Origin of the sequence: Leptospira fainei serovar Hurstbridge str. BUT 6 (genome assembly GCF_000306235.2) — a bacterium.
In the GTDB taxonomy this organism is placed as follows: domain Bacteria; phylum Spirochaetota; class Leptospiria; order Leptospirales; family Leptospiraceae; genus Leptospira_B; species Leptospira_B fainei.
Genome location: NZ_AKWZ02000006.1, coordinates 57,672 through 173,014, shown reverse-complemented (window position 1 = coordinate 173,014; position 115,343 = coordinate 57,672). Strand labels below are relative to the sequence as shown.

Genomic DNA, 115,343 nt, shown 5'->3' with positions numbered 1-115,343 from the left:
CAGGGGCAGATAAAGGATAAAGTAAGCGCTGCAATGGCAACTGCACTCGCTAATGCAACCGGGATGTCTCCGGATTTCCAATATTTATTAGCTTCATCGAATAGATCTCGAAGGGATTCAAATAGAAACTGCTTCAGACGGAACATTTTTCATCGATAAATATAAATGTAATTCAACTTTGAATGTGAAGCCAGTGAGATCGGTTTATTTTTTTATGAAACTTAAGCTCTTTCGTATTTACACGTTCGAGAAGGGAATTAGAACCTTTAAATCTTTGTTCTCGAATGATACCAAGAGCAGTCATCGAAACATTTCAGACTCAAAATGACGTGATCTGCAAGTTTCGATTTTATTAGCACCGCTGCCTCTCGTATCCGTTGTCCACCATTGAGCGAGCTTCACCGGTTCGGTTAAAGCCTCGTAGATTTCTGCCGGTGAAGCCTTAATTCCCACTTTATGATTGATTCAATGGCTCATTTGATTATCGCCTCCTTCTCGAGGGCTTCTTTTACTTTCGCCACATTAGAGCCTTCTCCAGCTCCCTCATAAAATGAAAGATCCTCGTCTATTCCAACCAACCGGAGACATTGACCTCCCGGTGCTTGGAAATAAAGATGAGGGTCCGGTAACTCAAGCTTCCTCACGAGACCGGATTCAAGGATTTTTCGGCTCATTTCTTCAACTTTGTTGGATTTGATTTCCAGCCAGATCGATCTTGCAGTCCGTAGAAACTCGCTCTTATCTGGGACATCCCCGTAAAGAAACACGAGATAGAAGTCATCTCCCAAACGAAGGAAGTCTCTTTCGTCCTCCTCTTTCGTTATTGTGCCACCGATGACATCGCAATAAAATTTACGAATGTTTTCCCGATCTTGTCGGGGAACTATAACCGAAGAATGATTTCCAAAAATTACCTTCGCCATGATTTCTCCTTTTCTAAGCGCCATAGCGCACTTAGCTAAATTTAGGTTCGTTTTTAGTGCAGCCGAAATTATTTTCTGATGCGCGAGGCCTCTCCAAATTGCTCAATGAATATGCCGAAAAAGTAATTCCAGCCTTTCTCATGTGACCTTGCCTTATCATCATCCGGAAGATCGGAATGCACTAGGGTCATGAGCGTTTCTTCTCCCTGTTTCTTAAAGGTTACGGTAACTATCGACTCTTGTCCTAAGGTATTCGGTGATATCCATGTATGTTGAATTCGAGCGGGCCGTTCAATCTCAATGAATCGTCCGTAATGAGATGTTCCAGTTAGGGTCCAATAAAAGAGCCCGTCTACTTTTGGATCCAAAACGAACTTTTCGGCTATATTCCATGGGTTTCCAGGGATCTTCGGATTCAGCCACGCATCAAATACTTCGCCAGTAGGAGCGGGGATCGTTCGCTCAAAATTGAATTCAAGGGTCTTCTCAGATTTCTTCATTACTTCTTCTCCTTCTTCCTTTTGTCCTTAAAATATTGCTCGAATTGATCGAGACGTTCGTTCCAGAACCGATCGTACTCATGCACCCATCCCGCTACCTGACGCAGAGGTTCACCTCGAAAAGAAATGAATACTTCGCGACCTTTTTTTTCACGTTTGATCAACCCTGCACGTTCAAGCAACTTGAGGTGTTTGGTGACAGCATTCAGAGCCACGTCGAACGGCTCCGCAATATCGGTAAAACGAGTTGGCCCAGATTCCGCTAGCTTCCCGATAATCGCACGCCTGGACGGATGCGAAATGGCTGTGAGTACATCGGTCAATTGGTCCATAAAAACATTACACCATAGGGTGTAATGTTTTTCAAGTATTTTTCCTTCTAGTTATCGAAATAAAACTCACGAAGTTAATCGTGACTCTACAAGGCGAATCGGACACAAATGTCCGATTTTGGAGATGATCTTAAATTTAAAAAAGGAATTATCAATCTGCAAACTGTCTGGGGGACTATGTAATTTCCCCACCCTTTTGGCTTAACGAAGAACTAATTAATCAAGTAGTTAATTCGGTACGTTGCTTAAATCACTGATCCGGCTAAGAATTCGAATAAAGAAGACCTAACAAGATAGGAGTAGGATTATATTTAATTAATGAACGGAAGCTGAAAGACGGTTTGGAATAGGATCGGGGAATAAGCTGATCCCGGCCATTGAAGGGGAAGTTGCTTTTCTATAGAGGCGTAAATTGTCAATGTTATGGAAGATGCCGAAAAATTGATTAAATCAGGCTATATTCGCGCCGTTATATTAGTGACCGATTATGGTATTTGAAGTGTAAGGTCCTAATAAAATACAGGGGTTCTCGAGTTACGGTAAATCCTCAAGGCGAGTCAGGGTATCCGGTATCCCAGCCTCGGTTATTAAGCAATTATATCCAATGTTCCAAAATCATGGATTGTTAGAGCGGATAAAGCCTTTAAAAAATGATCGATAGAAAAAGAATTAATTTACCAGTTGAAAAATTAGATAGTAGGGTAACTACAAACTGAGCCTGCAAATTTTTTAAAGGAATTGATCAAAGCCTAGATGTAGCCGAAAAAAGAGAAGGTGCCATCCAGCAATTGGCTACTTGTTGTCCAATTACGCAGTATGCCGGTTTTACTTATGAAGAAAAAAAATTTTAGGTGAGATACTCGATCATCTTTATGTTGAAAATCAATTGTAACCTTGATGGATAAGAAAAGGCGCGAAATTCGGAATGAATAAATTAAAGTGTATTTATAAATACTCTAAAGCAAATATATAAAAAAGGAAAGAAAAATGAACCTAAAAAAAATACCGTTCGGTTTGATAGCGATTACATTATGGATTCTTACAATAACCTTTCTGATTTACTCCTTTATCAGAGGAAACACGACAAAATCTAAAGACGGCAGGGTTTCAATCTATCTGAATGAAGATGAAAGGATACTTGTGCTTACCGAAATGCGGGGATTGCTTACTTCAATAAATGGGGTATTGGGTGGTCTTTCCGAGGGAGATTACGAAAAAGCGTCTGAATCGGCTCGTGCATCGGGAATGGGGTTAGTAAGAAGTTTAGAAAAGGAAGAAAAGAAAATTCTACTTAAGCTTCCTATCGAGTTTAAGCAATTAGGATTCGGGACTCACGAGCAATTCGACGTTATTGCGGAAAAGCTTAAGCAAAAGAAAGAGTTAGGTATCATCTTGAACGAACTGGATATTTTGACTCGTAAATGCGTAGCGTGTCATGCAACGTATAGAATAGATTTAGAGATACCGGGCAAGTAAACTAAACTCGAATATTGACTGACGCTATGCCTATGGAAACGAATATTCATGCTTTCGTTTCTTTATTATAGGCCGTTAAATTACCTACCTCCGACAAATAATGCCAATTTTAGTATATTTGGCGGTAAAGTAATTCGATTAGAAAATTTAATTCCTAATATTAGGGAATCGCAATCGTCATTCGAAACATAATCTTTCCTGGCAATAACACCGTCAAATTTGAGTTTATCCCAACTATCCGGAAATTGAATTTGTCCGGAAATTACTTCCCCGACTATTATATTGTCTTCGCTTTGAATCGTGCTGACTACTGCGACTCCAATATCCGAAATATTCATGATGAAACCATTGAATACCGATGTACTGGACCTTATAATTACTTTGAATTTGCATAATTCTTCGGAATAAATTCTCTCCGATTGCCGACGTTCTCTCATTACGTTCCTCCTTTTCGATAACAACTAATAGTAAATCCTACGATGCTTCGAAATTTAAAATTTATCCATTTTTAATGTGTCATTCAGAATAGACGAAAGCGTTCATATATATAAAATAAATAATCTAAGGAAGGCGAAAAAGTTGTCCGACAATTAGAATAACTTTAAGATATCTTATTGCCTAAGTGATACAAAACAAGCCTCAATCTCCGTTTGGGTTGTCAAACCTTGGCTTTGAGATTTTCGAGTTCTCTCCGGCCTGCGATATTGATCGAAACTTGCGTTCCGCAATTTTCAGCTGAAATAGGATTTACGGCAGACTTTAAGGTGATAGAAGTTTATCTTTTACTTGTTGTAGGATGAATAATAGATCTATCGTGATTAATTCACAAGTCTCCACATATTCCTGTAAAGATTCCGGAGTGCTATCTTTTACTTTCAAATCAGCGTAAGGAAGACTGACGCTTGTCTTTGCTCCGGGAATTTTGGGAAGGTCGTTTTCATCTAGTGAATTGACGAATATCGCAATAAAATTATTTTTAGGATTTGGATCATCCGAATACAGCTTTGAAAAGGCTAAAATAGGATTCAAAGGATCGCAGTAAGTTACATTATATTTAGGGCTTACATTCTCGTTTCCAATTCTATCTATTTTGAACCCGACACATATGAGAGCGTCGATCGTATTAGAATGAAGGATAGCGGCATGCTTTCCTCCCGAGTAAGCTTCGATGTCGGGGAGGCTCAGATATTTCGCAATGGCGGTAGTTAGAATTTGAGCAAATTGGCTTCTTGCAGAGTTGTTATCGCAGATAAATAGAATCTTAGCAAAACCTTCTTCTATAATGCGATCTTGAATTATACTGGAGATCGGTAATAATCGAGCTTTCCGGAGTTCGCTGATATGTAAGCAGCTGCGTTCTCTTAGTTCTAAATAGATTTTTAAAGATTGAATCAAGCGATTCATATTTTAATTTCCTATAATCGAGAGATTCGATAAGATTTCGAATTAATTTAGATTCGAAAATATTTTCGCACTTAGTCGAAACCAATAGAAGAAAATCACATCGATCATGAATCTTCCGTTTCCACTTTACGATGGGTTGATTTCAATGAGCATATTTAACGCAAATATTTCGCAGCTCGCGTCACAACTGATCTCATCATACTTCCGTTTTAAATGGCGGGTCGTCTCGCTAATATCGAATAATTTTGAGAATAGTCTCTTATTGCATTGATATAAATCAATGACTTCATTTTCTACTTATCGATTCGCGTTCATGCTCTAGTCTAGTCGTACTATGATTTGAGGGAGCGGCGGATTTGAATTGATTTTTATCAATCTTTTTAGAAGATATTGCCAAAGTTATTGAGACCGCTAAATCTAAAATGACGCTTGAATCCTCTGCTGTATAGGTGAAGGCGAAGGTGATAATTTTAACTAAGATCAAACCTCTTAAATATTACCGAAGATTCTTAGATAAAATGAATTTTTCCGTTATACTTATCAAAAATTCCTTCAAGGTACAGAAGTAAGTTCGGACTACTTTAAATGTGTGCTGCCTATCTTTATTTCCGTAATAGTTTTCATTCGTTTTGCCTAAAATTTCGAATCTTTAATTAGACCTATCGACACCATTAATCATATTTTATTTCAAACGAAAGAACCTATAAATATGCGATTGCCCATCGTTAGGTGATCGGCTATGAGCATTTAGCGCCAAGAAAATTACGGTTAAATTTTCCAAAATATCTTAATCGACCGGATCTGAAAAACCGGGAGAGTTTCGGGTATTTTGAAATTCAATCATATTTATGGTGTTTATTATATTAAAAATATATTATATAATATTTTTACATTACAAGCACTGATTGTTTGGTCACTTTTTTCAGCAATATCTCGGTTGAATCGGGCAGAAATCCCACTCCTAAAAGAAAAAATCTGATCGATTCTAATCGAAGTGATTCGGTCCTATCCTGAAACAATTTATGCTTAGAAAAGGAAAAATTAAAAAAGTAAAATACAACCAGAAGATGACGGATGATCCAATTTACGTCCCGCCAAGTTTTCCAAGACCGGTCAGGCGGAAGTTCCTTCTTTTTTACGCAGGCTTCTAACGAAATCTTCATTAATGGAAAGAGGTTTCTAAATTTATTCCGAAAATATTTTCTGGCGAACTTTCCGTCCGTACTTAAGCTTCTTAAGATTAACTTGTGAGTAAGTTCCATTTCTTCATTTTTGCATTTGAAAAAAATTTCCAATAGAAACGTATTGATCAGAAATACGAATGTCTCCGACCCCGGTTCTAAATCGGAGACAGGAACTCTAAATGGATCCGACAGCTTTAGGCAATATTGCAAGACCGCTTCAAATAAATCACGCTTTCTATGAAAATATCTATAAATAAGACCTTCCGAGATGCCGGCAGATTTACTTAAAGACCTTGTGCTGGCTCCGTCGAATCCTCTTTGCGCAAATAAAGGCAAAGCAGCTTGAATGATCGATCGGATTCTTTCAGCCTGGGGGAGCCAGGGACCTTTTTTTGTTTTCCTTTTTTTTTCCATTTAGAACCTTCAATGACGGCCTACCTAAATATTTCCTTTCGCGTAGTGACCAGCAGGCAAACGAGTCGAGAACAATCGTCCGCTTAGTAGTCGGCTGGGGCTTCCGACAATAAAATTTTGGTTCGTAGCCATGCAGGTGCGAGTCGTCCTATTCGAACCGCTAAGGCAGTGCTAAATGGAAATCGGTTTTCATAAACTTCTCGACGGAATCCTTTCAATATATATTTCACCGCTTCTTTCTCACTGATTTCATTCGGTGCGGGAATTCCATCTTCTTTAACTGCATCCGTTGCAACGAAACCCGGATGGATCGTTTGGATGAGCACATGTTTAAAGCCAAAATGCTTTAATTCCATTCTCGCCGTATCTAAAAAGATTCTCCCGGCGGCTTTTGCAGCCGTGTAATCTCCTTGCATAGGTATTCCAAAATACGTTGCCAAAGAGTTGACATGCGCAATCATACACGGCGTCGTTTGGACTTTCATTTGTGCAAGGACGGGAACGAAAAAGTTTATTAGGCTATCGTAATTGGTTCGCATCTTCCCCAGGATTATTTCCCGGGAATCTTTGATCGTGTTGGAGGGAGGACCCGCTCCAACGTTCAAAACGGCAATATCGATTTTTCCAAATATTTTAACCGTTTCATTAACGACAAAATCCGCATGATTGGGATCCATTGCATCGCCGGCGAAAAAAAGGCATTTGCTGCTTTTAGCTTCGATTTCTCGTTTGAGGTCTTCGAGTAGATATTCCCGTCGTGCAGTAACTACGATATTATTCGAATGATCCGCAAGAGTAATCGCTAAAGTCTTTCCAATACCTGATGAGGCGCCAGTTATTAGAATTGTTTTGTTTTTATAATCCATAATCTTTCCAGACCTATACGAATTCAGTACGCCGTAAAACCGGTGGGAGCTTTACCTAACGCATAAGAGGCGGCGGCTTTACGCTCATCTTTTATGAGTCGATTCTTTGCAATCCAACGGATAAGCCACGGGATGCGACGTATTGGGCCGCCAGTCGCGTGCGCAAGAAGGTATGCCTTAGAGCATTTTTCGATTAATTCGCAATTGTATATGGCCTTCTCGCGAGTGACGCTTGTTATCACTACACCGTTCGTATCAAGGAAGGCGTTGGCGCCGTTGAGTAGAATTGAATCGGCAATAACGGAACCGTCCACTGATCTATGAATTTGAACAACAGGTGCACCGAGTTGTCGACATTGCTCATCAAAAACAAGAGGAAGCGGATCTTTTAACGTTTTTAGTAGGGAGCCCCAAATAGGTTGGAAACAGGCAATTGCTCCGATGTCGGGTCTCGCTCTATATATGCTTGCGTGAAAGTTAATCGCAGCTAGTCTTTCCCAGTCGAGAGTGCTTGCCTTGCCGTGTATGTCGAACTGGCCCGTTTGAGCTTTAGCGATTTCTCTCGATCCCTTATTAATCAATAGAAAGGCTTCCGGTTTTTGACCGGGGAGTCGGAAGGAAAGGCTAGCTGCTTTTTTCTGCAGGAGACCTTTTGCCTCCAGCCTTTGCCATAAATTCATTAAAGCAACGAGGTCGGGCGATTCGCCTTCCTTTGTGGATCTTTTTTTCTTTGTTGCTGATTTCATTATCGTCTCCTGGGTTCGTGTCGCTATACGAGTTTAAATACCGACTCAAATCGATTGAGGGCTTCGTCGATAATCTCATCGGTGTCAGCCATGCTTGTGTACATTCTACTTCCGGCCAAAGTGATCATTCCGTGAGCAGAATATGCGGCGCCCATCTCCTCCATAACGTGCTTACGTTCTTTCGCTTCCCGTAAGACCTTAATTGGGTTTCGCAGAGACATTAGAAGCACGCCTGACGTTTGAAGATGGACGATAGATCCTTGGTTGTAAGCGACATAGGGCAATCGTAACCTTTCAATTATTTCCTGCAATCCACGGCAGAGACGATCTCCCGCGAGGCCGGCTTTGACAGGCGCCTTTGTGCGTTCCATTTCTTGAATGGAAAAATACCCGGCTGCGCAGGAAAGGGGATTAGCAGAGAGCGTTCCGCCAACAAACGCTCGTTTGCCGATCGCACTGATGCCGCCCGCGAGCAGCATCATTATTTCCTTCCGTCCACCGATACCACCGGCCATCGGATATCCGCCTGTCAGACATTTCCCCAAAATCGTTAGATCCGGTTTGACATCGAAGAAGCCCTGAGCTCCGCCCAAACCTACCCGGAAGCCGGTAACGACCTCGTCGAATATTAGTAGTGCTCCGAATGAATCGCAGAGTTCACGCAGTTGCTTATTGTAATCGAAATATACGGGACGCGTTCCGCTCTCCGGACCTAACGGTTCCACGATAATAGCGGCGGTACCGCCTCTGAAACGATTTAGCCAGAGTTTGCGGCGTAACGCGCCAAGGTCGTTAGGGAAGCTTTCCTCCGTCGAAGCAGTGGCACCTTTTGGAATTCCGGTTGCCTCGCGACGGCCAGTTCCCGGGATTCGCATTCCGTATACCATCGAATCGCTCCATCCGTGATAACCGCCGCCCATTTTGATTACATGACGCTTTCCTGTATAGGCCCTAGCGAGGCGGATCGCTCCCATGACGGCTTCTGTTCCGGAGCCCAGCATTCGAAACATCTCAACACCAGGCATATGTTTGCAGATTATCTCCGCCAATTTTACTTCGTATTCGTGTAATAATCCGGTAGTGGGGCCGCATTCATCGAGCAAATTCTTAACCTTTTCCCGAACTGGCTCGTAATTAGATCCTAGAAGTGTAGGACCTCCTGCTTGGAGGAAGTCGATATAAGTATTACCATCGACGTCGCGGAGGTACGCTCCCTTTGCCTGATCTATTGCAAGCGGGAAGGGATAGTTGAATGCAAGATTATGCTGTACTCCTCCGGGGATTACGGCTTCTGCGGCAGTCGCGATCTTTCGAGATGTCTTACATTTAGTTTCGAAGTATTCTAGAACTCCGCTGATCTTGTCTCGTCGAATCGGTCTTAATGGAGATTTTAATAATTCTTTTAGTCTTCCGTAGATTTCCGCCGTGTTATGCCATTCGGAAATTGCATACTCCTTTTCAGGAATTGCCTCCTGGGTTTTGTTTATTTCTTTGAGTACCATGGTCATGCTATCCTCCAGTGGAAAGTCATATTCGATTAAAAGTAAATAGAGGCGAGTTACACTTGCCTACAGGATTGAAAGTGCTTGTTGCAAAACAAGAGGGGAAATTCCTGAGATGCTCGGATTGTTTTTTATACGGGAACGAAGGTAGAGTCCGGATTGTTCCTCGGCGAGTTGAACATTTGCGATCGCTTGTTCTACGGATTTGGCCCCGCAAACTATTCCATGATTTCGTAAGAGATAGCCGTTCGTATCCTTTCGCACCTTCTTCTTAAAAGCGCTGACCAGGAACGGAGTTCCGGAAGGTGCATAGGAGACGATGCGTAAAGATGGTCCTAACTGCGTTCGCGCCTCGGGATCTTCAATGGGCATATCAATTCCGAGCAGAGTTACCGCGCTTGCTAGGGGTTGGTGAGTGTGTAGACTAACTTGCAAATCAGGTCTGCGAGTTAAAAAGGCTGCGTGCATCCCACTTTCGGTAGTAGGTTCTTTTGTACCTTCTACGAGCTTCAGGTTATTGATCCGGACTATGCAAATATCTTCATTATTCATGCTATAATAGTCGGAGGCAGATGGCGTGACGGCCATAAGCTCCGAATCGATCCGCACCGCCAAGTTTCCTCCGATGCCGGCAAAAAAACCGAGATCGGCCAGCTTGACAGAGGCGGCTACTATGGATGCACGCACTGCTTCAAATTTTAAATTCTTCATGCTTTTCTTGCTCCTTTTGCATTCATGAAAACTCGGCAATCGCCGAGTTTATAATAAAGACGGCTCGGCTATTGTCGAGTATTTTTCGCTTTAAATTCGCAAAATTGGGGTTGAATCGATCTGAATGTCGATTTTTGTCGGTAATATAGATGCAGAATTCATCAGAAGAAATATCTTCCGAGTCCTTGAATGGGAGAGATATAAAAACCAATCCCCAAGGGCGAGGTCGAAGAGCTGCTCTGATTCAAGCGCTCAGAGAATTATTGCGAGAGCAACCGCCGGAGTCCCTCACGTTTGCAAAAATTTGTGAGCGCGCGGGAATTCCTAGGGCGTCGGCATACCACTTCTTTCCGAGTATGGGAGCGCTTTATCTTGGCTTACGTCTCGTTCATGCAGACCTTGTAGCAGAAAGATTGTCCAAAGTTGATACCTCTCGATTCGAGAGCTGGCAAGACTATGTGTATTTCCTTGCTGCCGAAGCCATTGCAATCGTTAGGGAGGATCCCGCAATGATGCGTGTCGTTTATGGGGTTCGCAACGAGGAGACCATGCATATAGGGAAGGAGCTGGATTCGAAAATTGCGAACATAGCTCTAAGGCAGGTTATGGATCGTTTCGCACTTCCTTCCTGGCCGGACGCAACCCGAAAAGTAGGTATCGCCGTTGCATTGATTGACTCCGTCTTTCGATTCTCTTTTCGAGAGCAAGGAACCATCACAGATGATATTGTTCGGGAAGCTGGTCGAGCTGCCGTTGCGTATCTTCGCTGCTATTTGCCAGAGTATGTCGAGAGCAGAGTTTGAACCATCGGTTCGAAGCTTTTCGAAAAACTCGACACTTGTCCATTCTGACCAAGTTTAACATCATGGAATTTATGCTGCTTACGACATTTTCTGTTTCTCGGAACGAAAGCTTTCCGAGGCGAAGAGGCCAAGGCTAAGGACAGTAATCAGTAATCCAAGGAGTAAATATTCGGCGGGTCTCCAGCCTGCAGTTTCGCTTTTTACGATCGCCATAAAGACTGGGACAACGACTCCGCCGGCGTTGCCAACAAGCATCACTGCGCCTGCTGCTCCTCCTGCTCTTTCCGGACCGACAATTTCTTCAGACATGACAAGAAGAAGTGCAAAGCCGGGTAAAAATAGAAATCCCAATAATCCTGCATATATATAAAGTGAAGGAACATCGCTGCTAAAACATAAAGGCATAATGAGTGCGATTCCTGAAATTCCACAGAAGAGTAGAACCGGTTTTCTTCTTTTTATGGAATCCGAAAATGTCGGGATCACTAAGGAGCCTAATATGCCCGCTAAAATCATGACTCCGCCAATATTTCCTACATCAACGGCTCCGACTCCATTTTGGCCTAGGATTCCTTCCAGCCAAGTGGTGATACCGTTAAAGAATCCGAAGGCGAGAAAGGACATTAGTATGATAATTAAAAGGGAGCGATCTTTGATTAGATGTACTACTTCCGTAGCGGCAGTGAAAGAGCGAAGTCGATTCATCTCTTCCGGTTCTGTTATATGATTTTCTTTTACTAAAAGAAAAAATCCTAAACTGAAAGCAACGGTAATAGCTGCAAAAACAATCATAGTGCCGCCGAGGCGCCAGATTTCGTTTAGATGTGGAGGCAAAGAAAACCCTAGAGCTAAGCCCGCAAACATTCCCGCAGTGCCCAAACCGGCGGCTACGGCTCTTTGCTCTTCCGCAAACCAATCGGCAGCTAGCTTCGTGATTCCGTTCATTATGAAAGGTTGTGCGACAGCGTTTCCGATCTGACAGATGAGAAGGAGCCAGAAGCTGCCGGTATAAATCCTCATGCACGCAAAGACTGACATGATGATAAGTCCTAGGCGAATCGTGAATCGATAGCCTTTCCGGTCGGTCATAGCGCCGGCGGGCATGGAAACCAAGGTGAACATCAGAGGATTACAAACAGTTAATGCGCTAGCGAGTAATTTCGACACACCGTATAAGTTCTGAACTTCCGTCATTAGAGATACGAAGTTCAAATAGATCATTTGGCTGACTCCGATCACAGTCATAAATGAAACGAGGACTACCCATCTATAAGGCCTATGATAGTTTATTTTTTCCATAGATTACTTCTCCTGGACTGACGCGAATATTTTTTCTCGTGTTATCGAATCCTTATCTTGATTCCAGATTTTGTACAAAGGTGCTAAGCGCTTGTGCAATTGCAGGAATCGATTGAACATTTTGTCCATGACCTTCCGGCTTTTTTCATCAGGCTTATATTCCGCTTTGATTCGAATGAGTTCAGGTATGTCCGAAATCTTTATAAGGCCTAAGCCCATTCCGGCAATCCATGCTGCGCCTCTCGCATTTGACTGCATTGGCTCCTCCGGCTGTCGCACCGTAAGACCCATAGTATCTGCAAAAATTTGGCACCAAACATCGGATGTAGCTCCGCCGCCAACGATCGTAATGGTTGACAAACTCTTTTTGAGAAACTTTTCAACCGGCTTTATCATCCATCTAGTATTGATTGCTACCCCTTCTAAGAATGCGCGGATGACGTCTTCGCGGCTGTGCCCCAAGGATAGATTCACCATCCCGCCTCTGAGAGATAGATCATCCACCGGGCATCTTTCTCCGTAAAGCCATGGCATGTAGAGTAGACCCCTGCTTCCTGTGGGGGTCCTAGCCGCGATGCGGTCCAGAATCTTATATACATCGGAAACATGTTCTTCTCGGAGCAGTTCGTCCTGATGATACAAGATTCTGTCTTTGAGAAAACTTAAATTGGCGCCCGCGGTAGTCTGCATGGCTGTCATCAAATACTTTCCGGGAATCGCACAAGGTACGGACGCAATGGAGGAAATGATATCCGTTTTTTTACAGGGAACATGAGCGGCAATCCACGACGAGGTGCCGATATATAGGTGAGCATCTCCATCAGACACCGCACCGGAGCCGATGGAAGCGGCGGCGGTATCTATGGATCCTCCAACAACGGGAGTTCCTTGGGGGAGATTTAAAACGGATGCAACTTCCGGCAGGAGGTTTCCAATTATATCCGTGCATCTGACGATTTCCGGAAATTTTTGCGGATCAATGCCGCTCGCAGCTAGCAAACTGGAATCATAGCGGACCCGATCGGAGTCTCGATTATCCGTTACCCAAGAGGTGAGAATGGAATCCGGAGTGGCTACAAACTTTCCGGTCAGTTTCATATTCAGATAATCTAATGCGTTTAGGAATTTATACGTTTTTGCGTAAACTTGCGGGAATTCATTTTTTATTAGAAGCATATGTGCTGCGGGGTCCTTTCCTGACAATGATGGCGCCCCTCCCGTCAGTCGGATCCAGTTCCAGAGTTTTAAAGCGGAGTAGCCGGCCACCGGTCCGCCTGCATGTTTTTGAATATGCTCCGCCCCTCTCATATCCATCCAGAGGACTGCATTCATTAACTCTCGACCATATTCGTCGACAGGAACGGTCACTTCTCCCAGAGTAGAGCAACAAATTCCTCTTATCTTGCTGCGATCGACTCCCGGCTGCATTAACGCAGTTCGAGCGCTTTCTAGGAAGGCATTCCACCAGTCAATAGGCCGTTGCTCGGCTCCGTTTCCCGGTAGTATGATCAGTTCTACTCCGCGAAAAGCCCAAGAAAGAATCCGTCCATCAAGAGTGCAAATTGCCGATTTGCATCCCGATGTTCCTAAATCAACGGCCAAGATTAAATTCGCGTTTTCCGATAAATGCTTCCGGTTCATACCCGCCGCCCATTCGGGACGCCATAGTCAAAAAGTCAACAAACGTTTATTAAAAATGATCATTGATTATTAAATAACAGTTGTATTGTCAATTTATGGCCCTTGTTGGATGTAGTTTAAGTAAATATTTCGACAAAAGCCGAGTATTTTCCAGTTTCCTCGTTGACATGAAATACACTTACGATCTGAAATCTCCTTCATGAATACTGCTGAACCGAATCAGAGCTGCCCAGTCATGAATCGGCCCTGCGGTAATTCCAAATTCATTAACATCGAGGATTTATGAAAAAGCTAGTAACCGGTGCCGCTGGGTTTATCGGTTCTTCCATAGTTCGGGAATTATTGAAGGAAGGTCATGAAGTTAAAGTAATGATCCGGAAGAACACCAATGCCAAGGGTCTTGCAGGTCTCGATATAGAAATTGCTTACGGAGACATCTGTGACGGAAGTTCCATGCGATCCGCTTTGAAAGGTTGCGATACTCTCTATCATACCGCGGCTTTTTTCGCTCATTGGACACCGGATAAGAAATTACCTTACGAAATAAATGTGGAAGGAACCAAGACTTCCATGAAAGCGGCCTTGGATGCAGGGATCGAAAAAGTAATCTACACAAGCACTGGAAATACCATCGGAGCTCACGGTAAAATTCCCGTGGATGAAACCGCTCAGTTTAATCATTGGAAATCGGGCGATCATTATTCCATTTCGAAATACCTGGGCGAAGTTGAAGCTTTAAAGTTTGTTCCGATGGGCTTGCCCGTCGTGGTAGTGAATCCTACCTTAGTAATTGGCGTGAGAGACGTAAAGCCTACGCCCTCGGGCCAGATGATCATCGACGTCGCTCAAGGCGCAATGCCGGGATACATTGAAGGAGGCACAAATCTCGTCGATGTGGAGGATGTCGCAAAGGGCCATATCCTTGCGGCAAAAAAAGGAAGAGTAGGAGAACGGTATCTTCTCGGCAACGAAAATCTGACCTTATCGGAATACTTCGGACTAATTGCGGAGGTTGCCGGAGTAAAACCGCCGCGTATTAAAATTCCATACTATGCTGCCTTGGGATTGGGTTATATCTTCGAGTTAGGCGCTGCAATCACTAGAAAGCATCCGATGATCACCGCGTCCGAAGTGAGAATCGGAAAATCTCAGGAGTTTTTCGATTGCTCAAAGGCGGTTCGTGAACTCGGTCTTCCTCAAACTCCTGTTAGAGAAGCCATTCGAAAAGCGTTAACTTGGTTTAGGGAAAACGGATATTTGAAAAGATAATGTCGGTTTGACGCAATCAGCTAGGTCTCTTCCAAAATTAGAGGCCTACTAGAGCAGGGCGGAAGTGGAAATAAATTATGAAAGCGAAAATTAAAATAGTAGCACGCGTATTTCAGATGGGCTTATCCCAGTTCGGAGCACTTGTTCTCGGACCATCTGAGCGCTTTGTTATGAAGCATCGCGTTCTGAACGGAATGCTTCTGGCAGGAAGCTTTGCAATGGGGATCGGTTTACTGTCCGAATTCTTTCGGGAAGGGTTTGAGACAGGAGGCTTGGTCGGACTTTGGATCTCCTTTGTCTTCGCAAATATATTTTATTTCCTGGCTCGCTTCAAGAGTCAATTTAAATGGCTGCTTGCGCCGACCTTCATCATCGGTGCATTCAGTATATTTCTCCAAATTCAGTACAGCGGAGGTATTATAAGCGCTAACATAATGCTATTAGCCCCCTTAATGATTATGTACATGCTTGTACTTGGACAGAAATTCGATTGGGTCGCCATTCTGTTCTTTGTCGCGTCCCTTTTGGGAATCAATTATCTACAAGAAATACGTCCCGGATGGTTTTCCGACTATTCTAGCGCTCGCGCGCGAAGCGAAGATTTTCTCGTTACCGGAATTTGCGTACTAGTAGTTACAGGGCTCATGTTACGTACTCTGAATCGTTCTTACGAGGATGCTATTAATGAAGTTAGTCGTCTCAAGGACCAACAAGATGGGGATTACTTTTTGACATCACTTCTGATTCGACCGTTGGCAGGTATTCGAATCCGATCGAAAACGATACGATTTAACTCATATATCAAACAGAAAAAAACTTTTAGATTCAAAGATAAGGCTCATGAACTGGGTGGCGATATTTGTGTGGCGGATCAAATCATCTTACGCGGACGCCCCTTTTGCGTATTTGCGAACGGAGATGCGATGGGAAAATCCATGCAGGGAGCCGGAGGAGTTTTAGTTTTCGGGACAGCGTTACGAGCTTTAATCGAAAGAACAAATCGAGAGGAAATTCTTTCGAAATATTTTCCGGAGCGCTGGTTACGAACGGCTCTGAACGATTTGAACAACGTGTTTGAAGGGTTTGACGGCTCAATGTCAATGTCGTTGATGTTGGGACTAGTAGACGAAGAAAACGGATTTCTTTATTACATAAATGCGGAACATCCTTTTCCAATTCGATTGCGTGCGGGGCGTGCAACATTTCTTTCACAAGAAGCCACAAATTTCAAATTGGGAATGCTTCGAGAGAAGGCTCGTATCGAAACCTGTTGGATTCGTCCGGGAGATATTATCCTGATCGGTTCTGACGGACGAGATGATCTTGCCATCGGCTACGACAAATCAGAAACGAGAATTATTAATCAGGATCACACCGCCATCCTGAACCATGTGGAAGAAACGAGCGGGAATCTCGAACGGCTTGGAGGGCGCCTTCAAGGAGCAGGAGAACTTACGGATGATCTATCATTATTGAGCATTGCGTTTCATCCAAAGAGTGTTACGGACGAAGGCGTTAAAGAACCTGATCTTACGGAACCACTCCAACTTTTGGAAAAAAATAATGCTTCGGAAGCGCTGCCTTATTTGAAACAAATCGCCGAACTATATCCGTCCAATCCGGTCGTGTGGAATCTCCTTTACCACGCTTATCTGGAAATGCAACAGCCAAGGGAAGCAGGGCGAGCTGCAGAAAACTTTTCCAACGTTCGACCCTCCGCTCTGCAAATGATTCTTAATGGCGCCGTTCAATATGCTAAAGCCGGCTTGATTGAGGATGCGATTGATATGGCTGAGCGAGTTTATAGCCGAAGACCCGAGGTAATTCCAGTCCTGAAACTATTAGTACGTCTATACAAAAAATCCAAGCGATTGCAAAGGGCGGACGAGTATCAAGTGGAAATTTCGCGGCTGCAAAAAGCTGTATCGGAAGGTTAACAATGATTCGGCGATCGTACAGAATGTTCGAGAAGGAATTCCTAAAGCCAACGAACGTTACGATTGTTTCACAAAAAGGTTGAGTTGGATATGAAAAAGTTAGTTGTCGGTGCAACGGGATTTATAGGTTCGTCCATCGTAAGAGAACTTCTCAAGGACGGAGAAGCTGTAAAGGTTCTGCTTATGAAAGGTCGCAATAGCTCGAACAATTTCGATAAACTCGATGTTGATAAAGCATACGGCGACATACGAGACGGTGATTCCATAAAAAAGGCGCTTAAAGGCTGCGATACGATGTATTTAGCGGCAGCTTATAACGGACATTGGGCGCCGAATCCTAATTTGTTTTACGATATCAATGTCGATGGTACCAAAACGGCTCTCAAGGCGGCTTTAGAAATCGGAGTCAAAAAGGTCGTATATACGAGCTCCAATAATGCCGTAGCGGCGAGCGGATCTTTGCAAGCTAATGAAGAGAGAACTTTTAATTTCTGGCAAGCTAAAGATCACTACACGATGTCAAAATACATCGCGGAAAACGAGGCAAGGATACTTGCAATGTCCGGGCTTCCGATCGTCATCGTAAACCCCACGCTCGTTATCGGGTCAAACGATAGCAAGCCTTCGCCATCGGGAAGAACGGTCATCGATATTATGGAAAAAAAGATGCCGGGCTATATTGACGGCGGATTGAACATTATCGATGTGGAGGACGTTGCTCGTGGTCATATTCTTGCCGCAAAAAAGGGAAAAATAGGAGCAAGATATATTTTAGGAAATACGAATATAACAGTTCATGATTATTTAAATTTAATTGCCGGCATTGCCGGTGTAAAACCTCCGTCTCTAAAACTTCCATTTAAGCTGGCGCTTGCACTTGGGCATCTCTTCGAGTTCGGCGCTTCGATAACAAAAAGGCCTCCCTTAGTCACAGTTAGCGAAGTAAGAATCGCTAAGATGATGGAATGGTATGATTGCTCTAAAGCCGTGAAGGAACTCGGTTTGCCTCAGACTCCGATCGATATAACGATCAGAAAAACGATAAAATGGTTCAGAGAGAATGGATATACAAGAAATGATAATTTGTAATGCATATCGTCGCGTTTCAACTGAGGCTTAGGATATTAATTTGAACGAAAAATTCTCGAAAAGAATAAGATTCCTGTTTCGCAATCCCGGACGAAGAAGAGAATTATTCTATCTCCTGCCATTTTATACAGCGTTTCTATTTTTTTACGAATGTTCGGGAAGAAAAGTTCTCGGGCATTTTGATCAGTTAACTATAGGTTCCGAATTTCGCGAATCCCATGCCGTTGTCTCCAAAGAAAGAATCAAAACCGAATTTTGCGACAAAACTTTTCTGAATTCGTTTCAGGTAGGCATTCATGGAGCAAAACAAAATGTTATCCAAGAAGCGCTCCGGCAAGAGATGAAAAAGGATCCGAGTATAGTCGCATTCTTAGAGATTCATTTTGAGCATTCGGATGGGTGTTGGAAGATCGAATACACGCCTGAGAGGAAACTAAAATGAAACGGGTTGCGCTCTTATTTTTAATTTTCATCCTATTACAATCCTGCCTTTACGAAAAAGGTTTTATTCAAAGAATTCAGATTGATCCTAACGCAAACGAAGAAATTCCTGAGCATAAGTTTCAGCCGCTTAATCGCGAAAGTTATCGGAAATGTATGTATACATTCATGGTTTTGATGTGGTATAATCGCCCCTTTCCGTCTACTTGGAACGATATTATTTTCGACCCTGCCTCCATTGGTCACAAATCAGTAAAATTGAAAAACGCGGTTATGTATATAGAAGCGATAGATTTTTTTCCGCCTTGGACCATTTTTATGACTATCATACCTTTCCCAACGGTTCCGATTATGAGGATATGCGGGACCGTAATCGGTGAAAAAGACTGATCTTCGAATGAGAAAAATTGAATTAAAAGTTTCGGACAACTCGGGAATCGGAGAAAGTGGAACGCTTTCTGGCGAGATTCTTGTATTCTAAGTCTTTAATTTTCGACTTTTATTCGATTTTCGGGTTTTCGAAAGTTCTTGCAATGCTTGTAAGCGAAGACTTAAAATTACGCGGCTCTCGTGAAGGACAGCTTTACTGTGATTGGGATCGATTTCCGCCGCAAAACGAATAACGGATCCGATTGTGTGCGCAAAATGAAGAGCAAAGGGTTGAACATCGGATTCACGCAATCCAGGCAGGCAACGTAAAGTTATCTTAACAAACAACGCGGCATTGCGATAAGTGTCGCGAATATCCTCAATTATTAATTCAGGAATTGCTCGTGCCCCTGCCCATAGATTTGCAAGTGCGGGATCCTCTTGAAAAAAGCGTATAAATTGTGCAAAGGCTGTTTCGGCTGCCACCTCTAATTCTGAAACATTTCGAACAGGTTCCAAAATGGATTTTGTCCCTTCATACAAACGATCGTAATAGTCGTTCATGATCGTTAGCAAAAGCTGGTTCTTGCCCGGAAAGTATTGGTATAATGAACCGATCTGAATTCCGGAAGCCTGAGCGATTTCTCTCATACTAACCGCGTCGATTCCCTTTTCTCCGATTAGATCTCTAGCAGTCCGTAATATAAGTTCAACTCGTTCTCGGCTTCTTGTCTGTACCGGCGTACGAATACCAGGTTTCATATCGAAACAAGATATTCGCCGGCCTAGTTTGGGCTACTTTTTTCTTTCCCCTGGATTTTTCGTTTGACTGAGATTCGATACGTGAGCAATGCTCATTTTAATGCGATCATTGCTCACGTATCGAATCGGAGGTTTTTATGAAGGAAGAGGGTAGCACAGTTTCGGGGTCAAAGCCGATGGCTAATTTTTCTGATTTTATTTGTATAGTAGGAGCGGGTCCGGCAGGGATTTCTATGGCGCGTTCTTTGAGATCGCGAGGGATCCCGTTTCATGTAATCGAAAAATACAAAGATGTCGGCGGTATTTGGGATATAGAAAATCCAGGATCTCCGATGTATGAAAGCGCCCATTTTATTTCATCGAAATATCTTTCTAACTACGACGATTTTCCGATGCCTTCCGATTATCCGGATTATCCATCCAATCGCCAGATCCTTGCATACCACAAGTCCTTTGCTAGAGAATACGATTTGTATCGTAATATTGAATTCAACACTTCGGTTAATAATATCCGGAAGAACGGTTCGAGATGGACAGTAGAATTATCAAACGGGGATCTAAGGTTGTACGGTGGAATCATATGCGCCACGGGAATTACCTGGTCTCCGAATATTCCGAAATTACCGGGAAGCGAAACGTTTCAGGGTCAAATATTACATAGCGTGAATTACAAGAAGACGTCCTTCTTCAAAGGAAAACGCGTATTGATTATAGGAGCAGGAAATTCCGGCTGCGATATCGCATGTGATGCGGGCGCAAATGCAGAACAAGCATTTATAAGCGTTAGGAGAGGATACCATTTTATTCCTAAACATGTCTTGGGCCAACCAGCCGACGTATTCGGAGACGGTGCACATTGGATACCTAACTGGTTTTCGCAATGGGTTCTCGGTAAAATGCTGAAATTTTTGATCGGCGATGTTACAAAACTCGGGCTGCCCGCACCGGATCATAGAATTTTCGAAACACATCCTATAGTAAACGATCAACTCTTACATAATTTGCGTCATGGTGATGTGATTGCCAAAGGCGATATTGAACGGTTGAACGGAAATTTAGTCGAGTTCAAAGACGGTACTAACGAAAAGATCGATCTAATCATTCTTGCGACCGGATACAATTGGTCGATCCCTTATATGGACCAATATTTTGAATGGAAGAACGGTCGTCCTACGGATTTGTATTTAACCTTATTTCATCGTAAATATGAGAACTTGTATGCCCTCGGCTATATGGAAACCGACGGGGGAGCTTACAAGATGTTCGATGAGATGGCGAACTTAATTGCCGCATATATTGAAGCGAAACGAAACGGCGATAAATCGGCGCAAGTATTCGAGCAGCTAATCGAATCGGATCATCCTTTGCTGAATGGAGGCATTCGATATTTAAATTCGGGACGGCATGCAGTTTACGTTAACCAAGTCGCTTATTTGAAGTATCTTTCGAAAATACACGGACGTATCGGATGGCCAAAACTGAAGCCCGGCCAATTTGAAAAATTAAGAACGAATTCCGCCACAAAACGGGAAATACAGGGAGCAATCCGGTGAATTCGTTTATTAAAAACGAAAGAACAATGACTCCGAAAGTCGCTTTAATTACCGGAGGAGGGGGCGCGATTGCGGAGGCTATTGCGATTCGATTAGATAAACTCGGATACGACTTGGTTCTTTCAGATATAAGCAAAGAAAAAATGTCTACCATTGTAAGTAAATTATCTAGAAAACCGGAATTGATCGTTTGTGATCAGACAAAAGCTTCCGACGTAGAATCTTTAATCGGGATGATCCAGCAAAAGTATCCTCATATAGACTTATTGGTTAACAATGCAGGATATACAAAAGTAGGTCCGGTTCTCGATATGGATTCATCCGAAATCGAGCGACATTCCATGATTAATATGATTAGTCCTATTCGATTGATACACGGATTGGTCCCATTAATGCTGAATCGAGGTCGCGGAGCCGTTGTGAGCATAGTGTCCATCGGCAGTATAGTAGCGCTTGCCGATTCGGCGTTATATTCCGCCACTAAATTCGGTTTACGAGGATTTCTTACCGCTTTGCATGAGGAACTTCGCGGAACGGGAATCAAAGTATCCGGAATCTATCCTGCTGCAGTGGACACGCCGATGTTAATGCACGAAGCACTTCATGGCGGATCCGTACTTAATTGGGTAAACGCCGTAAAATCGCCGGACGATATTGCGAAAGCAGTCTTACGCGGGGCAGAAACGGGAAGGATGGAAATTTACGTTCCTTACAGCGATGGTTTAACATCTCGATTGGCTGCCGTTTTTCCGTGGCTAATTGGGCGGCTTTCTCCCATTCTAAAATGGATCGGCGAAAAAGGGCGACGTCGTTGGCTTCGCAAGAAAGGAATTCAGTCTATTAGCAAAAATTGATGCTTTCATCTGTCTGGGATTCCTCAGTTCGATTCGGATTGGAAAAGATGCTTTCCGAGCAGCCGCAGTTTGCTTGTTTCGATTTTGACAATACTCTGATCCGCGGAGATCTCGGCGTCGCTACGATGCAATATATTATGACGAATGGACTCCTTCGGGCGGATTTAGACGAATTCTGGGAAGAATTGCGAGATCCTTTTCTTCCACTCGAAACGATTTCCGTTTGGCGGGATCTCTGGCGAGCATTCCGCATGCATAAGGATATGCGGAGTTACGCTCGACTGGTCGAGGAGATTTTAAGATTATTTTTTACCGTTTCCGAGGAGGAAGGACCTGAAGCGGCTTACCGATGGACCAGAATCATCTATTCCGGGATGTCGGAGGAGGAGCTTAAAAAAATTGCCAGATATGTGTTCGTCGAGAACCAGAAGCAAAATAGAAACGATTTTGTTTTAGCCGACGGACGTTCTATGGATTGCCGATTACGAATCCGCGAGCCTTTATTAGAATTGATCCGAAAGTTGAAAGAAAGAAAATGGGAAGTGTGGATCATTACCGCTTCTCCAGAATACTGTGTTCAGGTTGCAGCTCAAGAATTCGGATTGGAGCCGAATCGGGTTCGTGGCATGCGTTTAAAATCCAAGCAAGGAGTTCTGCTCCCTGAAATCGAAGAACCATTAACATATAATGACGGCAAAGTTAAAGCGATTCGCGAAATTACCTCTTCCGAAATCGGCTTCGCTGCCGGGGATGCCTTCACCGATCTTAGTATGCTACTCGAAGCAAATCGTAGCTTACTGATCGATCATGGCGACATAGATTTGCGTTCCATCGGGGAATCAGCGGGCTGGTGGATTCAATCCGCCGGTTCCATCGATACCGAGTTTTGAATGTTTTAAAAATGCGATATGGTTTTGAATACGATGAGAGAAAAGATTTAATATGTCGGAATTCGGAGAAAAGCTAAAACGAATAAAGTTTGAATTCTATGATCATGTAATCAGAGATATTTTAGTTTCTCTTGATAATTCTTTATTTATTCCCGCAATGATTCTTTCGTTTCGTTGTATTGAATATCTCGGATTCGACCCCGATCGAAATCAAGAATTCCATAATACTTCTTTTAAACGATTCTTATCTGAACATGCATCGTGCGTGAATATTTTGTATCGAAAACCAAAAATTCAGAATTTTCTTAGTTCGGCAAAATGCTATCTACTAAATCCGTATTTTAATTCGGAAGGAATTTCCGAACAACCGGCTATCCCAAGATACGAAACGTATCCATTCGCCTCCCACTTATGCGAATCCAAGGATTATGGGGAGCCGGAGGAAATTACAATTTCGGTATTCGAATTCATTGCGGACGTGATAGCGGGATTAGAAAAATATTTTCGAGAAATTAACGACAATTTTCAAATATTGGATTGGTATGAAAGATTATTCGTTCGAACCGGGATTTCCGAGGGGCTGAATAATTTCCGAAATGGAAAATATAAGAAGGACTTGTATCTGAAGCTTCATCCTTCGTTAAAGTGCATTGATGATCTGGAATTGGATTTTCTGAGCATTAAAAGACAAGTCCTAGATTCTCTTCTTAAAGGGCACGGATATGTCCAGTTCAACTTGAGAAAATAAAGTATCGAATCCTAATATTGAATTAGCTTTAAGAATTGTATGATTCCACTAACCGTCTATTCCAAATTATATTCGGATACGCCAAGTCCAAAAAAGAAATTTATAGCTGTAATTGTTTTCTTTAACTCTAACAAATGCTTCCGATACGAATGAACAAGCTTCATCTGTGTTAGAGAAACATTACAGCTACTTTAAGAACCGTCCTCGCCGTAAAATATCTTTAACTAAAGATGCTCCCTTATAGCGTCTTAAAAACCCTCTCATCGGTCTTTCCAGACGCATTAAAAAGGTCTCCATTAGGTTTGAGTGCTTCGGAGATACGAAGAAGGTTAGGGGCATCAAAAAATACTGCTACGCTTCTGAAGAGAAGACTACCGTACTCTTAAGTGATTTAATGTCTTCTAATAAAGGAAAGATAGTCACGCGATTTCTAATAGGAGTTTATCAAGCGGTTCATAGAATTCCCCCATGCCATCAGCCATATTCGTTTCCAGCGCCATCTTGCGCATTTCCGCTGAAGAATATTTGCAGACGTGTGTCATCAACGTCGCATCGCCTTCGGTTGTGAAGGTTCGCATCTCAATCATCGCGTTCGGATCCTCTGCTATATTTGAGTTAAATGTCGACATATCCACGGCATAATTCTCAGTATTGGTCACTTTTTCCGGGATGACTACTTCTCGATATTTCCCGTAAATCCCGAACCTATTTCCCTTTGCATCCGCATAAACGAATAGGTATTTGCCCCCAACTTTAAGATCCACCTCGCATGTATCAAGCATCATGCCATCAGGACCTATTAGCCATCGGCGCATCAACTCGGGCTTAGTATGGCAGTCGAATACCAATTCGCGACGCGCTGAGAAATAGCGCGTGAATACGATTTCGGTTTCACCTTTAAGTTCCATCTTCACTTGCTTTTGGTTCGTTTTCATTTTTGCTAATCTCCCTGAGTTTGTATTGTTTGTAATTCTACGAGCAGCGCATCAAGCGCTTGATACCGCTTTTCCCACATCTGGCGGTATTTCTCAATCCAATCGGTCGCTTTTTTAAGGGGCGCGGTCTCGAGTCGACGCGGTCGCTCTTGTGCACGGATAGTTGTCGAAACGAGGCCGGCCTGCTCAAGAACTTTGAGGTGTCGCGAGATTGCAGGTTGGCTCATTTTGAAAGGTTTGGCCAATTCCATGACTGTCATCTCGCCTTTCGCAAGGCGCATTAGGATCGCACGACGTGTGGAGTCGGCGAGTGCTGCAAAGGTAGCGTCAAGATTTTGCATATCTATATACTTATATAATCATATAGCTATATATAAGTATTTCAACGATTTTCTTTATCTTTATTCGCCCTTTAAATATAATATGAAGAAAATTGTACGCCACTAGGGTATACATTCAGCTAGGCCTTCTCTGTGATTATGCCGATGTTTGCAGCCGAAGGCCCTATTTAGAAAATCGAAATTCGATAATCGAGAATTGAATGATTTAATCCCTGGGAAGGTGGATGAGGAATTGTTGATTTTAAAGAAAAGCACAAACAATAACCTAGTTACATTTGGAGACACATTTTAAGCGATTTTCTCTTCAAATTCAGTAGGACCTATGCATCCTAAGAATGAGTGAACTCTTTGTCTATTATAGAAGACACTATATTCCATTCCTATCGGGAGCCGAAGAAAAGACTCCGCGATAGCGTTGCCCCAACAATTCCCTTTTCTGCCATTGCCCCTCCTGATTTTATTTAAAGACAGAAGCTCGCGAATTCACGAGAGCAATAATTGGAACCTCGCTCCGAATGGAAAATTAAACCCTTTGCAGGATTTCTGGATTCGATCTTCTTGGAGTCCCAGTTCTGGCATTCCAAAACTAAGCGAGATTTATTACATTAGTTCTTATTGACATGATTTGAAACCAATCCAAAATAAGGCCAAGCGGATGTATAGATTCTCGTTGATTGAAAGAAAAGGATTTTTTAAGTTCCACTTTGAAGAATGGGTTTTATATATTATGAAAAAATAAATTATGTTCCATTTATTTTCTGAAATAAGAATATAATCATAATTTGAAGATGAAATGAAATATTCTTGATAATACCGGGATTGATTCAATTCTGAAATGGATATTTTGTGATAACAGAAAAAACATTAATCTTGGATGTTTTTGCGATATCGAGCGAATGGGGTATGGTGAGTAAAGACACCGAAAGTAAGTCTTGATAGTGGGGGCGCTCTTCGCCTATGGGAATAGGAGCTCTTATATATGGATTATCGGATTTTAAATAGATTATTTGGCTCTCCTGCAATTCGTCTGTTGAAAAAGGATAACGCTCCTTTTATCTTATATTTTTTGGAAAAATATTTTAGGGACTCTGGGAGAAATTTTGTTCCCTTTGAGGAACTTAAGATATTGCTGCGTCATGAATTAGAGAATATCCGAGAGGTCCATGATCTTAGTTTATATAGAGAAGCAGAGGTATATATTAGCGAATGGGTGGGAGAAAATTTTCTATATAGAAGGATTCGTTCTTCCGAAGGAAATGAAGAAATTATATTGGAGCCGACGAGCGAATTGGAAAAGGTTTTCTCCTGGATAGAAGACTTGCGTTCTTTAAACGAACGGGAGGCGATAGGAACGGAATCCCGTTTCTTTTCCGTGTTAAATAAATTAAAGGAAATCGTAGAGGAGAGCGTTTCGGATCCGAAGGAGAAAATCAAACAGCTAGAACTAAAAAGGGATGTTTTAGATGAACAGATCGGAAAGCTCAAATTAGGGGATGAGGTTTCCATTTTCCCAAGCGAGCGAATCCGAAGCCAATATGTATATGCGCGAAAGGAAGCTTTAGCACTTCTTTCGGATTTTAGGCAAGTAGAAGGGAATTTTAACGAAATAACCAAGTTGATCCATAAGAAATATTTGGATGTGGCGCAAAAGGGAGAAATTTTGCAATTCGCATTGGATGGAGATCAGGAATTGCTTCAATCGGAACAAGGAAGAAGTTTTCAAGCTTTTTGGGATTTTCTGAGGTCCGAAAAAAGTCAGGAAAAATTTGAAAGTATATTAGATTCTCTTTATTTATTAAAAGATGTAATCGCTTTGGATGATCGAAAATTTTTCAGAAATTTTAGACGTAATTTGAGAGAGGCGGGAAGCAGAGTAAACGGGGTTGTTTCCAGAATGTCGGAGCAACTCAAGAAGAGTCTTGTAGAAAGGACTCTTCGAGAAAATAGAAGGTCTAAGGAACTTATCTCTGAAATTAAGAATATCGTAATCGAAAGAAGATTCGATTACGATAATGAAAATTTCCATTCAATGGAGGAGATTGAGATTCGTCTTCCGATGGAACGTCCTCTTTGGACGGGAGACCCGGTAGATGCTTTTAAATCGATTCAGATCTCAAATGACGAAGAGGAATCGCTGTCGATTGATTTTTTGGAGTCAATACGCGGGGTCGATTTGGAAATTTACGAAAATAGAATATTAAGTCTACTTCGGAGCTATCCGGAGATAACTTTGGAAAAGGTTCTCGACACATTTCCAGATGATATCGGATTCGAGAGCCTGGTCGCCTATGTTTGGATCGCCGCCCGAGGAGAAAATCATTTCCTGGACGATGTGGAAACCTTTTTATGTTTTCCCTCTTTGAAATCTTCTGGAGACCAAAAACTTAGCGCTTATCGGGTTCCAAAAGGAATTTATAGGGTAGGCACTGATGGATAAAATAGCTCTTTTTGCTACAGCAGTATTAAAACTCTTAAAAGGACCAATTGGAATCGAATCGGATTTTAAAGCTTGGGATAATCTTCTTACGTATGAGAGACAAGTAAGAGAATACTTTGAAAAAATCGGATTATTTCTGCATTTAGATAGAGAGGACGGCTATGCGTTTTTACGACAAACTTCCGAAGATGAGAGCATTGAGTCCGAAGAGAAACTTCCTGTTTTGACTAGAAGGTTGCCTTTAACAAAGGAAGAAACTTTATTTCTTGTTCTACTACGCGAATGTATCATCGAACTGGAAGAAGCGGACCCATCAGGATCTGTTGTTCTTAGAAAAGGGGAAATATTTGATCGCGTTCGTCCTTTTTTTCCTGATTCTTCAGATGAAATCGACACCCAGAAAAAGTTCGAAAGGCTTTTTAAAAAGGCCGAAGACATGGGTTTTATAAAGCAGATCGATTCAGATACTGCACGAATAGAGAAAATTTTAAAAGCTAAAATCACAGTTTCGGATTTGGAAAGACTGCGAACAAAATTTAAGCAAGGATCAGAGTAGTATCAATGCTAGATCTATTTTCACCCGGTGAAATCTCCACAAATAGCGGATACAGATTAAAATCTTTGGAAATTTTGAATTGGGGGACCTTTCATGGAAAGATATGGAAGTTGAATTCTGAAGGCGAGACTTTTCTGCTAACGGGTGCAAATGGATCTGGAAAATCGACTTTGGTGGATGCAATCCTTACTTTACTGGTTCCTTCGGCGAAAAGAAATTATAATTTAGCTTCAGGACTAGAAAGTAAAAAGAGGGATAGATCGGAGAAAACATACGTTGAAGGACATTACCGTCGGTTCGCATCCGGTAGTGAGGGAATTCTAAAGATCAGAGGAAAACAAGAGGAATGCTACTCTGTTCTATCCGCAATATTCGAAGCAAAAGGAAAAAATCCTCAAATTCGGATTGCCCAGATTTTCTGGTTCGAATCGGGAGAGCTAAGAAAAATCTTTCTGGTTTCGAATGAAATTCTTGAGTTTGAAAAGGATTTGCTTTTAAGTAACAGAACCGTTAAAGAGCTTCGATCTGACTTAAAAAATAGCGGCGCAAGAATTTACGATAATTTTAAAGCATATGCAGTAGATTTTAGAAAAGCGGTGGGTCTAGCTTCTGAAAAAGCCACAGATTTATTCAATCAAATTGTGGCGATAAAGTCCTTAGGAGTTTTAAACGAATTTGTAAGGGAGCACATGCTCGAATCCAGAGACAAAAGAGATAGAATCGAAGAATTGGATAGGAACTTTTCAGATTTAAGCGAAACCTACCAAGCTATCCTAAATGCCAGAGAGCAATTAAAACTATTGGAACCGATAGAGCGGAAGGGGGCGGAATATAGGGAATGGGATGAAAAAGTTAGGAATGTGCAGGATTTAATCCGGTTTGTTCCTATATACTTCTCAAAGAAAAGTTACGAGCTTCATAAAATTAAAGAACAAGAGTATATCCTCGATCTTTCCCGGATTCAAGACCGATTAAAGGTCCTTAGCGACCAAGTTGAGTCGTTCAAGAGAGATGAGAGGGAATTGTTTAATGCATTGGAAAATAATGATACTCAAAAGAGAATTTCAGACCTAAAGAGAAAATACGATGTGATCTTTTTGGAGCAAAAAAGGAGAAGGTCGGAAAAGGAAAAATATTCTGAATATCTTCGAAAGATCGGTTTGAAAAATGTTTTAACTGAAGAAGTCTTTTACTCGAATTACCAAAAAGCAGGGGAAAAGCTGTCTGAGACCGAATCCACTCGGGAAGAGATTCGAGATCGACTCGGCGATTTGATGGTTCAAAAAAAAGAGCTGGAATCCGAATTTCACTCTATACGTTCCGAGTTGGAACATTTGAAGAAAAATAGGGAAAATCTCCCCAAAACTCAGTCCGAGATACGCGCCAAGATGTCCGAAGAATTGGGACTTTCCGAAAAAATGTTTCCTTTTGTATGTGAGCTAATTCGGGTCAAGGATTCCGAAAAAGAATGGACGGGAGCTTTGGAAAGGCTTTTGAGAAGTTTCGGCTTACGGATGTTAGTTACTGAAGAGGAATATGAAAAAGTTTCGGGGTATGTGAATTCCTCCTATTTGGGTGGAAAACTTGTTTTTTCTCGGATGTTATCATCTGCCGGACCATTATTGCAACCTAAAGATAGGGATGAAGTATTTTACAAATTAGAAATAAAGCCCGACTTGCAGAGATCCCAGAAAGAATGGTTAGAGGCTCAGATCTTAAGGGAATTCGGGCATATTTGCTCTGACCTACAAAGATTGAGAAAGGAAGAGAAGGCAGTCACGAAAGAAGGACTCATCAAATCTGGAAAAATTCGTCACGAGAAAGATGATCGCAAGAGTCTTAACGACGCAAGGGACTATATCTTGGGATGGAATAACCAGGAAAAAATTTCCGCTTTGGAAGGCGAGTTCGTCAAATTAGGTCAAGAAGTATATAAAATAGAATTGGAAATAAAGAAAGTCAAAGAAGAGGAAATACAAAACGACCGTTTGCGGGACGATTTGAAATCATTTCTGCGTTTCGAACAATTTTCTCAAATCGATGACCAAAGTCTCGAAGAACCGATACTAGAAACTCAAAAGCAAATCCAAGACTTGGAAATTCTCTCCGTTGAATACGGGAAATTAAAAGAACAATACGAACTTGCAAAAGTTCGCCTATCCGAAGCCGAAGGTCGAGAAAAGGAGACTACCAAGGAATTTACAATCGTTGAGGAGAGGCTTTCTAATTTACGAAAAGAGATGGATGAACTAACTTTTAGGATCAAAGAAATCGATCCCGAAATGTCTGCGCAAATAGGCCCAGTTATAGCGGAACGACTGTCTGGCATGGTTATTACACTTGAATCAATCTCCGAAAATGAAAGAAAATTTTTCGAAATGCTGACAAATGAACGAGACGATCATCTTAGAAAAAGGGATTCGATTGGCGAAGAGTTGAACAAGGCGATGGATCGTTACGTGAAACGTTTCCAAGAAGAAGCGGATCGAGAAGAATTGTCGGTTTCCGTTTTAAATGCGGGGGCATTTGCAAAATTAACTGAAAGAATTCGTAAGGATAGGCTTCCGGAGTTTCAAGATAAGTTCCGAGAGATGATGTCTGATAAGGTTGCCAAACAAATTCTGGAATTTAAGGCTGAATTAGAAGACGACGTAGCCGAAATAAAGGAACGGATCGACGAACTTAATAGTTCTTTACGGTATTTGGACTATTCTAAAGGAAAATCTTATATTCAAATTCGATATTTCGAAACGAAAGATCGAGAAATAGTGGGCGATATAGGTTTTAAAGAAATGCTTCGTGCAAGTATTCCTGATGTGGGTGATTCTTCCAATAATGAAGAGAAATTTGCCAGAATTCGGGAACTTTTAGGAAAGCTAAAAGGTGAAAATGGGACCGATCGTTGGTCTAGACTCGTAACCGATCCAAGAAATTGGTTAGATTTTCAAGCGGCGGAATTTCATCGAGAGACTGAAGAGATACTGCAAGTGTATGATTCATCAGCCGGAAAATCCGGAGGACAAACGGTAAAGCTTGCCTACACCATACTTGCTTCCGCGATTGCCTATCAGTTTAAAATTCGAGAGCAAGATTCTTTTCGTTTTGTAGTCATCGACGAAATGTTTAATAATTTGGACCATGAAAATTCCAGATATGCAATGGATCTATTTAGACAATTGGGTTTGCAATTATTGGTCGTCACCCCGATGGACAAGATTTCGGTCGTGGAACCTTATATACAAAATGTATATTTTGTTAAGAATAATTTGGAAGGAAGCGATTCGAGAGTCTACAGAATAAAAAAGGAGAAATTGGATCCGGATGAAAATACGAATGGGGATCGAAAATCAGGAAAATTTTGACAAATGATTTCTTTCGAAGAGATCCGTAAAAAGTCACTATCTTATTATAATAAGATTTTATTCCATTCCATTTTACGAATAGATTCTTTTCCTTGGGAAATTCCTACAGGAAAAGTCGAACCTGCAGAGTTGATTCGGAATCCTTCTCTGCTTGAAGAAATAAAGGAAGGATCCAAAGAGCGGAAAGAATTCGGGTTCAGACTTGTGTCTGTTCAAAGAGAAACTAGAAAATTCGGAATGCAAACACTTCCTGTGAAAATCGTATTCGATTCGGAGGACGACTTTTTAGCTTTCCTGAATAAGCGCGATGAATTCAAAGACTTTCGATCGGAATGTGAGCGCATCCTGGCGAAAATACCGCAGCTTAAGGATTGGTTGTCGAAAAATCCACTGACGGTTGTAGAACAAACCGGAAAATGGGAAGATCTCCTTTCTGTCTGCGAATACTTTTTAAAGAACCCTAAACCGAATTTGTATATTAGGGAATTACCTATTCGAGTTTCTACAAAATTTATCGAAGAGAACAAAGCCGTGTTACGAAGTCTCCTAGATTTTTTAATACCGGAACACATTGATCGAGAGGGACGGGATTTTGAATCCAGATATGGATTGAAAAAGGCAGAAGCATCTGTTCGTCTGCGGATATTAGACGCTGAGATCTCGGAAAAGTATTGTGGAGGCTTGACGGATATAAGTATCCCCGTATCCGATTTTTTGAACTTGCGCTTAGGCGAGTGTAAGCGGGTATTTATTCTAGAAAATAAGACCAATTTCGCAAATATTTACAATTTTCTTAGTTTTCCGAAGCTTTCTAACGCGATCGCTATTTTCGGACAAGGATTCGGTTTAGGAGTCCTAAAAGATTGCGTATGGCTTAAAGGAATGGAGATCTTATATTGGGGAGATTTGGATGTTCAGGGATTCGAGATACTTTCCGTATTGCGATCGCAATATCCGCAGACAAAGTCGTTTTTGATGGATAAGGAAGTGTTTCTTAAGTTTCGGAATTTCGCCGTCGATGGGGCGCATTCTAAATTTTTAAAATTACAGAATCTTACCGAAGCGGAGAGTGAAACTTGGAACTTTCTACGAACATTGGATTCTAAAAATCGTTTAGAGCAAGAACGAATTCCCCACGATTACGTAAAGAAAAGACTGTCGACTTTTTGAAAACATATTAAATATACTTAATTTTATTTCCCTTTTTAGGCAGATTCTTATCGCCAGCGGTGTAGTAATTCTTGTGACTCAGAGGCACAGGTGAATCTATGTTTATGGATCGGATAGTGTCCTAAAAGTTTCGCACAATTAGAATTTGAAGTAAGGCTCTTGGGACGGTCAAACCGTGAGTATTGAATTTGTATCCGGATTCGAAGTCGGTTATTTTCCTTTTCTAGGTTTTTATTTTAAGTAAGAATACGTTAAAACGTTTTTAGTCATTCCGTGTTTTATTCTGACTCGCTTTTTCTTTAAGAATCTCAGCTTGTGCGTGATTCCCGATCGTTTTGTAAAGGTCGGATAGGAAAGATAAGACTGATGCATCCTGAGGATTTCTCAACCTCAAACGCTCTCCCATGTCTATCGCATGTTCGACATTGCCGATCTTTTTAAAACATTGCGCTCCGGCAAAGATGGCTTTTGTGTTTCCCGGGCAAAGAGAGGACAGCATTACGGCGTAGTCGGCGGCCTCTTTATATCGTTTTAATCTTACGTTCGATTTCATTAAACATTTGATGATCGGAACCGAAGTTTTATTATCGGTGAGGACTTTTTCTAGCTCGGAAATCAGTGACGAATATTTAATTGATTCTACAGGTTCTGAATTTATCGATTTCATCATATTTTCGACTTGCGGCGAAAGGGGAATATTTACTTCCTCTTTCGATTGTTTATAAGTTAAGTGTAATATTGAAAGATCGTCAGTTAGATCTCCTTTTCTTAAAAGAGCTTCTTTGATTGCCGTAAGTTCGCCTTTTCCCTCGGATACGCACTCTAAGAAGAGGGTTTCATTTTCATTGATTCTTCTGTTCTGGATTCCTTCAGGGTGGAGCATTATATCATCCTTGCCGTCGGATCCAATGAAAATAGAATCTCCCGGAGCTAGGTGATAAGTTTGGATCGCAAATATTTCATCGTTACAGAAAGTTCCCAATTTATATAAAGGCGGTTGATCTTGTATAAAACTGGCATGTTGATCTTTATATAGAACTATTCCAGGATGTTCCGCATTAAAACAGTATAGGAAGCCGTTTTCATTGTCGATCAGTCCGATTACGCAAGAAACATACATTGATCCGTCAAAGGATTTAAAGATTTTATCTAGCTCGGTAAATGCATTTTTTAACCAACGTTCTGGGGTCTGATCCTGCGCAGTGGCCGACAATTTGACCCGCTGAATCATGGCTTCAAAAACCGAGCCAAAAACTAGAGCTCCGCCGGCCCCTTGGATGGATTTACCCATGGCATCTGCATTCGAGAATGCGGTATATTTTTTACCTTTTAAGCTTATTGTATGCGCGCTGCAAAGATCGCCTCCGATTTCCGATGTCCATTGTTTAAATTGAAATTCCTTTTTCTGCTTGATAAAAAACTCCACGCTTATCCGGTCATCGGAGACTTCGTTGCTGTTTAACGGGGTCATTAGTAAAGAGGTTAGGTAATAATCGCCGTCTTGTTGCTGCTTTAAAGAATGTAATTCTTTTAAAGTTCCTTCTAAATTCGAGTTTGTCTTATTCAAATCATCCACGACGTCTTTCAACTGAGTTGTTCTTTCCTGAACTTTGCTTTCCAAATTCGAATATAGGAGAGCATTCTCGATCGAGATAGCGGCTTGAGAAGACAGTATATTTAATACATCGATTCTTTCCGGCGTAAATGCGCCTGTTGTAAGATTGTTTTCTAGATAAAGCATTCCTAGGAATTTGCCGTGATTTCGAATCGGAAGAGAAATTATGGATTTGGGTTTATTATAAATTACGTAAGGAATACTTGCAAAATTTTCATCCCGTATCGCATCCGAGATTACTATAGTTTTGCCGGTCCGACGTACATATTCTAAAATTGCAGTCGGAGTCGTGTCGCTTTGAGTAAGTTGGGTAGATTCCTGATTCGTGACAGCCCCCTTTTCTTTTAAAGAGCCGCGCGCGAGGATTTCTAGATTTCCGTTACGATCTAAAATCAAGAATCCTGTTTCTGCTCCGGCGTTTTCGATCGCGATCGCCATTATCTTTTCTAATAATCTTTCTAAAACGATCTCGCCGGACAACGCTTGGGAGGCTTTTAAAATGCTATCAAAGTCCAATTGACGAGACGAATTTTCCTTCGCAGCCGTTCCGCTGGAATAGGTGGACGTCGTTTGGTAAGCAGTTGAGAGGGAATCGGTAGGTTTCGAAAATATATCGGGAAATAATTCTTCGATTTCCTTCACCTTCGCAAGTGCCCCCCATAGCGTATAGAAATAATGTGCCCTTTGTAGATATACTTTCCCGATCAGATCTTTTTTGCCGGAGAAGTAGAATTTAGCGGCTCTATCATATGATAACGCGAGTATATTTCCGTAATTATTTTTAGAAGCAGTATGTATAGCATTTTCATAAAGATCAGCTGCCGAAGATCTATTTCCTATAACCTTCATTCTTTCCGCTTCGAGCAAATATAATTTGTGAAGATGATTCATCGGAGCAAAGTCGGACCATTTCTTTATTTTTTTACGGATTGAGGAGACCATTCTAATAAACTTTCTTCGTTTAGATTTCGAAGCGGATTCACAGAGCGCCAAAAGTATCATCGAGCGGTAAAAATAGTATTCCGGAACCCAGGCAAGACCCGCTGCTGCATTGATATTTTTCTCACTTAAATCGGAGTTTTCTAATGCTTTTTCAAATGAGCCGCTTAAATAATGCAATACTGAAGACATGAAATAATAGAAAGAGAGACCGCTAAAGTTTCTAGTTTCAATCAGGTAGTCCAGGTTCTCTTTCTGAAATGTTTCCCCGAAAAATCCTTCGGGAAGAGGTTTGCGTTGGAAAAAGTGTTCGCTGAACTGTAAAATTATTCTAATATTACTAATTGCTATTTCCTGTTTAAATTTCTTGCTTAACTCTAGATATTGACTTGCCTTTTTTAGAATAAAAGATAAGGAATCGCCGCAAAGAAACGAGTTGTTACAATAAGTTATTGCGGAATAGCAGGCATATTCGAGGTCTCCCGTCTGGATGGCAATCCGGGATACTTCCTCGATACTTTCTTTAGTTTCTGATATATGTTCTTTCCAGTGGATAATAAAAGTATAATATATCATTTTTATTTTATTTTTGAAACTTACGTCATCAAATTTGTCAATAAGACGCAGAGCCATTTTTCCGAACTCGTAGCCTGTCTGTAGGTCACCGGCTGCGCTTATCAAAATCAATCCGTAAACGGAAAACGCGTACGCGGTAACTGCCGAGCTTCCATACTTTAAGGAAGTTATAATCATGTTGAATACGATGATGGGGAAAAGGTTAGGTAGGCCTATGTAAGCAGCCGGACAAGTTTCCATCAGTAAATTCATTGCGGCCAATTTCCGTAGGTCTTTCATATCCGGAAGGTTTTCTAAATCGCTTATGGATTTTGATCCTATCAAAAACTTTGTCTTGATTAAGCCAGTTATCACATCGATTTTATTTGCGTTAGTCGGAATATTAATGCCTAATGTGCGTAATATCTCGCTCGAAATTTCTATCGCTTCCCTATATTGTGATTGAGCCGTTTTGGCCCTCATTTTCGTTTCGAAAATATTGACCGTAGCAACTGTGGAACGTCCTTTTTGTACGGCGACGTTAGATAGTTCCTCCATCCTTTCGAAGTTGGTATTTAAATATTCGGTCTCGATAGCTTTGGAATATATTGAAAGAGTTTTTTCATACTGAGATTCCCAACCGGATTCCCCTAATATTTCCATCGCTACTTGAAAGTAATGCGAAGCAGATTTGTAAGCAACGGCGGCCTTGGCTTTTATGCCGGCTTGAAAATTCAAGTCGGCAATTTCGGATTTCTCGCGTTCGTCATCGACTAGATGAAATCCGGCGTTTAAGTGTCCGACAATATCGATTAAGTGCTCAGGAATTTTATCCTCACTATAGCTGCATAAAAGATGTCTTCCAATTTTGAGATGAAGTGCCGCTCTCTCCGATTCCGGTATCAGATCGTAAGCCGCCTGTTGAACTCTGTCATGTAAGAATTTAAAACGAATATCGGATTGGTTTACCGTAAACCGGGAGTCGGAATCTTGAGCGTTTAAAGAGTCCTTAGTCGTCAAATAACGGTAAGAATTTCCGAGAGGCAAAAGCAGTCCGTTTTCAGCCGCTACAAGAAGGTCTTCGATTATCTTTATACCGGGAAGTTGGCGAACTATCGAGATAGTTTTTAAATCGAAACTGTTTCCTATACTTGCACCTAATTGCAATATCCTGCCTGTCTCCGCCGGAAGGTCCTTTATCTTTTGGGACATTAACTCTACAACGTTATTAGTAATATCTCTTTCCCTTATTTTTTCCAAGTCCCATGTCCATGAACCCGTAGTGACGTCCAATATTAAGAGATGATTTTGATATAAAGTTTTTAGAAATTCGTTAACAAAGAAAGGATTTCGTTCAGTTTTAGATGCGACCAATTCGGCTAAAGGTCTTGCTTTTTCCATGTCACAATGAAGAGCGTCGGAAATTAAGAGATTCAGGCTGTCAAAATCCAAGGGTGAAAGCGCAATCGATTCTACGCTAGTTCCTGATTTTTGAATTTCCTCAATGACATGAAATAAGGGGTGTAGTTGGTCTACTTCATTATCGCGATAGGCACCGATAACGAATAAATATTTGCATTCCGAATTTGTTTCAAGGATTTCGAGTAATTTCAAAGAAGCCGAATCTGCCCATTGCAGGTCGTCGAGAAATATCGTAAGAGGATGATTCGCTCTCGCAAACACTTGGATAAAGTTCTGAATGGCAATATTAAATATATTTTGTGCTTCTTGAGGGCCTAACGTCGTTGACGGGGGCAATTTCCCTAAAATAAGCTCTAACTCAGGAACTACATCCGACAGGATTCTTCCGTTAGTTCCGAGAACCTGAATAAGTTCTTTTCTAAATGATTCGATAGTAGATTCCTGTGCGGATAAAACCTGCTGAATTAAACTTTGAAAAGCATTAAGAAATCCGCTATAGGGTATGTCTTTTTTAAATTGTTCGTATTTTCCTTCTATGACGTACCCTCTTCGGGCTAATACAGGTTTATGAATTTCGTTTACTAACGAAGATTTTCCGATGCCGGAATATCCGGAAATTAAAATCATTTCGCGTTCCCCAAAGGAAACTTTCTCAAAACTATTTAAAAGCCTTTCTAATTCCTCTTTCCGACCGTATAACTTTTGCGGAATTTGAAATCGTTCCGATATGTCAAATTTGCCGGGAACAAATTCCGAACCGTCGGAGACGCCGCTTCCATCTATTTCCGCGAGACATTTTTCTAAATCCGCCTTTATTCCGAAAACGCTTTGGTAGCGCTCCTCGGCATTTTTTGCCAATAGCTTTATTATAACTTTCGAGAGGTTTTCCGATATATTACGTTCTCTCTTTCTTTCGTGCGGAGGAATGGGAATTTTTGCGATATGATGATGGATGAGCTCCATCGAATTAGTGGTTTCGAAGAGAAGTTCCCCTGTGAACATTTCGTAAAAAGTCGCTCCGAGAGAATAAAAATCCGAACGGTAATCAATGGAACGATTCATCCGACCGGTTTGCTCGGGAGACATATATCCTAATGTTCCTTCCAAATGTTCCGGTGATTGAAGCGAAGCGTTTTCTTGCGTTAATCTGGAAGCGATTCCAAAGTCGATTATCTTTACGGATCCGGTTTGTAAATTTACGATTATATTGCTGGGTTTTATATCCTTATGAATTATATTAATTTTATGAATTTCACCTAAAGCTTCGACTATCTTGATCGAAATTTTTAGAGAGAGATCTAAATTTAAATCCTTAATAATTTTGTTAAGTGAAATTGCTCCGCAGTCTTCCATGACAATAGCGAAAGAGTTCTTGTATTTCTCGATACCATAGTAACGAATCACTCCGAACGAATGGATTCCTGCCCCTATCTCGTACTCCCGTTTAAATTTCGAAATGTCTTGTACGCTGGGATATTCGTTACTGTGAATTTTGATAATAACCGGATCGGACGTATCTGTCTTGTTTCCTCTATATACGGAAACATTACCGCCTTTGTGAATCTCTTCCTTTATCTCATAACCGGATATCATCGTTTTCCTGCTCCCTGATTTCATTGCTCGCGGAATCGATATCGCTCGCAAGTGCTCTTTGAAAAAAGTACTAATGCGATAAGCTTGCGCGAAACGTTATTACAGGTTTATTTTGATCTTTCTTTCGTTCATAGTGCCTTAATTCGGGAATCTCTTATCGCAAAATGAAAAATCGATTTCATAATTACCTCAGCAGGATTCTTATTCTCTAAGAGACGTATTTCTGAACCGAGATATTACATAAAAAGGGTGGCAGTATTCTATAAATAACTTATTGGATTGCGGTCTCGGATTCAAAAAGGTTAATATTTTGTTTGTGCGAATTAGTTCTAAATCATAGCGATTTGCGGATTGAATTTCGAATATTCCTTCAGTTAAAACCGATCAATAATCTCTTTTCGTGGATCATCTAATCGCTATACTTATAATTCTTCGTTATAGTTTATTATTTATTTTTGGTCATATTTCGCGATATAAGACGGCTTTGACTCGAATGCCCAAATCCATCGTTCGATTTCCTTTAATCTTACATATATAGCTTTTGCTAGCTATTCGCAACTAAACCTTGTTCGGATGGATCAAATTGCTTCTTCGAGAGTCTGTTATCATTGCCAATGTTTTTACTCATTTACTTAGCTAGCCGGTTTCTACGTAAGTATTTGTGAAATTGACGGTTTGGACCATTATAACTACGATATCGGATCTAAGCCTCACAAAACCGAAGTAGCAGTTTTAACTTTGGTAGGCTATCCAATACTCCCGCATAAGTATCCTTCGGTTAGTTATGAAAGAGAGGTAAATATATGTGGAGAAGGTTGCGGTGGGAGATTTTACTAAAATACGACTCCCCTTTGCGACGATCGAAAAATCGTTTATTAAGAGAACGTGATTTACCAAAAATATTTCGGCGTTCTTGTATAATATTGCATTTTTCCGTTCCGAATTATTTGTCATATAAATTATTTTGGGGATCAAGCCGGAATCGTTCAAGACAGACGAACGTTTTCATTCTATATTAGATAGGATTGAAAGGGGTCGACTCAAGCAAACTTTCGGTCGAGATATCGGTCGATCTGCGTTTGCCGTGCAGTTACATCTTCAAATTTGCGAATCAAAGTTATGTATGAATTTAAATAAAATGATAATCTATATTGTTGTACTAGGTTATGTCATCGTGAACGGTTCTATGCAGTTGGATTTTTTCGCAGGGAAGAATATTTGGGAAAAATATTATAAGGTAGAAGTTAGTTCACCGGCAGAGCAGAACATAATAGAAAGAATGACTGAAGTTGAAGCCGGAAGAAACGCCTACTACGCAAAGACTGTTTTTTTGCTGACGTTGATAATCCTGCTCGTATTTAATGTACCGTTTCGACTTGGGTTCGGTATCTCTTTCGTTTTCTATGCGTCGATAATGGCGGTTTTTTTCGGGATGAATCGGGCAACGATAGTTTATTCCTTTGCTTCGGTCTTAACATTGGCCTCGTATTTTATTTCTTCAAAACCGGAATGGATAAATCACGCCAAATGATTCTAGAGAATAGGCCGAGCGTTCTTTTACAAACAAATTCTATGGACTGTCGTGGGACTGTTATAGCAAAATGGACCGAGAGAATAACTCACGCTCATAGAAAAAAGCAATAACAAGTATCGAGCTAAACATTCTTGGATAAACGATAAATCTAATTTCAATTGTCTGCAATCCGGAAGATGTATCCGGCTTTTGGATCCATACTCGGCAAAGGGAAGTATCGGTGAAATTTAACGCCTCGGAGCGACGCCTTGGGGTTGACGAAAAAAAGCAATCCTTAAGATGCTTTCAAACTAGCAACGAACTACATTCGGATCAATGATTTTGAAGAATTTAAACCTAACACAACGAGTTCATCTAAATTAGGGATTACATTTAAAAATTCGATTCCAATAATTCTTTTTAAACCGGTATTTGATTCAACCGTATCCATTCTGACAATTCGCCCGGAAAAGTTTATATCTTCGATGGAATTTCCGGAAATGACTCCGATTATTTTCTCATGGATTTTCAGAGTCTTTGAAGATACATAGTCGATAATTGCAATACCATAGTTTGAAATATCATGAACGTTACCTTTAATTGCGCCTTTTCCCGTAACCGCTAAAACACTCATTTCTAATACATGGACGGTTTTGATTCGATCCCCCTTTCTTCTTTCATCTTCCATATATCAAAAACTCCCGCATTCCTGAATCATAAGACAAGTAAATTTAATAAAACCTTTCATTATAAATTATTTCCAAAAATTGAAGAATTTAACCCAAACCTGAAATCGAACGGCAGGTTTATTTGTGCCGAATAAACGTCTTCGCGTAGAAGGAACAAAAATGTGATCTTGGGCAATTCACTTCTATACTTATTCTAAAAATGGAGGGGTTCGGGCTTTTTATGAATTTGAACCGGTTCTTCACTTGAATTGTCGAGAATATCGGGACGAATATCGGAAGTACAGGTTTGTGTCAGCGGGTCACATCCCCCGATACTTCTCTGAAGGTGGTTTTATCGTGAAATTGGAAAAAACGGATGGAATCGACGGTATATTGCGAAAACGCAATATGCTTACGACGAGATAGATTTCAATCCTAATTTGAATTTATTGCTTTGCACTCACGTTTCGTCGAACAGTGAAATTCCCACAAATAAGAATTCGGAGAAATCTGAGTCAAAGAGCTGGTGCAATGATTTGAATATTCTATCCGAGATGATCCCGATAGAATATTCAAAAAACAAGATGTTTATCTAACCTTCCTTTTTAAACAGGATGATATGTCCGTCATCAAAATCAACTGGAAGAAGAAAACTTCTTCAGTTTAATTCATTTTTAGCTCGCCTACTTTAATTTCTCCCACCAAGGTTCAGAAATAAGAGGAGAGGCCATATCTACCCATTGACCTGGTTTTGGCACGATCAGATCGATTTTATTTTCTTTGGCTCCGTGGACGGTTCTGAGAATCGGTTCGTCCCAGGAATGAATCGCTAGATTGAAAGTTCCCCAATGCACCGGTAGCATTTTACGTCCGTTGAGATCGATATGAGCTTGTAGGGCCCGTTCCGGATTCATATGAATTGCTTCCCAAGTCCAATCGTATGCGCCGATTTTAATGGAGGTTAAATTGAACGGTCCCAACCGTTTTCCGATCTCGCTAAAATGGGAGGAAAATCCGGTATCTCCGCTATGAAAAAATTTATGTTTTGGGCCGATCACACTCCAAGAGGCCCAAAGAGTGGATTTGCGATTGAACAAACCTCTCCCCGAATAATGGACTGCGGGAGTGCAAATAATTTCAATATTCTTAATATTCTTTTTTTCCCACCAATCTAACTCTATGATTTGGCTACCCGGGACTCCCCAAGCCTCCAAATGCGCTCCAACTCCGAGAGGAACGAAGTATTTTGTACCACGACTTGCTAGGTATCGGGTCGTTTCCATATCGAGATGATCGTAGTGGTCGTGCGAAATGACCACTGCGTCGATCGGCGGCAGATCGGACAAGGCAACCGGAGGAGGAAAAAAGCGACTCGGTCCGACGCTCGTGAACGGAGAAACTTTTTCGGAAAAGACCGGATCGGTAAAGATTCGCAAGCCGTCGATCTCGACAAGAACGGAAGAATGTCCGAACCATATCGCTCTGAGTCCGGGTAGTAGAGGATTCGAAAAACTTTTAAGGTCCGGTTTTACGACCGGTATCGGATTCGAAGGAATCCTCTCTTCGGAGCCGAAGAGTTGTCTTTTGAGCATTTGCGTATATGTGCCGGGGACAATATTCGGAACGAACGGTTTGTTCTCGAAGAGGTCATCGCCTCCGTATTGCGGAGAAGTTCGGATTCTTTCCAATCGCTTTCCAGTAGGAGTTCCTCCAAACGAACTGAAGCAGGCCGTTTGTGATAAGATAAGTAAGAGAAGAAGTATTAAAACGCTCGCGGTAATTGTTGTAATTTTTTTCGTTTTATTCCAGATCATCAGGTTCTCCTAAAATGCCAAACTCTTACATTTGATGGGACGTTTCCACTTATAGAGACAAATCTGAAAAGATCTACAAGTAAGTTTTGTTTTCCCGATAGTAAAGCGATTGGCGATCTTCAGTATTCTATTAAATGGAGCGCGGTTCGGTTTTAAAAACAAACTATTCACATTATCTTTGGAAAAGATTATGCGCCGAGATTTGACAAAATGGCCTCCATCCGGAAAAACTTATAACCGAAAATCGATTCTGATTTGAACGGATGGAATCATCCAAAGTTATTTAATAATACCCGAAGAATCCTTTAAAAAACGGTATGAGCGTCCGTTTTTTCCCGATTATACGAACAAAGCGGTTTCAGGGTACATTATGTGGATGAAGGACTTAAAGATTCTTCCAATACAAGTCTATTATTGTACGGAGAGTCAGCAGGTCCCATTTGCATCGGAATACTTTTAACCGCAAATATTAAAAATCCTAAGTCGCCATTCCTTAAGGAAACTATTGTTATAAGGAAGTATAAAAGATATTCGACCTTGGGGTCCCTAATTGGAATTCCTGTAACGATGTATTTCGATATGATTAAAAATGGCATCGATTTTGTGAATCTATAAATTATCGGCAAGAATATGGGCTCCCGTATATTATAAAAGTTTGCTGAATATTTGCAGTCATAAAATAATATTCAGCATAATCGAGAATCGATTTTGAATGAGTCGCTTCAGCCGTAATCTTTTAAACGATTTTAAAATTTTCAAGACCTTGCGGCAGTCCGGAAAAAATCGCCTTTGATTCTAATAATGAGAAAATTTAGATACACTATCTAAAAGTGAAAAACATTATATCATTGTTTTTTTTAATGTTCTACCGGTTAACGTTATGGGTTCACATTATACGTTAATTTACTATGCTTTTGGTGAACCTAAAATAATCGCTGCCGGCTATCGGCCAATTTCTATTTTGCTCGGGAGTTTATTTCCGATAGATGTTCTAATTTACGGTCATCTTCCATTATGATAGAAACGTAAAATAGATTGAAACTTATATTTTCTTTTAATATATTATTTATCCTGATCGGAAGTTTGTTCCCATTGGCGCGTGAGTCTTAAACTGCCAATGGATTACTTAAGGTCGGAGGAGCAAGTCTGTCCATATTACGCATTCAATGACGAAATTCTTACTAGCCAAAAATCTTATATTGGCGGCATCTTTTCGAATTTTGGCAGTGACGGATCGATGTGGTCCCAAGTATAACCCCGGTCAGCGTATGTCACAACCTGCGGTTTGTATCGACGCGGATCGTCAAGACTTGTAGCGTGCACCGTAAATAGTTCAGGCATAGCGGCGAACGTCATATATACCGGTGAGCCGCATTTTGGGCAAAAGCCGCTAGTCTTAATCTTGCCACTGTCGCTAGCCATATTAAATTCTGCCGCTTCTCCGTCGAGTTTTACCGTTTCCCGAGAGGGAAACGTCAGATAAGATCCATGACCCGTTCCGCTCATCCGTTGGCAGTCCCGACACTGGCAATCATTCATAAATATCGGTTCATCAGAAATGTTGTACCGAATTGTGCCGCAAGCGCATCCGCCGGAATAGGGATTATTCATTTTTGTTTTCCATCTAAAAATTTTTGAAAAGTCGTATGTTCAAGATTGTGATGCAATTAGGCCACCGAAATGTGCTGTGCTAGCGCGCGTCCTGACTCCAGGAATGTTTTGAGATTTGAAAGAACCCCGGGCCAGCCAGTGGATATCCCTGCAAGCATCTGTGGATCTAGATCTTCATGGGTGACAACCAAACGAACGATCCCATTCGCATAAGGCTCAATATCAAATGTTACCCGCGAATGTTTTGATTCTTCTTCGACTTCCTTCGGTCTAGCCCAGGTAAGAACCAAACGACGCGGGGGGATACTTTCAACAACCTTGCCCCTGATGTCGATTGTACCTGCATCGTCCAGGCGCTGATGCTTCCACTCCGAACCGGGCTCCCAATCCGAAACGTTTACATGCGCCGGATTCTTGGCTAAGGGATCAAGCCAATATTGACGCGTTACTTCAGGATTAATTAATGCACTCCATACCTTCTCCGGTGTGCTGACTATGTACGTGACATAGACGAAACTAGGTTTTTCCATCATTTTCTCCTTCAAGCTGCACTTTCAGATCTTGTAAAAACCGTAAGCGATTTTGTTCGAATTTTCTAACCCAACGCTCATAGACCTCGTAAATCGGCACAGGATTAATAAAATGCAGTTTCTCTCGACCTTTCCAAACTACGGTTACCAGAACCGCATTGATTAGGATGTCGATGTGTTGAGTCGCCGATTGTCTCTGCATATTTAGCTGTTCACACAAAGCCGAAAGTGGTTGGCCATTGTTTGCATAAAGAAGATCGAGAACTTTTCGGCGGCTCGGGTCAGCCAGCGCCTTAAATACTTTGTCAGCACCTTCCATTTCCTTTAGCATACCAAAACAAAATGCAGGTAAATGCCTGCATGTCAACAAAAATTTAAAAGTCCGGGCAGTGTCGTTCAAATTCCGGCGCAAGTGTAATTCTATGCATTCAAAACTAAATTGGACCGATCGCTCGGAATAGGGATTTTCATCGATAACATCCTAAATTTTTCGGACATTTAATAACTGAAGGATAGATCTTTGCCGCATGAACTTTGACCAAGAAATTTTCAAAACAAGAGAACTCCCCAACGAAATGTGTGCTGAAGAAGATTAAAATATTAATGATTTTAAAGCTGGCTGCTAGAAAGTCTCGGAGAACATTGGCTGAATTTTAAATTGAGCATAACTTTATAGAAGTTTGCATTTCGTAGCATTGCTTGGGATCGTCTAATAGTATCGTATATCAAATTACGGATTATAAAACTATGTGAAAGAAATGCTCCAATTTTTTTGTTCAACTTAGAACACCAATGTTTCGTTTGTCGGTTTTCTTGCTTCCGGTGAGTTGGGCAGGTTCTTCATATAATTTTGTCCGGGAAATTCGAGAACAAAGGCGCCTTAAATAATAAGGAAACCGATGCGAGAACATTTGCATATTTTAGGGAAAATGAAAATGTTTTTAATTTTAACTTAGCCCTTTGGGACTACCTGGGTAAACTAATTATTAAGCTGACCGGGCCGGTTTTTATTTTCGGATTGTCCATTTGTCTTAAGCCCATGCTATTGTTTCCGCATGGAACATATTAAAGAATCCTATCAAACATTAAATCCGTACGCTGTCGAAAAAAGCGGAACCAGAATTTACTGCATCGATTATTCGAGTAACCCAAAACTCGTATTCGATTTGCGAAAATTCATAAAAGAAAGCTATATCTCTCACGGATATGTCGGTTTTTCCGATGACTTCGATAGCTATAATGACCGACATTCTTACTATTTATTCTCGACCTCGGAAAGAGGGGAGGTTTTGGCGGTATTAAGAATTATGTATAAAGAAAATACAAATCTTTTACCGTTTGAGTGGGGATTCATTAAGGATGAATCGAAGCGTTACGCGCAGTATGAAACGAATGTAGCCGACTTAAACTCATTTATTTTTACTAGAGCCCTGGAGTCTCGGAAGGCTAGTAAATGCTTATTCGGGTATGCCGCTAAGCATATGCTGGAGAAAGGAATTAAGAGAGCGTTCGGGATGTATGATATGTCGAATTTAGTGATTAAGAGTGTGTACGAAAAATACGGGGCGGTAGATTCCGAAGAATTTCCAAAACCGATTTATTTTCCGGGATATGGGGTAATGCGAGATAATGAATTTTATGTCTCGTTATGGAGAATTATAGAAATCGCGAATTCCCAGCTAGAAAAATTAGTTCTTCTTGCCAACCCGATTGCAGGAAGAAATATTTGATCGAAAAATGACGTAATTTGGGGTTTATTTTGGCACTGCTTTCATCTATTCTACTTTTTTTATCGACCTACTTGTTTTATAAGTGGTCCGATCGAAATGGCCTATGTAAAGCTTATGCCTTATTGACATTTAGCCTGTCCTTATGGTGCTTGTTTTTATTCCTTGGGCAGGTTCATTTTTCACCCCCTATTCGCATTTTGATCGTGAATTTAACACCGATTCCGATCTTATTTGTCCCCTCGCTCGCGACTTATATCGTAGTCAATTATACTCGGCCCTATGATTTGCTCTCGCCGCCTAAGATCCTTACAGCCATTCATATTGTTGCAGTTATCAGCCTATCCATGCTTTGCTTAATTGGAGAAGTTTCTCCCGCTTATGCAGAAGGTGCCGAAGTCCGCTTTCGGGCCAGTGCCTCATACTACTTCGTGGTGGGTTATATTTATTTTTCTCTCTTTGCCGCGTTGGGCGTAATCACTTACAATTTGTTTTTTGGAAATTATTTTGTTCGGCTTCATTCCCTGTATCTCTTTGTCGGAATACTGCTCGCCTGCGTTCTTTCGGCTATCTTCGTAGTGTTTTTACCTTTGTTCGGAATTTACTTAAACTCCCTTGCCGCAGTCGGCATGCTTGCGTTTCTTTGGTTTTCTTGGATTCCGGTAACAAAATATAGGCTATTCACCACCGAACTGACCGATTTCGGAAAGGATTTTAGAAACCCTACGCTTTCGTCAGTTATCGTTGCGATCAATCGGTTCTTATTGAATACGATGGATCCTAAAGCATTTAAGGAGATCTGCGATCAATTTGAAAGCGCGAGATCGGAAGAAGCATTTGCTTTGCAGGCGGAAATGCTTTTGGAATCGGCGTATACAAAGGAAGGAAGCATTTCCAATCATATTAGAAAGTACTCAAAGAAGGTTACCAATCTATTTATAGCTTAAAAATATAATGTCCAATGATTCTAATTTGGACACGAATAGGCTAACGAACTTTAAATTTTCTTCCTATAGTTTGGATAATTTCTCAGTTATTTCCCATATCGTTTCATTGCATTGAATTTTGTTAATGCACGGCTTATCTCTTTCAAGAAAGTATAGTCTTTCTTCCCAATTAGATTTTGGTTCTACTTGATTTGCGAATACCTAAACTTTTGAAATTCCTTTTTTAATTAAAGGAGAATTCGTCCTAAATTCTATAACCGTTTTAGCCTTTTACTCCGCCGAAATACAGCTATCACAAGCTCGCTCCGGGTCGGGATTTATCGAAACCAAATCTTAAAAACCTATTGACAAGAGACCATTGGTCTATTATTTAATGTTTAAGAGACCAATGGTCTCTTAAACGGAGGAAATCAATGGTAACTAACAAAGTCGTACTCATCACGGGTGCAAGTTCCGGTATTGGTAAAGCTACTGCCGAAATCTTAGCGAGAAACGGTTTTATAGTGTACGGAGCCGCTAGAAGGCTATCTGAAATGGATGAACTTAAAAAACTTGGAGGGCATCCAATCCAACTAGACGTAACTGATGCAAAAACAATCGAACGAGTTATCGACCAGATTATCGAATCGGAAGGTAAGATCGATGTTCTGATTAACAATGCGGGTTTTGGGCTTTACGGAAGCATTGAAGATACAAGTATAGAAGACGCAAAATACCAATTCGAAGTGAATATATTCGGATTAGCGAAACTGATCCAGAGCGTTATTCCTCATATGCGAAAGCAAGGATCGGGAAAAATCATTAATATTTCTTCCGTAAGCGGGAAGACATATGCTCCGCTCAGTGGTTGGTATCACGCATCGAAACATGCCGTAGAAGGGCTTTCCGATTGTTTAAGGCTTGAGTTAAAACCGTTTGGGATAGACGTTGTTATCATCGAACCCGGACTTATTGATTCGAATTTTAATGATTACATTGACCCGCTATTGAAACGCTCAAGCGGAGGCGCATACGACGCGATGGCCAATAAAATCGCCAATATCTCGAGGGGCTACGTTGAAAAAGGACGGAAATCCTCTCCTAAAGTGATTGCTACCGCCATTCTGGATGCAATCAATTCCTCGAAACCAAAAAGGAGATATGCTGTTGGAAGGCTTGCAAAGCCAATTTTATTCATTCGACGTTGGCTGGGTGACGGTGTGTTTGACAAGTTGGTCATGCGGCAATATAAATAAGCGAAGTTTATATAACTTTATAAATATTTTAACTACTTATCTTGCTAAGTGGGGGTAGGATTTTTTATGACCTGGCAAAGAGCACGGTCGCCGGAAAGGATCGATGAACGCAAAACTGCGATCTTAGACGCCGCAAAAGAACTATTTAGCCTAAGGCCTTACGAAGAGATTAGCCTCAATGGGATTGCTGCTCATGCCAAGTTTACGAAATCGAGCGTCTATATTTATTACTCGAGTAGAGAAGAGATTTTCTTGGCCGTTTTTTCGGATCTTGTTGCCAAATGGTCGGAAGATCTATGCGAAGTTTATCGGGGTTTGAAAAAGGGAATTCGTGTTGAATCTTTCGCCGAAACTTTTGCAAAGGCCACGGCGAAACATAAAAATTTTCTCGATCTATCCCCTTATGTTTACCTTTCTTTAGAGAAGAACAGTGCAGAAGAACAGGTGCTAAAATTTAAAACGCTATTGCTTCAGATATATTCCAGGCAGACTGCTGAATTAGAGAGAATCTTTCCAAGTCTCACTTTCGAAGACGTTCGTACATTTCTGTATTTAAGTCATACGGTTATGGCAAATCTCTGGGCATCCGCAAAGCCGAACAAGACAGTATCGAAAATACACTCCAAGGTCGAATTTCGCGCTCTTACTCCTGACTTTGAAAGCCAACTGAAAGTCGCAGTTATCGTCATTATGACCGGAATCCGGGAGTCTCGTACGAACTTTGCCACCTTAAGCAGAAAATAAAAAGTCGACCGCTTATAAAATAAATCATTTGATATCTTTTACCCGTTATTATATTTCTGGCGAAGACTGCGAATTCTCCCGATAGATATGAGTGCATAAGATAATAATAATATTCAAATACGTTTACTCATTGCCAACCGGTATTTCAGAAGATTATTTATAAACGATAATTTCTCCAGCGCCGCCTTCGCCGAAAAACAGCGTATCCTATTCTCGCAATCCACAACCGGGAAAACGGAGCAAAAGTCGGAACCTATCCTTTCTTAATTAAGTTTTAACAATTGTTCTAACTTTTCTTTCGAAGGGGTCATTTGTCTGAGTTCCTCCTTGGAAGGAGTCAATTGCTTCTCCGCCTTTCCGGTTGTAATACCGGAACAAGGATCCTCCTGCTTCGGTTGATCTGCCTTAATTGCTCGAATCCAAGTACAAGCAAGTTTCATATATCCTAATGCGCTCGGGTGGATGCCATCCACTGAATAGTCGGGACCGGGCATCAACGTATGATGCATATCTACGAGGGTCATCCTGGCTCTGCTCTCAGGAGGTTGATTATACCAGTTATTATATATATAGTTATTATATTTAAAGATTACCTTATTAACGGTCTCATAATCGAAAGAATAGGCGCCCGGTCCCGGAGCGGAGACCTTGATGATTTGAGCGACGAACAGGTGAGTCCTCGTATTGCTCTTCAGCAAAGTATTAAGTAAATTAAACAAGTTCGCGCCAGTAGTAGCGGCAATTTGGTCAATCTGCGCATCGGTTACGTTCTTAATTTTTAGTACCTGCCACATATCGTTTGTTCCAGCGTGAACAAGAGTGATATCCGAGAAGCTAGGACGAACAGCGATTCCCGTCAATTGCTCGATCGTCCATCCCGGGTATCCGTCGTGAGTTTGGGTATTTGTGAACCATTGCTGTACGTAAGATCCTCCACTTTGATAACCCTCCGTGGTAAAAACGATCCCATCCCCCATTGTAAGAGAGAGTAGAGTCAGCCATCCCCGATATCCTCCGCCTCTTTGCCCGGGAGGCATGCATACGAATTGTCCGATTTCGATGATAGGGCACTTCCAGTCATTTGTAAAACCTATGCCGTAAGTGATCGAATCGCCGAATGGGCGAATTAGAACCGGGTTGACTAGTTTATAAGGAGCGGGTTGGGCTGCTGCCGCCGTACTATAAAATAGTGAAATCAAAACGAACGCCTTAGTTAGAGACTGTCTAACTTTCATTTTTATTAAAACCATTGAACTGAAGATATCCTTTGCCATTTTGAACAAGTCAATATATTTTCTTAATGTAGATTAAATAGCTCAGATTATTAATCAGTTCATCTTTCGCGGAAAACGAGGATCGGGTTGGGATGAGAAAACCGGGAAAATACTCCCGGCAGTTTAAAAAAGGGAATGCTATATTACCTATGTTTGGCTGTCATTTTATGGTTACGTTTTCTTAAAATTTAATATGACTATATATGGATAAGTTTTAATTTTATAATAATGTACTACGATAAACTTTAAAATAATAAAATATTCAGTTTATACAAAATTATAATGTACGGTATGTATTTTATGGAACATGAAGGCTTGAATGTGAATCTGTTTATAGATTTTAAGTTGAACTTCGCAATCGTTTGCACAGTTGGATGGTCTTAATAACTGTGGATATATAGCGCTAAATTAATCGAAGGAAGTTGTTCGGTTTTGATCTCTGGTTCTCGTGTCTTTTTTGCTTCCTGCGATAGCTCTTGATCTGTCTTCATGTGACTGTCTTGATGATTTGGAAAATGATAGGCGTAATCTAGTGAAATAGTTTAGAATTGAATAATATGTCTAAAAGGGAGTGCTTATTTCGGAATGGAAGAATTGAATCGGAATTTGACAATCGGTCGGCCCTCATGCCTCTTAAATGATCGCCGTTTATGCTGAATTTCCGGCTTACAGTGTCAAAGGTAGAAATAAACGTTAATCAATTTTGAAATATTAATTTTCCTTATTAAAACTCTTTACAGTTCCATCTGCAACGGAGTTCAGTGGAATCGGTATCGGCCTTGCCACAGTTCAAAGAATTATCAAAAGACATGGCGGTAAGGTTTGGCCGGAAGGACAGCCGAATCAAGGTGCTACGTTTTATTTTACTTTCTAAGAAAGAAAAAGTATCTGCGAGAAAATAGAATTCTATCGGTTGCGGATAAGTCTGATGGCAAGGATTGAGGTTAAGGACTTTAAAAAAGCCGGATTAAAAATGAAATTGATGATGTAACATAACAGAGAAGTATCGCCGGAAAAGATAAGTCGGACTCCGCAAGCAAACGGAATTCTATTAAATTAAAAAGGAAAATATATTGCGATGAACCGAGCGAATGAATTTTCTATCAGTTTCGGCATCATTCGCCTTTCTTTCAATGAGCGCTAATCTCCCGTTTTATTAGGAAACCTTTCCGCTTTCATATTCTTTAATTCATTTAACTTTCTTTTATCTATTCCGATTATAAAATCACGCATCGGATTATAGCCATCTTATTAGGCTTGTCGTAAGCTTTGCACAATCGCATTCGTCAAATTAGGAAAATGAACCGGAGCGGTCAGGTAAGGACTATCGCTTTTATTCTTTATCTTCCTTCTTCGATTTCGCCTGAGCGGATCGTAAAGCCTTTGCTTCGAGAAGCCGAGTATATTTTTCCCAACGAGCGCCGGCCTCAGAATTGTTTTTTTCCACATGAAAATAACAAGTTTCCGCTCCTGCAGGAATTGTACTCTTAAACATTACGTCCCAACTACAGGTCCTACCCTGCGTTTTCATAAATTCCATAGCTGCCTCTAACATACCTTGCACGAAATATCGCTGCACTCGACAATCCATGGCTCCATAGTGATCCTGATGCGGGCACCAATCGATGTGAAAGTTCACTCGGTCATCATCATCGATATTGGGCGATTCAAGAGAAGCATAAGCGATGCGATTGATGATCGTCGCATAAAAACTGATCCATTCAGAATCGGTCATATCATTCGGAATTGTTGTACCTTCGGTAATTTGCAAACCGATGTCATATCCGATTTCACGGAGACTGTCATAGATAAGAGATTGGCCTTCCGCACCGAATTTCTTTTCCACGTTTTTTAAAATTCCAATGACAGCCATGGCTTGCATTGTTCCCCATTGCCAAAGGGTTGCCGGATCGAAATTTGTCTTACCGAGAATCTCGTCCCGAAGTCGCTTCAGACCCCGTCCGTACGGTTGATTGAATTGAAAACGGTCCCAGGCAGCTTCCGATCTCCGTTTCCAATGTTCCTTCGTTTTATCAAGATGGTCAGGCTTCGTAATCATAGCAGAATATTCCCACGAAAACGAAGGATTGCAAGCATTTCTGCTGCGCTGGGAACCTCACACAAACTTAGATTCAGAATTATACGAATCCAAAGAATTTCGAAAGACCTGTTTAGAATTTTTTAAACAAAGAAAAAAACCGGGATTCGAAAAAATCCGAATCACTTTCGATCGATCGTATAAAATTCAAGCTGAGTCTGAAATCATTGAGAGAGCCGTTATTCGGCGGGCCGCCGTTATTTTTATAGAATGGAAACACGGTAGTACAGAGAATGTTTCCATTCAGTTAGAAAGGAAAACCGGATTATTTTTTAAACGATGGTATTCGATGAAAATGAAATGTGGAGGTTGGCTTTCGATTCATCGGAAAATCGATTAAGTCCTTTTTTTTCTTTGACTTCGACAAAAAAGGAATTAGAATTGTCCTCCCTTATCCGATATGAAATTTCTTTTTTACTCACTTTTGTTTTCATTTACCGTTTCCTGTATGAAGTTCCAGGAAAACTCGCTTGATCCTAGTTCTCCGAGTGGATTTCTTTTTTCTCTTTTATCTTCGGAAAGTCTATACGTAGCGGTCGGTGCCAACTGCACTTCATGGACCTCGAGGGACGGAACAAATTGGAACGTTCAGCCCAATACGCTTTTCCCGAATTGTACGGGTAGTGGCGGCGCTACAATTAATGCTGTCGCTTATGGGAATGGTAAATTTGTAGCGGTAGGAAGCCTAACATCCGGAACCGCAGGTTGCGGAATTTGGAGCAGCACGGATGGACGTAAATGGATTCAAAGTACGTGCGGAGGAGGGATGGCTACGCCTTTGCATTCCGTCGCTTATAACGGTTCGAATTTCGTTGCCGGAGCTGAGGATAATTATCCTACCTTTGCGACTCATTTTATCCAACAATCTGACGCAACTGCTTCGACTTGGACCCAGGTTTCCTTTGGGGCCACAGCGATTAACGGTTTTGTTTCCTCGGTAATCTCTGTGGGTGGAACATACTATGCTACGATTTCGACGGTCGATTCATTTACCTCTTCAAACAACGGAGGAACTTGGTCACAGTTTTCTTCTTCCCTGACTAGCTTGGGCGCTTATGCTTCTAGCACTAGCTCTCCTCTAAAAATCACCGCGGGTTCCGGATCCAGGTTGATCGTGTATGGGACCTCCTCGACTTTCATTCCCGACTGGAGTTATACGGATGATTTAGGGGTTACATGGACGACGAGAACTTCCACAGCTGGCGCAAATACGGGATTTAATGCTGCGGTTTATAATCCGGTCTCTAGCTTTTTCGTAGCGTTAGGCACTACCTGTCTTTTAGGACTTTCCTCGACCGGAGGAACAAATATGGATCCGCCTACGAATATGCAGAGCGGATGTTCGACTACGACTTGGAATGCTCTCGTGGTTAATCCCAAATCAGGATTACTGGTGGCGGCTGGCACAAACGAAAACTTCGCTTATTCACCGCTTCTCGGCGCTCCCGGAAGTTGGACGATTTCTACGACTGGGAATACGAATACTGTGAACTCGATCGCCTTAAGGCCCTGAAAAATTAGGGAGATTCGATTCGTATCGAAAATTATGAACGTAAAAGATTAAATATTGAATGTAAGAGAATATTTTATTCGAATAGCGAGCGGGTCTATGCATTCGAGAAGCCATTCTTTATCCGAGTAAAACTGCACCTTCTTTCGGTTTTAGAGTCCATCAAAATTTTGTATGTGTAAATGGATTCTATTTCTTATCTTCCGGATAAAAGAAAGTAAAACTGTAGTTTTTAATTTCCCGGCTGCATTTGAAATTATTCTTTTCGTACATAGAATATAACTTTTCCATAAACGGAAAATAGAAGGAAGATTTATTGTCCGTTAGGAACTTTTTAAAACTACTTCGAACTTCAGGGAGTAGCGTCTGATTCCGGAAATCACAAACGGGAGTATTGTCTAATCCGTTTGCGTAATCGTTCATATAAGCTCTTCGGAATTCTTCGGCGCGTTTTCGATCAGGAATGGTTTCGTGGTTTTTTATAAACTTCTCAATCAAACTTATTCTCTTTCTCATTTCTTCCCAAGAAATTCCGATTCCACCGTCGCAGGTATAAGGGTCACCGACTTTGGATAGAAGTAGTAGATATTCTTTGAATTCGAAGGAATATTTAGACAATATTCCGGCGTAGTAATCGTAGTATTCTACCAGACTCGATTCGCCTTCGCAGTATTCGACGGTCAAACCTGAATATTTGAGTTCATTTACTAATTTCGTATTATATTGGCCGTAATCGAGTTGCAGTTTTTCGTTTAATTTGGGATTAATTTCTTCCTTCTGCATATTTAAAAAAAATGTAAAGGAACGAAACGCATTTTCAGCGTCTTTCGAATTTGTGTCGAATGCCGAAAGAAATTTCTCTTCCGCTTTCTTGATCGACGATAGTTCTCCCTTTTTTAAGGTTTTTAGATATCGCAAATAGCCTGCAAGTTGATCTTCTTCGTTTACTTTCTCTAAATAAGCGTCAAAGACCCACCCTCGATTTCCTAACCATTCTACTTCGACCCATTTCCCGGCTTTTCCATTGATGACTTCTGTTTTATCGCTTTGTTCGAGTAATTCTACCCGCGTTCCTTTCGGTAATAATACTATTATCGAACTATTTTGCTCGGGTCTTTCTCGAAGATTTAGCCAATTATCGGCGATAACCTTTGAATAAACGGAATCGGCATTTAAGTTTGCGGAGTTCGAAAAGGCTATCAGTATTGAAAAAAGAATTTTAAATATTGAATTGTGAAAGCTGATCTTTAAATTTAGTTCGAAATTTAGTAAATTCTGCATCACTCTATTTCCTTGCGGGTTATTCCGATAGTTAAGAAATGTTTTGAAATTGACAAGCTTCTTTATCGAACCCGATTCAACCATAGAACATAAAATGGATCATATTCAATGAGGATTCGCTGGTTTGCATTTACGGTATCTATTCTGTTTCTTGAATATTGCCAGGATGCGCCGGCCGTTTGCAGAAGAGAATGTCGGGAAAAACTCGTAAATTGCTTCGCTTTGGACATGACCGTTCCGGTCGATTCCCAAAGTCGGATATCGTTGACTTGCTATCTCGCCGACGCACTGTGCGAATCAAATTGCAATAGCCCCGGAGGAACGACTAAGACGAATACTTCGTCCGTTCATCGAAGCGGATCAAGCAGCGAGCAGAGCAGCGGTGGTAAATAGAATCAGGAATTTTCTGGCGGTTCGGTAAGATTTGCTTTCTCGCAAATAATCCTTGGATCAGAGTGTATAAATGAATTTATGAGGTTTATGAAGTATGGCAAAAGTACGAGATAGCGGGATGCCCGGCGAAGCATATTGGGAATCATTATTCTCTGTGGATACGATTCTTGAAAAAATGAAAATTAATTCAGATCTTCAGGATGTCGTTGAAATCGGCTTCGGCTACGGAACTTTTACTATACCGGTCGCGAAGATAATAAAAGGGAAGATAATTGCTTTCGATATCGACGAATCATTAGTGCCTGGATTTAAAAATCGCATCGATAAATTGAATATTAGGAATATAGAATATAAAATCAAAGATGTTCTTGTTGAAGGGGTGGAGATCGGCGATTCTTCGGTCGACTATTACATGCTGTTTAATATATTGCATACCGAATATCCTGATATGTTTTTGAAAGAAGCCTACCGCGTGGTCAAGCCGGGGGGATTTTGCGGGGTTATACATTGGCGCTCGGATATTCCTACGCCGAGAGGGCCGGCCATCGACATTCGACCGAAACCGGAATTTATCAAGTTATTGCTGGAGAGTAGCGGATTTGCGATTGAAGAGCAAAACTTGATTCTCGAACCATTTCATTTCGGTGTCCTCGGAAGAAAATAATCAGAGAAAAACATTTCTTGAATTTTTCAAGTCAGCCAAGATCTGTTATCATTCTTTCGTAGCTTTCACTCGTTACAAAAGTAAAGTATGCTATTTTTTAGGAACCCTCTCGAAGTTAAACTGGCAGTCGGAGTCGTTCAGGCCTAACGTAGTCGGACGAGAAAAAGTTATCCCATGTCTGTCCTGCGAAACCCCTTTTGACCATGATATCAAATCCCATTTACATGCTATTTTCATGAGTTCTGGGACTTGATGTCTTCGAAAATAACTATTGTAGAAACAATCGTGCACCAATAAATGATACGAATTAAGATCATCCGTCGCTCTCGAAAAGGAAAAAGTAGATCCGAAAAAATTAGATTCTTGTCTTTTGGACACATTTACCATGTATTGAAACGGATCTTTCGATTTATTCAGCGCTTTTAATATATATTTTGCGATCTTATCCGGTTTCATATTTTCAAAAAGAAGGTTTTCCGTTATCTCAATCGATCTATCAATGCTAAAACCATTTTCAATACATCGATCGTAAGTGGCGCGAATTAGACAGCTCCATGAAAGATGGTATTCCGATTGAATATCGACGAGATAGCTTTTGTCTTGTTTCTTGAAGTTACGGTAGTTAGCTTTTATTCTTTTAATGTCTTCCGGATTGAAAATCGGGGAATTTTTCAAAGTTTTCCAGTAGGTCAAATTCATTGAAAGCTCATACCAAAAATTCGTTATGAACAATCGACGGAATACTTTCCTTAAACCCTTAGCGGCTACAATTATTACGGCTATTTTTATCGCCAACACTATGATTAATATATTCATTCAAATCTCCTTTAAATTCGGAGATGATCTTAATGAATATATTGGATTCGGTATTGGATAATTCGGACATTTTAGATAGGTATGAAGAAGGATTTTGTCCGGCGAACCGCTTAAATTCGCGTATCATGTGCGATTGATCGCTATACTTATTTTCGTATGTTTTTTGAACTAAAGAAAAGATTGAATATTCATTTTGATGCAGAATAGATTGCCTGCATTTTTCGAATTTAGCAATCCTATACAATAACTGCGGCGTAAATCCGGTATAGGATAGCACTAAACGACGGATCTGCCTTGAAGAATAGCCGATTTCTAAAGCTAATTTTTCCAGCCGTAATTCAGGCTTCTCCATTATTCTCCGGGCGATAAATTCTGCAAGAATCGCTTTCTTCCCGATATCTATCTTCTTGAAGAAATTCGATATATGAAACGATTTCTCGCTTATGATACTATAAGATTCGACTAATTTGCGGAAATGTGCGAATTTTTCTTTCGGTAAAATTTCTTCTAGATCAACCACCTTATTGGTAAAGAGATTGGCCGGAATTTTTAAAAAATTGAATATGAATCCGGGCGTAAGCTTAATTGCAAAAGTATTCATAAAGGAATACTTTATATTCCAGTCGATCGAAATATCCGTTTGGCCTACTAGCAGATACTTATCTTCCTGCACCTTTAAATATGGCGATAAGCTAGCGATCGAATTTACGGTCCGTATGCGGTGTTGAAAAGCGGATTTGTTTAGAATATAATATTTTTCCGGCTCTAAATCTTTATTCATCGAAGGGATATTGTCCGACTTACTTTGCATGATTTTAACTTCGAGCAAAATTCACCATAATCTTTTGATTTTGAAATCTTAACCGTTTTGATTTCTGCGAGTCAACGTATTTTGCTCGTCTTAGCTTAGTGGGACGAAGTGTTTGAAAGCGCGTACGATAACGATTCTAAGCGACTAGGCCTTACGCGAGATCCTCGGTGGACGGAACACCTATTGAATGAGTGCGCTCCGAGACTGAACCGCCGATCAAAGGTAGAAACGGACGCATCGATGCCCATTTCATGGCAAAGGCGCGCGATTCTGTAAGGCATATCCGGTTTTTGAAAAATCTCGTTTAAGATCAGACGTTTCCGGAACGTGCAAAGTTATAGTATATACAATAATAAATAATATCTACGATCACGAATTAGATCCTTACGGACTTACTTCCAGCCAATTTTCAATTCTCGCTCTCATTATCAAGACGGGATCTGCTTCTCAAAACCGGATAGCTAAGTTTCATCGGATCGAAAAATCCGCTCTCTCGAAATTTAAGGTTAATGGAAGAGGACGGTCTTATACAATTAAAAAAGAACGGTCGCAGCGTGGATGTGACAATGAGTAAAGAGGGAGAGGGAATTTTTTGCAAGAGTATGGTCGGCTGGAGAAATGCGCAATCCCAAGTAAAACTCAAATTGAAGAAAGACGGAGTCGATGCGATCGGGGTTTTATTCTCCAGCCTGACGGACAGTTAATTTTCTAATTCGTTTTCCAAATTCATTTACCCTACAATATTAAATGCAATATCGCGACCATTATCCTGAAAATTCGCACATCGGTTTTAAGCGCCGCGGCTTCCTTATTCCATCTTTTCAGCAGCAGGCTCCTGATTGAGATACGGATACTCCGGCTGAAGAAGGTCCGCAGTCAAAAAGGCCAAAGTGTTTAGATTTATCCCCCAAAATCTGAAAGTATTCGCTATAGCGAGTTTTGGAGAGCATATCCGCGGTGTTTCCGCAAACTAACATGGGTTTGTCGGTCTCAAATAAATGGTGATCATCTAATATAAATCTATACGGGAGATTTTCGAGATTTCCCTTATAGAACGCTACTTGTCCAAAATCCTCGCAACGGTCTTCCAGGGGAATTTTAAATGCGCGATAGGTGATGGAGAAAAAATTCACATGTCCGATTTTACGCTCTATATCTTGATTTTGTAAATTTATCTTAGTTTGAGAAACGATTCGAAAGTCTTTGACTCCGAACTGAGAAAGAAGCCGACGGAAATCCTCGGTATACAAAGCTCCGCCCAAACATTCCCCCAATAAAATCGGATCCTCTTTGAGTTCTTCCGGAATTCTTCGATCGGCGAATACGTCGCTGAAATATAATTCTCCGCCCGGTCTCAGAACTCTAAAGATTTCGGAAAATACCGATGCCTTGTTCGGCGAGAGATTTATTACACAATTGGAAACGACGAGATCTACGGAATTATCTTCGATTCCTAGGGATTCCAAATCTTCGATATAGCCTTTCTTAAATGAAACATTAGAACTTTCGTATCCGAATTGAACTCTATGATAATCCTGATGGGAAAGAGCCACTTGGAGCTGCTCCTCGGTCATATCCACCCCGATAACATATCCGTCTTCTCCCACAAGTTTTGATAGAAGATAAACGTCGCGACCCGATCCGCATCCTAAATCCAAGACGGTCCTACCGGAAAGAGCGGGTGGGAGAGGTGATCCGCAGCCGTAAAATTTATCTTTAACTTCAGGATGAATTTTATTGATAATCGGAAGATACGAAGCAGGAAATGATTCGATATTGCAACACGCGGATGTTTTCAAATCCTTATTTGATTGCAATACTTTACCGTAATAATTTTGAACAGCCTCTAATGTTTCGAATGCGGTTTCCGTCGCCATTTTTACTCCGATAAAATGAATTCTTTCAATTCGATTATCAACTTCGAGATCGTAACTCCTTCGATTTCCCGATGTCAACATGGTTTTTGCCCTGATTTTTCGAAGGAATTCATTTAGTGGACCACATTAACCGTCATTTCCATCGACTTTGATACGGAAGATTTCGACAGAGGATATTTTTTACGGATCGAAATAATCGATTAAAAAAGGGAAGTCGGATGATTTCAATGATAGACGGAAATAAAAACGAATGCGTTTATCGCGATTCTGCCTATAATAACTCCGAAGCCTAATGATTTTAATGGTCTGAAGACGGAACGTCCTGCTGCTGGTTTGTTGAATTTTTCCAATTAGTTCCCAATCCGATTGGAAATTTAACGATGGGAAGAAATTGAAATTTTGCGACGGAAATCTATTAGAAAGTCGGCTTCCGAGGTTTTTCATAATGAGAAGTGGCGCTATCGTCCTTATTTTAGTTCTCTCAATTCCTTTCCTTGATTGTCGGCAAGGTCACTACACGAATGACAAAGTTGATGATTCGCTAAATCAATTTATGTTTGTCGCACTTTACTTGTTGCTCACTCAGCCGTCCCCTTGCAGTACCTTCAACATAGTTCAACTGACGACCTCTTATCAAAAATTACCCTTTTCGCAGGATAATATTAGGCATCCGTCTCCCTACTGGGGGGATTCGTTTGTCGGTTATGCGGCAGGTACTATATTGGCGGGACAAAGTTATAAAGTGCAGTCCACTACCACTAATCTAAATTCTAGTTTTGGAAGCGCTTCTGTGTATTATCCTCCGGCAATATGTTCTAGCGAGAATACGGCAAATATTGCTTCGAGAGCGCTCGCCTCATGTAGCTCTAGCTCGAATAATATCTCTTGTTCAGTCAATGGCGGTTTTACGAATAATTATCTTTTCGTACTGGAGCTTTACTTTCCGTACTCATTATCGCTCGTTTATCCAACCGATATTTCGATTAAGATTCAATGAAGGTTCTTGTCATCGGTCTTTAATGGAACGGAACGTCTTTATTTCGAGTAAAGTCGATTTAGAATTTCTTAACTATCGACAAAAGATTTCAATCTGGAAAGCGCTTGGTCCCATTGCTCCGATACGAATCCTAGATATTCCCGAATGTCTTTAAAAGGTTTTGTATCAAGTTCAAAAAGATTTTCGCGCCCAGAATACGTGCTCTGAACGATTCCTACGTTCTCCAATACTTTAAGGTGTTTGGTGACTGCTTGTCTGGACAGTTTCGATCCTTCCGTTAATTGAGAGATGGATCGAGGCTGTCCTTTTGAAAGCTTTGCAACTAAAGATAATCTTGTCTCGTCGCCGAGCGCGGCGAATAAGGCCGCATATCCATGCAGCCGGGCCGTCTCACCTCTGCGAATGGACTGCGACATACTCGTTTATATTCTTCATTTGGGAACTCCAACCGCCCTCATTCATTCTGAATGCTTCCGCGCGACGGTTCTCGGGAATTTTTTCGAATCCTGACTCGATGACGGTCAGCAAAGTTCCCTTATGAGTTTTTTCAAGTAGAAATTCGACGAGCGTCGGTTCCTCTTTCGAGTAGTCCACCTTCATATCGAGAGCGTAAGGATGCCAAGTAAAAGAGAAGAGTCGTTCGGGCTCTATTTTTTTTACAACAATTTCGAACGTAAAATCCTCGTAGCCCGGCCAGGTCATCCGAGCTTGATTGGCTTGACCTACTATAAACTTGTTTTCGAATTTGGCTCGGAACCATTCTCCAAATTGCTTATGATCCGTCAAAGCCTGCCATACCCGAGAAACGGGGGCATCCATTTCGATTCTTTTTTCTATACGATTTTCCATGTGCTACCTCTTGGTTGCATAATAACAAGAGTCCGGAAAAATGCAACAATTTTGTTGCATTTCTATTTAATTTATCCGTGGATTTAAGCCTTATTTGAAAAGGCAAAGAAAATTATTTGGCGTTCCGCAATCCTAAAATGAAGTAGAAGCCAATCCGAAATAAAAGATGACTTTCGGGTGAAGTGAGAGCGTGTGCGAGAGCCAAACGTTGCAATAAGCGCGATGCCTAATTTAGGCAACATTAGATTACGGAAATGAAGAATGTTTTCGATCTTTCCTTCCCGTTTTCGAAGATTCATTGTCGTTCCTCTTCGCTAAGAGTTTCTATTTTTTTCTTGGCTTGGCTTATATCTGTCTCGACGGAGGTACGAGCAATTTCTATAAAATAAGTATAATTCTCTATCGCTAATTTTTTATTTCCCGAGTTTTCGTATGCTTGCGCCAGGCTATAAATTATCTCGGGCATGTCGGGCGCGATTTGCAAAGCTTTCTTATAACTTTCGATAGCCCGGATATGGTTCCCTAATTTCTCAAAAATATTACCTTGATTATAGTAAGCTTTAAAGTAATCCGGATCGACTTTAATTGCCTCGGAGAATTTCTCTAGCGCTTCCTTATCTTTCGATAAGTTCATATAGGCGAGACCGGCATTCGCAGGAAAGTCGGGAATTTCCGGAATGAGCTTTTGGGCTGCTAAGAATTTGTTCAGAGCTTTTTCCGGATTGGTTTGCAGAAGTTCGATTCCTTGACGATTTAATTCCCATCCCTTTTGAATAACTGGATCTCTGAAATTACATGTATTTAAGATCGAAATAAAGACATATAAGTAAAATGTTCTTTTTATAAGCTCCATAGCTTATCCGAATATACGAAATTAAAAACTGATAGAACTCCACGAACAAACCTTCGGATGTTCGGGGTCCAATAAAATTTGGGACGATAAGTATCCTCCATTGCGGATCGGCAGATATCTAACAATGAATACTATTCTATCTCAGATTCTTCTTGCCCAATTTCTTCCAAATAAAATTTTCTCCGGTCAAGCTTATGATTTCCGGAACACAACTTTTTGATTTCAAGGATAGCTTTTTGGAAATCGAATAAATTGTAACCGATCGGTCTAATTTTTTCGCCCGACTCGCTTAGATAGGAGATTAAATAAAGAGGTTTTTCCATTGTTAAGTACCGAAATGACCGCAATCCATGAAAAATCAGGAAGAAATACTTCCTTGGATTAACCTATCATCAAATGATAATCCTTATTTTATCGCAAAGATAGGCTGTTGAAAACGCCAGGAATCAATTCCCATTGATCTAGGTTTTTGTTCCGAAGGACTCTCACTGATTTCGATTTTCCATCTTCGAAACAGTAAAGGTTTACGACTAGACACCCATGCTTCTTAATATGGACTGCCGATTTAATAATTCCAGAGTAACCTCCCTTTTTTTTAAATAGCGTGCCAGGTTTAAAATCTTCCAGTTTCATACGCATTTCCGAAATTAAGTTTTGCGAAAATTGCAGAAGTTTGGCGAGTAATTAAAAGACAAATACTATCTTAAAAAACTTGATTTTCGTCACCATAGCTTTTGCACGGACTGCATACGAACATAAGGTGAGGATTCGATGCGCAGATGTAAAATGTTAACTTAACCGTTTAAGAGTCGCTTGCGGACGGAAAGTCTTTAGTGACATGGAATGAGAATCGATCCGAATCGCAGGATTGATTCTTATATGCCTGGCGACAATGTTTGCTAAGCGAAGTGTCGGAATGGGTCCGATCCATCTTCGAAGGGATACATTTAGGATTAATGAGATCGTGCAAGGAGAACGGCGGATGATTCGTAGATCGGCTTAGAAATTACGAATCTTGCCAGCTCTTGGGGATGCTTTCTTTCCGAATCGAAGCAAACGACTTCGATCGTTGAGCTTAGTATTTTTTCCTCCGGTGCCGATATCGCGTTAATGAAGTCGACGATATTCGGATATTCAACGTTAACGTATAGGTATTCTCCCTCCGGAAATTCGACAATGTGGGATATTTCCGACGCCTCGAAATTCCAAGAAAGACGTAGGTAAATTCGAGGGTGATGTTCTTCGAATTCGATGATCATTTCATGAAAAATTTTAGCAATCGCCTCCGACAGTGACGGGAGTCGAGCGACGTTATCTTTCATCGCAAAGCCACCAATGGGGTTCGAAATTGATTCAAAGAAATAATATCGATAATTTGCTCATTTGTTTTCCCGGCAAACCGTCTTCCAATGTATGAGTCCGGACGGGTCGTATGCCTTCGCATTTCTGCATTCTTCTAAAGTATTATAAGTCCCTAATGCCTCTCCGCCTTTTGGCGTATAAAGCCATAAGATCCAGATTAAGGAATGTAAAACCAAATGCTTCATATGCTCCTCCCCGAGACGGCAATACCGTTAAATATCGTTCTCCAATGAAATCGCTTTAACGGGATGTTTATTCGCCCTACCTAAACTATTTGATTCAGAAAATCATAATAATACAACATGCGCATTTCAAAATGAATTGATTTTTATCACTGTTGAACCTATTGGATCGGCATCCCCACGAACGCCGATCGATTTCGGCAAATCCACGTTATGTAGCGAAGGGAGAGTTATATTCAAGTTTCCTTTTTTTGAATTTTTTCCTGAGATACATCGCTGCTTGCAGCCCGATTTTTTTTCCGGTTTCCACGGTTTCTTCGAGCAAGGATTGCTTTGTTGTGACTAATCCCACCGGAAGCGTCCGATCAGGCGCTATTACGTGAATTTTGACTCCTTTCGGCGGGTTGGCAGCGAGAATTCTGGCCTTATTAAAATGGAAATGATGAGATGATTTCATGATCTTAGACATTTTACGATCCAGGGGAAAAGATAGAAATCGACTTAGTGAATCAAGCGGCGGAGACACATGTTCGAGAGGAGAATTCATTACTACGGTTATGTTATTATACCCGGCTTCGATTAGATCATTCAAAGGAAGCGGATTCAGAATTGCTGCATCCGAGTATGAACCTCCTGCCAATCTGTGCCTTCCTTTCGTCGCAATCGGTAGAGAAGTTGCCGCCTTTAATAGATCGAAAATATTCTCGGAAGTCGCTTTGATATATTCGGAAGTGCGTGTACCGAGATTGCTTACCGCTATCCTCAATTCGGGCAGACCGTATTTCCCGAAATTTTGAGTTTGTATCGGATATTTTTCACGAAATAAGTAATCGATTAGATATTTTTGGTCTAAAAAGAATTTTCCTCGGAGAGGATTTAGTATCGAAATCAATTTTCGACCGGCTAGTTCACGCTTCCAGATTGAAAGCTTATGTTCTCCTTCCGCCGGTTCCGGAGCGGGTGTCGTCGCATAGTAGGCGGCACAGCAGGCTCCCGAAGATACTGCTACGACTATATCGTAATTTTGCGCCGGCAGGATGCAATTTAAAGAATGAAGTACTCCGCCGGAGAATGCGCCTTTCATCCCGCCTCCTTCCACCAGTAGCGCTCGTTTTCCTTTTTTTGCCTTCGGTAGATTCATTATGATTTCCTTTTATATTTGGATTAAATCAGGATTATATTTTCCGGTTTATCCGAAATTCACTTAATATGAGCGCAAATGGTTCCTGTTTGTTGCAAATAAAAACGGACCTCCGTCGATGTAACGGATAAATATATTAAATAAATATGACGAATAATGGATCTTAGATTGATATCGATCAATTGCTCGAGAAATTTTGTGTGTTAAACTCGAAAGCTGTATCATGAAAGATAAAAGCATTCGAAGCGAATCGATTTCATCCGACGCAATAATTATAGGCGGCGGCTTGGCAGGGATTGTGACGGCATTGGATTTACTGGATGTCGGAAAGAACGTTATTTTAATTGATCGTGATACGCAGGATAGATTCGGAGGACTAGCTAAATTATCCTTCGGCGGGATCACGATGGTAGATACTCCTATCCAACGATGGAACGGGATAAAAGATAACGTCTCACTTGCCCTTTCCGACTGGAATTCGACCGCGGAATTTTCCTCTCATGATGTGCTTCCTAAACTTTGGGCGGAAGCTTACGTTCATAATTCTTTAGAGGATATTTTTTATTTTTTAAGAAAGCGCTCCGTGAATTTTTTCCCGGTAGTTCATTGGGTCGAAAGGGGGCAATTTAAACCGGGTAACAGCGTGCCTAGATTTCATATGGTCTGGGGAACCGGAGACGGCTTGGTAGAGTCTCTAAAAAAACATCTACTCTCGCATAAAAATCAAGATAAGCTTCGATTGCTATTCGAAACAAGGGCAAGTAAACTAAACAAGGCCGGAAAGGCGGTTATAGGTTGCGTAGCAGAGGCTATTTCAGGAACGGTCTATAATCTTAAGGCTGAACATATCATTATTGCTTCGGGTGGAATCGCAGGAAATCTTAATGAAGTCAGAAAATATTGGCCCAAGGATATGGGGAAAGCTCCCGACGTCCTTCTCAACGGTTCTCATCCATTCGCGTTAGGCGATCTTCATTCCGCCTCGCGAAAGATCGGAGCTCGGATCACTCACCTAGATAAAATGTGGAATTATGCGGCGGGCGTTCATCATCCTAACCCTAAAATGGACGCACATGGATTAAGTTTGGTTCCTCCAAAATCCGCTCTTTGGTTGAATTCCAAAGGAGAAAGAATCGGACCCGTACCGCTAGTTACGGGTTTCGATACTCGATTTATTGTCGAACGGATTTGCCAAGAGAAAGAGAAATTCTCGTGGCAAGTAATGAATTGGAAAATTGCGTTAAAAGAATTAGCGGTTTCCGGTTCGGAATTCAACGAGGCGATACGAAATAAAAATTTTTTAAAATTTCTCAAAACGGTTTTTTGGGGAAATAAATCCTTCCTTAATACGATCACATCCGAATGTCCGGATTTTATTTTAGCCCATTCAATTCCCGAACTTGCCGCTAAAATGAATCGGCTAGTCGGAAGACAGCTCGTCGATTCGCGTCTTTTAGAAAAAACGATTCACGATTACGATTCGATGATCGATCGCGGGGAACCTTTTTATAATGACGATCAATTGAGACGTATCGCTCAACTTAGGCGATATCGAGGAGAGAGACCCCGAACTTGTAAATTTCAAAAGATAATGGATCGGAACGCAATGCCGTTGATTGCGATTCGGGAATTTATACTGACTCGGAAATCTATGGGCGGCATCCAGACTGATTTGAAATCTAGAGTTTTGGATGAATCGGGAAATCCGATCTCGGGCCTTTATGCCGTGGGTGAAGCGGCCGGTTTCGGCGGTGGTGGAATTCATGGAAAAGGTACGTTAGAGGGAACCTTTCTCGGCGGATGTATCCTAACAGCAAGATTCGCAGCGCGTTCGATTTTGAAATACGGAAATTAAAGAAGAGGGAAGTATGAAAAAATCAGGGGCATCGTTAGTCGTTCATGCTTTAGAGCAAATCGGGGTAAAATACACTTTCGGAATTCCAGGTGTGCATAATACCGAATTATACGATGAATTGAATAACTCGAAGAGTATCATTCCGATACTAGTCACACATGAATGCGGCGCCGCGTTCATGGCGGACGCAATCAGCAGGACTTCCGATTCGATCGGGACATTGGTAATCGTTCCCGCCGCAGGTATGACTCACGCTCTCAGCGGAATCGGAGAAGCTTATCTAGACGGAATCCCGATGTTGATTATTTCCGGCGGAGTTCGAACCGATACGGGAAAAAAATACCAACTTCATCAAATCGATCAATCCGAGATCCTGAAAGGAATTACGAAAAAATTCTATTATATACAAGAACACGAGGAGATCGTTCCGACGATTTACGAAGCTTATAAAATAGCGACGACCGACGAATGCGGGCCTGTGTTCGTAGAAATTCCGGTAAATATCCAGCTATTCGAGGGCGCGATTTCGTCTCTTCCGGATTTTAAATGGGAACGTATTTATCCTCAATTGGAGCAAAGTGAAATCGAAGAGGCTTGCAAATTACTGAAATCGTCCCGACATCCGGGAATTCTGGTCGGATGGGGAGGAAGAGAAGCGACCGAAGAACTAGTTAAAATATCAGAAATATTGAATGCACCTGTCGCGACCACTCTTCAGGGACTGAGTGTATTTCCCGCCGATCATCCTCATCATACCGGAATGGGATTCGGTTCCTATTCGGTACCGGCCGGGGAAGCCGCATTTTCCTCCTGCGACTGCCTTCTTGCCGTCGGCACCAGGTTCTCGGAAATTCCGACCGGAAGTTTCGGAATGAGAGTCCCTGAAAATTTAATTCATATAGATATAAATCCGAACGTATTTTCGAAAAATTATCAGGCCGCAGTGGAAATTGCAGGCGATGCAAAGCAAGTTCTATCGGCATTGATACAAGGATTGGAACGCAATGGATTTCAGAAAACCGAATCTACTCATCTAAGTAAACTAATTCGTGAGAAAAAGGAATCTTATACCAAGGAATGGGAAAATCACCAGGTTCCGAATAAAGTCAATCCATATCTATTTTTCAAAGAGCTACGGGCCAAAATGAAAGAAGAGGATATTTTAGTCGTGGACGACGGGAATCATACCTTTTTGGCGGAAGAACTTTATCCGGTTTATCGTACCAAAACTTTTCTTTCTCCGACCGATTTTAATTCGATGGGATACTGTGTTCCTGCAACCATCGGAGCTAAACTGACTCATCCTGATAGAAAAGTGGTCGGGGTCGTAGGAGACGGGGCGTTTCTTATGACAGGGCTCGAATTAATTACGGCAACAGTCCATTCTTTAGGAGTAATTATATTCGTATTTTATGATGGAGAATTATCCCAGATTTCGCAAGGACAGCAAATCCCGTACGGAAGAAAAACCTGCACTATTTTGGGAGAATTGCAACTGGAAGGAGTCGCAAGGGCTACAGGAGCTGCGTATATTTCCATTCATTCCAATGATCAGATCGAAAAAGCTATACGAGAGGCGTTTATATTATCCGAAATAGGAAGGCCGGTTATAGTCGATGTGAAGATCGATTATTCCAAGGCTACGAGATTTACGAAAGGCGTAGTAAAAGTGAATTTAGGTCGATTTCCCCTCGGCGAAAAATTCAGGTTTATCGGACGAGCTCTGATTAGAAAGTTCACGGGCTGATCTATTTTATTATAAAGTTGGAATATAATTAACGATGAAGATGAAAGTGAATCATTAACACCGTAAACTTTTTTCTTTTAGGTTTTCATGGATTTGCAGCCGGCAATACGCTCTCATTTTACCGATGTCGGTCGATTCGTTGCCATTGCGCTCTTTATAGGCGAGGTGAACGATCGGTTGAGATTTTTATTTTTCCAATCCGATAAAATCCACATTATCCTATTAAAGGATAATTGAATCCAGCCCAATCATTTTTAATTTAACGGATTCTTTTTATTTATTACCGAATTCGGTTTTAAAATATTAAATTCGAGAATAGATATCGTGATAAATATCATTACGCATTCCTAAGCTAATTTGACGTATGTCAATGTGATATTTTACGGTTGTATGTTAATCTGAACTCCTGGCAATATCTCGAGCTTTTGTTTGGAATATCGGGAATTACTATTTTGCCTAAGTTGGGAGAATATTCGAGATGGATGTTAATTTAATAAATAAAAAATTTATTAAAAGGAAGTCTATTGCTGCGTTCTTTATCCTGCTTTCTTTGCTTTCGTTTTCCTTTTGCGGGAAGGAGAAAGTAGGGGAGGCTGAGAATAACGTAAGCAGTAAAGGGATTGGTCCGGTATCCTCGGTTACCTTGGGTCCTATCGATGAGTCGATGGTGCAAAAAGGCAAGAAACAGTTCGAAGCGAAATGCAGCGCCTGTCATAAGTTTGAGGAGAAGGTTGTCGGCCCGGCTTTGAAAGGTGTTACCGAGAGAAGAACTCCGGAATGGATCATGAATATGATTCTGAATCCGACAGAAATGACTCAAAAGGACCCGGTCGCGATGGGGCTTCTCGCAGAACACTTAACTCAAATGACGTTCCAGAATGTGAAGGAATCCGAAGCTCGAGAAATTCTGGAATATTTCAGAAAATCGGATAAAAAATAAGGTAGGGCAAAAGATGAATATTAAAATATTCGGATGTTTCTTTTATTTAGGATTAATGTTCCTGGCTCTTGTCGGATGTAAGAAAGGGGCCGCCACGGCCTCCCTTGCATCGGATGCTGCAAAGAGGGTTTATGTTGCCCCCGGAGATAAGGACGAAGTTTATGCATTTCTCTCCGGCGGATTTAGCGGGCAAATGTCCGTCTACGGAATTCCTTCCGCTAGATTGTTTAAGATTATTCCGGTATTCTCGGTCTTTCCCGAAAACGGTTACGGGTATGACGAGGAAACCAAGAATATGCTTAGGACGACTCACGGCTATGTTCCTTGGGACGATAGCCATCACGTCGAAGCTTCGATGACTGACGGTAAGCAGGACGGCAGATGGATGTTTCTAAACGCGAATAACACTCCGCGGCTAGCTAGAATCGATTTGAAGTCTTTCGAAACGAAAGAAATTATTGAAATTCCGAATACCGCCGGTAATCACGCGTCTCCGTTCGCGACTGAGAATACGGAATATTTAATGGCTGCGACCCGGTTCTCGGTTCCAATTCCCCAAAGTAGCGTTCCTATCGAAAACTTCTCTAAGGGTGATTTTAAAGGAACGATCACGATGGTAAAAGTGGATCCTAAATCCGGACGCCTTTCGATCGAGCTACAAATACTCGTTCCCGGATTCGATTACGATCTCTCTCATTGCGGAAAAGGAAAGTCGCACGATTGGTGTTTCTTCACTTCGTATAATACCGAACAAGCATACAAGATGATAGAAGTCGGAGCTTCTAAAAACGATAAGGATTATATCCTCGCTTTCAATTGGGTTCGCGCAAAGCAATGCTTGGATCAAGGTAAAGCTTCCAATTTCGGCGGAGAATATTACAGAAATTTCTTACCGGAAAACCAACCGGCAGTTTCTGAGAAAATGAGCGGAGTCAAAATGCTTCAACCGAAAGATTGTCCGGGCGTAATGTATTACTTACCGACTCCAAAAAGCCCGCACGGAACCGACGTTGATCCGACCGGAGAGTATATCGTAGGTGGAGGCAAATTAGCGACGGTCATTCCCGTTCACTCGTTCACCAAGCTCATGGACGTGAAGGATAAACCGGAACATAGAACGAAGGAAATCATGAATATTCCCGTTCTAAAATACGAGTCTACTTTAGCGGGAGAAGTGAATAAGCCTTGTTTAGGTCCGTTGCATACTGAATTTGACGGCAAGGGATACGCGTATACTTCCTGCTTTGTCAGTTCGGAAGTCGTAAAATGGAAACTAGGCACCTGGGAAGTCGTTCAACATTTACCGGCTTACTACAGTGTCGGTCACCTCTCCATCGTGGGTGGAAGTTCGAAAGAGCCTTACGGAAAATATTTGATAGCTTTAAATAAGATTACGAAGGATCGATATCTTCCCGTAGGAATGGAATTGCCGCAAAGCGCGCAGCTCTATGATATTTCAGGTAATAAAGCGGAATTGCTCTCGGATTTCCCTACCGTTGGAGAACCGCATTATTCTCAAATGATACCTGCTAAAATGCTAATGGATAAGGCCGCTAAAATTTATCCGTTAGAAGAGAATAAACACCCGTACGCGATCAAGAACGAAAAGGATGCAAAAGTAATTCGAGAAGGGAATGTCGTTCGAGTTTTAATGACTCAAATTAGATCGCATTTCAAACCGGATACGATCGAAGTGCGAAAAGGAGATACTGTCTATTTCCATGTGACGAATCTGGAACAGGATTTCGATATTCCGCACGGCTTTGCGATCAATGGCGCGCCGGAAATGCCGAACCTACTGATTATGCCCGGCCAAACGAGAACATTCAAATGGCAGGCTTCGAAACCCGGAATTTACCCCTTCTATTGCACGGATTTTTGTTCCGCTTTGCATCAAGAAATGCAGCAATATATTCGCGTAAGCCCTTAAAAGAAGAAAGTTATGAAAGAATTACTATTTCAAAAACTTTCTAAACAAAACCGACTCCTAATTTTAGGGGTCGGCATTATTCTTATCCTCGTTTTCTTTATGCCTCTATGGGATATCACTCTGGATGCTCCTCAATATCCTGAGGGGTTAGGAATGAAAATATGGATCAATACGATAACCGGTTCCACTCCTTATGATTTGCAGAATATTAATTTATTAAACCATTATATAGGCATGCATGAAATTATATCGGCTTCCATACCTGAATTATTGTTTATGCCTTATGTGCTTGGATACTTAATTTTAGGCGCATTTGTGACGGTTCTGATTCCGAGAGTTGGATTTGCCGCGTTAGGGATAGTAAATATAATTCTCGTCGGCTTGGTGGGTTTATATGATTTCTGGAGATGGGAATATAACTACGGCCATAATTTGAATCCGGAAGCGCCGATTATCGTGCCCGGCATGGCATATCAGCCTCCTTTATTGGGTTGTAAACAGATGTTGAATATAACCGCCTGCAGTTTTCCGTCTTACGGCGGGATAATTCTTCTTTCGGCTCTGCTATGTCTGTTGATTATAATTTGGTCCGAGAGAAAACGATATTTATATGAAAAATAGAATATCGTTTTCTCCTTTAATCGTTATCATTCTCTCGCTAAGCTGTGCGAAAAATGAGCCTATATTACCGGAAGCCGGACGTGAACAGTGTCGGTACTGCGCGATGTCCATCGTCGATTTTCGATTTCATGCGCAGTTTTTAACGCAAAAAGGTCGGAGATATTATTTCGATTCGATCGAATGTTTGCAATCCTATATCCGCGAAAATCATCCGGCAATCCGTTCCGTATGGGTATCGGATTTCGAGAGTCCTGGAAAAATGTTGCTCGAGTCGAACGCGGTTTTTGTTCAGTCCGAATCGATTCATTCCCCCATGGGAAAAGGGATTGGCGCTTTTCGATCCATAGAGAGAGCGAAATCTTTCCTAACGTCGCATACCGGCATTTTGATTCAGTAAATTTATGAGTTTCAAGATAGGGCAACCTCGGGAGCAAAATCCGTCGATTTCAATCTTCGGTAAAAGCTTAAGGGGAATTATTTTATTCGTTTTGATTCTATTCGGAAAAGAACTTTTCTCAAGGGAAATTACCGTGTGTTCCGATTGCGCTATTTCCTCCGTTCGGAATGCGATCGATAAATCTCAAGACGGAGATTCAATAATTATAAAGGCAGGTCTCTACCGAGAAGGTGAAATTCTTGTTAATAAGCGAATCTCGATTGTTGGATTACCCGGCGCGGTAATCGACGGAAAGAAAGAGAAGCATGTTTTTGAAGTCGCCTCAAACGGAGTAACGATTCGAGGATTGAAAATCATGGCGAGCGGTATTTCTGACACTGCCGAATACGCCGGAATTCACGCCCAGAAAATCACCGACTGCACTTTCGCGAATAATACGTTCGAAGATAATGCTTACGCGATTTATTTAGCCGAAGTAGGTTATTGCCAAATAAACGATAATATTACGCGCGGTAATGCTCGTAACGAAGTTTCGGGCGGGAACGGAGTTCATCTTTGGAATTCGAAGTCCGTACAAATTATCGGAAATCGGGCGGAAAAGCATCGGGACGGAATTTACTTGGAGTTCTCCTCCAACCTTAAGATAGAAAATAACGTTTCTAGAAACAATATCAGATACGGAATGCATTTCATGTTTTCGTCCGATAACGATTTTCGTGGAAATACTTTCGAGAGTAACTCTGCCGGCGTTGCTGTAATGTACAGCAAAAATATTCTTATCGAAGATAATACGTTCAGGAATAATTGGGGAGAAAGTTCTTACGGTCTCTTATTAAAGGAAATCTCCGACAGTATTTTGGTAAAAAACAAATTTATCGAAAACTCTACGGCTATCTTTGCCGACGGATGTAATCGAAATTATTTCACTCATAATTCAATCGAAGAAAACGGTTGGGGAATCCGAATTTTGGGAAGTAGCGATTCGAATGTGTTTTCTAAGAATGACTTTCGAGAAAACGTGTTTGATATCAGTACTAACGCCAAGCAAACCACGAATAAATTTTCCCAGAATTACTGGGATAGTTATAGAGGGTATGATCTAGACGGCGACAAAATCGGGGATGCTCCTCATCAACCAATTCATTTTTTCGGGTATTGGGTTGCGATTTATCCATTCCTAATGGTTCTTTACGAATCCCCGGTCGTAACATTTTTGCAAGGGATAGAGAATGCATTTCCGATCGTGACTCCGATCGATTTTGAAGATCCAAAGCCGACCATGAAAGGGAATATATGATAGATATAAGAAATTTGGAAGTTTCCTACGGTAAATCAAAGGTCGTGAAAGACGTTTCGTTTCGGGTGGAGGGGGGAACGATTCTGTCGATCATTGGGCCGAACGGTTCGGGTAAGAGTTCGTTAATAAAGAGTATTATTGGCCTGGTAAAGCCTTCGAGCGGTTCCATTTTTTTTAGCGATGTTTCCCAATCGGAGCGGGCGGGAACGGATTACAGTATCGGTTACATGCCTCAAAGCCCGAGTTTTCCTAAAAATCTTACGATCCTGGAATTGGTGGATTTTTTTAAAAAATTGGAGCCCTTCGACGAAGAAACTTTTTCAGAAATGTATGAGAACCTAGGATTAAGTTCCCAAGAAGATAAGAAAATCGGATCCCTTTCCGGAGGAACAAAACAAAAAGTGAATATACTCCAATGTTTTTCCTCCAAAAAGGATATTTATTTAATCGATGAGCCGACTGCGAGCCTGGATCCATACGTATCTCACATTTTGAAGGAACTCCTTAGAAGGAAGAAAAAGGAGGGGGCGCTTCTCGTTTTTTCCACTCACATTCTTGCGGAAGTCGAGGACGTGGCGGATCGATTTCTGCTTCTATCGGATGGATCTCTCCTGATCGATGAATCCCCTAAAGAATTCCTGAGGAAAAGCGGATTCGAAAGTTTACAATTATCACTTATGGAATTTTGGAATAAGGAATACAAGAATAAACGATGAAAGAAATTCTAATTTTCGAATTAAAAGAAAATATTAGAAGCAGGTGGATTTTCATCTTCGGAATTTTTCTAGCGGTTTGTGTCAGCATCTTGAATTATTTCGGAGACGAAAACGGGATTAGACTCATCGCGAGTTTAATGAACGTTGTTCTTTTGATCGTTCCTCTTTTTACGATTACTTTCGCCGGATTGTCGTTCATGGATTCTCTACCGTTTGCCGAAGTACTATTTTCGAAATCCGTAACTAGATCCGAATATTTTCTCGGAAAATATCTGGGGATTTCCGCTTCACTCTCGCTCGGTTTGTTATTAGGCGTGGGGCTTCCCGGATTTTTCTCGTTTTATTCCGACATTCATTTTATTCTACTTTTTCTGGAATTGATCGGCTTCGGTGTGATCTTGATTTTGATTTTCGTATCCTTGGCTTTTTTGCTCGCCACATTCTTTAAAAAAGGGGAGCTAATTATCGCGGGCGCGCTCCTGATTTGGTTGTATTTCTTCATATTTTTCGATTCGTTTATTTTCGTTTTAAGTTTATATTTGGGAGAGTATCCGATAGAAATCCCCGCCTTAATCATAATACTTTTAAATCCTATCGATTTAGTAAGAATTACGATGGTATTGCAAACAAAGGCGTCCGTCCTGCTCGGTTTTTCCGGAGCTTTTTTATTGAAAACATTAGGAACTATATGGGTAATCTGCCTTTGTATATTCGTTCTTGCGGCTTGGATTTTTTGGCCGCTTTTCTTTGCATATCGACGATTTATGAATAAGAATTTTTAGTGAGTTTTTCGCATTCTACGGGTAAGAACGCGACCTTTATAAATCAGTTTTGGTTTTTCTAATGGACTCAGCCCGGTTAAAAATTCGCCGAAGTTTCAAAGGACAAATGAGAAAGTCGGGATTTAACGGATCTTGCTCATTGTGTCATTGGTGGTATCCAGTCTCGAAGTTTTGAGCTCCAATCATGAAATCGGACTAGATATTTCCATCTTTTCCGGAGCATTCCAAAAATTCTCGTTTGGATTAAAAAATACTGGTAAACGTATGTTTTCTACCTCAAACTGCCCGAAATAGCGATGAGGGTAGGCAAGGCATTCGAGTCTTCGGACGCAAATTAGACCGAAGATTACAAATTTTCGAAGGCTATCTCCCTTCGTTAACCGATACTTCGGTTTCCGCGTTTACTGCCTGTTTTTTATATCGAGAAATACCGAATACTTAATAGAATCCGACCGAATCTTCCCGATGATGTGGACGGTTAGGACTGTCTAAGTAAAAAAGAGGGGTTGGATTTCGGCATATGCGGTTTGAAGTGAATCATCGTAAAATCCTTTCCGGATTGTTAAACGAAGGGAACTTATCCTAAGTGAAAAGAATTGTTCCGCAAATCGAGAGATAAGGAGAAGATTGAATGATCCACCCTATGTATCTAAGAGCGTTTGGCGAAAACGAGGATGCAAAGCATTATTTCCTGGAAGGTTATAAATTCCAAACCGAAGGCGATCTAAAACGAGCTTCTTTTTACTATCGGAAGAGCCTTTCTCTTCGCCCGACCGCCGAGGCTTGGACGTTTTTAGGCTGGGTTTATTCTCTTGCAGGCAAGACGGAAAAAGCGATCGAATACTGCCATCGGGCGATCGACACCGATGCTAAATTAGGGAATCCTTATAATGATATAGGCGTCTATATGATGCAGCAGAAAAAGTTTCTCGAAGCCATCCCCTGGTTTGAAAAAGCCAAGCATGCTCCTAGATACGAAGTCCGTGTTTATCCGTTTTTTAATGCGGGGTGTTGCTGGGAGACTCTAGGCTATCTCAATCGTGCAAGAACCGAGTTCGAATCCGCTCTACAGATCGATTCGGGATATGAACCGGCTAAGCTCGGTTTAAAAAAGCTTATGGCCAGATACAATTAGGCCAATCTTAAATTCGAATCCCGATTTTTTAATGTCGTCGGCCGAAAGCTTCGACCGACGACCGGCCTATACGACTAAATTAGATTTTCAACAATGCAAATTTTTTAAGAAAGTTTCTTTACAGAATCCGTTCAGAAATAAATAGTAAGATATCTAACTAAATGGAGCGAAATATGGAATCGGTTCGATTTATAAAGGAAGATGGAGTCGGTAGGATTGCCTTAAACACCGACGATAGAAATAGTTTTACGTTCGAAGCTTTTCAGAAGCTGGATGCGGCGTTGAAGTCGGCGACGGACTCCAATTTGGGGGCTTTGGTAATCGGCAGCGACCGAGAGGGGGTTTTTTCTCAAGGGCTCAATTTGGCCGAATTAAAAAAGGAAGAGATGCGAAAAGATTTAGTCCCTTTTTTAGATTACTTTTTTGGAATATTGAAAAAAATTTATCTCTTCCCTTGTCCTGTTTTGGCGGAAATGGGCGGACATGCGATGGGTTACGGGGCGATGATAGGCATCGCAAGCGATTTTAGATTCGGTCTGCAAAATTCCAGAATCGGATTACCCGAAGTGAAAATAGGGATCCGAGTTCCGACTTCCGTTGCAAAAATGTTTTCAAATATCGTCGGGATTCGGGAAGCGGAACGGCATATATTAATTGGAACTCCGTACAAAGGATCGGAAGCGATGGAAATCGGATTGCTGGACGAGGTTTTTAACGATTCCGCTACCTTAAAGGATTCGGTCCAAAAATTTGCGAAGAAGCTCTCGAAAAATTCCCGATCGGCTACATCGGCGAGCAAAGAAGCGGTACGCTATTTGTCCAAGGATTTACAGGAAATCTTCGAGTACGATAAGAGAAAAACCATAGAAAGTGTCCAAAGCTTGGACGCGATAGAGGGAATCGATGCCGCGATTGCCGGACGACGACCTGAATTCAATAAAGCGATCGGTTAAAGTTTTTTCGTGCTCCTGAGATGAGTATATGTTTTTTCTAATAAATAAAATAGCTGCTCCGATTCTTTAGGGCTTAAACCCCATAGTTTTAAGGCCATTATACTCGAACTGATTCGCTTAGCTACGACTCGGACGGCCTTTCCCCGTTCGGTCAGTTCGAGATTCGTTTCTCGTTTATCTTCGTCGGAACTATATTTTCTGATTAAATCTAAGTCTTGGAGTTTATTAACTAAGACGGTAACCGTCGATTTTTTTCTGTGAATCGCCTTGGCTATCAGGGACATATTCGTTTTCTCTTTTCGCAATAGAAACGTTAGAATTTCGAAATGTGACGCCGATAGCGTTTGAAGATCCTCCACTTCTTTAAGGTGCCGTTCTATTTCCTGGCTCATGAATTCCGCGAGGCGCGGTAGATATTTCACGGAATCAAATCTAACTGTCGAGGAAGCCATATGATTTAGGAGATTCTCTTTTCAAATATTTTCCGTCAAGTGTAACTACTTTCTTGTTCGAAACTCTCTTTTCGAATCCACATCGGTAAATCTCTTGCATCGGCATTCATGTTCGTAGAACGTCGGCATTGGTGATTCTACTTTATTATCTATCCTCGATTCTCGGTCTATTAGCCGGGAATATGTATAACTATACGGCAATCATTTTATCCCAGAACATCTCCGATTCGGATGCTTTTTCCGGGTGGGTGTTTTTTTGCGTTTGCATACCTCTTTTGTTTTTAAGTTTTCCGGCAGGTCGTTTATTGGATCGTTATTCTCGAAAATGGGTATTAGGGAGCGCTCAACTTTCGATGGCGGTCGGTGCGGGCTTTGCGGCCTTATCTCTGGAACTGGATTGGATCGGCAAGGGACGGCCGTATCTTCTTTTGATCCCTTCCGTTCTTTCGGGAATCGGACTCGCGTTCGTGATGCCGGGAAGATTTGCGATTCTGGGAGATCTGGTCGATCATTCCAAAATCGGTAAGCATAGCGTTTGGTTAAACACTATGGTATTATTCGGATACGGATTAGCTCCGTTAGCGGCAGGATCTTTAAGAGAGTTCTTGCCCTTCAAGCAAGTTTTTTTGGGAATCGGATGTGCGTATTTAATAAGCGTAATACTACTTTCATTTCTCCCCCTGAAATCAAAGGCGAGGAATACGTCGAATCAGGTAACGAATGTCAGTCAGATCTTTGCCTATCTTCGACGATCCGAGTTAGTTCGACAATTCCTGTATTTACTCGGAACGGTGGTTATGCTTGTCGGGCCGATTCAAGTTCTTTTGCCTAAGTATGCCAAGGAGGTTTTGGGCTTATCCGAATCTGCGAGAGGGGCTCTTCTTACCGCTTTGGGAATCGGTCTCGTTTTGGGGGGATCTGCAACATTCTTTATTCATGGAATTCGAAAGAAGGGACATATCTTATTCGGCGCGGCTTTCATCGGGAGTATACTATTTGCCGGACTTCCGTTTCTTTCTTCGAGTCTGATTTTGACTACATTCGTTTTATTCGTATTCGGGAGTCTTACGGGAGTGATCATTACGATCATTCCCGCGGGAATTCAGCAGCATACGGAGAACTATATACGAGGAAGGATTTTATCCATTTATAGTTTGGTATTCCTCTTAACACCGGCGATTACCGGAGTTCTTGCCGGCTTCTTTTCCGACCGCATCGGTATTTCGTCCACCTTCGTTTGGGCCGGTTTTATGGAACTCGCCGCATTGGTTTATATGAGTTGGCGAATGGGAGAAATTAGAAGAACATTCTAATATTCTCCGTCTATATCGTTTTTTTGCGCAACAACTCCCTTCTGAAAGAAATGTAGCAGATCGAATAAAGGAATATGGCTAGAAATATCGACCAGTATTTGGGGACGAAAGTCCAAATCAATAATGCCGGAACGTTCGCTAATGTAAATCCTAGGGAAACCCATCCTTTGTTATGAGTCGTAATTGCAAAAAGTTGATATAAATGGGAACGATGCGCTCGGAAAATATTCTCCTTTTTATAAAGTCTAACTAAGATCGTTAATAAGCCGTCGGTAAAAAATACCGGAGCGAGAAAGAAAAGATCGGAAAATTCGAATGCTTTCGATCTTGCAACGTCGAAGGGCAGCGCGCTTAAGGCAAATCCTAAAAATAGAGAGCCCGAATCGCCTAAGAAGAGTTTGGCTTTCGGTAAATTCCAGGTTAGAAAGCCGAATAAAGCGGCAAAAATCAAAAGGTATGAAAACGGTAAGTCGCTTCCTGTTACTATCGCCGTCGCGAAAGCCATGAAAATTAGATTCGTGGTTAGATAGGTATCTAACCCGTCCATGAAATTGCAGAGATTCACGAAGAAAAGCAGATAGAGAGAGATCAAAGTAACTTCGCCGAAACCGCCTGGAGAAACTCCTAAATCGTAACCGAATAGCGAGATTCGAAATGGAGCTAGACTTACCCAGGCCGCCAAGAAAATGAATTCCGCTCCGAATCGAAGATAGGGACTTAATCCTTTGACATCGTCTCCCAAGCCGATCAGGAAAAAAAATAGAATTCCGGTCCACCAATGCCAGGGAAATTCCACTATGCCAAAGTAACTAAAGATTCCTAATATGAAACTGAATGAAACGAAGATCCAAATCCCGCCGGATTTCTTCGTGGCAGCTTGGTGCATGCTACGCTCGTTGGGGACATCCGAGATCGTGATCCTTTTAGAACCGATATAAAGTCTGCAAAGTCCTAACGAAAGAAGAAACGTCGCCGAATAGGAAGTCAATAATTCTGCGGAAACGAGCATCGACCTACCAGAATTGCCATATCCCGACCCAAAGCAACTCGGAATCGGATTCAGGAAGCCGAAACGGCCAAGATAGAAGAATCGGGGTATTTTTATTGCCAAATCACCCAGGGCCAAGGAATTTACAAATTATGTTTCGAGGCGTTTATACAGCCATCATCACTCCTTTCAAGAACGGAAAAATCGACTACGACTCTTATTTTTCTCTCTTGGAAAAGCAGATAAAAGGCGGGGTGAGCGGAGTCGTCCCTTGCGGTACTACGGGGGAATCTCCGACTTTGTCCCACGACGAGCACGCCGAGCTGATTCGCGAAACGGTCAGAACCGTAAAAAAAAGGATCCAGGTCGTTGCAGGGACGGGTTCCAATTCGACTCAAGAAGCAGTATCGTTAACCGAAGAGGCCTGTAAAGACGGCGTGGACGGAATTTTACAAGTCAATCCCTACTATAATAAACCGACGCAAGAAGGGATGTATCTTCATTTCAAGGAAATTGCGGACCATTCTTCGGTCCCGATCATGCTATACAATATTCCGGGTAGAACGAGCGTGAATTTGCTGCCCGAAACGGTTCTTAGACTTGCCGAACATCCGCGCATTCGTTCCATGAAAGAAGCCACGGGAGATCTAGGCCAAATGGCAAAATTGATTTCCCTTGTCGGAAATAAAATGACCGTACTTTCCGGAGACGACAATCTGACTTTACCTCTGTTATCGGTCGGAGGAGTCGGAGTCGTTTCCGTGATTTCGAATTTGTTTCCGGCAAGCATAGTAAGATTGGTCGGCTCGTTTCAAAAAGGAGATCTACAAACTGCGCAAAAGATTCATTATGATTTTCTGGAATTATTTGCGTTAGCTTTTACCGAAACAAATCCTATTCCGATCAAGGCTGCCATGAGTTGGAACGGTTACTGCTCTCCCGAAATTCGTCTTCCTTTAACTCCTCTCACTCAAAATGCGGCGGCGGAAAAATTAAAGAAAACCATTTCCGATCTAATCGGAAACGGTTATAACTAGAGGAGAATATTTTGACGGCAAAAAATCGGGTCGCGGTCATCGGAGCTTCCGGAAGGATGGGAACAGCCATCATCCAAGTTCTATCTCAGTCGAAAGTTTCCGAACTTTCGGCGGCCGTGGTCAGTAAAGGATCCGTTTATCTTGGATTGGATTCCGGTTTGCATTCCGGACTCAAACCGAATCAAATTCTATTTACGGACGATTTAAACAAGGCGGTCGCCGATTCGGATATCGTCATAGATTTTTCCATCAGAGAAGTTCTGTCCGACGTGCTTGAAAGTTGCATTAATGCCGGAAAGCCGGTTGTGGTGGGCACAACGGGTTTGATTGAAGCGCATAAACATCTTCTCAAAGAAGCCTCTACGCATATTCCTATCGTATATTCTCCTAATATGTCAATCGGAGTAAATTTGCTCTTCAAGCTGACCGAGATTGCGGCGAAAGTTTTGGGCGACCTTGCGGATATCGAAATTCAAGACATCCATCATCGTCATAAAAAGGATTCTCCTTCAGGAACGGCCGAGAAATTGAAGTCGATTTTACTGGAGACTCTCGGTCGTAACGAATCCAACGTGGTTCACGGCCGCCACGGTATTTTGCCAGAAAGAGATCCCAAGGAAATCGGAATTCATACGTTGCGCGCCGGCGAAGTGATCGGAGATCATACCGTTTATTTTTTCACTCCCGAAGAGAGAATCGAAATTTCACACAAAGCTCAGGATCGAAAAACCTTTGCAGTCGGTTCGGTCAAAGCTGCCGAGTTTTTGGCAGGACGAGGGAAAGGGCTTTACGACATGTTTTCCGTTCTGGGGCTTTAAAGGAAAAGAGAATGGGATTCTTTAAGAATATCACCCTTTTTCAAAACGATCGATTCGGGATCAATGTGATCCTCGATATACTGATCGTCAGCTTTTTAATATATCAGTTTTATTCGACGATTCGTAGGACTAGGGGAGTTCAACTTTTACTCGGAATCGGATTGATTTGGCTGCTTGGAATTTTTGCCCAGTACGCGGAATTCGAACTTTTAGACTGGATCATCGATAATATACGACCCGCGCTCGTTTTCGCGATCATCGTTCTCCTGCAACCGGAACTCCGGAAAATTACGGGCGATATGGCCAGGTTGAAATTCTTTCGACCTTTCCTTCTGAAAACCGTTACCGATTTGGATGAAATCGTCGAAGCCGCCAAGATTATGGCAAAGAATAAAACGGGGTCCATCGTCGCGATCGTTAGAGAGCATAGCCTCAAGGAGATCGCCGAGCAAGCCGTCCAATTGGATGCCATACTTTCCTCTAGTCTATTACTTACGATCTTTAAAAAAAATACGGCTCTCCATGACGGGGCCGTGATTATCGAACAGAACCGGATCGCGTGTGCAGGCGCATTTTTACCGATGGCACAGAACTTGGACGATGCCAGGATGGGAGCTCGCCATAGGGCTGCTTTAGGAATCGCTGAAGAGTCAGATGCCGTTGTCGTCGTCACTTCGGAAGAAACCGGCGAAATATCCGTTTGTCACGACGGGGAAATGATTCATCCGGTTAAGCCGATCGAATTAAAGAATTTATTAAATACGATTCTACACGAAAAAAAACCGAGTTCCGACAAGAAAGTGGAAGGAGACGAAAGGGAGGATTTAAATGCTTAAAACCCTCCTCAATAATTGGCAGGCAAAACTCGGTTCGATTATACTCGCGATCGTCTTCTACATCAATCTTCAGAACTCGAAAATTCTGATTCGCGAAGTGAATATTAAGATCGATTATCCGAAATTATCCGGCGGGATGGTGATCGCTAAAGGTTCGGACGTTACGTTTCCGGTGAAAGTGGAAGGAGTTCGAGATTATGTGAACTTCTATTCTCCTTCCCTTAAAGCTTATATATCCTCCGCAGATCTCCATCCAGGGGAAAATATCGTCAACGTGATTCGTATCGGAGGAGTTCCCGCAGGCCTTCGTGTGACTCGTTTAAAGGATAAAGTCAAGATCATCGTTGATTCCAATATCAGTCGTACATTGACTTTAGATGTGAAATTTTCCGGAGAGCCTCCTAAGGATTATGTGAAGTCCTCTCATTTTATATCTCCCGCGAATCTGGTAGTTATCGGAAACCACGCTCAGTTGGAAAAGCTCGGAAGGATCACTCTTCCTGCGATTTCCCTGAAGGATAAAACCGAATCATTTACGGTAAAACAGAGGCTTCCGGAACTTCCGTCCGGATTAAGATACCGGGAAAATATCAAGGAAATTTCAGTTCGTGTAAGTATCATTGCGAATTCCTCAACGCCGGGGGAGAGCATCGTATTAGGGGTTCCCGTAAAGTGCCAGGCCTTGGATAAGAATTTGGAAGCCGAGTTTTCGGAGCAGGAAATCTCGGTAAAGTTGCAATCCAAGACGCCGCTCAGAAGTATTCAAATTATCAAGGGTCTTTCCGCGACGGTAGCTTGCACGCACAAGTATGATCCGAAAACCAAGAAGTTGCTGCCGGATAATAAACCCGTCCTTGCTAAAGTTCGTTTAACAAAAGCACCAGCTCTTAAATCGGTTGATATACAAAGTTTCTTTCCGGATCGGATTTCCATCTTGTATAGAGTTCGCCCCGATCTGGATAGCGAAACCGGAGAGGAAGGCACGGAAGGGGAGACGGAACCGAATTCCGAAGAACCGCTACCGGAACCCGAAGAAGAATGAAAATTTCCATCGGGAACGATATAGTTGAAAACGACCGGATTCGAGACCTCCTGGAAAAACACGGCGAGCGGTTTTTAAAACGGGTCTTTTCGGAAACCGAGATTCAATACTGTACGGGTAGAAAGGACCCTGTTCCGCATTTAAGCGGCAGATTTTGCGTCAAAGAAGCCTTCATCAAAGCGATCGAGGCCGGAGATAAGGTGGCATTGGATATGCGGGAAATCGAGCTTTTCGGGAAAGAATTCGGAAAAAAAGAATTGGTACTTCACGGAAAATCGAAAGAATTGTTCATCGAGAAAGGTTATAGCGGCGTCTCTGTTTCCATCAGTCACGCGGAAAATTATTCCACCGCCGTAGTAGTTCTTTATAAGGAGTGAACTCATGGTCTCCGAATCGTTTAAGGAAACTCTCAAATTATATAACGAGGCCCTCCAGCTTTATAAGAACCGGAAATTTTCGGAAGCATTGGGATTGTTTAAAAAGGCCTTGGAAACTACTCCGGGGGACGGACCCTCCAAAAAATATATAGGCCGTTGCGAAGCATTTATCGCAGAACCGCCCCCTCAGGATTGGGACGGCGTATTTGAAATGAAGACAAAATAACAAAGGTATCATGTCCAAAAAAGCTCCTACCGCAACCAAACCTACACGCACCGTCACCGAACACGGAACCATCTCAACGGTTTTAGGACGAGAAACGTCGTTTTCGGGTATCTTAAACTTCCGTAGACCTTTGGAAATTTCCGGAGAATTTCATGGAGAGATAGAATCGGAAGGGTTTCTTTTGGTAAGCGAAGGCGCCAAAGTTAAGGCTAATATTAAGGCTGGGACGGTCGTCGTTGGAGGGGAAATCACCGGAAACGTGATCGCGACACAACGATTGGAAATGTTGCCCACCGGAAAAGTAAACGGGAATATCAAAACGGCAAAATTACAGATTGCGGACGGCGTCGTGTTCGAAGGCAACTGTGAGATGATACTTCCCAATAAAGATTGACCCATAGGTCAATTCTGCGAAATTGGTATCTGCTAGCCCGAAACGACCTATGGACGGCGCAAAAGCGGGAAAAATCGCCCTTGCAATTGTCCTTGGTTCCTTAGCGGGAGCCGTAGTCGGCGTTCTTTTGGATCGTCTTTTAGGCGTTCATTTCCTCTCTGTCTACCTCCTTCAGGAAGCGGTTCGGCTAGAACTTTACGTAATCAAAGTCGAAGTTCAAGTTACCCCTGCAAGTCTCTTGGGACTTGTGGCGACATTGTTCTTCGTACTAAAAAAGGGGTAAACAACTCATGTCAGTAATTTCCATGAAAAACCTTCTGGAAACCGGAGTTCACTTCGGACACCAGACTCGCAAATGGAATCCAAAAATGGCTCCCTATGTCTTCACTGCAAGAAACGGGATTCATATTATCGATCTTCAAAAAACCGTACAAAAGGCCAAAGAAGCTTACGACGCTCTCAAACGTTTGACGAGCGAAGGAAAGAAAGTCCTTTTTGTCGGAACTAAGAAGCAAGCTCGAGGAGCAATCGAAAGAGAAGCGATTCGCTCCAATATGTATTTCATCAATAATCGTTGGCCGGGTGGTCTTTTAACGAATTGGAATACGGTTAAAAAATCCATCGCAAGATTAAAAAAATTGGAAGCGATGGAAACCGAAAACACTTTTGAAAAAGAAGTAAAAACCAAGAAAGAGATCCTGTCTCTTCGTCGTGAATCCGAAAAACTTCGGAAAACATTGGGCGGCATTAAAGATATGGTTTCGATTCCGGATATACTTTTCGTGATCGATCCTAAGAAAGAGGAAATCGCGGTTAAAGAAGCTCGTAAACTCGGACTTAAAATTTTTGCGGTCGTCGATACCAATTGCGATCCTGAATTGATCGATTATCCGATTCCGGGAAATGACGATGCGATTCGTGCCATCTCTCTCTTCCTTGAGACGATGTCCAATGCGGTCATCGAAGGAACCGGCGGTGTCGTAGAACAACCTCGCTTTAGCGAAGATTTGGATTCTGAAGCTCTTGCTTTGGAATACCAAGGTGAGTATGATGAAAGCGGTAAGTTCATTATGGACGAAGACGCTGATCGTCTGAAAAAAGCCGAAGACGCTGCAGCCGCAGCGGCAGCTGCCGCAGGTACTACTACCGTTACCACGGAAACTACCGAGCCTACGATAGCGGCTACGATCGAAATCGACAAGAACGAGTAGGAGGGAAGACGTTGTCAGCATCTACCACAGACCTGATTAAGGAACTCCGTGACCGAACCGGTGCGGGGCTCATGGATTGCAAGAAGGCTCTTGCAGAAAACAATAACAACGTCGATAAGTCCGCGGATTGGCTTCGTGAAAAAGGAATTGCGAAGGCTGCAAAAAAAGCCGGTCGCGTAACGAAAGAAGGCCGGACCGTTTCCTATATTCACGGAGACGGTAAAATCGGTGTTCTTCTGGAACTCAATTCCGAGACTGATTTCGTTTCCCGTAACGAAGGCTTTGAGGCTTTGGGAAAGGAACTTTGTCTTCAAATTGCGGCAATGGCTCCCTTATATGTGAGTGAAGATCAAGTTCCCGCCGAAGATATCGAGCGTGAAAAAAAAGTAATCGAAGCTCAGCTAAAGGAAGAAGGCAAAAAACCGGAACAAATCGAAAAGATCGTTCCTGGAAAAATTAAAAAATATTTTTCCGAAGTCTGCCTACTCAACCAAGCATTTATCAAAGATAATGCTAAGACGGTCGACGATCTGGTTAAGGAGTCCATCGCGAAGTTTGGCGAAAATATCACCGTAGCTCGCTTTACCCGTTACCAGGTAGGCGGCCTGTAAACTTTGGCACAGGAAACCGCAAAGTACAAACGTATTTTAATCAAGCTCTCCGGCGAGGCGCTCGCTGCCGGAGAGGGCGAATTCGGAATCGATAGTAAGAAGACTCATTCTTTGGCGGAAGAATTGAAGGAGGTCCATGCTCTCGGGGTGGAGATTTCCATCGTCGTCGGAGGCGGGAACTTAATTAGAGGGGCCAATTTAGTAAAAGTCGGGATCGACCGGGCCACTGCCGATTATATGGGAATGCTCGCGACCATTCAAAACGCGCTAGCTTTACAGGATGCTTGTGAAAAGAAAGGGCTCTATACTAGGGTCCAATCCGCGATAGATATACATTCGGTTGCGGAGAGCTATATTCGGAGGCGTGCAGTTCGCCACCTAGAAAAAAAACGAATCGTTATTTTTGCCGGTGGAATCGGTAACCCTTATTTCACCACCGATACTGCGGCGAGCTTACGGGCGGTTGAAGTCGGCTGCGAGCTGATTCTTAAAGCTACGAAAGTTGACGGAGTTTACGAAGCGGATCCCAAAAAGGATCCTACGGCAAAACGCTATAGTCAGGTTTCTTTCATGGAATCGATCAAAAGACGGTTGCAAGTCATGGATTCTACGGCGCTCAGTTTGTGTATGGAAAATAATATGCCCATTATCGTATTTGACATTTTTAAGCGGGGCAATTTAAAAGATCTGGTCGTCGGTAAGGAAATCGGTACCTTGATTTCTAACTCGGAGGATATACAGATCGATGGCGAATGACGAACTTCTAAACACAATGAAGTCCAAAATGGACAAGACGGTGGAACTCCTTCGCAAGGATTTTGCCGGAATTCGAACGGGAAGAGCCAATCCTGCCTTAATCGAAGATATTAAAGTAGAATACTACGGCGCTTTAACGCCGATCAATCAGCTCGGCAATATATCCGTTCCCGAACCGAGATTACTCGTGGTTTCTCCATATGACAAGGGAATCATTAAGGATATCGAAAAGGGGATTCAAGCTTCGGGTCTTGGGCTTCAGCCTACGAACGACGGCTCCGTCATTCGCATTGTCATTCCCGAACTTACCGGCGAAAGACGAAAAGAACTGGCTAAAGTGGTCAAATCGAAGTCCGAAGAAAAGAAGGTTGCAGTTCGTAATATTCGTAGGGACACACTTGAAGATTTGAAAAGACACTCCGAAGGAATTTCTCAGGACGAATTAAAGTCCGTTCAAGATCAGGTGCAAAAGATTACCGATTCTTACATCGATAAAATCTCCGCAGTCACGGCAGACAAGGAGAAGGAAATCACCACAATCTAAGTGATTTCCTCCCGTTCTAAACTTCCCCGCCATGTGGCGGTTATCATGGATGGCAATGGCAGATGGGCCACTGCCAAGGGATTGCCGCGATCTCAGGGGCATCGTGCAGGCGCCGATGCAATTGAGCGTTTGATGGACGCTAGTCTGGCGATCGGATTGGAAAATGTTTCTCTGTACGCGTTTTCGACCGAAAACTGGAAGCGTCCGATCACTGAAATCAGGTCGATTTTCGACTTGCTGGTTGAATTCATCGAATCCCGCTTAGATACCATTGCCGAAAAGGGAATTCGAATTCTGCATTCCGGTTCACGTAAACGCCTCTCTTCCAAGGTCCTAACGAAGATCGATCACGCCATCGAAGTAACGAAAAAAAATCGTAATTTAACCGTAAACTTTTGCTTGAATTACGGATCTCAAGAAGAGCTGCTCACAGCCGTAGGAAAATTGATCGAAGATAGGCATAAGAAGAAACTCTTGCCGGGAAAGGCGATCGCGGCTAAAGAACTTGAAAAATATTTGTATACGTACCCTCTTCCCCCCGTAGATTTACTGATCAGAACTGCCGGAGAACAGAGACTATCCAACTTTCTCCTATGGCAATCCGCGTATGCGGAGCTTTTTTTCAGTGAAACGCTTTGGCCCGAGTTCGATAGAAAAAATCTCGAACTTGCCTTGGAATGGTTCATTGGAAGGACTCGAAAATTTGGGGGTTTAGAAAATGGGTGAAACGCCGAAACGGATCCTTTCTGCTGCTGTACTTGTAGTCCTTTATCTTTTCATGATTTTCTATCGTGATTTTTATTATCTGCAAACGTTGATTCTTCTCGCAGTCGGCGGTGTGATCGGACTGACGGAGTTCTACAGGCTTTCCGATCGCGGGCAAGACGGTCGGCCGTTTAAAGGAACCGGAATATTTTTCTTCCTCGTAATTTTATTATTGTACTATTTTAGATTCGTCGCAGCCCAAAATAAATTCGAGGTTCCGATGATTTTTCAAAGGAACTTTAAGTTCTTCGTGCCTCCGTTCGACGCGATTACTTTTGCATTCGTTTTACTATTCATGACGAGCTTTGTGCTGCAAATTTTGAGGAGACCTTTGGATGGAGCAATTTTTTCCGTTAGCTCCACTGTCCTGGGAGTTTTCTATGCTGCCGTTCCGTTAGGACATTTGCTTTTACTTCTCGGAATGAATGAAGGGATTTATTATATCTTTCTGGTTTCTGTTGCTACGTTTCTAACGGATGTAGGCGGATATTTCGGCGGTCGATGGTTCGGACGAAATCCGGCCGGACTAGCGATTTCTCCTAAAAAAACCTGGGAAGGTTATTTCTCCGGAATCATCGTCGCAGCGCTCTCAGTCTTTTTACTGAATTTCATTTGGGAAAAAAATACTGGAATCGCTCCTCCAGTCGGAGGCGCAGAAGTATTGCTGATTTCTTTGATCCTTTCCATAGTCGGGGTAATCGGTGACCTTTTGGAGTCGGCCATGAAGAGGGACGCAAAAGTAAAGGACTCCGGTAATCTAATCCCGGGACACGGCGGAATTTTGGATCGAGCGGATGCTCTACTTTTGACGGTTCCGATGCTCTATTTTTATCTTCAGATCAAAGGGGCATTGGGCTTTCCAGTCTAATCCCTATATGACCAGGAACGTCTGCATCCTCGGAGCGTCCGGTTCCGTAGGCGAATCCACGCTCAAAGTACTGAGAACCTTCCCGGAAGAATTCAGACTCAGATCCTTTAGCGTTCATTCTAATTTAGAAAAAGCGAAATTAATTGCGGAAGAGTTCCGTCCGGAAATTCTTTGCGTGACTTCCGAGTCCGCAGATCGTCATGCTTTAGGAAATAAAATCGGCAAAACCGAAATCGTATACGGCGCGGATTCGCTCTCTCGGTTAGTGCAGGATCCGGACGTAGAGACGGTAGTTACGGCAGTGGTAGGGGCCAGCGGCGTTCGACCTACAATCGAAGCGATTCGAGCCGGGAAAAAAATCGGCATAGCTAATAAGGAAACGTTAGTCACCTGCGGCCCTTATATCAATGAAATATTAAAAACTTCTAAAGCGTATTTAGTGCCTGTCGACTCCGAACATAATGCATTGTATCAGCTTTTGGAAAACGTAAAAAAAGATTCTTTGGAAAGGATCGTTCTTACTGCTTCAGGCGGCCCCTTCCGAAAGCTTCCGGTTTCGGATTTGGAGAAGGTTACGATCCAACAGGCTTTGCAGCATCCGACCTGGAATATGGGACCGAAAATTACGGTAGATTCCGCAGGAATGATCAATAAAGGGTTGGAAGTAATCGAAGCGCATTATCTATTCGGTTTTCCTTATGAAAAAATCGGAGTCGTTATTCATCCGCAAAGCATTGCGCATGGAATCGTCGAAATGAAGGACGGCGCAAGTTTCGTTTATTCTTCTTATCCAGATATGATTTTCCCCGTTGCTCATTCTCTCTTTTACCCGGCTATCGTTCCGAAAGTATTACGTTCCCACCCGAGTACGTCTTGGGGAAATTTGGAATTCTTAGAAGTGGACCCGACCCGGTATCCGGGTTTGTCCTTGGCGTACGAAGCCGGGAAGGCGGGTGGAACCGCGCCTTCGATCTTCAATGCGGCGAATGAAATCGCCGTGGAACTTTTTTTGAAAGGAGAGATTCGATTTACGGAGATCCCGAATCGAATCCATTCCGCTTTGAATTCGATCGCAATTTCATTTCCTTCCGATCTGGAGGGATACGAAGAGGCGGATCGTAAAACTAGAGAATTTGTTCTTAATTCCCGCAAAGGAAAGGTTACGCAATCATGTTAACGCTTATATTCGGCGCAGTGTTTATGCTCGCCCTCTGTATTTTCATTCACGAACTCGGGCATTTAGTCATGGGTTGGCTCGTCGGCGTCAAAGCCAGAGTTTTTTCCATCGGTTACGGAAAGGGAATCTGGAAGAAACAGATAGGGGAGACGACGTTTCAAATTACCGGGATTCCGATCGGGGGATACGTCCTTTTTAAAGGGGACGAGTACGGTAGCAATGTAAAAGGAGAAAAAGGGGAATTCCTTTCCACTCCGCCTTTAAAGAGGATGATACCGGTAATCGGCGGACCTCTATTCAACTTAATTCTAGGCTTCATCATCGTATTGGCGCTTTATCTTTACGGGCATAATCCTTCCGGAAATCGAATTTACCTCGAGCCCGCTTATAACGAATATTCGCCCGGGTATCATGCCGGTTTAAGAAGCGGCGATAAGATTTTGGCCGTAAATGGAATTCCGACCGAAACCAAGTACGAACTCATTTCGGAATTAGGACTTTCTAAAGGACATGAAGTCGCTCTCCGTGTGGAACGGGAAGGCGGAAAGCCGTTCGAGATCACGGTTCCTGACGCATATTTAGGAATTGAGTTTGCGGGTGAGCGCTGGGTGGAGGCCGAATTCGATTTATCCGATCGTCTTTATCATTGGCTCTCCTCCAAGCTAGATAAGAATAAAGAAGCCGAGCAATATCAGAAAGAAAGGATGGAACGCATCGCCGTCGGAAGAGATCTTCCTCCGGAACAATTGGCATTGCAAGAATCGAAAGAGCGCCAAAAAATTCTGCAAGCTAGAGCTTTGGATTATTTGAACGACGGCGATCGTATTTTATCCGTTAACGGGATAGAAGTTCATACGGTTCCCCAATTGCAGGAAACTCTAGGTAAGTTTCAGAAAGAAAAAGTCAAACTTGTAATCGATCGGAAAAAATATCCGCTTTTGAATCCCTGGTCTCGGGAGAAAGTAGAGGTAGAGATGCCGGTTCTTCCCGCTTACGTAGTCGAGTTTAAAAGTTTAAAGGATAAAAAATATCCCGATCTCTCTCCTTCTTCTCGAAATCTTCTAAGCTATGATCCGGAAGTGAAGTTGAAACTTTTGAATCTGAAGTTGAACGGAAAATCCTTCGCAAGCTTCGAGGATTTCTTGGACGAAGCCCGAGGCAGAATCGGACAGCGGGTCGAATTGCAAATGGGTGGAGATTCTTGGGAAGCGACTCTAGGATTAAGAAATATCGGTCTCCTCGGTTTCCGGGCGACGATGTACGTCAACGAAGAGAGAATGGATCGCAAGCTTTCTCTCTTGGAAGCGTTTACCCAATCTGGAAAGGATATCGTAAAAATGATATCCGACAATCTTCGAGGGTTGGGGATGCTATTTTCGGGATTGATCAAAGTGAAGGATAGTCTGTCCGGTCCGGTAGGACTTTTCAAGGCCTCGCAATACTTTATGGGGAACGGGATCCTGGATTATTGGGAATTCGTCGCTAAGATTTCGATCGCTTTAATGATTATGAATTTACTTCCGATTCCTGTGGCCGACGGTGGACATATCGTTTTCTTTGCATACGAAGCGGTAGCTGGTAGGCCTTTACCCCAAAGAGTAATGGAAGGAATCTTGAGAATCGGGTTTTTCTTCCTATTGGGATTGGGATTCTATGTCAGCTATTACGATTTCTTCCGTTAGGCTGGCATGAGAGCATCAAAATATATTTTACCTACTGAAAAAGAAAATCCCGCAGATGCGGTCGTTGCTTCCCATCGATTAATGATCCGCGCGGGACTTGTCCGAAAATCAGGTTCAGGATTTTATTTCTTTTTACCTCTAGGATTAAGAGTATTAAAAAAAATAGAATCCATCGTTCGACAAGAGATGGACGCGACCGGGGCCCTGGAGTTCGAACTTCCTATATTAACCCCGTCTGAATTTTGGGAGCAATCCGGTCGTTGGTCCGTTATGGGACAGGAAATGTTCCGAGTTAAAGATCGTCATGATCAGTGGTATGCGCTCGGTCCGACGCACGAGGAATCCTTTTCCTATCTCATAAAACCGCTTTTGAAATCCTATAAGGATTTACCGGTGAACGTTTACCAGATTCATACGAAATTTCGGGACGAAATTCGTCCTCGGTTCGGCGTCATTCGTTCCCGCGAGTTCATTATGAAAGATGCATATTCCTTTCACCTGGACGATGCATCTTTAGATGCTACGTATCAGGAAATGAGGACGGCCTACAGAAAAATTTTCCAGCGATGCGGACTAAAGACCATACCCGTTCAGGCGGACTCAGGAGCGATGGGCGGTTCCGCGTCGGAAGAATTTATGGTCGTTTCTCCGATCGGGGAAGAAACCCTATTGCTTTGCGGAAACTGCGGATACAATTCGAATAGCGAAAAAACACCGTTTATTTCTTCCAGTGGTGCCGCTCCAAGTGGTCCGAAAGAGAAGAAGGAAGTTTCTACTCCCGGCAAAAAAAGTATCCAAGAGGTCGCCGATCTTCTTTCCGTTCGTCCGGAAGATACTTTGAAAGCAGTCGCTTTGAAAAATGGAAAAGAATCCGTACTCGTCTTTTTACGCGGGGATTTGGAATTAAACGAACATAAACTAAAGGCCTTTCTTAAATGGCCCGAGTTGGATTTAATACCCGAAGTCGATTTGAAATCTGCCGGACTCCTTCCGGGTTACATCGGACCTTCCGATGCCAAAGCGCCTTTCCGAGTAATTTTGGATTCTTCCATCCGTAAGGACGAAGCCTATATCGTTGGCGCCGGAAAAGAAGACGCGCATATTCAAGGATATATTCCTGCTAAGGAAATGAAGTCGGAATTTGAAACTGCCGATATCGCGTTGACGCGAGAGGGAGATCCCTGTCCGGATTGCGGGAAGCCTTTAAAAGCGGAGAAGGGAATCGAAGTAGGACATATTTTTAAACTGGGCGATAAATATACAAAGTCATTCCAGATTCAAGTATTGGATCAGCAGGGAAAAGCTAGGTCTCTTACGATGGGCTGCTATGGGATCGGAGTAAATCGCACAATGGCGACCGTCATTGAGCAATGCAACGATGAAAAAGGCATCTATTGGCCGATCAGTATCGCTCCTTTCGAAGTTTCCCTCGTGACTCTTGGAAAGGGTTCCGAGCAGGAGGCGAAGGCTAAGGAATTTTACGATGCTCTTTCAGGCGAAGGCTTCGAAGTTTTTTGGGACGATCGTGACCTTGGCCCAGGATTCAAATTTAAGGATTCAGAATTGATCGGCTTTCCGATCCGAGTCACTGTCGGTAAAAAGTTCTTCGAATCGGGAGAAATTTCCATCTACGACAGGAAGAAGGACAAAGAGGAAGTTTTTTCATTCAAAAGCTTTGATGATCTAGTGAGCCGTGTGGAACGGTTGCGCCAGGAATTATACCAAGAGTTGGCGGAGGATTGATCCTCCGGAAGGAGCCGTTATATGGCTAAAGAACGCAGCTTTACGGAAAAGGAAGGATACTTCGGGGAATTTGGGGGAAGATACGCTCCTGAAATTCTTACGGAAGCCTTGATCGAATTGGAATCGACTTATAATCGACTTCGCAAGAGTAAGAAATTTAAGAAAGATCTAGAATACTATCAAAGAAATTATATCGGAAGACCTTCACCTTTAACATTTGCGGAAAAATTGACTCAAACTTGGGGTGGAGCTAGAATTTGGCTCAAGCGCGAGGATTTGAATCATACCGGAGCGCATAAAATCAATAATACCATCGGCCAAGCTTTAATCGCAAAAGCAATGGGAAAGAGACGGGTGATTGCGGAAACCGGAGCGGGCCAGCATGGAGTCGCCACTGCGACTGTCGGCGCTTTATTCGGATTCGAAACCGTCGTTTATATGGGAGAAGAAGATCTCCGCCGTCAGAAGTTGAACGAAATTCGTATGCAGATGTTGGGGGCAAGGGTCGTGGGAGTTTCTTCGGGAACTGCGACACTTAAAGACGCGACATCGGAAGCAATGAGGGATTGGGCGCTTAACGTTGCCGATACTCATTATATCGTAGGTTCGGTGATCGGACCGCATCCGTTTCCTACGATTGTTAGGGATTTTCAAGCGGTAATCGGGCGTGAATCCAAAAAACAATTTCGCAAAACGAACGATAAATTACCGGATGCAGTCGTTGCCTGTGTCGGAGGCGGTTCCAACGCGATGGGAATCTTCCACGATTTCTTATATGAGAAAAAAGTAAAATTGTACGGAGTCGAGGCAGGAGGAAAAGGATCCGCTCCCGGCGAACATTCCGCGACGATGCTTTTCGGAAAAACCGGCTTTTTACACGGAACTAAGACTTTAGTGATTCAAGATGCGAATGGCCAGGTTGTCCCGGCGCATTCCGTATCCGCAGGCCTGGACTACCCGGGTGTCGGGCCCGAACACGCCTACTTGCATAGTTCGGGCAGAGTTAAATACGAAACGGTTTCGGACGAAGGAGCCCTCGATTCATTTTTAGAAGTTTGCCGTGTGGAAGGAATTATTCCCGCCCTCGAGACCGCGCATGCATTTCATTTTGCAAAGAGTTTGGCGAAGGACTTGGGCAAGAAGAAAGACATACTGATTTGCCTCTCGGGTAGAGGCGATAAGGACGTCGCAGAAGTCGCCCGGTTAACGGGAATCATTAAAGGAGAAGTTCTTTGAGTGCCATTCGAAGCGTCTTTTCAGAAACCGCCAGCGCATTTATTCCTTATATTTCTCTGGGTGATCCGGATTACGATTCCTGCGTTGACTGGGCCGATGCGCTGATTCGCGGCGGTGCCGGAATATTAGAATTGGGAATTCCTTTTTCTGATCCGGTAGCGGACGGGCCTATCATACAAAAAGCGTTTAAGAGAGCGTTGGCCCATCCCTTTTCGATGGATCAAATTTTGGATACAACCGCAAGAATCTACGCAAAGCACCCGCATATTCCTCTCGTTTACCTGACTTATTTTAATCCGATATACAGTTACGGTTTCGAACGTTTCGCCGAAAAGGCGAAGGTTTCCGGAATTCAAGGAATGATTATCCCGGACCTTCCGTTCGACACTTCGGAAACAGATGCCCTTTTCAAGTCTCTTAAAAAAAGAGGAATCGATCTTATCCATTTGGTTACGCCTGCCACCCCGCCTTCGAGAATGAAAGGAATTCGTGAATTCGCATCGGGTTTTGTATATTACGTTACATCCTACGGTGTAACCGGCGAAAGAAAGGCCGTTTCGGTAGGTTTGGAAGATCGGATTCGATTTACTAAAACTCTTTTCGAACTTCCTGTCTGCGCGGGATTTGGAATTTCGTCACCCGAGCAAGCGAAAGAAATATCGGTATACGCCGACGGAATCATCATCGGCTCGGCAGTGCAAAGGATCATCGAAGAGAACGGGACAGATTCGGAAGTTTGCAAACAAAAGTTGTACGACTATGCTCGTTCTATTTCGAACGCGCTCCGCGGTCACGAGAGCATGCAAAGCTAAATCGAAGTCGAATCGGCAAGATGAATTCGTTCTTCGCTGGGAAAAGCCAAAAATAAATCTTTTCCCGAATGACTGCAGTTTCTCGTGGAAGATTCCAATGCCTCGACGGTGAGATTGTTGATATTTTCTTTCCCGAGAACCGGAAGAAAATTGACGAATCCGGATCGACGGTCAAAATCCTTCCAGTTTCCACTCGGAGGAAAGAATGAGCGAGTCTAAACCCCCCTTAAAACTATCGGTTCTGGACATAGTGTTCGGAGTACTGACTGTCCTAGGGATTATTGCCCATCTTTATTACGCGTTCTTATCCAATTCTCCAATTGCTTTTAAAGCGTTGCTGGTTGGAGCGGCCCTGTTGCTTTCTTCCGCTTATTTCTTTTACAAACTGCTGGAGAAGCTTGTAACGAACAAGCAGGCGATAGGTAGTTTATGGCTATCCATCATAGTTTCATTCTTTGTGTTCGATTTGTACGTGGTATTTACCCCTTTCTCGGATTTGGAAGAATCCTCCGTGTCCTGGAGATTTAATCTTGTAAAGGGTGGAATTACCAAAAGTGAAAAAGAATCGGACGAAGGCACGATCGAATATATTAAATACAACCCGCCTGCCGGAGCTAGAAGAGATATCCAAATCATAGGAATTACCACCAATACTTTGGAAAGGCTCGAAGGAGTTTGGCCTCTTCCTTGGAAGAACTACGCAAGTATAATCGATAAATTCAAAAAAACTTCGAACCTACTGATGTTCGATATTTTCTTCGTGGATTATAAGCCTGGGCAAATGGATGAAATGTCCAGAGCGCTGGAAGGAAATCCAAGGGTAATGTTCGACTATCCGATGGAAACCAGTTTGGAATCCAAGGAAGCGATCCTAAATTTGGAAAAACGAACCGAGGTTTTAAGAAAATATAAGCTTGAGAACGTTCAAGATCCCGACGATATCGGGCAGCCTTGGCTCAAATTTCCGCAACCTCCCATCGAGCAAATCGGTTCCAAGTCGTCAGGCTTAGGCTTCGCAAATATTAAGAAAGATGCAAGCGGCCTCAACCGCAGAATGCCTTTGGTCGCAAAGTTGGTAAATTCGGGCCCCTTTAAAGAAACGGAATATTTCCCTTCGATAGATTTGATTATTGCGTGTAACTATTACGGCGTCGACGTGCGTAAAGACACGGAAGTCGTTATGGGGAAATACGTTAAGATCAAAAATATTCCCAGTCGAACCGTAACGAATTTTGATTTTAAAACCATGAAGCGGGAAACCAAGGATATCATGGCAAAACCGAACGATACCCGCGAAGTCGTTATTCCTATAGACGAATACGGACAAATGCAGATCAACTTTGCCGGCGGTTTGTACTCTTTCAGAAATACCGAACTCTTCGAAGTTGTTCAAATGTGGGACGAGGACGCGGCGGCCCAGGTGGAAAATAATATTTTCCTTGTCGCGATGTATTACGCAACGGGTCGAGGAGCTGCAAAGGATACGCACTTATCTCCTTTTGGAGACATGTCGGGAATCGAACACCACGCGCATGCGATCAATACTATCTTAAATCAGGATTTTTTACATGAAGTCCCCGAGTGGGGAAATTTTCTGATCTATTTGAGCATGGCTTTTCTCGTAGGTTTAGTGCTTCCTCGTTTGAAAACCTCTTGGGGATTCTTATTTATCATCGTACTAGCTTTTCTATATAGTGTCGTGACATTATTGGATTTTTCCGAATTCAATTTGGTGCATATCTTTCCGTCCGTGATCGTCGAGCAGCTGTTTATTTTCGTCGGAATCATCGGTTACAAAATCTTAACGGAAGAAGAGAACGTAAAGTATATCAGAAGCACATTCTCCAAGTTCGTATCAAAGGATGTCGTGGACGAACTCCTCAAGAATCCGGAGAATTTGAATCTGGGAGGATCGAAAAGGGATATCACGATCTTCTTCTCGGATATTCGCGGATTCACGACGATGTCCGAAAAAATGGGACCGGAAGAGCTTGTTCAATTTTTGAACCAATATCTTTCCGAAATGACTGAGATCATAATTGAATTTAAGGGAACGATTGATAAATACATGGGGGATGCGATCATGGCTTTCTGGGGTGCTCCGGTTCCTTTAGAAGACCACGCCTATTACGCTTGTGCGGCGGCTCTCGCTCAAATGCGAAGATTGGCCGTCTTGAAAGAGGAGTGGAAAAGCCGGGATCTCCCCGTGATGGATATCGGTATTGGATTGAATTCCGGGCCCGCCGTAGTCGGAAATATGGGGAGTTCCCACCGCATGGATTATACTTGTATGGGGGATACGATCAACCTAGGTTCGCGCTTGGAGGGATCGAATAAGGAATACGCCACCAATATCATTATTTCAGAATATACATATGAAAAGGTCAAGGACCGTATAATCGCCAGAGAATTGGATTTGGTCAAGGTTAAGGGAAAAACGAAACCTGTTCGAATCTATGAACTGATCGATTTAGTAAACGAAGAAGATCTCAAAATATTACGGAGACCACTTCACGCTGCGGAGCAGTCCTAATGACCGCTAGACGACGGAATTCATGCAACAGCAACAACCGAATCTCGATGGCATCCGTATTCCCGCGGACCTCAGAAAACTTCCTTTGGAGGAGTTGCCCCGGCTCTGCGCCGAGGTTAGAAACTATATTATAGATACCCTTTCGGGAGTCGGCGGCCATTTTGCCAGCAATCTCGGCGTAGTCGAGCTTACCGTAGCATTGCATTACGTCTTTGATACGCCGAATGACCGTTTGATTTGGGATGTCGGTCATCAAACTTATCCGCATAAAATTCTAACCGGTAGAAAAGATAAACTTTCTACTGTTCGAAAATTTAAAGGCTTATCCGGTTTTCCTAAACGGGAAGAATCTGCGTATGATTTATATAATACCGGTCACGCAGGTACTTCGATTTCTCAAGCGCTAGGTGAAGCGGTTGCCAGAGATCTAACCCGTAAAAGTTACAATGTAATAGCCATTATCGGAGACGCTTCGATCGCTACGGGTATGGCGCTCGAGGCCCTAAACCATGCCGGTCATTTAAAGAAGGATCTCCTTGTCATTCTGAACGATAATTATATGTCGATTTCCAAGAATGTCGGATCCATTTCGAGTTATTTAAATAATATCATAAGCTCCCATTTTTATTTGAACTGGAAAAGGATATTTTATACTTTTCTAAAATGGTTTCCGATCGTCGGTCCCGCTATGGAAAGTTTTTTCAAAAAGGTCGAAAAGGGATTCAAGGACGTTTTTACCCCGGGCGGTTTATTCGAAGATTTAGGTTTCGGATATATAGGTCCTGAAGACGGTCACGACGTGATTCGTCTCGTTACTATGCTTCGCAAACTTAAAGCGATGAAAGGCCCCATCTTATTTCATGTTATCACCCAAAAAGGGAAAGGATATAGTCCGGCGGAGAAGGACCCGATTAAATATCACGGAGTTACTCCATTTCGAAAGGAGGATGGAGCCATGGATTCGGGGGACGAATCCAAAATCTCTTATTCAAAGATCGTAGGAAAAGTATTAACCCAATTAACGGAAAAAAATTCGAAGATAGCCGCGATTACTCCTGCGATGATCGAAGGATCCGGTCTTGGAGAATATGTGGCCAGATTCCCGGATCACGTTTTTGACGTCGGAATCGCCGAACAACATTCGGTCGCGTTTGCTGGAGCGATGACTAACGGCGATGTGATTCCTTACATGTGCATTTACTCCACCTTCTTAACGAGGGCGATGGATCAGTTGGTAGAAGACGTTTCGCTTATGAACTTGCCGGTTCGTTTCGTGATAGATCGTGCAGGTTGCGTCGGACCTGACGGGGAAACGCACCAAGGGTTATTCGATCTGAATTATCTTTTATCTTTACCGAACATGGATGTTTTTGTTCCTTCTTCCGGGCAAGATTTGGTGGATTCTCTTCGATTTATGGAGACTTACGATAAATCTCCGATCGCAATCCGATTCCCGAAAGCCTCGGTGGATGTCTCCGGTTTGGATTTTTCCTCGAAACTCGAGCTAAATCCGGGTTCGTTTCGAGTATTACGGAGAGGATCGGATATAGCGATTCTATCGATCGGCTCTATGCTCGACGAGGCTAAAAAAGCCGCTACATTCTTAGAGCACGAAGGTCTTTCCGTTACGCTTATCGATCTGGTATGGTTACGACCGCTTGGAAAGGAAGCGTTAGATGAGGAACTTTCGAAAGTCCGATATTTTACCATTTTGGATGAAAGTTATGTCGACGGCGGAGCTTCAGGGTATCTTCTAAACAGAATTTCACCGGAATATCTTTCAAGGTTCTTGAAAACGTTCGGTTTTCCGCCGGAACCGATTCATCATGGAGAGAGAAAAGAAATCTTTGCCGAATACGGTCTAGATGCGGCCGGCATAGCGGGAACTTTGTTAGGCTTGTTAAAGAAGGAAGTCATACACGGAAAACACAATTAAGCTCTTGGCAGCAGCGGCCGAAAATAAAAGAAAAACGGGTAGATAATTGGAAAGCCTGACACCTGAAGATAAGCTTGAAGCCTCAAAATTCTTTTATAAAATCGGAGATCTGGATCGTTCCGAGTTTCTACTGAAAACCTTCTTAGAACAAACTGAAGATCATGAAGCATATTTTTTCTTGGGATTGATCGAAAACCAGAGGTCAAACTGGCAAAAAGGTCTCTATTATTTTTATCGTTCGGTGGAGACAAATTCGGAATACGGTAATCCGTGCAATGAGATAGGAATACTACTACTTCGATTAGGAAGAGAAAGAGAGTCGGTCTATTGGCTGAAAAAATCCCTACGTTGTCGATTAAACGACGCCCCGCATATTTCACTTTTTAACTTAGCGACACTGTATAAAATTTGGAATCGTCCGGAACGTTCTCTGCAATACCTGCATAAAGCGATCGTAATCAAACCCGATTTTGAAGAGGCAAAGCGTTTGCGAGAAGAGTTGAATTCGGCCTTCTGAATCCCCTCAAAATTCCATCGAATCACTAATTCTGCGAGTAACGCTTATTTTCGGATAGATTTACTCCTAAATCCTTCGAGCCGAATGATAAATTGGAACGACAAGAACGGATTTTGGGTTTATCTTTGATCCGCTTCTGGCATCCGATCGTGAGCGAAATTTAATTCGCGGAGAATCATAATATGGAATTAGCTCCGGAAATGGCAGTTTACGTGCAAAAGATTTTGTCCTTAGGGCTGAAAGGATTTAGTGAAGGAACTCCTGTCGAGAGAAGGACAGGATATTCTGCGATTCGTTCCCTTTTAGGCGAGGGACCGGAAATGAGTGATATTTCCGATACGTCGATTTTGACTTCGAATGGAAAGATAGTCGTAAGAAATTATATTCCGAAAAAAGAAATTCGTTCCCGCATTCTCTATTTTCACGGAGGCGGTTGGGCAGTCGGAAATTTGAATGATTTTGATCCGTTTGCAAGAACATTAGCGAACGGAACTTCAAGCATAGTTTCTCTAGTCGATTATCGGCTGGCTCCCGAGTTTCCATTTCCGGCAGCAATCGATGATGCAACTTGCGCATTAGAATGGATTACCACTCGGAAAGATTGGGAAAAATTCCCCTTGGTCGTCGCGGGAGACAGCGCGGGAGGAAATCTTGCGTCCGTAATCGTAAGAGAAGCTAGAGATAAAAAGCGGCCGAAGATTGATCTGCAGGTTTTAATTTATCCGGTAACCGATGCGAATTTTGAAACCGCCTCATACAAAACCTTTGAACATGGACCCGGACTCACCCGAAAGGATATGGAATGGTTTTGGAATCAGTATATTCCCGATGAGAGTAAAAGAAACGATCCTCGAGCCTCGCCTCTTCGAGCGGAAAGTTTGCGGGACCTCCCTCCAACGATCATTTTTACGGCCGGTTTGGATCCGCTGAGAGACGACGGAGAATTATATGCGGATCGATTAGCGGAAGAAGGCGTGCCGACTTATTTTAAACGCTTTGAAGGCTATACGCACGGCTTCTTTACAAAGGTAAATATCCTTTCTGCGCCGGAAGAAGGAATTCGAGAAATTTCAAATGTCATAGAGGGAATTATTCAGGATGAAGCAAATGAGCGTTTTCTATTAAATCGAAAAATGTATCCTGGAATAGGTGAAAAACTTTGGAGCGGGTTCAATTAATCGATTTCGGAAAACCTCTTGTCTTAAATAACTCTCCGGATCCGATTCCGAAAAATAGCGAGGTCTTACTAGAAGTACTCGCTTGCGGAGTTTGTCATTCCGATCTGCATATTCGTGAAGGTTATTACGAACTTGGATCAGGGAAAAAAATGTGGGTGAAAGATCGCGGGGTTTCACTTCCGTTAACCCCCGGCCATGAGATTGTCGGAAAAATACTTAAGATAGGACCGGAAGTTACGGGAGTTTCTGTCGATGAACTCTTTTTAGTTTATCCATGGATCGGATGTAATGCATGTTCGGAATGCCAAGCTAATTTACCGCATCTGTGCGCGTCACCGAAATCATTAGGAGTTTACCAAGATGGGGGATACTCGGATCGCATTTTAATTCCCGATCAAAAATGGTTGATTCCGATCGGAAACTTGAAACCGGAAGCGGCATGTTCCTACGCTTGTGCGGGATTAACGGCCTTCAGCGCCTTAAAGAAAGCGCTACCTTTATCGGAAAAGGAAACGTTAGTCATTATTGGCGCCGGAGGCTTAGGTTTTTTTGCCGCACAAATTGTTAGGTGCTTAACGACTGCCAATATTGTCTTCTTAGACGTTGATTCGGATCGATTGAAAAAAATAGGAGAGTTCGATTCGTCGTTTCAAACGATGCTGTCGAATGTAGGCGAGACCGAGATTCGCAAATCGATCGGAGTTTCCGGGGCCAAATCCGTCGTTGATTTTGTAAATAACTCCGAAACCGCTGCTCTGGCATTTTCCTTACTGAGCAAAAATGGAAGACAAATCTGTGTCGGGTTATTTGGCGGTGAGGTCTCTTTACCAACCCCGGTCATAGCCCTTAAGAATCTTAAAATACAGGGCAGCTATACGGGGTCGCCGTCGGAACTTAAGGAATTATTGAAGTTAGTGTCCAATAACCGATTACTTCCGGTTCCCGTTCATTTAGTCCCGTTAAACGATGCGAATTCGATCTTAGATTCCATGGCACAAGGAAAAGGATTGGGAAGAACCGTTCTTATTCCGACGAGTTGACCTGACATTCTATTCTCAGATCGATCGGAAGCTTGAACTTTACGGTCGGAGATTCCGGCAATATATCGGACTTAGTTTTCAATTCGGAATTCTTGAGGCAATTGAACTTCCGGACCTTCATTAGTTTCTTTTAATTCTCTTTTTTCCATTGCCGTTCGAAGTAGGAGACCTGTTTCCGTTTCTTCCATATATTTCGAAAGTTCGGTCGAAACATTTCTTGCGATTCTGAATTTTAAGAGTTTATCGCCTTTTTTTTTCGCGATCAAATTTCCGTTTCGGTCCGCCGACAATTCCAGTTCCGCTAGTCTTAGCTCGTCTCCGCCGTCGGTAAGGAAGGTCAGGCTACCGGCAATCTCAGAAACTCGAATCAAATTTATTGGATAACCTTCAAGATGAACGTAGCCGTTTTCGGAAAGGTCGCCATATTGATTATCGATGTAAACACCGTCGGGTGCTTCTTTGAGGTTTTTGCGGAAATACGCGAGGATGTCTATTTGTTCGATTTTAGTTCCTCGAAATATCCAATCGCCATTGGAAAGAACTTTAATTTCGCTATCGAGACGTCTTGCCATCGCTGTCCGGTTCTTTATAACGAAATGCAATACCTTCTAAGACGCGAGCTTCCTGAGGTAATTCGGCGAAGTTTGCAGAATATCCATTTGCAGTTCCACTTTGGAACAGAGTCGGAGGCATTGAAACTATACCTTTTGCCGCCAGAAACATTCCATCCATGCCGCGATCGAACAATTCTTTCCTTATTTGGTCGTAGTAATATTTGTCGGTTTTACCATCCCCAAAATTACGGATAAGAATTCTTCCGTAAACCTCGTATTCTCGTCGCCTGGGGGCTTCTTTCAGTATTTCAATCTCTTTCCACGACTGTTTATGAGTGCGTATCAAATCCTCTCGATAGACAATATCGGGAATGAATTCTACTGATTGACAGGAATACAGTAAAAAGAGTATAAATAGGAACCGGCTAACCCTGAAAATTAAAAAGATTTTAAACCGATTTGAGGGTGATTTGCGGAGGTTGCGCATCTTTTTCCATTCAGGAAATCGTTTCCCTGGAGGACAAGCCGTTTTTGCGGGGCTAAAAACTAGGCTTTTCAGAACGGTTTTTTTAGTATACTATCCCTCGATAGCCGGTAAGTTATCGCGGAATTCTGAAGCATCCGTATGCTGGTTCCTCACGGCGTATCCTGCAGCGCCATTTATATGGAAGATATAGAACTTAAAAAACGAGCGAGGGAAAACGTCCTTAAAATAGGTTACTGTAACCTCGACGAGCTCGAGGAAAAAGTTAAAGCATTCCGGGTAATGAACCAGAACGCCGCTAAAAAAAGATATCTGATTACTAGAGAACCTATTGCAGACACCACTGGAAAAATTCTAGTACCGAAAGCCGCGGAGATAGATATATCGACGGCTAAATTGCTTCGTCGTCATTTTAAGGGTTCCGTAGAATTTAAGACGTTTCAACCCGACGAGGGAATCGTTATCATTTCCGACATGACTTCCGCCGAGGGCGTATCCTTCACTATGGATATTGTAACGCAGATTATGAATCTTGGAGGCGGGGCTTATGAAGGATTCATCGATAGAGTAGATAGCTTCGGTGATTTTATCAACTTATTGAAAAAATCATTATTCCCGCGTTTGATTATTATCGGGTACATTCCAACGGAGAAAATACAGGGGGAGTTATTGAACTTCGTTCGCGTGAAGCGAGTGGATAACTATTTGCGGGCGATGGAATTAACTCATACTGCGTTTAAACCCGCTCCTTATTTTCCGAAAGTACGCCAAATTGAAATTTCACCGGAAGACCCTAAATCATGGGGACGTTTTGTAGTTGAAATCGTTCGAGAATACACTCGCCCTTACTTACTCGAAGACGTTTGATTCGAAATAAATCTTAATTTATAATATTCTTTGTAACGCTTAGTCCATTTGTAGGAGTTCCTACGCCGGCAGCGATGACTGAGCCCCACCCTGAACTTGGGTGGAGGAGGCGGGTTGGTGGGAGAAACGCTTCGCCCGCTATATCATTTTATCGAGATTCTGTCAAACGACATTCGAATTTTTTATCTGTATGAGCTCCCACAAATTCGCGCCGGGATTATTAAACGGTCGCATCATCGCATGTAATCGAAGGAAAAGAATTCAAATTCTATCGTTATTAAACTCTATAAAATTCGAGATTTTCGCGTAATGGATCAGGCAGGGATCCAAGCGCGTTGATGTATTTTTTATAGCGGTTTTCAAGCTCCGTAAATTTACGAGTCCGTATGTTGATGAATCTATTATTAATCTCGCTAAACGCAGGCATCTTGGATACTTTTTCTCGAATCGGTCGTGAAAAAGGAATATGTCTGTAGAAAATACTACGCACCACACGATTCAATCGTTGTACGCTTTCCGATTCGTATTTGATCCAGAGCTGATAATCATTAGCAAAGATATCCCTCTCGTTCCTGAAACGTTTAAATTCCGCGGCCAGCTTTTCCTTTACTTCTATCGAGAGATCCTTGTTCTTTTTATAGAACTGAACGTAGTCCATATAATCGGCTGTAATTGAAGGATTTCCCACGTTATTCCATTCCGGGCCTAAGATACTTTTGCAGAGTTCCCATCGGAACGCGGCAAATGCATCGATAAGAAGCGATTTTAAATCTCCTTGTACGAAAACCGGTAAAACGATGCGACCGCGACTTTCTTTCGAACCTGCGCCTCTGTGGACCGATAGTTCCTGCCACATCATGATTTTGCTTCCGATCGAAGGCACTATAACGAAATCGGGAATAACCGCTTTTTGCACGAACTCCTTATTAATGCCCATTTCCGGGTTATTGTAGATTACTTCCCGATTAAATACCGAGAAATCGATTCCCATGACGTCGTGAACGGCGTCAGTAAGCATCTTTTTAGTAACATAGGCTTTCCCTAGAGGAATTTGAGAGTGGAATTTAGTCAGAATCGGCAGATAAGTCGCAAGAGATCCCGTCGTTAACCTAACATTCGCTTCGTACATAGCGCCGAATTCGAATTTTAATCTTGCTTCCGGATTATCGATATCAGGGGGGAGATCGGATTCCTTTTTGAAAACGGCATTTCTGTTATCCATTTTCACTTTATCGAAGAAATTTTGACCCAATTCATCCAGGGATGTGGGAGTTTCTCTCTTATAAATTCTTTCCAACCATTCGGTTCCATAATGAATCGGTATATCCGAAACGGACGTGATTGCGTCCTTAAACGTGGACATAAATACGAGTTGAGAATCGTCCAAAAGAGTCTCGTCAAAAAAGCCGTATTTAAGCATTAGATCGACAGGCTTCGGAACGTTCTTATTTGTATTTAAATATTTTTGAAAGCATCCCGCATAGATATCAAAATAGATTTTCGTAATGGATCTTCGTAGTTTTCTCGTATCATTATCCGAATCCAACGGATTCTTCATGGACTTAAGTTTTACCATAAGAGCGGAGAATTCTTTAATAGCGTCTCCTCCCAAGCCCGAATACTGAATTATCGTAGATGCTGAATTTTGAAGTTCTTTTCGTATTGCTGTAGCGTCCGCCGATGAGTCCACTCCAATGGATCCATTCGTCGAAGCCGATTGGGTTTGCGGTAGGGATTCGTATTTCTTCGATAGTCCCGCCGTTTTTTCGAGAAAGTTTCGAATATTCTGCGAAGGATTCGGCATCCCCGCGCCAAATAGAGACTGATGCCCCGCTAATGCCTTCTCGATTTTTTGAGACAATGTTTGAAGAACTGGAACGACGAATTCGGGAGGAGCAGTCGAATAACCGTTTGCCGTCATATCTAAAATCAAATAGAATTTTTCGGCGATGCTTTCATCTCCTCCGATTAGGAATCGAAAGGCTTCTTCCAATTCCTCTAATACGATCTTCGTACTTCCCGTTAAGTCGTTTTGAACCTTTCCCAATTTTTCGCAAATATAGGATACCATCGCCGGATCCGGCGTAAAAAGTTGAGCTAGTAAGTTCGGATCCACAAGAATCAATTTTCGAAGGAAATTAAATTCCGAATCTTGAAATTCAATTTCTTCCGGATAATACTTTAGCAATTGCTGAGAATGATCCTCGTCAATGTAGGTGGGGGTCGGTCGTTCCGGTAGCAATCCGCCGTTTTCGAAGTAGTTCTTTAAATTTTCTCGAGCCAACCTAAGGATTGGATCCACAATCTCTGCGCCGGGATCGCTAATCGGCTGACCAGGTTTGATGTCGGGAAAAACTCCAGGATTGAATTGATAATAAAGAAGAGAAAAATTATCGTTCGATTTTCCGAGATCCGAGGCAATTTTCCTTAATTGATTAGTTCGTTTAAAAAGTTCTGTGATTTCTCTGAGTAATGATCGGCCGACCATAATTCCCAGCGAAGAACGCGCGGCAAGGGAACGGGCGACAGTCGAGGGCGACATAACGTACGTGGATAAAATGCATTCTTGCTCAGTAATGATCGTATATGGGTATCTTCCACCTGCAAATAAGGCCGTCGCGCCGGGAGTAAGATTCGCTCCTGAAAGTTTGAAAAGCTCTAATTTCCTGCCCTTGGGTCCGTCGATGACGTATCGTAAAGCGCCGCTGTGTAAAACATTGAGAGAATTTACCGCCGATCCCTCCGGAAAGAGAGTGGTTCCTGCCGGAATAGTTACTTTTTGGTTTGGAATACTTGTATCTAAGGCCATACGTTCGCTAAAGAGAGCAAATTAAGAAGAAAACAATCCTTCGTCGATCCGGGAAACTCTTTTTCTAAGATCGGCTTTAAAAACCCGGCAATCGAGAGGCGACTCGCTTATCAAACCGAATTTTCGGGGGCTTCTTTGAGCGCTAGATTTCTCTACTGCTTGACTGATTTCATTCTGCTTAGAATGCTCCTAAGCGAAATGAAGAAGATGGATTCCCTATTAGCCGGATCAAGAATCGGAATGCTTACGAATCAGAGCGCCTATGGCTGGGAACACGAATATCACTTTCGAACCGTTAGTAAGAAATACGGGCTAAAAAAGCTTTTCTTGCCGGAGCATGGGCTCTTTGCCGAATTGCAGGATCAGATTTCAGGAGCCTCGCTCAAATATGATTTGGATGGCACTGAAGTTTTAAATTTGTACGGGGATTCTGAAGATAGTCTGGTTCCTTCACAGGAATCTCTGGCAGGATTAGATACGATTTTAATCGATATTCGAGACGTAGGGGCAAGGTATTACACCTTTTTGACCTCGGCCCTTTATTTGATGCATGCTGTAGATCATCGAAATCGGAATGGCTCGGAAAAAATTAAAGTAGTCGTTTTTGATTCTCCTAATCCTGCGGGAACGGGAATTGAAGGAAGCCCTCTGCAGTTGGAATATGCTTCGTTTGTAGGAGTTGAGGGAGTTCCGCATCGACATGGACTTACCGCAGCCGGACTTTTAAAATTTTATAAGGATAAATTCAAGTTGGATCTCGAATTCTATTCTATCAACAAAATTTATCCGGATCAATACGACCCATTTTTATGGGTTCCGCCATCCCCGAATATTCCGACGATTTCAACTTGCTATGTCTATGCCGGCCTATGTTTACTCGAGGGAACGAATTTATCGGAGGGAAGAGGAACTACACGTCCATTCGAGACTTTCGGGGCTCCTTATATCGATTACGGCAATGAGAAACTCAGAAGAAAATTGGAGGAACCGCAGAGAGGGATCTTCCATCTGAGACCGTTGAGGTTTATACCTACGTTTCATAAGTATGCAGGCGAAGTGTGCGGGGGGTATCAGATTTTACTGGAAAAACCTGCAAAATTTCATAGCCTGCTTTTCGGTTTACATTTATTGAAGACCATTCAAGAGACTTATCCTCGGGAATTTTCCTACCTGCAGGGTCCGTACGAATTTCGATCCGATCGACCTGCAATCGAACTACTGGTGGGGGATCAATTTCTATTGAAATATTTGGAAGGGAAATCTTCGTATCTTGAATTAGAGGAATATCTTTCCGAGGCGGAATTAAATTGGAAGAAAGAGATAATTACATATCGTTAAAATTCAAATCATTTCGATCGTCTTAAATTTCTCGAGCGCGGCCTTCGGATGAAGATGCGGACCGAAATCGCAAAATGGACGATTGTCAAGAAAAAATTCCGGCCAATCTATGTTGGAGCTCCAGCAGAAAAAAAATTATAAAAGACTTTCTCCAAAAATCCAAACTCTGATACCTACCACTTCGGGAATCCGCCGATCCGGCCCCCGCCCAGGAGGGGTGGGGATTTTTCAAGATCAACACCAACCTCCGCCGCTCGTCGCTTAAACCGGTAATCGCTTTAATTCTTCGGAAAGTCGTTTCAGATCTCGGACAAGATCAACGGGTGCAGGGTGGATTGTGGCTGCCGCTTGTAAGGCGGTCTCTATTAAATCCAGGATTAATTTGCGTTCTGTTACGGCGCGAACTTTCGGCATTTTACTCCATTCTGTCCGGAAGATCGTGGCTTTTTCGTCTACAATCGAGGTGATTTGGTTCAATGTGTTGATCGCTTCGCTCATGATGGCCTCATATTTTTTCGATATTCAACTGCATTACGGATGTCTGATCGAGTATTTCCAGTTCGAAGTTTCGCTCCACCGCGGTTTTGAAATGGCGAGTGATATTCGTCCAGAAATTCGGTTTTATAACTTTGCACTCTTCGGGTAGTTCGTTCACCCGATCTCGATTCGGTTCATAGCGAAAGAATTCGGTCTTTCCGACCGCAATAGTTCGAGAAGGGATTTGCCATTCTTCCTGAAGGCAGGATAAACCTGTATTCGTAGTGATCTTGGCCGTTATTTTCATACCCGCGCTCGGATACTTTACATCGACGGAACTCGAGTTAGTCATAAATAGGAAGAAAACCGGAAGCTGACGTTCTCCGTCGCGACTCTCGGAGACTCGCAGTTGTACTCCCGATACGGTTATTTGATTCGATTCTTTTTTTCCGGTGAACGCTAACGGGTTTACGATTCTTGCAACGACTGCGAAAATAAATAAGAGTAGAATAAGATCGAATAGCAAAATTAACTTTGTGCGGGATTTCTCTTTTCCCATGGTTTGGATTTGCTTTAAGAATTCTCTAAATTCTTCCGGAGAACGAGAGTGATAACCTTTACCCATGGGATATTACCTTGCGAATGTTTTTGCGAATTCTTCCGGCGCTCGGATAGCCTTCCGATATTTCTGCGGCGGAAACAAAAAGGCTAAGGGCTAAACGAACCGCTTCCACCATATCATGACCTCTCGAAAGAAAGAAAGCAAGCATTCCTACCAAAACATCGCCAGTTCCCATCACTGCAAGTTTCGGTTCCTGGTAAGGCCAAAAGAATGAACCTTCCTTCGGAGTGCATAAAACCGAAATGCTCCCTTTTAAAAGAATAAAGCAATTTCTTTCTATCGACCATTCCTTTGCATCCTGCCAGGCGTCCAGAAAACCGGTATACGTTTTTCCCGTAACCCTGGACCATTCTCCGACATGCGGAGTGAGTAGCACATTCGGACCCAACTTAGTAACCGAATAAGGCAAAATTGCCCCTGCATCCAAAATGACGGGAACTCCTTCCGGAAGAAGGGAAGTCGGGCAGTTTTCCGGAGAAAGCCCAGGGCCGAGCGCGAACGCTTTCGCCTTTCCGGCAAAACTTCCCAAAAAAGGATTTTGATCGGAAGCAAACAGTTTTACCATTAGCGACGAATCCTTCTTAAGTACTTTTTGTATCGTATTTACGGACGGCGTTAAAACGAGAGAGATACCTCCGCCCATTTCGTGAAACGAAAGGACGGAGGATAGAATCGCTCCCGTCATCCCGTCCGAACCGCCTAGAAACACGGCCGAACCGTTCGAATATTTATGGGAGTTGTATCCTCGCTGCATCCGTTTCTTTAATTCTTTTCTATTGGCCTTAATCAACACTCTTTGCCGGCTGGAAAATTTATGGCGAAGAAATCCGATCGGATGAAAAGTTTTTTCCACTTCGATTTCAGAATGGAATAGATTCACCAGTTTAGGAGATCCGATTTCCGCCAGTCCATCGATCGGAAATGGAGGAGGACCGTCAGGATGAAATCCGGAGAGAGCATCGATGCTAAGGACGAAGCAATCCGAGCCGAATTTTTCCTTGAGTATTTTTAGTTCAGAAGCAATGCGTTTGAGTTCCTCGGAGAGCGGCGGCCGAAATCCGGTTCCAACTAGGGCATCTACTACGATCTCATTATGATTCCAGGATTGAGAATGAAATTCTTGGAGAGGATATAATTCGGCGCCGGAGCTCCCGCACAGATTTTTATAAAATAAAGTCTCTTCGGAAAGTTTTCCGTCTTTGTAGAAGACACGACAAGGAATTCCTTCCGCCGAAAGAAAATGAGCCAGCGCGAAACCGTCTCCGCCGTTATTTCCGGACCCGCAAAGGAAAAGCGCGCCTCCTTTTTTTTTGAATTTGGTTTTCCAGGTTTGAAAAATGGAAACGGCGGCAAAGCCCATCAACAATTGAGGGGATGTTCCTCTTTCTGTGATAGATAGTTTATCTAATTCTACACTTTCCTCGTCGGTAAAAAGAGTTTCGCTTCTCACTTTAATTCATTTCCATTTATGCACTTCGAGATAGCCCGAGCGGATTCTTACGGAATAGATTTCGTCGTTGGCATCCATCCAAGTTTCTCTCCAGAGACCTCGTGGAGGCGGATAGTTGAGACGTATATTGTTTACGTGATTGCCGTCGTCGTCGTGAACTTGAAGACGGATGGAGTTTCCTTCCTCGGCTTCGGTTTCCCAAATGAAAAAATTATCGTCGTTCAATACCCAGAACAGGGTTTCGGAAGGGTCTTGTATTTCTTTAATCGGAGTGACTCGCTTGCCATCCCAATCGTAACGATAAATTTTACGCGATTTAAATCGTCCGGACTTCGCTTCGTAAAAACTGAAAGCGGCCAAGGCATATTCTCCTTCCGAATGAGGAAGGATCGTATCGATATACCAAGTGTTCCCGTCCGATACTGAATTTACGATATCCTTGAAATCATTGGAATCCAATCTTTGTTTGATTTTTCCCGCCTCGTCGAATACGCTCAAACGCATCTCTCCGTTGGAACGATGAAATACGAAAAGTAGATCGTTGCGACCTGCCTCTATTCGTTCCACATAGCCGAAGGGGGTGGATCCTCCGACTCCGTCCGCGTAAATCGTCTGAACTAATTTTCCGGAATCACTGACTTTAAGAATAACCGAAGGTAAAGCTTCTTCCGCATCCGTTCGAAATTCTCCTGATTTCTTAGCAAAAATATTTTCGGGAGTCTTGTCCTGTCTTACGTCGTCTTTCGAAATTCGGGATTGAATAAAGACATCCTCGTTTCTGGAAACCGAAACAAGGCCGATTCGACCGAGTTTGACGTTGTAAATTTTCGCCTTATCCAAGGTCTTTTCTTTCGGATTTCCGATTACGAACTTGAGTTCGCCCTCCGTAGTGAATGCTTTTACGAGGGATTGTTCGAAATCGGGGATATACATCAAGCCTGACGCAATCGCAATTTGGTTCGGCACGTTTGTCGGAACCCTATTGACGATGCTAACTTGAAGCTCTTTTATATCCTTTCCTAACTTTACTCTTCCGTAAAGATACGGGTTGTAATCATCTACTCTGAATTTAGAGCAGGCGAAATGAAGCGCCCCGGTTACGATGAGGAAAATTAAAGGGAAACGGAAGATTGTTTTTTCGTTTTTACTGGGTTTAAATGGATGCATAATTCGAAATGAATCCGATGGGCGGAGGTTCCGCCGATTCGGACGTAAACGGTACCATCTCGAGTATTCCATCAGAAAACAAGCAATTTCGACCGATCCAAGAAACTGAGTCCTCGGATACGGTGGATTTTTTACTTTACACTAGGGCTTGTCCCAAATAATTTGAAAGGATATCGGGAACCACCCCATAGTATGGGTAGTAACAAGTCTAAGTTTGACATGAAAATGTCGACTTTGATGGGAACATCTCGCTCTCACAGGCGAGAGAGGCGGTTCAGAGACTCTCTGTAAGGCCGGCACTTGACAGTCAGTAAGGAAACGATCTCTTCGATCTTAGATGGTATCCTGCTCGCACCCGTTAAGTTGTACGCACTCATGGTTAGCCAAAGGCCCAACCATACGCTGATCGAGGTAGAGTTGGATCACCTCGAACACCCGTACGGTTCCGTCAGCCTTCTGGAATGTGAGCAAGTTTCCAGAAAACTGAATGAAGAGTTGGAACGGATCTTCCCGGATCTGAACTATACTCTTAAAGTTTCTTCTGCGGGAGCGGAAAGGAAACTGGTGCTTCCGGGGGACCTGGATCGGTTCCGTGGAATTCCAGTACGCCTCGTTTACCGAGTTGAAGGTGAGTCGGGTGAGAAAGAGGGGATCTTCAAGATCTTGGATAGGCAGGGTGACCGTTTTATTTTGGAACCGTTTTCCAAACGGAAGAAAGGAAGCGGGAAAAAAAAGGAAGCCTTCTTGGAATTGAAGGATATACTGAAAGGAAATTTGTACGTAAGTATTTGATTATGGCAGTAAAGAAGAAAGAAGCCGAAGGCAATCTGTTGGAAGCAATTCAACAATTTTGCGCCGATAAATCCCTGGACCGGGAAGCGGTTATGGGAGTCATACGGGACTCTTTAATTACGGCCTATAAGAAAAAGTCCGGACTCGACGGTTTGGATGATACGGAAAACCCGATTAAAGTGGAATTCGCTTCGAATAACGAAGGCGATAACGTTGTCATTATAGTTCCTAGAAAGGTAGTCGATGAAGAGCCCAAAGACGGTTTGGAAATTTCTCTCTCAGATGCGAAAGTAACTCATCCGGAAGCGGAAATCGGCGAAATATTAGAATTTAAAGAAAAGCCGATGGAGTTGTCCAGAATCATCTCCAGTCAGGCAAAGCAGATGGTTTTCCAGCGTCTCCGAGATATGGAGAAAGAGCTTTTATATGAAGAATATAAAGCAAAAGAGGGAGAACTGACCCACGGTTATTTTCAACGTTGGAAGAAAGACGCTATGTCTATCGATTTGGGAAAAGTGGAAGGTATCATGCCTAAACGGGAGCAGAATCCCGGAGAAAAGTACCACAGCGGAGATCGTTTAAAAGCGATTATTCAGAGGGTGGAGTTAAGGCCTCGGGAACCGATTCCTGTCATCACTCTTTCTAGAGCTTCCGCAGATTTTGTTAAGAAATTATTTGAAATGGAAATTCCCGAGATTTACGACGGCCTCGTCGAGATCGTCAACGTTGCAAGGCAACCTTCCATACGAACAAAGGTGGTCGTGCATGCAACTCGGGGAGATA

Annotated in this window: 107 protein-coding genes and 2 pseudogenes (2 of these 109 cut by a window edge); 67 read left to right on the top strand and 42 right to left on the bottom strand. The window is 42.3% G+C overall.

Annotation, left to right across the window (positions count from 1 at the left end; all coding sequences use genetic code 11):
* Window positions 1-96: pseudogene (locus LEP1GSC058_RS07925) on the top strand (TIGR04388 family protein); its annotated part reaches 258 nt to the left of the window's first position; the annotation flags it as partial.
* A gap of 377 nt (window positions 97-473) precedes the next feature.
* Here the strand turns inward: LEP1GSC058_RS07925 and LEP1GSC058_RS07920 are convergent.
* The 3 genes from LEP1GSC058_RS07920 to LEP1GSC058_RS07910 all read right to left on the bottom strand — a co-directional run bounded on the left by LEP1GSC058_RS07920 (window position 474) and on the right by LEP1GSC058_RS07910 (window position 1,755).
* Window positions 474-923 (bottom strand): VOC family protein, encoded by a 450-nt coding sequence (locus LEP1GSC058_RS07920; protein ID WP_016548978.1) that lies wholly within the window; start codon window positions 921-923, stop codon window positions 474-476.
* Between the two features lie 68 nt (window positions 924-991).
* A complete protein-coding gene (locus LEP1GSC058_RS07915; RefSeq protein ID WP_016549058.1) occupies window positions 992-1,423 on the bottom strand; it encodes an SRPBCC family protein in 432 nt (143 codons plus the stop codon).
* Window positions 1,423-1,755, bottom strand: coding sequence for an ArsR/SmtB family transcription factor (locus LEP1GSC058_RS07910; RefSeq protein ID WP_039948173.1), 333 nt, complete (start codon window positions 1,753-1,755; stop codon window positions 1,423-1,425). Before LEP1GSC058_RS07910 ends, LEP1GSC058_RS07915 begins: the two co-directional genes overlap by 1 nt.
* Before the next feature lie 987 nt (window positions 1,756-2,742).
* Here LEP1GSC058_RS07910 and LEP1GSC058_RS07905 point away from each other — a divergent pair.
* Entirely contained in the window at window positions 2,743-3,231 is a 489-nt protein-coding gene (locus tag LEP1GSC058_RS07905) for a hypothetical protein (RefSeq protein WP_016549053.1), read from the top strand.
* Between the two features lie 80 nt (window positions 3,232-3,311).
* Here the strand turns inward: LEP1GSC058_RS07905 and LEP1GSC058_RS07900 are convergent, their stop codons facing one another.
* The 7 genes from LEP1GSC058_RS07900 to LEP1GSC058_RS07870 form a co-directional block, all read right to left on the bottom strand.
* Window positions 3,312-3,668: a PilZ domain-containing protein gene (locus LEP1GSC058_RS07900; RefSeq protein WP_016548946.1), complete on the bottom strand. Its 357-nt coding sequence runs from the start codon at window positions 3,666-3,668 to the stop codon at window positions 3,312-3,314.
* A gap of 322 nt (window positions 3,669-3,990) precedes the next feature.
* The gene (locus LEP1GSC058_RS07895; RefSeq protein WP_016548982.1) at window positions 3,991-4,635 is read right to left on the bottom strand and encodes a low molecular weight phosphatase family protein; all 645 of its coding nucleotides are present in this window, start codon (window positions 4,633-4,635) and stop codon (window positions 3,991-3,993) included.
* Between the two features lie 887 nt (window positions 4,636-5,522).
* Entirely contained in the window at window positions 5,523-6,233 is a 711-nt protein-coding gene (locus LEP1GSC058_RS19800; RefSeq protein WP_016549012.1) for a TetR/AcrR family transcriptional regulator, read from the bottom strand.
* A gap of 83 nt (window positions 6,234-6,316) precedes the next feature.
* Window positions 6,317-7,099, bottom strand: coding sequence for an SDR family NAD(P)-dependent oxidoreductase (locus LEP1GSC058_RS07885; RefSeq protein WP_016548950.1), 783 nt, complete (start codon window positions 7,097-7,099; stop codon window positions 6,317-6,319).
* A gap of 23 nt (window positions 7,100-7,122) precedes the next feature.
* The gene (locus tag LEP1GSC058_RS07880; RefSeq protein WP_016548997.1) at window positions 7,123-7,845 is read right to left on the bottom strand and encodes a class II aldolase/adducin family protein; all 723 of its coding nucleotides are present in this window, start codon (window positions 7,843-7,845) and stop codon (window positions 7,123-7,125) included.
* A gap of 23 nt (window positions 7,846-7,868) precedes the next feature.
* On the bottom strand, window positions 7,869-9,347 hold the full coding sequence (locus LEP1GSC058_RS07875; protein WP_016549081.1) for an aspartate aminotransferase family protein: 1,479 nt from the start codon (window positions 9,345-9,347) through the stop codon (window positions 7,869-7,871).
* A 66-nt stretch (window positions 9,348-9,413) separates the two neighbouring features.
* Window positions 9,414-10,058 (bottom strand): class II aldolase/adducin family protein, encoded by a 645-nt coding sequence (locus tag LEP1GSC058_RS07870; RefSeq protein WP_016548955.1) that lies wholly within the window; start codon window positions 10,056-10,058, stop codon window positions 9,414-9,416.
* A 149-nt stretch (window positions 10,059-10,207) separates the two neighbouring features.
* Between LEP1GSC058_RS07870 and LEP1GSC058_RS07865 the strand changes: the two genes are divergently transcribed.
* The gene (locus tag LEP1GSC058_RS07865; protein WP_016549026.1) at window positions 10,208-10,861 is read left to right on the top strand and encodes a TetR/AcrR family transcriptional regulator; all 654 of its coding nucleotides are present in this window, start codon (window positions 10,208-10,210) and stop codon (window positions 10,859-10,861) included.
* A 78-nt stretch (window positions 10,862-10,939) separates the two neighbouring features.
* Here the strand turns inward: LEP1GSC058_RS07865 and LEP1GSC058_RS07860 are convergent, their stop codons facing one another.
* Window positions 10,940-12,160: an MFS transporter gene (locus LEP1GSC058_RS07860; protein WP_016549042.1), complete on the bottom strand. Its 1,221-nt coding sequence runs from the start codon at window positions 12,158-12,160 to the stop codon at window positions 10,940-10,942.
* Window positions 12,161-12,163: 3 nt separating this feature from the next.
* Window positions 12,164-13,801 (bottom strand): xylulokinase, encoded by a 1,638-nt coding sequence (locus LEP1GSC058_RS07855; RefSeq protein ID WP_016549063.1) that lies wholly within the window; start codon window positions 13,799-13,801, stop codon window positions 12,164-12,166.
* Window positions 13,802-14,083: 282 nt separating this feature from the next.
* Between LEP1GSC058_RS07855 and hpnA the strand changes: the two genes are divergently transcribed.
* From hpnA to LEP1GSC058_RS07830, 5 genes are all read left to right on the top strand, one after another.
* Entirely contained in the window at window positions 14,084-15,070 is a 987-nt protein-coding gene (gene hpnA, locus LEP1GSC058_RS07850) for a hopanoid-associated sugar epimerase (protein ID WP_016548991.1), read from the top strand.
* A 77-nt stretch (window positions 15,071-15,147) separates the two neighbouring features.
* A complete protein-coding gene (locus LEP1GSC058_RS07845; protein WP_016549017.1) occupies window positions 15,148-17,007 on the top strand; it encodes a SpoIIE family protein phosphatase in 1,860 nt (619 codons plus the stop codon).
* A 90-nt stretch (window positions 17,008-17,097) separates the two neighbouring features.
* Window positions 17,098-18,096, top strand: a complete 999-nt coding sequence (locus LEP1GSC058_RS07840) for an NAD-dependent epimerase/dehydratase family protein (protein ID WP_039948191.1) — start codon at window positions 17,098-17,100, stop codon at window positions 18,094-18,096.
* A 40-nt stretch (window positions 18,097-18,136) separates the two neighbouring features.
* Window positions 18,137-18,538 (top strand): hypothetical protein, encoded by a 402-nt coding sequence (locus LEP1GSC058_RS07835; RefSeq protein WP_016549039.1) that lies wholly within the window; start codon window positions 18,137-18,139, stop codon window positions 18,536-18,538.
* Window positions 18,535-18,927 carry a hypothetical protein gene (locus LEP1GSC058_RS07830; RefSeq protein WP_016548956.1) on the top strand — a complete coding sequence of 131 codons (393 nt, stop codon included), beginning with the start codon at window positions 18,535-18,537 and terminating at the stop codon, window positions 18,925-18,927. The genes LEP1GSC058_RS07835 and LEP1GSC058_RS07830 overlap by 4 nt, the downstream gene beginning before the upstream one ends.
* A gap of 87 nt (window positions 18,928-19,014) precedes the next feature.
* Here LEP1GSC058_RS07830 and LEP1GSC058_RS07825 read toward each other — a convergent pair whose 3' ends face one another.
* Window positions 19,015-19,668 carry a TetR/AcrR family transcriptional regulator gene (locus LEP1GSC058_RS07825; RefSeq protein WP_016549002.1) on the bottom strand — a complete coding sequence of 218 codons (654 nt, stop codon included), beginning with the start codon at window positions 19,666-19,668 and terminating at the stop codon, window positions 19,015-19,017.
* Between the two features lie 137 nt (window positions 19,669-19,805).
* Between LEP1GSC058_RS07825 and LEP1GSC058_RS07820 the strand changes: the two genes are divergently transcribed.
* The 4 genes from LEP1GSC058_RS07820 to LEP1GSC058_RS07805 are packed head-to-tail and all read left to right on the top strand — an operon-like array spanning window position 19,806 to window position 23,713.
* Window positions 19,806-21,221: a flavin-containing monooxygenase gene (locus tag LEP1GSC058_RS07820; RefSeq protein ID WP_016549014.1), complete on the top strand. Its 1,416-nt coding sequence runs from the start codon at window positions 19,806-19,808 to the stop codon at window positions 21,219-21,221.
* On the top strand, window positions 21,218-22,075 hold the full coding sequence (locus tag LEP1GSC058_RS07815) for an SDR family NAD(P)-dependent oxidoreductase (protein ID WP_232224640.1): 858 nt from the start codon (window positions 21,218-21,220) through the stop codon (window positions 22,073-22,075). Before LEP1GSC058_RS07820 ends, LEP1GSC058_RS07815 begins: the two co-directional genes overlap by 4 nt.
* Window positions 22,075-22,965, top strand: coding sequence for an HAD family hydrolase (locus LEP1GSC058_RS07810; RefSeq protein WP_016549008.1), 891 nt, complete (start codon window positions 22,075-22,077; stop codon window positions 22,963-22,965). Before LEP1GSC058_RS07815 ends, LEP1GSC058_RS07810 begins: the two co-directional genes overlap by 1 nt.
* Window positions 22,966-23,017: 52 nt before the next feature.
* Window positions 23,018-23,713, top strand: coding sequence for a hypothetical protein (locus LEP1GSC058_RS07805; protein WP_016548980.1), 696 nt, complete (start codon window positions 23,018-23,020; stop codon window positions 23,711-23,713).
* A 419-nt stretch (window positions 23,714-24,132) separates the two neighbouring features.
* Here the strand turns inward: LEP1GSC058_RS07805 and LEP1GSC058_RS07800 are convergent, their stop codons facing one another.
* A complete protein-coding gene (locus LEP1GSC058_RS07800; protein WP_016548998.1) occupies window positions 24,133-24,648 on the bottom strand; it encodes an SRPBCC domain-containing protein in 516 nt (171 codons plus the stop codon).
* Between the two features lie 5 nt (window positions 24,649-24,653).
* Window positions 24,654-24,989, bottom strand: a complete 336-nt coding sequence (locus LEP1GSC058_RS07795; RefSeq protein WP_039948172.1) for an ArsR/SmtB family transcription factor — start codon at window positions 24,987-24,989, stop codon at window positions 24,654-24,656.
* Between the two features lie 979 nt (window positions 24,990-25,968).
* Here LEP1GSC058_RS07795 and LEP1GSC058_RS07790 point away from each other — a divergent pair.
* Genes LEP1GSC058_RS07790 through LEP1GSC058_RS07775 form a run of 4 tightly spaced genes read left to right on the top strand, consistent with a single transcriptional unit; the run spans window position 25,969 to window position 32,514 of the window.
* The gene (locus LEP1GSC058_RS07790) at window positions 25,969-27,426 is read left to right on the top strand and encodes a DUF3375 family protein (RefSeq protein ID WP_016548941.1); all 1,458 of its coding nucleotides are present in this window, start codon (window positions 25,969-25,971) and stop codon (window positions 27,424-27,426) included.
* Window positions 27,419-27,982 (top strand): DUF4194 domain-containing protein, encoded by a 564-nt coding sequence (locus LEP1GSC058_RS07785; protein ID WP_016548995.1) that lies wholly within the window; start codon window positions 27,419-27,421, stop codon window positions 27,980-27,982. The genes LEP1GSC058_RS07790 and LEP1GSC058_RS07785 overlap by 8 nt, the downstream gene beginning before the upstream one ends.
* Window positions 27,983-27,987: 5 nt before the next feature.
* Window positions 27,988-31,344: an ATP-binding protein gene (locus tag LEP1GSC058_RS07780; RefSeq protein WP_016548933.1), complete on the top strand. Its 3,357-nt coding sequence runs from the start codon at window positions 27,988-27,990 to the stop codon at window positions 31,342-31,344.
* Window positions 31,345-31,347: 3 nt separating this feature from the next.
* On the top strand, window positions 31,348-32,514 hold the full coding sequence (locus LEP1GSC058_RS07775; protein ID WP_016549032.1) for a Wadjet anti-phage system protein JetD domain-containing protein: 1,167 nt from the start codon (window positions 31,348-31,350) through the stop codon (window positions 32,512-32,514).
* Window positions 32,515-32,776: 262 nt separating this feature from the next.
* On the opposite strand, the gene LEP1GSC058_RS07770 is transcribed toward LEP1GSC058_RS07775, so the two are convergent.
* A complete protein-coding gene (locus LEP1GSC058_RS07770; RefSeq protein WP_016548974.1) occupies window positions 32,777-38,638 on the bottom strand; it encodes a protein kinase domain-containing protein in 5,862 nt (1,953 codons plus the stop codon).
* A gap of 1,123 nt (window positions 38,639-39,761) precedes the next feature.
* Between LEP1GSC058_RS07770 and LEP1GSC058_RS07760 the strand changes: the two genes are divergently transcribed.
* A complete protein-coding gene (locus LEP1GSC058_RS07760; RefSeq protein WP_016549018.1) occupies window positions 39,762-40,169 on the top strand; it encodes a hypothetical protein in 408 nt (135 codons plus the stop codon).
* Window positions 40,170-40,473: 304 nt separating this feature from the next.
* Here LEP1GSC058_RS07760 and LEP1GSC058_RS07755 read toward each other — a convergent pair whose 3' ends face one another.
* The 5 genes from LEP1GSC058_RS07755 to LEP1GSC058_RS07730 all read right to left on the bottom strand — a co-directional run bounded on the left by LEP1GSC058_RS07755 (window position 40,474) and on the right by LEP1GSC058_RS07730 (window position 45,105).
* The gene (locus tag LEP1GSC058_RS07755) at window positions 40,474-40,839 is read right to left on the bottom strand and encodes a PilZ domain-containing protein (RefSeq protein ID WP_016549064.1); all 366 of its coding nucleotides are present in this window, start codon (window positions 40,837-40,839) and stop codon (window positions 40,474-40,476) included.
* 663 nt (window positions 40,840-41,502) lie between these two features.
* Entirely contained in the window at window positions 41,503-42,633 is a 1,131-nt protein-coding gene (locus LEP1GSC058_RS07750; protein WP_016549085.1) for an MBL fold metallo-hydrolase, read from the bottom strand.
* Window positions 42,634-43,827: 1,194 nt separating this feature from the next.
* Window positions 43,828-44,244: a GFA family protein gene (locus LEP1GSC058_RS07740; protein WP_039948168.1), complete on the bottom strand. Its 417-nt coding sequence runs from the start codon at window positions 44,242-44,244 to the stop codon at window positions 43,828-43,830.
* A gap of 56 nt (window positions 44,245-44,300) precedes the next feature.
* Window positions 44,301-44,774: an SRPBCC family protein gene (locus LEP1GSC058_RS07735; RefSeq protein ID WP_016549040.1), complete on the bottom strand. Its 474-nt coding sequence runs from the start codon at window positions 44,772-44,774 to the stop codon at window positions 44,301-44,303.
* Entirely contained in the window at window positions 44,761-45,105 is a 345-nt protein-coding gene (locus tag LEP1GSC058_RS07730) for an ArsR/SmtB family transcription factor (protein ID WP_039948190.1), read from the bottom strand. The genes LEP1GSC058_RS07735 and LEP1GSC058_RS07730 overlap by 14 nt, the downstream gene beginning before the upstream one ends.
* Window positions 45,106-45,829: 724 nt before the next feature.
* Here LEP1GSC058_RS07730 and LEP1GSC058_RS07720 point away from each other — a divergent pair.
* The 4 genes from LEP1GSC058_RS07720 (at window position 45,830) to LEP1GSC058_RS07705 (ending at window position 49,427) form a co-directional block, all read left to right on the top strand.
* On the top strand, window positions 45,830-46,504 hold the full coding sequence (locus LEP1GSC058_RS07720; RefSeq protein ID WP_016548963.1) for an LBL_2463 family protein: 675 nt from the start codon (window positions 45,830-45,832) through the stop codon (window positions 46,502-46,504).
* Between the two features lie 29 nt (window positions 46,505-46,533).
* Entirely contained in the window at window positions 46,534-47,448 is a 915-nt protein-coding gene (locus tag LEP1GSC058_RS07715; RefSeq protein ID WP_039948189.1) for a histidine kinase N-terminal 7TM domain-containing protein, read from the top strand.
* A 413-nt stretch (window positions 47,449-47,861) separates the two neighbouring features.
* Window positions 47,862-48,683, top strand: a complete 822-nt coding sequence (locus LEP1GSC058_RS07710; protein WP_016549016.1) for an oxidoreductase — start codon at window positions 47,862-47,864, stop codon at window positions 48,681-48,683.
* A gap of 66 nt (window positions 48,684-48,749) precedes the next feature.
* On the top strand, window positions 48,750-49,427 hold the full coding sequence (locus tag LEP1GSC058_RS07705; RefSeq protein WP_016549021.1) for a TetR family transcriptional regulator: 678 nt from the start codon (window positions 48,750-48,752) through the stop codon (window positions 49,425-49,427).
* Window positions 49,428-49,690: 263 nt separating this feature from the next.
* Here LEP1GSC058_RS07705 and LEP1GSC058_RS07700 read toward each other — a convergent pair whose 3' ends face one another.
* The gene (locus tag LEP1GSC058_RS07700; protein ID WP_232224638.1) at window positions 49,691-50,677 is read right to left on the bottom strand and encodes a GDSL-type esterase/lipase family protein; all 987 of its coding nucleotides are present in this window, start codon (window positions 50,675-50,677) and stop codon (window positions 49,691-49,693) included.
* A gap of 766 nt (window positions 50,678-51,443) precedes the next feature.
* On the opposite strand from LEP1GSC058_RS07700, the pseudogene LEP1GSC058_RS19950 reads away from it, so the two are divergent.
* Window positions 51,444-51,575, top strand: a pseudogene (locus LEP1GSC058_RS19950) (ATP-binding protein); the annotation flags it as partial.
* A 459-nt stretch (window positions 51,576-52,034) separates the two neighbouring features.
* Here the strand turns inward: LEP1GSC058_RS19950 and LEP1GSC058_RS07695 are convergent.
* Window positions 52,035-52,760 (bottom strand): hypothetical protein, encoded by a 726-nt coding sequence (locus LEP1GSC058_RS07695; RefSeq protein ID WP_016549051.1) that lies wholly within the window; start codon window positions 52,758-52,760, stop codon window positions 52,035-52,037.
* Window positions 52,761-53,247: 487 nt separating this feature from the next.
* Here LEP1GSC058_RS07695 and LEP1GSC058_RS07685 point away from each other — a divergent pair, with 487 nt between their 5' ends.
* A complete protein-coding gene (locus LEP1GSC058_RS07685) occupies window positions 53,248-54,312 on the top strand; it encodes a hypothetical protein (protein ID WP_016549084.1) in 1,065 nt (354 codons plus the stop codon).
* A gap of 186 nt (window positions 54,313-54,498) precedes the next feature.
* Here the strand turns inward: LEP1GSC058_RS07685 and LEP1GSC058_RS07680 are convergent, their stop codons facing one another.
* Entirely contained in the window at window positions 54,499-55,590 is a 1,092-nt protein-coding gene (locus LEP1GSC058_RS07680; RefSeq protein ID WP_016549019.1) for an SH3 domain-containing protein, read from the bottom strand.
* A gap of 108 nt (window positions 55,591-55,698) precedes the next feature.
* Between LEP1GSC058_RS07680 and LEP1GSC058_RS20305 the strand changes: the two genes are divergently transcribed.
* On the top strand, window positions 55,699-55,983 hold the full coding sequence (locus LEP1GSC058_RS20305) for a hypothetical protein (RefSeq protein WP_084680391.1): 285 nt from the start codon (window positions 55,699-55,701) through the stop codon (window positions 55,981-55,983).
* Between the two features lie 94 nt (window positions 55,984-56,077).
* Complete coding sequence (locus tag LEP1GSC058_RS07675; protein WP_016549038.1) at window positions 56,078-56,647, top strand: class I SAM-dependent methyltransferase; 570 nt, start codon at window positions 56,078-56,080, stop codon at window positions 56,645-56,647.
* A gap of 90 nt (window positions 56,648-56,737) precedes the next feature.
* Here LEP1GSC058_RS07675 and LEP1GSC058_RS20480 read toward each other — a convergent pair whose 3' ends face one another.
* Both LEP1GSC058_RS20480 and LEP1GSC058_RS07665 read right to left on the bottom strand, forming a co-directional pair.
* A complete protein-coding gene (locus LEP1GSC058_RS20480; protein WP_269571701.1) occupies window positions 56,738-57,103 on the bottom strand; it encodes an L-2-amino-thiazoline-4-carboxylic acid hydrolase in 366 nt (121 codons plus the stop codon).
* Between the two features lie 301 nt (window positions 57,104-57,404).
* The gene (locus LEP1GSC058_RS07665) at window positions 57,405-58,244 is read right to left on the bottom strand and encodes a helix-turn-helix domain-containing protein (RefSeq protein WP_039948186.1); all 840 of its coding nucleotides are present in this window, start codon (window positions 58,242-58,244) and stop codon (window positions 57,405-57,407) included.
* A 539-nt stretch (window positions 58,245-58,783) separates the two neighbouring features.
* On the opposite strand from LEP1GSC058_RS07665, the gene LEP1GSC058_RS07660 reads away from it, so the two are divergent.
* Entirely contained in the window at window positions 58,784-58,978 is a 195-nt protein-coding gene (locus LEP1GSC058_RS07660) for a hypothetical protein (protein WP_016549044.1), read from the top strand.
* 117 nt (window positions 58,979-59,095) lie between these two features.
* Here LEP1GSC058_RS07660 and LEP1GSC058_RS07655 read toward each other — a convergent pair whose 3' ends face one another.
* Window positions 59,096-60,151, bottom strand: coding sequence for a methyltransferase domain-containing protein (locus tag LEP1GSC058_RS07655; RefSeq protein ID WP_039948185.1), 1,056 nt, complete (start codon window positions 60,149-60,151; stop codon window positions 59,096-59,098).
* 445 nt (window positions 60,152-60,596) lie between these two features.
* Between LEP1GSC058_RS07655 and LEP1GSC058_RS07645 the strand changes: the two genes are divergently transcribed.
* Entirely contained in the window at window positions 60,597-61,148 is a 552-nt protein-coding gene (locus LEP1GSC058_RS07645) for a hypothetical protein (RefSeq protein WP_016548949.1), read from the top strand.
* Window positions 61,149-61,216: 68 nt separating this feature from the next.
* Here LEP1GSC058_RS07645 and LEP1GSC058_RS07640 read toward each other — a convergent pair whose 3' ends face one another.
* The 6 genes from LEP1GSC058_RS07640 to LEP1GSC058_RS07605 all read right to left on the bottom strand — a co-directional run bounded on the left by LEP1GSC058_RS07640 (window position 61,217) and on the right by LEP1GSC058_RS07605 (window position 65,535).
* Window positions 61,217-61,564 (bottom strand): ArsR/SmtB family transcription factor, encoded by a 348-nt coding sequence (locus LEP1GSC058_RS07640; RefSeq protein ID WP_016549082.1) that lies wholly within the window; start codon window positions 61,562-61,564, stop codon window positions 61,217-61,219.
* Window positions 61,539-61,997, bottom strand: coding sequence for an SRPBCC family protein (locus LEP1GSC058_RS07635; protein ID WP_016548981.1), 459 nt, complete (start codon window positions 61,995-61,997; stop codon window positions 61,539-61,541). Before LEP1GSC058_RS07635 ends, LEP1GSC058_RS07640 begins: the two co-directional genes overlap by 26 nt.
* A gap of 295 nt (window positions 61,998-62,292) precedes the next feature.
* Complete coding sequence (locus LEP1GSC058_RS07625; protein WP_016548918.1) at window positions 62,293-62,850, bottom strand: tetratricopeptide repeat protein; 558 nt, start codon at window positions 62,848-62,850, stop codon at window positions 62,293-62,295.
* Window positions 62,851-63,803: 953 nt separating this feature from the next.
* Complete coding sequence (locus tag LEP1GSC058_RS07610) at window positions 63,804-64,172, bottom strand: hypothetical protein (protein WP_016549079.1); 369 nt, start codon at window positions 64,170-64,172, stop codon at window positions 63,804-63,806.
* Window positions 64,173-64,229: 57 nt separating this feature from the next.
* Window positions 64,230-64,397, bottom strand: a complete 168-nt coding sequence (locus LEP1GSC058_RS20300; protein WP_016549057.1) for a hypothetical protein — start codon at window positions 64,395-64,397, stop codon at window positions 64,230-64,232.
* Window positions 64,398-64,605: 208 nt separating this feature from the next.
* Entirely contained in the window at window positions 64,606-65,535 is a 930-nt protein-coding gene (locus LEP1GSC058_RS07605; protein WP_016549006.1) for a patatin-like phospholipase family protein, read from the bottom strand.
* 223 nt (window positions 65,536-65,758) lie between these two features.
* On the opposite strand from LEP1GSC058_RS07605, the gene LEP1GSC058_RS07600 reads away from it, so the two are divergent.
* The 11 genes from LEP1GSC058_RS07600 to LEP1GSC058_RS07550 all read left to right on the top strand — a co-directional run bounded on the left by LEP1GSC058_RS07600 (window position 65,759) and on the right by LEP1GSC058_RS07550 (window position 77,908).
* Window positions 65,759-67,390, top strand: coding sequence for an FAD-binding dehydrogenase (locus tag LEP1GSC058_RS07600; protein WP_016548979.1), 1,632 nt, complete (start codon window positions 65,759-65,761; stop codon window positions 67,388-67,390).
* A gap of 13 nt (window positions 67,391-67,403) precedes the next feature.
* Window positions 67,404-69,137 carry a thiamine pyrophosphate-binding protein gene (locus tag LEP1GSC058_RS07595; protein ID WP_016549088.1) on the top strand — a complete coding sequence of 578 codons (1,734 nt, stop codon included), beginning with the start codon at window positions 67,404-67,406 and terminating at the stop codon, window positions 69,135-69,137.
* A 478-nt stretch (window positions 69,138-69,615) separates the two neighbouring features.
* On the top strand, window positions 69,616-70,077 hold the full coding sequence (locus LEP1GSC058_RS07590; protein WP_016548929.1) for a c-type cytochrome: 462 nt from the start codon (window positions 69,616-69,618) through the stop codon (window positions 70,075-70,077).
* Window positions 70,078-70,090: 13 nt separating this feature from the next.
* Complete coding sequence (gene nosZ, locus LEP1GSC058_RS07585; RefSeq protein WP_016548927.1) at window positions 70,091-72,007, top strand: Sec-dependent nitrous-oxide reductase; 1,917 nt, start codon at window positions 70,091-70,093, stop codon at window positions 72,005-72,007.
* A gap of 12 nt (window positions 72,008-72,019) precedes the next feature.
* Window positions 72,020-72,628, top strand: coding sequence for a hypothetical protein (locus tag LEP1GSC058_RS07580; RefSeq protein WP_016549028.1), 609 nt, complete (start codon window positions 72,020-72,022; stop codon window positions 72,626-72,628).
* Window positions 72,618-73,025, top strand: a complete 408-nt coding sequence (locus LEP1GSC058_RS07575; RefSeq protein ID WP_039948164.1) for a nitrous oxide reductase accessory protein NosL — start codon at window positions 72,618-72,620, stop codon at window positions 73,023-73,025. The genes LEP1GSC058_RS07580 and LEP1GSC058_RS07575 overlap by 11 nt, the downstream gene beginning before the upstream one ends.
* 4 nt (window positions 73,026-73,029) lie before the next feature.
* Window positions 73,030-74,322 carry a nitrous oxide reductase family maturation protein NosD gene (locus tag LEP1GSC058_RS07570; protein WP_016549075.1) on the top strand — a complete coding sequence of 431 codons (1,293 nt, stop codon included), beginning with the start codon at window positions 73,030-73,032 and terminating at the stop codon, window positions 74,320-74,322.
* Window positions 74,319-75,038, top strand: a complete 720-nt coding sequence (locus LEP1GSC058_RS07565; RefSeq protein WP_016548977.1) for an ABC transporter ATP-binding protein — start codon at window positions 74,319-74,321, stop codon at window positions 75,036-75,038. Before LEP1GSC058_RS07570 ends, LEP1GSC058_RS07565 begins: the two co-directional genes overlap by 4 nt.
* A complete protein-coding gene (locus tag LEP1GSC058_RS07560; RefSeq protein ID WP_016548971.1) occupies window positions 75,035-75,820 on the top strand; it encodes an ABC transporter permease subunit in 786 nt (261 codons plus the stop codon). The genes LEP1GSC058_RS07565 and LEP1GSC058_RS07560 overlap by 4 nt, the downstream gene beginning before the upstream one ends.
* 634 nt (window positions 75,821-76,454) lie before the next feature.
* Complete coding sequence (locus tag LEP1GSC058_RS07555; protein ID WP_039948184.1) at window positions 76,455-76,955, top strand: tetratricopeptide repeat protein; 501 nt, start codon at window positions 76,455-76,457, stop codon at window positions 76,953-76,955.
* A 173-nt stretch (window positions 76,956-77,128) separates the two neighbouring features.
* A complete protein-coding gene (locus LEP1GSC058_RS07550) occupies window positions 77,129-77,908 on the top strand; it encodes an enoyl-CoA hydratase/isomerase family protein (protein ID WP_016548969.1) in 780 nt (259 codons plus the stop codon).
* Here the strand turns inward: LEP1GSC058_RS07550 and LEP1GSC058_RS07545 are convergent.
* Complete coding sequence (locus tag LEP1GSC058_RS07545; RefSeq protein WP_232224637.1) at window positions 77,905-78,300, bottom strand: MarR family winged helix-turn-helix transcriptional regulator; 396 nt, start codon at window positions 78,298-78,300, stop codon at window positions 77,905-77,907. The two genes, LEP1GSC058_RS07550 and LEP1GSC058_RS07545, sit on opposite strands and share 4 nt — an antisense overlap.
* A 191-nt stretch (window positions 78,301-78,491) precedes the next feature.
* On the opposite strand from LEP1GSC058_RS07545, the gene LEP1GSC058_RS07540 reads away from it, so the two are divergent.
* Entirely contained in the window at window positions 78,492-79,673 is a 1,182-nt protein-coding gene (locus LEP1GSC058_RS07540) for an MFS transporter (protein WP_016548965.1), read from the top strand.
* A gap of 10 nt (window positions 79,674-79,683) precedes the next feature.
* Here the strand turns inward: LEP1GSC058_RS07540 and LEP1GSC058_RS07535 are convergent, their stop codons facing one another.
* The gene (locus tag LEP1GSC058_RS07535; protein WP_016549046.1) at window positions 79,684-80,682 is read right to left on the bottom strand and encodes an MraY family glycosyltransferase; all 999 of its coding nucleotides are present in this window, start codon (window positions 80,680-80,682) and stop codon (window positions 79,684-79,686) included.
* A 131-nt stretch (window positions 80,683-80,813) separates the two neighbouring features.
* On the opposite strand from LEP1GSC058_RS07535, the gene dapA reads away from it, so the two are divergent.
* The 24 genes from dapA to LEP1GSC058_RS07415 all read left to right on the top strand — a co-directional run bounded on the left by dapA (window position 80,814) and on the right by LEP1GSC058_RS07415 (window position 104,000).
* Window positions 80,814-81,698: a 4-hydroxy-tetrahydrodipicolinate synthase gene (dapA, locus tag LEP1GSC058_RS07530; protein ID WP_016548919.1), complete on the top strand. Its 885-nt coding sequence runs from the start codon at window positions 80,814-80,816 to the stop codon at window positions 81,696-81,698.
* A gap of 11 nt (window positions 81,699-81,709) precedes the next feature.
* Window positions 81,710-82,516, top strand: a complete 807-nt coding sequence (dapB, locus tag LEP1GSC058_RS07525; protein WP_016548954.1) for a 4-hydroxy-tetrahydrodipicolinate reductase — start codon at window positions 81,710-81,712, stop codon at window positions 82,514-82,516.
* An 11-nt stretch (window positions 82,517-82,527) separates the two neighbouring features.
* A complete protein-coding gene (gene cdaA / locus LEP1GSC058_RS07520) occupies window positions 82,528-83,352 on the top strand; it encodes a diadenylate cyclase CdaA (RefSeq protein WP_016549031.1) in 825 nt (274 codons plus the stop codon).
* The gene (locus LEP1GSC058_RS07515) at window positions 83,345-84,394 is read left to right on the top strand and encodes a CdaR family protein (protein WP_016548930.1); all 1,050 of its coding nucleotides are present in this window, start codon (window positions 83,345-83,347) and stop codon (window positions 84,392-84,394) included. The genes cdaA and LEP1GSC058_RS07515 overlap by 8 nt, the downstream gene beginning before the upstream one ends.
* Window positions 84,391-84,771, top strand: a complete 381-nt coding sequence (acpS, locus tag LEP1GSC058_RS07510) for a holo-ACP synthase (RefSeq protein ID WP_016549077.1) — start codon at window positions 84,391-84,393, stop codon at window positions 84,769-84,771. Before LEP1GSC058_RS07515 ends, acpS begins: the two co-directional genes overlap by 4 nt.
* Before the next feature lie 4 nt (window positions 84,772-84,775).
* Window positions 84,776-84,997 carry a tetratricopeptide repeat protein gene (locus LEP1GSC058_RS07505; RefSeq protein ID WP_016548994.1) on the top strand — a complete coding sequence of 74 codons (222 nt, stop codon included), beginning with the start codon at window positions 84,776-84,778 and terminating at the stop codon, window positions 84,995-84,997.
* A 10-nt stretch (window positions 84,998-85,007) separates the two neighbouring features.
* Window positions 85,008-85,391: a bactofilin family protein gene (locus tag LEP1GSC058_RS07500; RefSeq protein WP_016548947.1), complete on the top strand. Its 384-nt coding sequence runs from the start codon at window positions 85,008-85,010 to the stop codon at window positions 85,389-85,391.
* A 22-nt stretch (window positions 85,392-85,413) separates the two neighbouring features.
* Window positions 85,414-85,674, top strand: coding sequence for a hypothetical protein (locus LEP1GSC058_RS07495; RefSeq protein ID WP_198014391.1), 261 nt, complete (start codon window positions 85,414-85,416; stop codon window positions 85,672-85,674).
* Window positions 85,675-85,681: 7 nt separating this feature from the next.
* The gene (gene rpsB / locus LEP1GSC058_RS07490; RefSeq protein WP_016549093.1) at window positions 85,682-86,602 is read left to right on the top strand and encodes a 30S ribosomal protein S2; all 921 of its coding nucleotides are present in this window, start codon (window positions 85,682-85,684) and stop codon (window positions 86,600-86,602) included.
* A gap of 11 nt (window positions 86,603-86,613) precedes the next feature.
* On the top strand, window positions 86,614-87,213 hold the full coding sequence (gene tsf / locus LEP1GSC058_RS07485) for a translation elongation factor Ts (protein WP_016548993.1): 600 nt from the start codon (window positions 86,614-86,616) through the stop codon (window positions 87,211-87,213).
* Between the two features lie 3 nt (window positions 87,214-87,216).
* Window positions 87,217-87,969, top strand: a complete 753-nt coding sequence (pyrH, locus tag LEP1GSC058_RS07480; protein WP_016549068.1) for a UMP kinase — start codon at window positions 87,217-87,219, stop codon at window positions 87,967-87,969.
* Complete coding sequence (gene frr, locus LEP1GSC058_RS07475; protein ID WP_016548983.1) at window positions 87,959-88,513, top strand: ribosome recycling factor; 555 nt, start codon at window positions 87,959-87,961, stop codon at window positions 88,511-88,513. The genes pyrH and frr overlap by 11 nt, the downstream gene beginning before the upstream one ends.
* Complete coding sequence (locus LEP1GSC058_RS07470) at window positions 88,514-89,239, top strand: isoprenyl transferase (RefSeq protein ID WP_039948163.1); 726 nt, start codon at window positions 88,514-88,516, stop codon at window positions 89,237-89,239.
* On the top strand, window positions 89,232-90,146 hold the full coding sequence (locus tag LEP1GSC058_RS07465) for a phosphatidate cytidylyltransferase (RefSeq protein ID WP_016548964.1): 915 nt from the start codon (window positions 89,232-89,234) through the stop codon (window positions 90,144-90,146). Before LEP1GSC058_RS07470 ends, LEP1GSC058_RS07465 begins: the two co-directional genes overlap by 8 nt.
* A 7-nt stretch (window positions 90,147-90,153) precedes the next feature.
* On the top strand, window positions 90,154-91,323 hold the full coding sequence (gene dxr / locus LEP1GSC058_RS07460) for a 1-deoxy-D-xylulose-5-phosphate reductoisomerase (protein ID WP_016548928.1): 1,170 nt from the start codon (window positions 90,154-90,156) through the stop codon (window positions 91,321-91,323).
* Window positions 91,317-93,005 (top strand): site-2 protease family protein, encoded by a 1,689-nt coding sequence (locus LEP1GSC058_RS07455; RefSeq protein ID WP_016549034.1) that lies wholly within the window; start codon window positions 91,317-91,319, stop codon window positions 93,003-93,005. The genes dxr and LEP1GSC058_RS07455 overlap by 7 nt, the downstream gene beginning before the upstream one ends.
* Before the next feature lie 6 nt (window positions 93,006-93,011).
* Window positions 93,012-94,748 (top strand): proline--tRNA ligase, encoded by a 1,737-nt coding sequence (locus LEP1GSC058_RS07450; protein ID WP_016549004.1) that lies wholly within the window; start codon window positions 93,012-93,014, stop codon window positions 94,746-94,748.
* A 21-nt stretch (window positions 94,749-94,769) separates the two neighbouring features.
* Window positions 94,770-95,984 carry a tryptophan synthase subunit beta gene (trpB, locus tag LEP1GSC058_RS07445; RefSeq protein WP_016548938.1) on the top strand — a complete coding sequence of 405 codons (1,215 nt, stop codon included), beginning with the start codon at window positions 94,770-94,772 and terminating at the stop codon, window positions 95,982-95,984.
* Window positions 95,981-96,796 carry a tryptophan synthase subunit alpha gene (gene trpA / locus LEP1GSC058_RS07440; protein ID WP_016549027.1) on the top strand — a complete coding sequence of 272 codons (816 nt, stop codon included), beginning with the start codon at window positions 95,981-95,983 and terminating at the stop codon, window positions 96,794-96,796. Before trpB ends, trpA begins: the two co-directional genes overlap by 4 nt.
* A 205-nt stretch (window positions 96,797-97,001) precedes the next feature.
* Window positions 97,002-99,329, top strand: coding sequence for an adenylate/guanylate cyclase domain-containing protein (locus LEP1GSC058_RS07435; RefSeq protein WP_016549086.1), 2,328 nt, complete (start codon window positions 97,002-97,004; stop codon window positions 99,327-99,329).
* A 22-nt stretch (window positions 99,330-99,351) separates the two neighbouring features.
* Complete coding sequence (dxs, locus tag LEP1GSC058_RS07430) at window positions 99,352-101,265, top strand: 1-deoxy-D-xylulose-5-phosphate synthase (RefSeq protein ID WP_016549010.1); 1,914 nt, start codon at window positions 99,352-99,354, stop codon at window positions 101,263-101,265.
* A gap of 46 nt (window positions 101,266-101,311) precedes the next feature.
* Complete coding sequence (locus tag LEP1GSC058_RS07425; protein WP_010569254.1) at window positions 101,312-101,782, top strand: tetratricopeptide repeat protein; 471 nt, start codon at window positions 101,312-101,314, stop codon at window positions 101,780-101,782.
* Between the two features lie 182 nt (window positions 101,783-101,964).
* Window positions 101,965-102,960 carry an alpha/beta hydrolase gene (locus tag LEP1GSC058_RS07420; RefSeq protein ID WP_016548937.1) on the top strand — a complete coding sequence of 332 codons (996 nt, stop codon included), beginning with the start codon at window positions 101,965-101,967 and terminating at the stop codon, window positions 102,958-102,960.
* Window positions 102,942-104,000, top strand: coding sequence for an alcohol dehydrogenase (locus LEP1GSC058_RS07415; protein ID WP_016548931.1), 1,059 nt, complete (start codon window positions 102,942-102,944; stop codon window positions 103,998-104,000). The genes LEP1GSC058_RS07420 and LEP1GSC058_RS07415 overlap by 19 nt, the downstream gene beginning before the upstream one ends.
* Window positions 104,001-104,071: 71 nt before the next feature.
* Here LEP1GSC058_RS07415 and LEP1GSC058_RS07410 read toward each other — a convergent pair whose 3' ends face one another.
* Together LEP1GSC058_RS07410 and LEP1GSC058_RS07405 are read right to left on the bottom strand one after the other, a co-directional pair.
* On the bottom strand, window positions 104,072-104,572 hold the full coding sequence (locus LEP1GSC058_RS07410; protein WP_016548984.1) for a hypothetical protein: 501 nt from the start codon (window positions 104,570-104,572) through the stop codon (window positions 104,072-104,074).
* Complete coding sequence (locus LEP1GSC058_RS07405) at window positions 104,553-104,900, bottom strand: hypothetical protein (protein ID WP_232224636.1); 348 nt, start codon at window positions 104,898-104,900, stop codon at window positions 104,553-104,555. Before LEP1GSC058_RS07405 ends, LEP1GSC058_RS07410 begins: the two co-directional genes overlap by 20 nt.
* 318 nt (window positions 104,901-105,218) lie before the next feature.
* On the opposite strand from LEP1GSC058_RS07405, the gene LEP1GSC058_RS07400 reads away from it, so the two are divergent.
* On the top strand, window positions 105,219-105,905 hold the full coding sequence (locus LEP1GSC058_RS07400; RefSeq protein WP_039948183.1) for a hypothetical protein: 687 nt from the start codon (window positions 105,219-105,221) through the stop codon (window positions 105,903-105,905).
* A 277-nt stretch (window positions 105,906-106,182) separates the two neighbouring features.
* Here LEP1GSC058_RS07400 and LEP1GSC058_RS07395 read toward each other — a convergent pair whose 3' ends face one another.
* Entirely contained in the window at window positions 106,183-108,714 is a 2,532-nt protein-coding gene (locus LEP1GSC058_RS07395; protein WP_016549036.1) for a Crp/Fnr family transcriptional regulator, read from the bottom strand.
* A gap of 171 nt (window positions 108,715-108,885) precedes the next feature.
* On the opposite strand from LEP1GSC058_RS07395, the gene LEP1GSC058_RS07390 reads away from it, so the two are divergent.
* Entirely contained in the window at window positions 108,886-110,052 is a 1,167-nt protein-coding gene (locus tag LEP1GSC058_RS07390; protein ID WP_408605693.1) for a DUF1343 domain-containing protein, read from the top strand.
* Between the two features lie 261 nt (window positions 110,053-110,313).
* On the opposite strand, the gene LEP1GSC058_RS07380 is transcribed toward LEP1GSC058_RS07390, so the two are convergent.
* The 4 genes from LEP1GSC058_RS07380 to LEP1GSC058_RS07365 are packed head-to-tail and all read right to left on the bottom strand — an operon-like array spanning window position 110,314 to window position 113,768.
* A complete protein-coding gene (locus tag LEP1GSC058_RS07380; RefSeq protein WP_016549062.1) occupies window positions 110,314-110,550 on the bottom strand; it encodes a hypothetical protein in 237 nt (78 codons plus the stop codon).
* A 7-nt stretch (window positions 110,551-110,557) separates the two neighbouring features.
* Window positions 110,558-111,154 (bottom strand): hypothetical protein, encoded by a 597-nt coding sequence (locus tag LEP1GSC058_RS07375; RefSeq protein WP_016548988.1) that lies wholly within the window; start codon window positions 111,152-111,154, stop codon window positions 110,558-110,560.
* On the bottom strand, window positions 111,147-112,601 hold the full coding sequence (locus tag LEP1GSC058_RS07370; RefSeq protein WP_016548920.1) for a bifunctional ADP-dependent NAD(P)H-hydrate dehydratase/NAD(P)H-hydrate epimerase: 1,455 nt from the start codon (window positions 112,599-112,601) through the stop codon (window positions 111,147-111,149). Before LEP1GSC058_RS07370 ends, LEP1GSC058_RS07375 begins: the two co-directional genes overlap by 8 nt.
* A gap of 6 nt (window positions 112,602-112,607) precedes the next feature.
* Window positions 112,608-113,768 (bottom strand): LIC_12708 family protein, encoded by a 1,161-nt coding sequence (locus LEP1GSC058_RS07365; RefSeq protein WP_016549023.1) that lies wholly within the window; start codon window positions 113,766-113,768, stop codon window positions 112,608-112,610.
* A 363-nt stretch (window positions 113,769-114,131) separates the two neighbouring features.
* Between LEP1GSC058_RS07365 and rimP the strand changes: the two genes are divergently transcribed.
* The gene (rimP, locus tag LEP1GSC058_RS07360) at window positions 114,132-114,560 is read left to right on the top strand and encodes a ribosome maturation factor RimP (protein WP_232224641.1); all 429 of its coding nucleotides are present in this window, start codon (window positions 114,132-114,134) and stop codon (window positions 114,558-114,560) included.
* 2 nt (window positions 114,561-114,562) lie between these two features.
* Window positions 114,563-115,343 carry the 5' portion of a transcription termination factor NusA gene (gene nusA / locus LEP1GSC058_RS07355; RefSeq protein ID WP_016548960.1) on the top strand. 581 nt of this gene lie beyond the right edge of the window, so only the first 781 of its 1,362 coding nucleotides appear in the window; the start codon lies at window positions 114,563-114,565; its stop codon lies beyond the right edge, outside the window.

Coding starts and splice junctions, on each gene's coding strand:
- LEP1GSC058_RS07550 (WP_016548969.1), top strand. CDS start 77,129: ATGGAATCGGTTCGATTTATAAAGGAAGATGGAGTCGGTAGGATTGCC.
- LEP1GSC058_RS07680 (WP_016549019.1), bottom strand. CDS start 55,590: ATGCAGAATTTACTAAATTTCGAACTAAATTTAAAGATCAGCTTTCAC.
- LEP1GSC058_RS07655 (WP_039948185.1), bottom strand. CDS start 60,151: ATGGCGACGGAAACCGCATTCGAAACATTAGAGGCTGTTCAAAATTAT.
- dxr (WP_016548928.1), top strand. CDS start 90,154: ATGACCAGGAACGTCTGCATCCTCGGAGCGTCCGGTTCCGTAGGCGAA.
- LEP1GSC058_RS07915 (WP_016549058.1), bottom strand. CDS start 1,423: ATGAAGAAATCTGAGAAGACCCTTGAATTCAATTTTGAGCGAACGATC.
- LEP1GSC058_RS07560 (WP_016548971.1), top strand. CDS start 75,035: ATGAAAGAAATTCTAATTTTCGAATTAAAAGAAAATATTAGAAGCAGG.
- LEP1GSC058_RS07420 (WP_016548937.1), top strand. CDS start 101,965: ATGGAATTAGCTCCGGAAATGGCAGTTTACGTGCAAAAGATTTTGTCC.
- nosZ (WP_016548927.1), top strand. CDS start 70,091: ATGAATATTAAAATATTCGGATGTTTCTTTTATTTAGGATTAATGTTC.
- LEP1GSC058_RS07365 (WP_016549023.1), bottom strand. CDS start 113,768: ATGCATCCATTTAAACCCAGTAAAAACGAAAAAACAATCTTCCGTTTC.
- LEP1GSC058_RS07380 (WP_016549062.1), bottom strand. CDS start 110,550: ATGAGCGAAGCGATCAACACATTGAACCAAATCACCTCGATTGTAGAC.
- LEP1GSC058_RS07720 (WP_016548963.1), top strand. CDS start 45,830: ATGGAACATATTAAAGAATCCTATCAAACATTAAATCCGTACGCTGTC.
- LEP1GSC058_RS07870 (WP_016548955.1), bottom strand. CDS start 10,058: ATGAAGAATTTAAAATTTGAAGCAGTGCGTGCATCCATAGTAGCCGCC.
- dxs (WP_016549010.1), top strand. CDS start 99,352: ATGCAACAGCAACAACCGAATCTCGATGGCATCCGTATTCCCGCGGAC.
- LEP1GSC058_RS07875 (WP_016549081.1), bottom strand. CDS start 9,347: ATGGTACTCAAAGAAATAAACAAAACCCAGGAGGCAATTCCTGAAAAG.
- LEP1GSC058_RS07395 (WP_016549036.1), bottom strand. CDS start 108,714: ATGGCCTTAGATACAAGTATTCCAAACCAAAAAGTAACTATTCCGGCA.
- LEP1GSC058_RS07465 (WP_016548964.1), top strand. CDS start 89,232: ATGGGTGAAACGCCGAAACGGATCCTTTCTGCTGCTGTACTTGTAGTC.
- LEP1GSC058_RS07735 (WP_016549040.1), bottom strand. CDS start 44,774: ATGGAAAAACCTAGTTTCGTCTATGTCACGTACATAGTCAGCACACCG.
- LEP1GSC058_RS07565 (WP_016548977.1), top strand. CDS start 74,319: ATGATAGATATAAGAAATTTGGAAGTTTCCTACGGTAAATCAAAGGTC.
- LEP1GSC058_RS07605 (WP_016549006.1), bottom strand. CDS start 65,535: ATGAATCTACCGAAGGCAAAAAAAGGAAAACGAGCGCTACTGGTGGAA.
- LEP1GSC058_RS07775 (WP_016549032.1), top strand. CDS start 31,348: ATGATTTCTTTCGAAGAGATCCGTAAAAAGTCACTATCTTATTATAAT.
- LEP1GSC058_RS07805 (WP_016548980.1), top strand. CDS start 23,018: ATGTCGGAATTCGGAGAAAAGCTAAAACGAATAAAGTTTGAATTCTAT.
- LEP1GSC058_RS07375 (WP_016548988.1), bottom strand. CDS start 111,154: ATGGGTAAAGGTTATCACTCTCGTTCTCCGGAAGAATTTAGAGAATTC.
- LEP1GSC058_RS07865 (WP_016549026.1), top strand. CDS start 10,208: ATGCAGAATTCATCAGAAGAAATATCTTCCGAGTCCTTGAATGGGAGA.
- LEP1GSC058_RS07595 (WP_016549088.1), top strand. CDS start 67,404: ATGAAAAAATCAGGGGCATCGTTAGTCGTTCATGCTTTAGAGCAAATC.
- LEP1GSC058_RS07885 (WP_016548950.1), bottom strand. CDS start 7,099: ATGGATTATAAAAACAAAACAATTCTAATAACTGGCGCCTCATCAGGT.
- LEP1GSC058_RS07450 (WP_016549004.1), top strand. CDS start 93,012: ATGAGAGCATCAAAATATATTTTACCTACTGAAAAAGAAAATCCCGCA.
- LEP1GSC058_RS07740 (WP_039948168.1), bottom strand. CDS start 44,244: ATGAATAATCCCTATTCCGGCGGATGCGCTTGCGGCACAATTCGGTAC.
- LEP1GSC058_RS19800 (WP_016549012.1), bottom strand. CDS start 6,233: ATGGAAAAAAAAAGGAAAACAAAAAAAGGTCCCTGGCTCCCCCAGGCT.
- LEP1GSC058_RS07535 (WP_016549046.1), bottom strand. CDS start 80,682: ATGCTCGTTTCCGCAGAATTATTGACTTCCTATTCGGCGACGTTTCTT.
- LEP1GSC058_RS07400 (WP_039948183.1), top strand. CDS start 105,219: ATGGAAGATATAGAACTTAAAAAACGAGCGAGGGAAAACGTCCTTAAA.
- LEP1GSC058_RS07780 (WP_016548933.1), top strand. CDS start 27,988: ATGCTAGATCTATTTTCACCCGGTGAAATCTCCACAAATAGCGGATAC.
- LEP1GSC058_RS07710 (WP_016549016.1), top strand. CDS start 47,862: ATGGTAACTAACAAAGTCGTACTCATCACGGGTGCAAGTTCCGGTATT.
- LEP1GSC058_RS07575 (WP_039948164.1), top strand. CDS start 72,618: ATGAAAAATAGAATATCGTTTTCTCCTTTAATCGTTATCATTCTCTCG.
- LEP1GSC058_RS07760 (WP_016549018.1), top strand. CDS start 39,762: ATGAATTTAAATAAAATGATAATCTATATTGTTGTACTAGGTTATGTC.
- hpnA (WP_016548991.1), top strand. CDS start 14,084: ATGAAAAAGCTAGTAACCGGTGCCGCTGGGTTTATCGGTTCTTCCATA.
- LEP1GSC058_RS07705 (WP_016549021.1), top strand. CDS start 48,750: ATGACCTGGCAAAGAGCACGGTCGCCGGAAAGGATCGATGAACGCAAA.
- LEP1GSC058_RS07685 (WP_016549084.1), top strand. CDS start 53,248: ATGAAGTTCCAGGAAAACTCGCTTGATCCTAGTTCTCCGAGTGGATTT.
- LEP1GSC058_RS07675 (WP_016549038.1), top strand. CDS start 56,078: ATGGCAAAAGTACGAGATAGCGGGATGCCCGGCGAAGCATATTGGGAA.
- acpS (WP_016549077.1), top strand. CDS start 84,391: ATGAAAATTTCCATCGGGAACGATATAGTTGAAAACGACCGGATTCGA.
- LEP1GSC058_RS07610 (WP_016549079.1), bottom strand. CDS start 64,172: ATGAAAGATAACGTCGCTCGACTCCCGTCACTGTCGGAGGCGATTGCT.
- dapA (WP_016548919.1), top strand. CDS start 80,814: ATGTTTCGAGGCGTTTATACAGCCATCATCACTCCTTTCAAGAACGGA.
- LEP1GSC058_RS07825 (WP_016549002.1), bottom strand. CDS start 19,668: ATGAAACCTGGTATTCGTACGCCGGTACAGACAAGAAGCCGAGAACGA.
- LEP1GSC058_RS20305 (WP_084680391.1), top strand. CDS start 55,699: ATGAGGATTCGCTGGTTTGCATTTACGGTATCTATTCTGTTTCTTGAA.
- LEP1GSC058_RS07570 (WP_016549075.1), top strand. CDS start 73,030: ATGAGTTTCAAGATAGGGCAACCTCGGGAGCAAAATCCGTCGATTTCA.
- LEP1GSC058_RS07880 (WP_016548997.1), bottom strand. CDS start 7,845: ATGAAATCAGCAACAAAGAAAAAAAGATCCACAAAGGAAGGCGAATCG.
- LEP1GSC058_RS07820 (WP_016549014.1), top strand. CDS start 19,806: ATGAAGGAAGAGGGTAGCACAGTTTCGGGGTCAAAGCCGATGGCTAAT.
- LEP1GSC058_RS07920 (WP_016548978.1), bottom strand. CDS start 923: ATGGCGAAGGTAATTTTTGGAAATCATTCTTCGGTTATAGTTCCCCGA.
- LEP1GSC058_RS07545 (WP_232224637.1), bottom strand. CDS start 78,300: ATGAGCCAGGAAATAGAACGGCACCTTAAAGAAGTGGAGGATCTTCAA.
- LEP1GSC058_RS07810 (WP_016549008.1), top strand. CDS start 22,075: ATGCTTTCATCTGTCTGGGATTCCTCAGTTCGATTCGGATTGGAAAAG.
- LEP1GSC058_RS07900 (WP_016548946.1), bottom strand. CDS start 3,668: ATGAGAGAACGTCGGCAATCGGAGAGAATTTATTCCGAAGAATTATGC.
- LEP1GSC058_RS07770 (WP_016548974.1), bottom strand. CDS start 38,638: ATGATATCCGGTTATGAGATAAAGGAAGAGATTCACAAAGGCGGTAAT.
- LEP1GSC058_RS07840 (WP_039948191.1), top strand. CDS start 17,098: ATGAAAAAGTTAGTTGTCGGTGCAACGGGATTTATAGGTTCGTCCATC.
- cdaA (WP_016549031.1), top strand. CDS start 82,528: ATGGGATTCTTTAAGAATATCACCCTTTTTCAAAACGATCGATTCGGG.
- frr (WP_016548983.1), top strand. CDS start 87,959: ATGGCGAATGACGAACTTCTAAACACAATGAAGTCCAAAATGGACAAG.
- LEP1GSC058_RS07790 (WP_016548941.1), top strand. CDS start 25,969: ATGGATTATCGGATTTTAAATAGATTATTTGGCTCTCCTGCAATTCGT.
- LEP1GSC058_RS07435 (WP_016549086.1), top strand. CDS start 97,002: ATGAGCGAGTCTAAACCCCCCTTAAAACTATCGGTTCTGGACATAGTG.
- LEP1GSC058_RS07700 (WP_232224638.1), bottom strand. CDS start 50,677: ATGGTTTTAATAAAAATGAAAGTTAGACAGTCTCTAACTAAGGCGTTC.
- LEP1GSC058_RS07625 (WP_016548918.1), bottom strand. CDS start 62,850: ATGGAGCTTATAAAAAGAACATTTTACTTATATGTCTTTATTTCGATC.
- LEP1GSC058_RS07845 (WP_016549017.1), top strand. CDS start 15,148: ATGAAAGCGAAAATTAAAATAGTAGCACGCGTATTTCAGATGGGCTTA.
- LEP1GSC058_RS07910 (WP_039948173.1), bottom strand. CDS start 1,755: ATGGACCAATTGACCGATGTACTCACAGCCATTTCGCATCCGTCCAGG.
- LEP1GSC058_RS07905 (WP_016549053.1), top strand. CDS start 2,743: ATGAACCTAAAAAAAATACCGTTCGGTTTGATAGCGATTACATTATGG.
- LEP1GSC058_RS07515 (WP_016548930.1), top strand. CDS start 83,345: ATGCTTAAAACCCTCCTCAATAATTGGCAGGCAAAACTCGGTTCGATT.
- LEP1GSC058_RS07795 (WP_039948172.1), bottom strand. CDS start 24,989: ATGCAAAATCTTGACGCTACCTTTGCAGCACTCGCCGACTCCACACGT.
- LEP1GSC058_RS07730 (WP_039948190.1), bottom strand. CDS start 45,105: ATGCTAAAGGAAATGGAAGGTGCTGACAAAGTATTTAAGGCGCTGGCT.
- LEP1GSC058_RS07660 (WP_016549044.1), top strand. CDS start 58,784: ATGGAAGAGGACGGTCTTATACAATTAAAAAAGAACGGTCGCAGCGTG.
- LEP1GSC058_RS07455 (WP_016549034.1), top strand. CDS start 91,317: ATGTTAACGCTTATATTCGGCGCAGTGTTTATGCTCGCCCTCTGTATT.
- LEP1GSC058_RS07785 (WP_016548995.1), top strand. CDS start 27,419: ATGGATAAAATAGCTCTTTTTGCTACAGCAGTATTAAAACTCTTAAAA.
- rpsB (WP_016549093.1), top strand. CDS start 85,682: ATGTCAGTAATTTCCATGAAAAACCTTCTGGAAACCGGAGTTCACTTC.
- LEP1GSC058_RS07600 (WP_016548979.1), top strand. CDS start 65,759: ATGAAAGATAAAAGCATTCGAAGCGAATCGATTTCATCCGACGCAATA.
- LEP1GSC058_RS20480 (WP_269571701.1), bottom strand. CDS start 57,103: ATGAAACCGGATAAGATCGCAAAATATATATTAAAAGCGCTGAATAAA.
- LEP1GSC058_RS07665 (WP_039948186.1), bottom strand. CDS start 58,244: ATGAATAAAGATTTAGAGCCGGAAAAATATTATATTCTAAACAAATCC.
- LEP1GSC058_RS07800 (WP_016548998.1), bottom strand. CDS start 24,648: ATGAAAACGAACCAAAAGCAAGTGAAGATGGAACTTAAAGGTGAAACC.
- LEP1GSC058_RS07410 (WP_016548984.1), bottom strand. CDS start 104,572: ATGGCAAGACGTCTCGATAGCGAAATTAAAGTTCTTTCCAATGGCGAT.
- LEP1GSC058_RS20300 (WP_016549057.1), bottom strand. CDS start 64,397: ATGAAGCATTTGGTTTTACATTCCTTAATCTGGATCTTATGGCTTTAT.
- LEP1GSC058_RS07640 (WP_016549082.1), bottom strand. CDS start 61,564: ATGTCGCAGTCCATTCGCAGAGGTGAGACGGCCCGGCTGCATGGATAT.
- LEP1GSC058_RS07750 (WP_016549085.1), bottom strand. CDS start 42,633: ATGATCTGGAATAAAACGAAAAAAATTACAACAATTACCGCGAGCGTT.
- LEP1GSC058_RS07755 (WP_016549064.1), bottom strand. CDS start 40,839: ATGGAAGATGAAAGAAGAAAGGGGGATCGAATCAAAACCGTCCATGTA.
- LEP1GSC058_RS07860 (WP_016549042.1), bottom strand. CDS start 12,160: ATGGAAAAAATAAACTATCATAGGCCTTATAGATGGGTAGTCCTCGTT.
- LEP1GSC058_RS07855 (WP_016549063.1), bottom strand. CDS start 13,801: ATGAACCGGAAGCATTTATCGGAAAACGCGAATTTAATCTTGGCCGTT.
- trpB (WP_016548938.1), top strand. CDS start 94,770: ATGGCTAAAGAACGCAGCTTTACGGAAAAGGAAGGATACTTCGGGGAA.
- LEP1GSC058_RS07580 (WP_016549028.1), top strand. CDS start 72,020: ATGAAAGAATTACTATTTCAAAAACTTTCTAAACAAAACCGACTCCTA.
- LEP1GSC058_RS07505 (WP_016548994.1), top strand. CDS start 84,776: ATGGTCTCCGAATCGTTTAAGGAAACTCTCAAATTATATAACGAGGCC.
- LEP1GSC058_RS07695 (WP_016549051.1), bottom strand. CDS start 52,760: ATGATTACGAAGCCTGACCATCTTGATAAAACGAAGGAACATTGGAAA.
- LEP1GSC058_RS07830 (WP_016548956.1), top strand. CDS start 18,535: ATGAAACGGGTTGCGCTCTTATTTTTAATTTTCATCCTATTACAATCC.
- LEP1GSC058_RS07500 (WP_016548947.1), top strand. CDS start 85,008: ATGTCCAAAAAAGCTCCTACCGCAACCAAACCTACACGCACCGTCACC.
- LEP1GSC058_RS07895 (WP_016548982.1), bottom strand. CDS start 4,635: ATGAATCGCTTGATTCAATCTTTAAAAATCTATTTAGAACTAAGAGAA.
- LEP1GSC058_RS07635 (WP_016548981.1), bottom strand. CDS start 61,997: ATGGAAAATCGTATAGAAAAAAGAATCGAAATGGATGCCCCCGTTTCT.
- LEP1GSC058_RS07645 (WP_016548949.1), top strand. CDS start 60,597: ATGAGAAGTGGCGCTATCGTCCTTATTTTAGTTCTCTCAATTCCTTTC.
- LEP1GSC058_RS07590 (WP_016548929.1), top strand. CDS start 69,616: ATGGATGTTAATTTAATAAATAAAAAATTTATTAAAAGGAAGTCTATT.